At 54.0% G+C, this 115,343-nt stretch carries 110 protein-coding genes, 1 pseudogene and 1 riboswitch; of the genes and pseudogenes, 93 read left to right on the top strand and 18 right to left on the bottom strand.

Annotation, left to right across the window (positions count from 1 at the left end):
• Position 1 precedes the first annotated feature (1 nt).
• The 8 genes from tyrS (at position 2) to ruvC (ending at position 7,056) form a co-directional block, all read left to right on the top strand.
• A complete protein-coding gene (gene tyrS, locus AKL27_RS12860; protein ID WP_408609769.1) occupies positions 2 to 1,255 on the top strand; it encodes a tyrosine--tRNA ligase in 1,254 nt (417 codons plus the stop codon).
• Positions 1,252 to 1,707 (top strand): D-aminoacyl-tRNA deacylase, encoded by a 456-nt coding sequence (dtd, locus tag AKL27_RS12855; RefSeq protein ID WP_050463225.1) that lies wholly within the window; start codon positions 1,252 to 1,254, stop codon positions 1,705 to 1,707. The genes tyrS and dtd overlap by 4 nt, the downstream gene beginning before the upstream one ends.
• A gap of 104 nt (positions 1,708 to 1,811) precedes the next feature.
• On the top strand, positions 1,812 to 2,465 hold the full coding sequence (locus AKL27_RS12850) for a YbhB/YbcL family Raf kinase inhibitor-like protein (protein ID WP_050463224.1): 654 nt from the start codon (positions 1,812 to 1,814) through the stop codon (positions 2,463 to 2,465).
• Positions 2,466 to 2,470: 5 nt separating this feature from the next.
• The gene (locus AKL27_RS12845; RefSeq protein ID WP_050463257.1) at positions 2,471 to 3,124 is read left to right on the top strand and encodes a histidine phosphatase family protein; all 654 of its coding nucleotides are present in this window, start codon (positions 2,471 to 2,473) and stop codon (positions 3,122 to 3,124) included.
• A 330-nt stretch (positions 3,125 to 3,454) separates the two neighbouring features.
• The gene (gene dusB / locus AKL27_RS12835; protein WP_050463222.1) at positions 3,455 to 4,471 is read left to right on the top strand and encodes a tRNA dihydrouridine synthase DusB; all 1,017 of its coding nucleotides are present in this window, start codon (positions 3,455 to 3,457) and stop codon (positions 4,469 to 4,471) included.
• Between the two features lie 94 nt (positions 4,472 to 4,565).
• Complete coding sequence (locus tag AKL27_RS12830; protein WP_050463221.1) at positions 4,566 to 4,799, top strand: Fis family transcriptional regulator; 234 nt, start codon at positions 4,566 to 4,568, stop codon at positions 4,797 to 4,799.
• 72 nt (positions 4,800 to 4,871) lie between these two features.
• A complete protein-coding gene (gene purH, locus AKL27_RS12825; RefSeq protein WP_050463256.1) occupies positions 4,872 to 6,437 on the top strand; it encodes a bifunctional phosphoribosylaminoimidazolecarboxamide formyltransferase/IMP cyclohydrolase in 1,566 nt (521 codons plus the stop codon).
• A 76-nt stretch (positions 6,438 to 6,513) separates the two neighbouring features.
• Positions 6,514 to 7,056: a crossover junction endodeoxyribonuclease RuvC gene (gene ruvC, locus AKL27_RS12820; protein WP_050463220.1), complete on the top strand. Its 543-nt coding sequence runs from the start codon at positions 6,514 to 6,516 to the stop codon at positions 7,054 to 7,056.
• A 7-nt stretch (positions 7,057 to 7,063) separates the two neighbouring features.
• Here ruvC and AKL27_RS12815 read toward each other — a convergent pair whose 3' ends face one another.
• Positions 7,064 to 8,020, bottom strand: coding sequence for a DUF808 domain-containing protein (locus AKL27_RS12815; protein ID WP_050463219.1), 957 nt, complete (start codon positions 8,018 to 8,020; stop codon positions 7,064 to 7,066).
• Positions 8,021 to 8,188: 168 nt separating this feature from the next.
• On the opposite strand from AKL27_RS12815, the gene ruvA reads away from it, so the two are divergent.
• From ruvA to AKL27_RS12790, 5 genes are all read left to right on the top strand, one after another.
• Complete coding sequence (ruvA, locus tag AKL27_RS12810) at positions 8,189 to 8,767, top strand: Holliday junction branch migration protein RuvA (RefSeq protein ID WP_050463218.1); 579 nt, start codon at positions 8,189 to 8,191, stop codon at positions 8,765 to 8,767.
• A gap of 12 nt (positions 8,768 to 8,779) precedes the next feature.
• On the top strand, positions 8,780 to 9,835 hold the full coding sequence (gene ruvB, locus AKL27_RS12805) for a Holliday junction branch migration DNA helicase RuvB (protein WP_050463217.1): 1,056 nt from the start codon (positions 8,780 to 8,782) through the stop codon (positions 9,833 to 9,835).
• A 186-nt stretch (positions 9,836 to 10,021) separates the two neighbouring features.
• A complete protein-coding gene (locus AKL27_RS12800) occupies positions 10,022 to 10,864 on the top strand; it encodes a 2-keto-4-pentenoate hydratase (protein ID WP_198155955.1) in 843 nt (280 codons plus the stop codon).
• Positions 10,865 to 10,904: 40 nt separating this feature from the next.
• Positions 10,905 to 11,381, top strand: a complete 477-nt coding sequence (locus AKL27_RS12795; protein ID WP_050463255.1) for a YaiI/YqxD family protein — start codon at positions 10,905 to 10,907, stop codon at positions 11,379 to 11,381.
• A 128-nt stretch (positions 11,382 to 11,509) separates the two neighbouring features.
• The gene (locus tag AKL27_RS12790; RefSeq protein ID WP_050463215.1) at positions 11,510 to 11,815 is read left to right on the top strand and encodes a PepSY domain-containing protein; all 306 of its coding nucleotides are present in this window, start codon (positions 11,510 to 11,512) and stop codon (positions 11,813 to 11,815) included.
• A 115-nt stretch (positions 11,816 to 11,930) separates the two neighbouring features.
• Here AKL27_RS12790 and AKL27_RS12785 read toward each other — a convergent pair whose 3' ends face one another.
• From AKL27_RS12785 to AKL27_RS28810, 6 genes and pseudogenes are all read right to left on the bottom strand, one after another.
• On the bottom strand, positions 11,931 to 12,374 hold the full coding sequence (locus AKL27_RS12785; protein WP_050463214.1) for a DUF2147 domain-containing protein: 444 nt from the start codon (positions 12,372 to 12,374) through the stop codon (positions 11,931 to 11,933).
• 218 nt (positions 12,375 to 12,592) lie between these two features.
• Positions 12,593 to 15,409 (bottom strand): valine--tRNA ligase, encoded by a 2,817-nt coding sequence (locus tag AKL27_RS12780; RefSeq protein ID WP_050463213.1) that lies wholly within the window; start codon positions 15,407 to 15,409, stop codon positions 12,593 to 12,595.
• Positions 15,410 to 15,644: 235 nt separating this feature from the next.
• The gene (locus tag AKL27_RS12775) at positions 15,645 to 16,853 is read right to left on the bottom strand and encodes a zinc ribbon domain-containing protein (RefSeq protein ID WP_050463212.1); all 1,209 of its coding nucleotides are present in this window, start codon (positions 16,851 to 16,853) and stop codon (positions 15,645 to 15,647) included.
• Positions 16,854 to 16,865: 12 nt separating this feature from the next.
• Positions 16,866 to 17,558: a hypothetical protein gene (locus tag AKL27_RS12770; protein WP_083439021.1), complete on the bottom strand. Its 693-nt coding sequence runs from the start codon at positions 17,556 to 17,558 to the stop codon at positions 16,866 to 16,868.
• A 16-nt stretch (positions 17,559 to 17,574) separates the two neighbouring features.
• On the bottom strand, positions 17,575 to 18,132 hold the full coding sequence (locus AKL27_RS28410) for a hypothetical protein (RefSeq protein ID WP_050463210.1): 558 nt from the start codon (positions 18,130 to 18,132) through the stop codon (positions 17,575 to 17,577).
• A gap of 366 nt (positions 18,133 to 18,498) precedes the next feature.
• Positions 18,499 to 18,678 (bottom strand): annotated as a pseudogene (locus AKL27_RS28810) (double zinc ribbon domain-containing protein); the annotation flags it as partial.
• 540 nt (positions 18,679 to 19,218) lie between these two features.
• Between AKL27_RS28810 and AKL27_RS12755 the strand changes: the two are divergent.
• The 12 genes from AKL27_RS12755 to AKL27_RS12700 all read left to right on the top strand — a co-directional run bounded on the left by AKL27_RS12755 (position 19,219) and on the right by AKL27_RS12700 (position 30,596).
• Positions 19,219 to 20,055: a hypothetical protein gene (locus tag AKL27_RS12755; protein ID WP_157056911.1), complete on the top strand. Its 837-nt coding sequence runs from the start codon at positions 19,219 to 19,221 to the stop codon at positions 20,053 to 20,055.
• 2 nt (positions 20,056 to 20,057) lie between these two features.
• A complete protein-coding gene (locus AKL27_RS12750; RefSeq protein ID WP_050463207.1) occupies positions 20,058 to 21,632 on the top strand; it encodes a hypothetical protein in 1,575 nt (524 codons plus the stop codon).
• Positions 21,610 to 22,548, top strand: a complete 939-nt coding sequence (locus AKL27_RS12745) for a glycerophosphodiester phosphodiesterase (RefSeq protein WP_232310981.1) — start codon at positions 21,610 to 21,612, stop codon at positions 22,546 to 22,548. The genes AKL27_RS12750 and AKL27_RS12745 overlap by 23 nt, the downstream gene beginning before the upstream one ends.
• A 99-nt stretch (positions 22,549 to 22,647) precedes the next feature.
• Positions 22,648 to 23,115, top strand: coding sequence for a hypothetical protein (locus AKL27_RS12740; protein WP_050463205.1), 468 nt, complete (start codon positions 22,648 to 22,650; stop codon positions 23,113 to 23,115).
• The gene (locus AKL27_RS12735) at positions 23,108 to 23,782 is read left to right on the top strand and encodes an RNA polymerase sigma factor (protein ID WP_050463204.1); all 675 of its coding nucleotides are present in this window, start codon (positions 23,108 to 23,110) and stop codon (positions 23,780 to 23,782) included. Before AKL27_RS12740 ends, AKL27_RS12735 begins: the two co-directional genes overlap by 8 nt.
• The gene (locus tag AKL27_RS12730) at positions 23,779 to 24,456 is read left to right on the top strand and encodes a hypothetical protein (protein WP_157056909.1); all 678 of its coding nucleotides are present in this window, start codon (positions 23,779 to 23,781) and stop codon (positions 24,454 to 24,456) included. Before AKL27_RS12735 ends, AKL27_RS12730 begins: the two co-directional genes overlap by 4 nt.
• Positions 24,457 to 24,737: 281 nt before the next feature.
• Complete coding sequence (locus tag AKL27_RS12725) at positions 24,738 to 25,538, top strand: hypothetical protein (RefSeq protein ID WP_050463202.1); 801 nt, start codon at positions 24,738 to 24,740, stop codon at positions 25,536 to 25,538.
• 67 nt (positions 25,539 to 25,605) lie between these two features.
• Entirely contained in the window at positions 25,606 to 26,343 is a 738-nt protein-coding gene (locus AKL27_RS12720) for a DUF4852 domain-containing protein (RefSeq protein WP_050463201.1), read from the top strand.
• A gap of 192 nt (positions 26,344 to 26,535) precedes the next feature.
• Entirely contained in the window at positions 26,536 to 27,897 is a 1,362-nt protein-coding gene (locus AKL27_RS12715; protein ID WP_050463200.1) for a caspase family protein, read from the top strand.
• Positions 27,898 to 27,927: 30 nt separating this feature from the next.
• Entirely contained in the window at positions 27,928 to 28,389 is a 462-nt protein-coding gene (locus tag AKL27_RS12710) for a hypothetical protein (RefSeq protein WP_050463199.1), read from the top strand.
• Positions 28,368 to 29,756: a SulP family inorganic anion transporter gene (locus AKL27_RS12705; protein WP_050463198.1), complete on the top strand. Its 1,389-nt coding sequence runs from the start codon at positions 28,368 to 28,370 to the stop codon at positions 29,754 to 29,756. Before AKL27_RS12710 ends, AKL27_RS12705 begins: the two co-directional genes overlap by 22 nt.
• 279 nt (positions 29,757 to 30,035) lie before the next feature.
• Positions 30,036 to 30,596 (top strand): hypothetical protein, encoded by a 561-nt coding sequence (locus AKL27_RS12700; protein ID WP_157056908.1) that lies wholly within the window; start codon positions 30,036 to 30,038, stop codon positions 30,594 to 30,596.
• A gap of 17 nt (positions 30,597 to 30,613) precedes the next feature.
• Here the strand turns inward: AKL27_RS12700 and AKL27_RS12695 are convergent, their stop codons facing one another.
• Positions 30,614 to 31,534, bottom strand: coding sequence for a LysR substrate-binding domain-containing protein (locus AKL27_RS12695; RefSeq protein ID WP_050463196.1), 921 nt, complete (start codon positions 31,532 to 31,534; stop codon positions 30,614 to 30,616).
• Between the two features lie 184 nt (positions 31,535 to 31,718).
• Between AKL27_RS12695 and AKL27_RS12690 the strand changes: the two genes are divergently transcribed.
• From AKL27_RS12690 to thiE, 12 genes are all read left to right on the top strand, one after another.
• Complete coding sequence (locus AKL27_RS12690) at positions 31,719 to 32,468, top strand: SDR family NAD(P)-dependent oxidoreductase (protein WP_050463195.1); 750 nt, start codon at positions 31,719 to 31,721, stop codon at positions 32,466 to 32,468.
• Between the two features lie 9 nt (positions 32,469 to 32,477).
• Positions 32,478 to 33,329, top strand: a complete 852-nt coding sequence (locus AKL27_RS12685) for a transketolase (protein ID WP_050463194.1) — start codon at positions 32,478 to 32,480, stop codon at positions 33,327 to 33,329.
• Positions 33,326 to 34,375, top strand: a complete 1,050-nt coding sequence (locus AKL27_RS12680; RefSeq protein WP_408609768.1) for a transketolase family protein — start codon at positions 33,326 to 33,328, stop codon at positions 34,373 to 34,375. Before AKL27_RS12685 ends, AKL27_RS12680 begins: the two co-directional genes overlap by 4 nt.
• A gap of 146 nt (positions 34,376 to 34,521) precedes the next feature.
• On the top strand, positions 34,522 to 35,511 hold the full coding sequence (locus AKL27_RS12675) for a TRAP transporter substrate-binding protein (protein WP_050463193.1): 990 nt from the start codon (positions 34,522 to 34,524) through the stop codon (positions 35,509 to 35,511).
• 108 nt (positions 35,512 to 35,619) lie between these two features.
• A complete protein-coding gene (locus AKL27_RS12670; protein ID WP_083439019.1) occupies positions 35,620 to 36,159 on the top strand; it encodes a TRAP transporter small permease in 540 nt (179 codons plus the stop codon).
• Positions 36,156 to 37,418 carry a TRAP transporter large permease gene (locus tag AKL27_RS12665; protein ID WP_050463191.1) on the top strand — a complete coding sequence of 421 codons (1,263 nt, stop codon included), beginning with the start codon at positions 36,156 to 36,158 and terminating at the stop codon, positions 37,416 to 37,418. Before AKL27_RS12670 ends, AKL27_RS12665 begins: the two co-directional genes overlap by 4 nt.
• Positions 37,419 to 38,312, top strand: coding sequence for an NAD(P)-dependent oxidoreductase (locus tag AKL27_RS12660; protein WP_050463190.1), 894 nt, complete (start codon positions 37,419 to 37,421; stop codon positions 38,310 to 38,312).
• 152 nt (positions 38,313 to 38,464) lie between these two features.
• Positions 38,465 to 38,569: riboswitch (TPP riboswitch) on the top strand.
• A 138-nt stretch (positions 38,570 to 38,707) separates the two neighbouring features.
• A complete protein-coding gene (gene thiC, locus AKL27_RS12655) occupies positions 38,708 to 40,621 on the top strand; it encodes a phosphomethylpyrimidine synthase ThiC (protein WP_050463189.1) in 1,914 nt (637 codons plus the stop codon).
• Between the two features lie 8 nt (positions 40,622 to 40,629).
• A complete protein-coding gene (gene thiS, locus AKL27_RS12650) occupies positions 40,630 to 40,830 on the top strand; it encodes a sulfur carrier protein ThiS (RefSeq protein ID WP_050463188.1) in 201 nt (66 codons plus the stop codon).
• Positions 40,831 to 40,899: 69 nt separating this feature from the next.
• Entirely contained in the window at positions 40,900 to 41,709 is an 810-nt protein-coding gene (locus tag AKL27_RS12645) for a thiazole synthase (protein WP_050463253.1), read from the top strand.
• A complete protein-coding gene (gene thiD / locus AKL27_RS12640; protein ID WP_050463187.1) occupies positions 41,706 to 42,542 on the top strand; it encodes a bifunctional hydroxymethylpyrimidine kinase/phosphomethylpyrimidine kinase in 837 nt (278 codons plus the stop codon). The genes AKL27_RS12645 and thiD overlap by 4 nt, the downstream gene beginning before the upstream one ends.
• Positions 42,539 to 43,165 (top strand): thiamine phosphate synthase, encoded by a 627-nt coding sequence (thiE, locus tag AKL27_RS12635; RefSeq protein WP_050463186.1) that lies wholly within the window; start codon positions 42,539 to 42,541, stop codon positions 43,163 to 43,165. The genes thiD and thiE overlap by 4 nt, the downstream gene beginning before the upstream one ends.
• Positions 43,166 to 43,170: 5 nt before the next feature.
• Here the strand turns inward: thiE and AKL27_RS12630 are convergent, their stop codons facing one another.
• From AKL27_RS12630 to AKL27_RS12620, 3 genes are all read right to left on the bottom strand, one after another.
• Positions 43,171 to 43,632, bottom strand: a complete 462-nt coding sequence (locus tag AKL27_RS12630; protein WP_050463185.1) for an STY0301 family protein — start codon at positions 43,630 to 43,632, stop codon at positions 43,171 to 43,173.
• A 237-nt stretch (positions 43,633 to 43,869) separates the two neighbouring features.
• Positions 43,870 to 44,358 carry a Dps family protein gene (locus tag AKL27_RS12625; protein WP_050463184.1) on the bottom strand — a complete coding sequence of 163 codons (489 nt, stop codon included), beginning with the start codon at positions 44,356 to 44,358 and terminating at the stop codon, positions 43,870 to 43,872.
• A 79-nt stretch (positions 44,359 to 44,437) separates the two neighbouring features.
• Positions 44,438 to 45,673 carry an MFS transporter gene (locus AKL27_RS12620; RefSeq protein ID WP_050463252.1) on the bottom strand — a complete coding sequence of 412 codons (1,236 nt, stop codon included), beginning with the start codon at positions 45,671 to 45,673 and terminating at the stop codon, positions 44,438 to 44,440.
• A gap of 158 nt (positions 45,674 to 45,831) precedes the next feature.
• On the opposite strand from AKL27_RS12620, the gene AKL27_RS12615 reads away from it, so the two are divergent.
• Positions 45,832 to 48,111, top strand: coding sequence for a UvrD-helicase domain-containing protein (locus AKL27_RS12615; protein WP_050463183.1), 2,280 nt, complete (start codon positions 45,832 to 45,834; stop codon positions 48,109 to 48,111).
• A gap of 80 nt (positions 48,112 to 48,191) precedes the next feature.
• Here the strand turns inward: AKL27_RS12615 and AKL27_RS12610 are convergent, their stop codons facing one another.
• The 5 genes from AKL27_RS12610 to AKL27_RS12590 all read right to left on the bottom strand — a co-directional run bounded on the left by AKL27_RS12610 (position 48,192) and on the right by AKL27_RS12590 (position 52,915).
• Positions 48,192 to 49,757 (bottom strand): methyl-accepting chemotaxis protein, encoded by a 1,566-nt coding sequence (locus tag AKL27_RS12610; RefSeq protein ID WP_050463182.1) that lies wholly within the window; start codon positions 49,755 to 49,757, stop codon positions 48,192 to 48,194.
• Between the two features lie 65 nt (positions 49,758 to 49,822).
• Positions 49,823 to 50,617 (bottom strand): BPSS1780 family membrane protein, encoded by a 795-nt coding sequence (locus AKL27_RS12605; RefSeq protein WP_050463181.1) that lies wholly within the window; start codon positions 50,615 to 50,617, stop codon positions 49,823 to 49,825.
• A gap of 2 nt (positions 50,618 to 50,619) precedes the next feature.
• Positions 50,620 to 51,576 carry a homoserine kinase gene (locus AKL27_RS12600; protein ID WP_050463180.1) on the bottom strand — a complete coding sequence of 319 codons (957 nt, stop codon included), beginning with the start codon at positions 51,574 to 51,576 and terminating at the stop codon, positions 50,620 to 50,622.
• Positions 51,577 to 51,630: 54 nt separating this feature from the next.
• Entirely contained in the window at positions 51,631 to 52,044 is a 414-nt protein-coding gene (locus AKL27_RS12595) for a DUF2782 domain-containing protein (RefSeq protein ID WP_050463179.1), read from the bottom strand.
• A gap of 124 nt (positions 52,045 to 52,168) precedes the next feature.
• Positions 52,169 to 52,915: an LOG family protein gene (locus tag AKL27_RS12590; RefSeq protein WP_050463178.1), complete on the bottom strand. Its 747-nt coding sequence runs from the start codon at positions 52,913 to 52,915 to the stop codon at positions 52,169 to 52,171.
• Here AKL27_RS12590 and polA point away from each other — a divergent pair, their 5' ends adjacent.
• The 15 genes from polA (at position 52,916) to AKL27_RS12515 (ending at position 69,160) form a co-directional block, all read left to right on the top strand.
• On the top strand, positions 52,916 to 55,675 hold the full coding sequence (polA, locus tag AKL27_RS12585; protein WP_050463177.1) for a DNA polymerase I: 2,760 nt from the start codon (positions 52,916 to 52,918) through the stop codon (positions 55,673 to 55,675).
• Positions 55,676 to 55,881: 206 nt separating this feature from the next.
• A complete protein-coding gene (locus tag AKL27_RS12580) occupies positions 55,882 to 57,546 on the top strand; it encodes a methyl-accepting chemotaxis protein (RefSeq protein ID WP_050463176.1) in 1,665 nt (554 codons plus the stop codon).
• 184 nt (positions 57,547 to 57,730) lie between these two features.
• Positions 57,731 to 58,615: a dienelactone hydrolase family protein gene (locus tag AKL27_RS12575; protein WP_050463175.1), complete on the top strand. Its 885-nt coding sequence runs from the start codon at positions 57,731 to 57,733 to the stop codon at positions 58,613 to 58,615.
• A 386-nt stretch (positions 58,616 to 59,001) separates the two neighbouring features.
• The gene (locus AKL27_RS27735) at positions 59,002 to 59,214 is read left to right on the top strand and encodes a hypothetical protein (RefSeq protein WP_157056907.1); all 213 of its coding nucleotides are present in this window, start codon (positions 59,002 to 59,004) and stop codon (positions 59,212 to 59,214) included.
• Entirely contained in the window at positions 59,214 to 60,197 is a 984-nt protein-coding gene (locus tag AKL27_RS12565; RefSeq protein ID WP_050463251.1) for an ABC transporter substrate-binding protein, read from the top strand. The genes AKL27_RS27735 and AKL27_RS12565 overlap by 1 nt, the downstream gene beginning before the upstream one ends.
• A gap of 88 nt (positions 60,198 to 60,285) precedes the next feature.
• Positions 60,286 to 61,278 carry an isopenicillin N synthase family dioxygenase gene (locus AKL27_RS12560; protein WP_050463173.1) on the top strand — a complete coding sequence of 331 codons (993 nt, stop codon included), beginning with the start codon at positions 60,286 to 60,288 and terminating at the stop codon, positions 61,276 to 61,278.
• 42 nt (positions 61,279 to 61,320) lie between these two features.
• Complete coding sequence (locus AKL27_RS12555) at positions 61,321 to 62,190, top strand: ABC transporter ATP-binding protein (RefSeq protein ID WP_050463172.1); 870 nt, start codon at positions 61,321 to 61,323, stop codon at positions 62,188 to 62,190.
• Entirely contained in the window at positions 62,171 to 62,962 is a 792-nt protein-coding gene (locus tag AKL27_RS12550) for an ABC transporter permease (protein ID WP_050463171.1), read from the top strand. The genes AKL27_RS12555 and AKL27_RS12550 overlap by 20 nt, the downstream gene beginning before the upstream one ends.
• Positions 62,963 to 63,032: 70 nt before the next feature.
• Complete coding sequence (locus tag AKL27_RS12545; RefSeq protein WP_050463170.1) at positions 63,033 to 64,454, top strand: amidohydrolase family protein; 1,422 nt, start codon at positions 63,033 to 63,035, stop codon at positions 64,452 to 64,454.
• 68 nt (positions 64,455 to 64,522) lie between these two features.
• Positions 64,523 to 65,203: a YqgE/AlgH family protein gene (locus AKL27_RS12540; RefSeq protein WP_050463169.1), complete on the top strand. Its 681-nt coding sequence runs from the start codon at positions 64,523 to 64,525 to the stop codon at positions 65,201 to 65,203.
• Positions 65,204 to 65,215: 12 nt separating this feature from the next.
• The gene (gene ruvX / locus AKL27_RS12535; protein WP_050463168.1) at positions 65,216 to 65,620 is read left to right on the top strand and encodes a Holliday junction resolvase RuvX; all 405 of its coding nucleotides are present in this window, start codon (positions 65,216 to 65,218) and stop codon (positions 65,618 to 65,620) included.
• Positions 65,595 to 66,107 (top strand): bifunctional pyr operon transcriptional regulator/uracil phosphoribosyltransferase PyrR, encoded by a 513-nt coding sequence (pyrR, locus tag AKL27_RS12530; RefSeq protein ID WP_050463167.1) that lies wholly within the window; start codon positions 65,595 to 65,597, stop codon positions 66,105 to 66,107. Before ruvX ends, pyrR begins: the two co-directional genes overlap by 26 nt.
• Positions 66,100 to 67,059: an aspartate carbamoyltransferase catalytic subunit gene (locus tag AKL27_RS12525; protein ID WP_050463166.1), complete on the top strand. Its 960-nt coding sequence runs from the start codon at positions 66,100 to 66,102 to the stop codon at positions 67,057 to 67,059. Before pyrR ends, AKL27_RS12525 begins: the two co-directional genes overlap by 8 nt.
• Before the next feature lie 4 nt (positions 67,060 to 67,063).
• The gene (locus tag AKL27_RS12520) at positions 67,064 to 68,347 is read left to right on the top strand and encodes a dihydroorotase (RefSeq protein ID WP_050463165.1); all 1,284 of its coding nucleotides are present in this window, start codon (positions 67,064 to 67,066) and stop codon (positions 68,345 to 68,347) included.
• Positions 68,348 to 68,356: 9 nt separating this feature from the next.
• Complete coding sequence (locus AKL27_RS12515) at positions 68,357 to 69,160, top strand: lysophospholipid acyltransferase family protein (protein WP_050463164.1); 804 nt, start codon at positions 68,357 to 68,359, stop codon at positions 69,158 to 69,160.
• Here the strand turns inward: AKL27_RS12515 and AKL27_RS12510 are convergent.
• Entirely contained in the window at positions 69,090 to 69,908 is an 819-nt protein-coding gene (locus tag AKL27_RS12510) for a symmetrical bis(5'-nucleosyl)-tetraphosphatase (RefSeq protein ID WP_050463163.1), read from the bottom strand. The genes AKL27_RS12515 and AKL27_RS12510 overlap by 71 nt on opposite strands.
• A gap of 228 nt (positions 69,909 to 70,136) precedes the next feature.
• Between AKL27_RS12510 and rfbB the strand changes: the two genes are divergently transcribed.
• The 36 genes from rfbB to AKL27_RS28405 all read left to right on the top strand — a co-directional run bounded on the left by rfbB (position 70,137) and on the right by AKL27_RS28405 (position 108,912).
• On the top strand, positions 70,137 to 71,216 hold the full coding sequence (rfbB, locus tag AKL27_RS12505) for a dTDP-glucose 4,6-dehydratase (protein ID WP_050463162.1): 1,080 nt from the start codon (positions 70,137 to 70,139) through the stop codon (positions 71,214 to 71,216).
• Entirely contained in the window at positions 71,213 to 72,106 is an 894-nt protein-coding gene (gene rfbA, locus AKL27_RS12500; RefSeq protein WP_050463161.1) for a glucose-1-phosphate thymidylyltransferase RfbA, read from the top strand. Before rfbB ends, rfbA begins: the two co-directional genes overlap by 4 nt.
• 247 nt (positions 72,107 to 72,353) lie before the next feature.
• Positions 72,354 to 73,439: a GDP-mannose 4,6-dehydratase gene (gene gmd, locus AKL27_RS12495; protein WP_050463250.1), complete on the top strand. Its 1,086-nt coding sequence runs from the start codon at positions 72,354 to 72,356 to the stop codon at positions 73,437 to 73,439.
• Positions 73,440 to 73,446: 7 nt separating this feature from the next.
• Complete coding sequence (locus AKL27_RS12490) at positions 73,447 to 74,385, top strand: GDP-L-fucose synthase family protein (RefSeq protein WP_050463160.1); 939 nt, start codon at positions 73,447 to 73,449, stop codon at positions 74,383 to 74,385.
• Positions 74,386 to 74,532: 147 nt separating this feature from the next.
• The gene (locus AKL27_RS12485) at positions 74,533 to 74,871 is read left to right on the top strand and encodes a MarR family EPS-associated transcriptional regulator (RefSeq protein ID WP_050463249.1); all 339 of its coding nucleotides are present in this window, start codon (positions 74,533 to 74,535) and stop codon (positions 74,869 to 74,871) included.
• 187 nt (positions 74,872 to 75,058) lie between these two features.
• Positions 75,059 to 76,222, top strand: coding sequence for a UDP-4-amino-4,6-dideoxy-N-acetyl-beta-L-altrosamine transaminase (gene pseC, locus AKL27_RS12480; protein WP_050463159.1), 1,164 nt, complete (start codon positions 75,059 to 75,061; stop codon positions 76,220 to 76,222).
• A 123-nt stretch (positions 76,223 to 76,345) separates the two neighbouring features.
• The gene (pseF, locus tag AKL27_RS12475; RefSeq protein ID WP_050463158.1) at positions 76,346 to 77,038 is read left to right on the top strand and encodes a pseudaminic acid cytidylyltransferase; all 693 of its coding nucleotides are present in this window, start codon (positions 76,346 to 76,348) and stop codon (positions 77,036 to 77,038) included.
• A gap of 7 nt (positions 77,039 to 77,045) precedes the next feature.
• A complete protein-coding gene (gene pseG, locus AKL27_RS12470) occupies positions 77,046 to 78,152 on the top strand; it encodes a UDP-2,4-diacetamido-2,4,6-trideoxy-beta-L-altropyranose hydrolase (protein WP_050463157.1) in 1,107 nt (368 codons plus the stop codon).
• Positions 78,149 to 78,790, top strand: coding sequence for a UDP-glucuronic acid dehydrogenase (locus AKL27_RS12465; RefSeq protein WP_050463156.1), 642 nt, complete (start codon positions 78,149 to 78,151; stop codon positions 78,788 to 78,790). The genes pseG and AKL27_RS12465 overlap by 4 nt, the downstream gene beginning before the upstream one ends.
• A complete protein-coding gene (gene pseI / locus AKL27_RS12460; protein WP_050463155.1) occupies positions 78,787 to 79,851 on the top strand; it encodes a pseudaminic acid synthase in 1,065 nt (354 codons plus the stop codon). The genes AKL27_RS12465 and pseI overlap by 4 nt, the downstream gene beginning before the upstream one ends.
• Complete coding sequence (locus AKL27_RS12455; RefSeq protein WP_157056906.1) at positions 79,848 to 81,134, top strand: hypothetical protein; 1,287 nt, start codon at positions 79,848 to 79,850, stop codon at positions 81,132 to 81,134. Before pseI ends, AKL27_RS12455 begins: the two co-directional genes overlap by 4 nt.
• A gap of 19 nt (positions 81,135 to 81,153) precedes the next feature.
• Positions 81,154 to 82,377, top strand: coding sequence for a hypothetical protein (locus tag AKL27_RS27730; RefSeq protein ID WP_157056905.1), 1,224 nt, complete (start codon positions 81,154 to 81,156; stop codon positions 82,375 to 82,377).
• A gap of 14 nt (positions 82,378 to 82,391) precedes the next feature.
• Complete coding sequence (locus tag AKL27_RS12445; protein WP_050463152.1) at positions 82,392 to 83,219, top strand: ABC transporter permease; 828 nt, start codon at positions 82,392 to 82,394, stop codon at positions 83,217 to 83,219.
• Positions 83,216 to 84,472 (top strand): ABC transporter ATP-binding protein, encoded by a 1,257-nt coding sequence (locus AKL27_RS12440; protein ID WP_050463151.1) that lies wholly within the window; start codon positions 83,216 to 83,218, stop codon positions 84,470 to 84,472. The genes AKL27_RS12445 and AKL27_RS12440 overlap by 4 nt, the downstream gene beginning before the upstream one ends.
• A gap of 180 nt (positions 84,473 to 84,652) precedes the next feature.
• Positions 84,653 to 86,128 carry an MBOAT family O-acyltransferase gene (locus tag AKL27_RS12435; protein WP_050463150.1) on the top strand — a complete coding sequence of 492 codons (1,476 nt, stop codon included), beginning with the start codon at positions 84,653 to 84,655 and terminating at the stop codon, positions 86,126 to 86,128.
• A complete protein-coding gene (locus AKL27_RS12430; protein WP_050463149.1) occupies positions 86,128 to 87,192 on the top strand; it encodes a hypothetical protein in 1,065 nt (354 codons plus the stop codon). The genes AKL27_RS12435 and AKL27_RS12430 overlap by 1 nt, the downstream gene beginning before the upstream one ends.
• 266 nt (positions 87,193 to 87,458) lie before the next feature.
• Positions 87,459 to 88,079, top strand: a complete 621-nt coding sequence (locus tag AKL27_RS12425) for a class I SAM-dependent methyltransferase (protein ID WP_050463148.1) — start codon at positions 87,459 to 87,461, stop codon at positions 88,077 to 88,079.
• A 25-nt stretch (positions 88,080 to 88,104) separates the two neighbouring features.
• Positions 88,105 to 88,968, top strand: coding sequence for a phytanoyl-CoA dioxygenase family protein (locus tag AKL27_RS27160; RefSeq protein WP_083439018.1), 864 nt, complete (start codon positions 88,105 to 88,107; stop codon positions 88,966 to 88,968).
• Between the two features lie 77 nt (positions 88,969 to 89,045).
• Entirely contained in the window at positions 89,046 to 89,954 is a 909-nt protein-coding gene (locus tag AKL27_RS12415; protein ID WP_050463146.1) for a glycosyltransferase, read from the top strand.
• A 116-nt stretch (positions 89,955 to 90,070) separates the two neighbouring features.
• Positions 90,071 to 90,877: a class I SAM-dependent methyltransferase gene (locus AKL27_RS12410; protein WP_083439017.1), complete on the top strand. Its 807-nt coding sequence runs from the start codon at positions 90,071 to 90,073 to the stop codon at positions 90,875 to 90,877.
• Positions 90,870 to 91,826, top strand: a complete 957-nt coding sequence (locus AKL27_RS12405) for a hypothetical protein (protein WP_050463145.1) — start codon at positions 90,870 to 90,872, stop codon at positions 91,824 to 91,826. The genes AKL27_RS12410 and AKL27_RS12405 overlap by 8 nt, the downstream gene beginning before the upstream one ends.
• Positions 91,807 to 92,808, top strand: a complete 1,002-nt coding sequence (locus AKL27_RS12400; protein ID WP_050463144.1) for an NAD-dependent epimerase/dehydratase family protein — start codon at positions 91,807 to 91,809, stop codon at positions 92,806 to 92,808. The genes AKL27_RS12405 and AKL27_RS12400 overlap by 20 nt, the downstream gene beginning before the upstream one ends.
• Positions 92,809 to 92,813: 5 nt before the next feature.
• Positions 92,814 to 93,908, top strand: coding sequence for a DegT/DnrJ/EryC1/StrS family aminotransferase (locus tag AKL27_RS12395; RefSeq protein WP_232310980.1), 1,095 nt, complete (start codon positions 92,814 to 92,816; stop codon positions 93,906 to 93,908).
• An 88-nt stretch (positions 93,909 to 93,996) separates the two neighbouring features.
• Entirely contained in the window at positions 93,997 to 94,848 is an 852-nt protein-coding gene (locus tag AKL27_RS12390; protein ID WP_050463142.1) for a glycosyltransferase family 2 protein, read from the top strand.
• 86 nt (positions 94,849 to 94,934) lie between these two features.
• A complete protein-coding gene (locus AKL27_RS12385; protein WP_050463141.1) occupies positions 94,935 to 95,888 on the top strand; it encodes an NAD-dependent epimerase/dehydratase family protein in 954 nt (317 codons plus the stop codon).
• A 14-nt stretch (positions 95,889 to 95,902) separates the two neighbouring features.
• Positions 95,903 to 97,048 carry a glycosyltransferase family 4 protein gene (locus AKL27_RS12380; protein ID WP_050463140.1) on the top strand — a complete coding sequence of 382 codons (1,146 nt, stop codon included), beginning with the start codon at positions 95,903 to 95,905 and terminating at the stop codon, positions 97,046 to 97,048.
• A complete protein-coding gene (locus AKL27_RS12375) occupies positions 97,045 to 98,277 on the top strand; it encodes a glycosyltransferase family 4 protein (protein WP_050463139.1) in 1,233 nt (410 codons plus the stop codon). The genes AKL27_RS12380 and AKL27_RS12375 overlap by 4 nt, the downstream gene beginning before the upstream one ends.
• The gene (locus tag AKL27_RS12370) at positions 98,274 to 99,128 is read left to right on the top strand and encodes a dTDP-4-dehydrorhamnose reductase family protein (RefSeq protein WP_050463138.1); all 855 of its coding nucleotides are present in this window, start codon (positions 98,274 to 98,276) and stop codon (positions 99,126 to 99,128) included. The genes AKL27_RS12375 and AKL27_RS12370 overlap by 4 nt, the downstream gene beginning before the upstream one ends.
• A 16-nt stretch (positions 99,129 to 99,144) precedes the next feature.
• Positions 99,145 to 100,155, top strand: coding sequence for a polysaccharide biosynthesis protein (locus AKL27_RS12365; RefSeq protein WP_050463137.1), 1,011 nt, complete (start codon positions 99,145 to 99,147; stop codon positions 100,153 to 100,155).
• Complete coding sequence (gene wecB / locus AKL27_RS12360) at positions 100,148 to 101,272, top strand: non-hydrolyzing UDP-N-acetylglucosamine 2-epimerase (protein ID WP_050463136.1); 1,125 nt, start codon at positions 100,148 to 100,150, stop codon at positions 101,270 to 101,272. The genes AKL27_RS12365 and wecB overlap by 8 nt, the downstream gene beginning before the upstream one ends.
• A 66-nt stretch (positions 101,273 to 101,338) precedes the next feature.
• On the top strand, positions 101,339 to 101,518 hold the full coding sequence (locus tag AKL27_RS27725; protein ID WP_157056904.1) for a hypothetical protein: 180 nt from the start codon (positions 101,339 to 101,341) through the stop codon (positions 101,516 to 101,518).
• Positions 101,519 to 101,948: 430 nt separating this feature from the next.
• Positions 101,949 to 104,417, top strand: coding sequence for a hypothetical protein (locus tag AKL27_RS12355; protein WP_050463135.1), 2,469 nt, complete (start codon positions 101,949 to 101,951; stop codon positions 104,415 to 104,417).
• On the top strand, positions 104,401 to 105,888 hold the full coding sequence (locus AKL27_RS12350; RefSeq protein ID WP_050463134.1) for a hypothetical protein: 1,488 nt from the start codon (positions 104,401 to 104,403) through the stop codon (positions 105,886 to 105,888). The genes AKL27_RS12355 and AKL27_RS12350 overlap by 17 nt, the downstream gene beginning before the upstream one ends.
• 260 nt (positions 105,889 to 106,148) lie before the next feature.
• Complete coding sequence (locus tag AKL27_RS12345) at positions 106,149 to 106,709, top strand: sugar transferase (protein WP_050463133.1); 561 nt, start codon at positions 106,149 to 106,151, stop codon at positions 106,707 to 106,709.
• Between the two features lie 25 nt (positions 106,710 to 106,734).
• Positions 106,735 to 108,690, top strand: coding sequence for a polysaccharide biosynthesis protein (locus AKL27_RS12340; RefSeq protein ID WP_232310979.1), 1,956 nt, complete (start codon positions 106,735 to 106,737; stop codon positions 108,688 to 108,690).
• Between the two features lie 45 nt (positions 108,691 to 108,735).
• Complete coding sequence (locus AKL27_RS28405; protein ID WP_232310978.1) at positions 108,736 to 108,912, top strand: hypothetical protein; 177 nt, start codon at positions 108,736 to 108,738, stop codon at positions 108,910 to 108,912.
• Between the two features lie 65 nt (positions 108,913 to 108,977).
• Here the strand turns inward: AKL27_RS28405 and AKL27_RS12335 are convergent, their stop codons facing one another.
• Positions 108,978 to 111,050 carry an acyltransferase family protein gene (locus tag AKL27_RS12335; protein ID WP_083439015.1) on the bottom strand — a complete coding sequence of 691 codons (2,073 nt, stop codon included), beginning with the start codon at positions 111,048 to 111,050 and terminating at the stop codon, positions 108,978 to 108,980.
• Between the two features lie 718 nt (positions 111,051 to 111,768).
• Here AKL27_RS12335 and AKL27_RS12330 point away from each other — a divergent pair.
• The 4 genes from AKL27_RS12330 to AKL27_RS12315 form a co-directional block, all read left to right on the top strand.
• Complete coding sequence (locus AKL27_RS12330; RefSeq protein WP_050463246.1) at positions 111,769 to 113,145, top strand: phosphomannomutase/phosphoglucomutase; 1,377 nt, start codon at positions 111,769 to 111,771, stop codon at positions 113,143 to 113,145.
• Between the two features lie 48 nt (positions 113,146 to 113,193).
• A complete protein-coding gene (waaC, locus tag AKL27_RS12325; protein ID WP_050463131.1) occupies positions 113,194 to 114,177 on the top strand; it encodes a lipopolysaccharide heptosyltransferase I in 984 nt (327 codons plus the stop codon).
• Positions 114,178 to 114,222: 45 nt separating this feature from the next.
• A complete protein-coding gene (locus AKL27_RS12320; RefSeq protein ID WP_050463130.1) occupies positions 114,223 to 115,092 on the top strand; it encodes a Kdo hydroxylase family protein in 870 nt (289 codons plus the stop codon).
• The coding region (locus tag AKL27_RS12315) for a glycosyltransferase N-terminal domain-containing protein (RefSeq protein WP_332308344.1) at positions 115,089 to 115,343 on the top strand (255 nt) is incomplete at its 3' end. The genes AKL27_RS12320 and AKL27_RS12315, both read left to right, overlap by 4 nt.

Raw genomic sequence — 115,343 nt, 5'->3', positions numbered from 1 at the left:
AATGACCCCGTCCAAAGTGACAACTTCTTCTGCCTCTGTGGCAGTCCTGCCAATCACCGACAAGGTGCAAGAGGCAATGGCCGTTGCCAGACGCGGCGTCGATGAATTGCTGATCGAAAGCGAATTCGCGCAAAAACTGGCGCGCGCCGAGCAAAGCGGTCAGCCGCTGCGCATCAAGCTCGGACTCGACCCGACTGCGCCCGACTTGCATCTGGGACACACCGTGGTGTTGAACAAGATGCGGCAATTGCAGGACCTCGGTCATACCGTGATTTTCCTGATCGGCGACTTCACCTCGATGATCGGTGACCCGTCCGGCCGCAACGCCACCCGTCCGCCGCTCACGCGCGAGCAGATCGAACTCAACGCCAAGACCTACTTTGCCCAGGCCAGCCTGGTGCTGGATGCGGCCAAAACCGAAATTCGCTACAACTCCGAGTGGTGTGATGCGCTCGGCAGCCGCGGCATGATTCAACTGGCCTCGCGCTATACGGTGGCGCGCATGATGGAGCGCGACGATTTCACCAAGCGCTTCAAGGAAGGCACGCCGATTTCGGTGCACGAATTCCTGTATCCGCTGATGCAGGGTTACGATTCGGTAGCCTTGAAGTCGGACCTGGAACTTGGCGGCACCGATCAGAAATTCAATTTGCTGGTCGGCCGCGAATTGCAAAAAGACTTCGGTCAGGAACCGCAATGCATTCTGACCATGCCATTGCTGGAAGGTCTCGACGGCGTTGAGAAAATGTCGAAGTCGAAAAACAATTACATCGGCATCACTGAACCGGCCAACACCATGTTTGCCAAAGTGATGAGCATTTCCGACGTCATGATGTGGCGCTACTACGAATTGCTGTCGTTCAAGTCGCTGGCCGCTATCGCCAACTTCCGCAGCGAAGTCGAAGGCGGCAGGAATCCGCGTGATATCAAGGTCGCGCTGGCGCAGGAAATCGTGGCACGTTTCCATTCGCAGCAGGCCGCCGAAGACGCACTGGCAGACTTCGTCAATCGCTCCAAGGGCGGCATTCCGGACGATATTCCGGAAGTCGCGCTGAGCGGTGCGCCGCTCGGTATCGGTCAGTTGCTCAAGCAAGCCAACTTGTGCGCGTCGACCTCGGAAGCCTTGCGCATGGTGGAGCAGGGCGGCGTGCGTATCGACGGCACCGTGATCAGCGACAAGGGCTTGAAGGTCGATGCCGGCACGCTGGTGGTGCAGGTCGGCAAGCGCAAGTTCGCCCGCGTCACGCTGGCATGATCGCGCTGCTGCAACGCGCGCGCCGCGCTGAAGTGGAAGTCGATGGCGAGGTCATCGGCGCTATCGGTGCCGGGCTGATGGTATTGCTGTGCGCCGAGCGCGGCGATACCGAAAAAGAAGCCGATACCTTGCTGGCCAAATTGCTGACCTATCGGGTATTTGCCGATGACGCCGGCAAGATGAACCGCAGTTTGCGTGATGTCAGCGGCGGTTTGCTGCTGGTGCCACAATTCACGCTGGCAGCCGATACCCAATCCGGCACCCGGCCATCGTTCACGCCGGCAGCAGCGCCGGCCGATGCGCGCGTGCTGTTCGATTATTTTGTGCGGCAAGCGCGCCATGATCACGCCACCGTTGAAACCGGGCGCTTCGGCGCCGACATGCAAGTGTCGCTGACCAATGACGGACCGGTCACGTTCTGGTTGCAGGTCAAGCCGGCCACGCTGCAGTAAATATCAGTGGCGCAGCTTCGATGCAGTGATTGGACGCAGTAGTAGATGCAGTAGTAGATGCAGTAGTGGACGCAGTTAACGGACTTATTCTGAAGGAGATCAACATGCAACTCTGGAGCGATTCATTCAAGGATGGCGCCGCGATTCCCGGCACCTTCGCCTTTGCCGTTCCCGATGCGGCCAGTCATGTACGGCTGTCGGCCAACCGCAATCCGCATCTGGCATGGAGCGACGTGCCGGCCGGCGCCGAATCGCTGGTATTGCTGTGCTGCGACCCCGACGTGCCGTCGCGCGGCGATGACGTCAATCAGCAAGGACGCAGTGTTCCGGCCGATTTGCCGCGGGTGGATTTCTATCACTGGAGCCTGTTCGATATCGCGCCAACGGCAACCACCATTGGCGCCGGTCAGTTCAGCGATGGCGTCACGCCGCGCGGCAAAAGCGGTCCCGATATCACTGGCAATCCTTTGCCCGGCGCGCGTCATGGCATCAATGACTACACCGGCTGGTTTGCCGGCGACGCCGCGATGGCCGGTGATTACTTTGGCTACGACGGTCCGTGTCCGCCATGGAATGATGCCATCGTGCATCACTACGTTTTCACGCTGTATGCGCTGGATGTCGCTACGCTGCCGTTGTCGGCCAAGCCATCCGGCGCCGCAGTGAAGGCAGCGTTGCAGCAGCATGTGCTGGCGCAAGCCAGTGTGACCGGTCTGTATTCGCTCAATCCGGCGCTTGCTTTCAACCATGTTGCATGAGCGCCATGACTGAAATTCTGGTGATCCGTCACGGCGAAACAGACTGGAATGTCGACAAGCGCTTGCAGGGACATACCGACATCGGCTTGAATCAGGCTGGCCAGCGCCAGGCGCAGGCGCTGGCGCGTTCGCTGGAAAATGAGCAACTCGACGCCATCTTTGCCAGCGATTTGCAGCGTGCCCGCGATACTGCGCAGGCAGTTGCAGATGTGCAGGATTTGCCGGTACAGATTGAAGTCGCTTTGCGTGAACGCTGCTATGGCGGCTTTGAGGGTTTGCGGCATGTCGAGATCGAGCAGCGCTATCCGCTCGATTTCGCTGCGTGGCGCGCGCGTGCTCCGGATGTGCGTTATCCGGCCGGCGAGCGTATTGCGGAAACCATGCGTGAATTTTCCGCGCGTGCCGTCGGAGCCGTGACCGCGCTGGCGCGGCAGGCGGCGGCGCGCGGCCAGCAACGCATCGCGGTGGTCACCCATGGCGGCGTGCTGGAATGCCTGCACCGCTGGTCGCAACGCACCAGCTTTGCGGTGGAGCGCGATTTCGACATCTTCAATGCCAGCATCAATCGCATGCGCTGGGATGGTGAACATCTGCACCTGACGCAATGGGGCGATGTACGACATTTGAATGCAGCGGTGCTGGACGAAGTGGATCGCTGAACGCGGCATCGTTATCCGGTGTTTCTGCACGGTCGAATATTGTGTAGAAAATTTACTTTTTGTCAGGTGCTAAATGACGACGCCGGGCCGCGCCTTGATGTTTTTTCTGCTGTCATGCGGCGTCGTTGCCGAGCTCGCCAAACGCCGGGCAACGCTGCTGCAGAGTGCCTCCGGCGCCGATGCACTACAGCGTTTGACGTGGTTTTGCCCGCATTTTATTGTTCGTCTGGCAACTTTATGGCGGCTGTGCGTTGCAAAATGGATTCTTGTTGGGCGCGGTCGGCAATCGCGTTAGAATAGCGCCCTTCCCCCGCATTTCCCTGATAACCCGTGAACATAGGCCCTTATTCCCTGCGCAATAATGTGTTCGTTGCTCCTATGGCAGGGGTGACCGACCGACCGTTCCGTCAACTGTGCAAGCAGTTGGGCGCGGGTTATGCCGTCTCGGAAATGGCGGCGTCGGATCCGCGTTTGTGGCAAAGCGAAAAGACCTCGCGGCGCACCAATCACGATGGCGAGATGGAACCGAAAGCGGTGCAGATTGCCGGTGCCGATCCCACCATGCTGGCCGATTGTGCGCGTCACAATGTCGAGCGCGGGGCACAGATCATCGACATCAACATGGGTTGTCCGGTCAAGAAGGTGTGCAACAGCTGGTGCGGTTCGGCCTTGTTGCAAAATGAAAAGCTGGTAGGCCGGATTCTCGATGCAGTGGTACGCGCAGTGGACGTGCCGGTGACGCTCAAGTTTCGGACCGGCTGGAATCGCGAAAACAAGAATGCGCTGACCATTGCCGCCATGGCCGAGCAAAGCGGCATTGCCATGCTGACCTTGCACGGTCGCACCCGGGCCGACGGCTACAGCGGCATGGCCGAGTACGAAACGATTGCTGCGGTGAAAGCGGCGGTTGGCATTCCGGTGGTCGCCAATGGCGATATCACGACGCCGTTGCAGGCGCGTCATGTGCTGGCAGTGACCGGCGCCGATGCCATCATGGTCGGACGCGCAGCGCAGGGACGGCCATGGATTTTTCGCGAAATCGATCACTTTCTGCAGACCGGCGACTATTTGCCGGCGCCGCTGGTGAGCGAAGTGAACCTGCTGATGCTGGAACACTTGCAGGCCCATTACGCGTTCTACGGCGATTACCTGGGTGTGCGGACGGCGCGCAAGCATATCGGTTGGTATGTGCGCGACTTGCCGGGCGGCGAAGCATTTCGCCAGCGCATGAACAGAATTGAAGATTGTCAGTTGCAGCTGGATGCGGTTCAGGCTTTCTTCGAATCGCAGGCGGCGTATGGCGAGCGGTTACAATACGGGTTTTCCGACGAGGCGCTGGCAGCATAGCCTGCGCCCACGGCGGTGTGACGTTATCAGACGCACGCTGCCGTTGCCGGTGACCTATTTATCAACATCTGAAGAAAAATAGAAGCAGCACGTAATGAGTAAAGAACGTATCGAGGATGCCGTCAAAAAAAGCCTGGAAAAATATTTCAAGGATTTGGGCGAACAACAGCCATCCAATGTCTATGACATGGTGGTGTCGACAGTCGAAAAACCGATTTTCGAAGCGGTGATGGCGCGCGCCGACGGCAATCAGTCACAGGCAGCAGAAATTCTCGGCATCAATCGCAATACCTTGCGCAAGAAATTGCAGCAGCACGGCTTGTTGTAGTTTTTCCATTTCGCGACGCCACTGCCGGTCCTGGTCGTTGCCCCCTTCATTCACTTGCACGCATTGCCCATCATGATCAAACAAGCACTTATCTCTGTTTCCGATAAAGCCGGCGTCCTTGAGTTCGCCCGGGCGCTGTCCGGCCTCGGCGTCAACATCCTGTCTACCGGCGGCACCGCCAAACTGCTCGCCGACAATGGCGTCAAGGTGACGGAAGTGGCCGATTACACCGGCTTCCCGGAAATGCTCGATGGGCGTGTCAAGACCTTGCACCCGAAAGTGCACGGCGGCATTCTGGCGCGGCGCGATTTTCCGGAGCACGTTGCTGCTCTGGAACAGCACGGCATTCCGGTCATCGACATGGTGGTGGTGAATCTGTATCCGTTCCAGCAGACCGTGGCCAAGGATGAATGCGCGCTGGAAGACGCGATCGAGAACATCGATATCGGCGGCCCGGCCATGTTGCGTTCGTCGGCCAAGAATCACAAGGACGTGATCGTGATCTGCGATCCGTCCGACTACAGCGGCGTGCTGGCTGATCTGCAATCGGCAGCAGGCGATCTGAACTATGAAAAGCGTTTCGCGCTGGCCAAGAAAGTATTTGCCCATACCGCGCAATACGACGGTGCCATCACCAATTATTTCACTGCGCTCGGTGAAGACAAGCAACACGCGACCCGCAGTGCTTATCCGGAAACCCTGAATCTGCATTTCGAAAAAGTGCAAGACATGCGCTACGGCGAAAACCCGCATCAGTCGGCGGCGTTCTATCGCGACGTCAAGCAGATCGATGGCGCGCTGGCCAGCTATACCCAGTTGCAGGGCAAGGAATTGTCATACAACAATATCGCGGACGCGGATGCGGCGTGGGAATGCGTCAAGACTTTTGACGAAGTGACCTGCGTCATCGTCAAGCATGCCAATCCATGCGGCGTGGCCATCGGCGCCAACCCGCTGGAAGCGTATTCCAAGGCGTTGCAGACGGACCCGACTTCTGCCTTCGGCGGCATCATCGCGTTCAACCGCGAACTCGACGGCGCGGCTGCCGAAGCCGTGGCCAAGCAATTCGTTGAAGTCTTGATTGCGCCGGCGTTCTCGGCCAAGGCACGCGAGATTTTTGCGGCCAAACAAAATGTCCGTTTGCTGGAAATTCCGCTCGGCAAGGGTCTCAACGCCTATGACTTCAAACGTGTCGGCGGTGGTTTGCTGGTGCAATCGCCGGACGCCAGGAACGTATTGGTGGCCGACGCCAAAGTGGTCAGCAAGAAGCAACCGACACCACAGCAATTGCAAGATCTGATGTTCGCCTGGCGCGTCGCCAAGTTCGTCAAGTCGAACGCGATCGTGTTCTGCGGCAATGGCATGACACTCGGTGTCGGCGCCGGCCAGATGAGCCGTATCGACTCCGCCCGCATCGCTTCGATCAAGGCCCAGAACGCCGGTCTGACGCTGGCCGGTTCGGCCGTGGCGTCGGATGCCTTCTTCCCGTTCCGCGACGGCCTCGACGTGGTAGTGGCAGCAGGTGCGACGTGCGTGATTCATCCGGGCGGTTCAATGCGCGATCAGGAAGTGATCGATGCAGCCGACGAACAAGGCGTGGTCATGCTGTTGACCGGTACCCGTCACTTCCGTCACTGATCATTCACATGCAATACCGGCTGATACATTGCCATGCATCAGCCGGGGTGAGCAGGATTCGTATAGACTGCCACCTATGAAAATCCTCGGCATTGACCCGGGCTTGCGCACTACCGGTTTCGGTGTGATTCACAAGCAGGGCAACAAACTCACTTATATCGCCTCCGGCACCATCAAGACGCCGGACGCCGATTTGCCGTTGCGGCTCAAAACCATTCTCGCCAGCGTTTCCGAAGTTATCGCAACCTATGCGCCGGATTGTGCTGCCATCGAAAAAGTATTCGTCAACGTCAATCCGCAATCGACGCTGTTGCTGGGGCAAGCCCGGGGCGCCGCGATTTGTGCGCTGGTGCAGGCTGATCTGACGGTGGCCGAATACACTGCGCTGCAAGTCAAGCAAGCCGTGGTCGGTCACGGCAAGGCACAAAAAAGTCAGGTGCAGGATATGGTGCAGCGTTTGCTGAGCCTGTCCGGCATGCCCGGCACCGATGCCGCCGATGCGCTGGGCGTGGCGATTTGCCATGCCCACAGCGGCGAAGCCTTGAGCGCCTTGAGCGCGCTGGCACCGGGACTGGCCAAGCGCGGCTTGCGGGTGCGCGGCGGCCGCCTGGTCGGCTGATTGCTGATCAGGCTTTGGCCGGGCGCAGCAGCCGCACCAGACGTTGTACCGCGCTGACCAATACCAATACCGCAGCGCCGGCCACTACCCCGAACAGCGCATCCAGAATCGAGGGCCCGATTACGGCCAGCACCGGGCCGATGCCGGCAACGGTTGCCATGCCCTGGGTCAGACCGGTAATCATGTGATGTGCCGCCGGCCAGCCATGCGTCAGGATGCCGCCACCGACCATGAACATGGCGACCGTGCCGATCACGGTCAGACTCTTCATCATGTACGGTGCGGCCACCAGAATGGCGCGGCCGATTTTCTTTTGCAGCGAACCGAACCAGCTGTCGCCGCCGTTTTTCAGCAGATATAAACCGCCGTCATCGAGTTTGACGATACCGGCCACGACGCCGTAGACACCGACGGTCATGATCAGCGCGATGCCGGTCAGCACGATGATCTGTTGCTGCAATGGCGCAGCGGCAACGGTGCCGAGCGTGATGGCAATGATTTCGGCGGAGAGGATGAAGTCGGTGCGGATCGCGCCCTTGATTTTGTCTTGTTCGAACGCGGCCCGGTCGGTGCCGGCGGCGGTTGCCGTTTCCTGCGCAGGAGCATGTCCGGCGCTATAGTCGCCATGGGGCAAGAACTTGTGCGCCAGCTTTTCGAAACCTTCGAAGCAGAGAAAGGCGCCGCCCAGCATCAGCAGCGGTGTCACTGCCCACGGCGCGAAAGCGCTGATCAGCAATGCCGCCGGTACCAGAATCGCCTTGTTCTTGAGCGAACCGACGGCCACCGCCCACACCACCGGCAATTCACGATCGGCATTGACGCCGCTGACTTGCTGCGCATTGAGGGCCAGATCATCGCCGAGCACACCGGCAGTTTTCTTGGCGGCAACCTTGGTCATGACCGATACGTCGTCGAGGATGCTGGCGATATCATCGATTAAAGCGAAAAAACTGCTGCCTGCCACGATAGGTTTCCTTGGAGTAATGGAGTGTTGGTATCAATGCGCACGGTGTGCGGACGTCGCAGACAGTAACGCGTCGGCAGGCGTAACGCAATATTTGCAGCAGCTGCAACTACTGTTTATACGAACAGTACTGTATCATTCCGTCATTATCTTCCTGCGCCAGCCATCATGATCGGTCGTCTCTCCGGAATCCTGCTCGAAAAAAATCCTCCTCAGTTGCTGATTGATTGCGGCGGTGTCGGTTATGAAGTCGCGGTGCCGATGAGCACGTTTTACAATTTGCCGTCACTGGGCGACAAGGTGAGCTTGCTGACGCATCTGATCGTGCGCGAAGATGCTCATGTGCTGTATGGCTTCAGCAGCGCCGAGGAACGCAATGGTTTCAAGGAGCTGATCAAGATTTCCGGCGTGGGCGCGCGGACTGCGCTGGCGATTCTGTCGGGCATGTCGCTGAGCGATCTGGCGCAAGCCGTGACCTTGCAGGAAGCCGGTCGCCTGACCAAGGTGCCGGGCATCGGCAAGAAAACCGCCGAACGCCTGCTGCTGGAACTCAAGGGCAAGCTGGGTGCGGATCTTGGCGCCACCGGCGGCATCGTTCATCACGACACCACTTCAGATATTCTCAATGCCCTGCTGGCGCTCGGCTATTCCGACAAAGAAGCCAGCCTGGCGCTCAAGCAGGTACCGGCCGATACCACCGTATCGGAAGGCATCAAGCTGGCGCTGAAGGCATTGTCCAAAGCATAAGGCAGGTCCACCATGAGTATCCAGACCGACGATTTTTCCGAACAGCGCATCATTGCGGCGACGCCGGCTTCGGCCAACGAGGAAGCGCTGGAGCGGGCCTTGCGTCCCAAGCAACTGGATGAATATGTCGGCCAGGAAAAAATCCGCGACCAGTTGCAGATTTTCATCACCGCCGCGCGTCAGCGCCACGAAGCGCTTGATCACACCTTGTTGTTCGGTCCGCCCGGTCTCGGCAAAACCACGCTGGCGCATATCATTGCCCGCGAAATGGGCGTCAATCTGCGGCAAACCTCGGGTCCGGTGCTGGAACGCGCCGGCGATCTGGCGGCGCTGCTGACCAATCTGGAAGCCAACGACGTCTTGTTCATCGATGAAATTCACCGCCTGTCGCCGGTAGTGGAGGAAATCCTGTACCCGGCGCTGGAAGATTATCAAATCGATATCATGATCGGCGAAGGACCGGCAGCGCGCTCGGTACGACTCGATCTGCAACCATTCACGCTGGTCGGCGCCACCACCCGCGCCGGCATGCTGACCAATCCGCTGCGCGATCGTTTCGGCATCGTTGCCCGCCTGGAATTTTATACGCCGAAAGAATTGGCGCGGATTGTCACGCGCAGTGCCAGCTTGCTCAATGCGCCAATGGATGAAGAGGGCGCACTCGAAATTGCCAAGCGCAGTCGCGGTACGCCGCGTATCGCCAACCGTTTGCTGCGCCGGGTGCGCGACTATGCCGAGGTCAAGGGCAATGGTGCGATTACCAAGAAAATGGCCGACGCTGCACTGGTCATGCTGGATGTGGATCCGGTCGGGTTCGACCTGATGGACCGCAAGCTGCTGGAAGCCGTCTTGTTCAAATTCAACGGCGGACCGGTCGGTCTCGATAATCTGGCGGCCGCCATTGGCGAAGAACGCGACACGATTGAAGATGTGCTGGAGCCGTATCTGATTCAGCAAGGATATCTGCAACGTACACCGCGCGGCCGGATTGCCACGCCGCTGGCGTATACGCACTTCGGCGTCACGGCGCCGCGCAGCAGTCCGATGGGTGATCTGTGGGGCGGCTGATCCGGTCCTGCATGCCTCGCGGCAATCAGGTTGCGCTGTCAGATTGACAAAATTCGACGGTTTGTTTCGATAGTCATTTCGCTGTTTATCAATTGTTTTCATCAAATGAGTTCTTCTTTCCGCTTGTGCAAAAACTAATCGTCATTGACAATGGATAGATATTCACTATCCTCCGCGCAAAGTCCCATGCTTATGTCCAGCCAGGCCAGCCGCTACGCACATCAGTTGTTGGATGCGCGTGCAAACTCCCGGCTGCTGCCGCTGCTTTCCCAGTCTCAGCCTTTATCGATTGATGACGCGTACGATATTGCACGCTGTATTCTGGATGCGCGCGTAGCGCAAGGCGAACAACCGATTGGTCGCAAGATCGGTTTCAGTGTGCGCAAGACCTGGGATAAATATGGCGTCACCGACGATGTGCGTACGCCAATCTGGGCCCATATTTTCGACAGCACGGTGCGCTACGCCGATGACGATCACGGCACGCAAAGTCTGACCGGCGCGGTGCAGCCACGGATTGAACCGGAGATTGTATTCAAGCTCGGCAAAACGCCGGCGCCTGATGCTTCGATGGATGAGCTGGCTGACTGTATCGAGTGGATGGCACATGGTTTTGAAATCGTGGCCTGTCCGTTTGCCAACTGGGAATTCACTGTCGCCGATTCGATTGCCGCCTTCGGTCTGCACGGTACGCTGATCATCGGCGAGCCGCATGTGCTGTCGTCGGCAACTCGTCACAATCTGGCACAGATATTGGCCAATGCCAGCATCTCCTTATCCAGCAGTACCGACAGCAACGGTACCTTGCGCGCCGCCGGCTTCTGCAACGACGTGCTCGACAGCCCGCTGCATGCGCTGTGGCATTTGCACAAACTGTTGCAACAGCAGCCGCAATTCAGTCCGCTGCATGCCGGCGAAATCATCACCACAGGTACCTGGACCGACGCTTATCCGATTGAGCCGGGACAAACCTGGATCACTGCGTTTTCGGGCGTCGGGCTGCATGGTCTGACTGTGTCATTTGTCTGATACTGAAACCGATCCACCGGAAAATCCGCCGCCCTGCGATATCAAGATCTGGGTAGATGCCGATGCCTGTCCCGGCCCGGTCAAGGAAATCCTGTTTCGTCTGGCTGACCGCGCGCAATTGCCGGTCACGCTGGTCGCCAATCATTTCCTGCGCACGCCGGGCTCGCGCTATATCAAGAGCATCGTGGTGCCGGCCGGATTCGATGTGGCCGACAATGAAATCGTCAAGCTGCTGCGCGCCGGCGACCTGGTGATTACTGCCGATATTCCACTGGCAGCGGAAGTCCTGGCCAAGGGCGCGGCAGCGCTCAATCCACGCGGTGAGATGTATACCAAGGACAATATCCAGGAAGCCCTGAGCATGCGCAAACTGATGGAAGAGTTGCGCGCCAGCGGTATCGAAACCGGCGGCCCGGCCGGATTCAGCCAGAATGACAGCCATGCTTTTGCGCGCCAGATCGATCGCTGGTTGCAGCAGCAAAAGCAAGCGCAACTGTTTCGTCCTCGTCTGTCCTGAGCGTTTGAAATCCTGATCAGGGACGCTCCTCCTTACAAGTGTTAAGCTGTCTTTGTTGCGTCGCTGCTGCTTCTTGTCTGACGGAAACAGCTGGACGCAACCTTGATTAATCTGAAGAAGGAGTCCACATGAAATTCACACCTACCCTGTTGTCCCTGTGCCTGGCTGGCGGTATCGCATTCGCACCGATGGCACATGCCAAGGAAAGCGATGCAGCCAAGTACACCAGATACACGGCACAGGCAAAGATTTCACTGGCCGACGCGATTGCTAAGGCGAATGAAAAAGTAGCAGGCACACCAGTGGAAGCAGAGCTGGATCGTGATCGCGGTGTGATCGTGTTCAAGATCAAGATCTTGAACGAAAACCAATTGACCAAGGTATTGGTTGATCCGCAAACCGGCGCCATCATCAGCTCTTACGTTTCGCACTGATTGACAGGGTAACCGGCGAATTGCAAAGATGTGTCGCTGGCATCTTTGCGGTTCTGCATGGATGATCCGATCAGATACGGGCGGCACCAGGCCGTCGCAAAAAAACTTCCCGGATTTATTCTTCGCGCACCCAGACCTGGGTCCTGCCGAGCATCGGCATGCCGATATAGCCGCGCACATTCAGTTTCTTGCCACCGTCCAGCACGGTCAGTTTGCTTTTGTACAGTTTGCCGTTGGCCGGGTCGAGGATTTGGCCGCCGTTGTATTCGTCGCCGTCTTTCTTCAGACCGGACAGAATGGTCATGCCGACAATCGGCTGATCTTTCAGCGCACCTTCGCACTTTTCACATTTCGGATTTTGAGCTTCCTCGGCCGGGCGGAACAGTTTTTCTATTTTTCCCTTGAGTTCGCCATCGGCTTCCGTGATCCGGATCAGGGCCTTGGGCTTGCCGCTGGCATCGTCGATATTTTTCCACAAGCCGACCGGCGAACCATCGGCCCAGGCCTGTACTGCGGTCATGCACAAGATGATGCCGCTGGCGGCGATCCATTTTTTCATGATGTCTCCTCTCGTTATGCCGACCGGTATGGCCGTGTGATTTCGGAGTCTAACGCGATTTTCGATAAAAAGCACGATTGTTCTAATTTGCGAACGCAGCATGAAAAAAGCACGCGGCAAATCACGCTCGGGGCAGTCAGGAGGAAGGGAGTACTACGGAAATACGGCAACCGGAACCGTCCTCCGGGCGGAGGACGGTCAATCACGCAGAACGGTGATTACTTCAGCTTGGCGAGTTGCTCTTGCAACTTGATGACAGTGGCGTTGAAATTGGCGAGGCGCTCTTTTTCTTGCGCAACCACCTGTTCCGGCGCGCGGGCGACGAAACTTTCATTCGACAGCTTGCCGTTGGCCTTGGCGATTTCACCGGTAATACGGGTGATTTCCTTGGTCATGCGTTCGCGTTCGGCGGCCACGTCGATTTCCACCTTGAGCATCAGCTTGACGTTGCCGACAATTGCCACCGGTGCCGGCGATTCCGGCAAGGCCGTCACCACATTGGCTTCCGACAGCTTCACCAGCGCTTGCAGATACGGCAGGAAGGACTGGATCTCGGCCTGTGCATCGGCACCGGCTTCAACGATCAGCGGCACGCGCAGCGCCGGCGACAATTGCATTTCACCACGCAGATTGCGGCAGGCATCGGTCAGGGTCTTGAACTGCGTCATCCAGGCTTCCGCTTCTTCGTCGATCTTGTCGAGCTGCGGCTGTGGATAGGCTTGACGCATGATCGAATCACCGGCCGGATCAAGCTTCTTGTCGGTCAGTGGCGCCACGCTTTGCCACAAGGCTTCGGTGACGAACGGCAATACCGGATGCGCCAGACGCAGCACCGTTTCCAGCACGCGCAGCAGGGTGCGGCGGGTAGCGCGCTGTTCGGCTTCGTTGCCGGTCTGGATCTGGACCTTGGCCACTTCCAGATACCAGTCGCAGTATTCATCCCAGACAAACTTGTAGATGGCGGAAGCGATATTGTCGAAACGATAATCGGCGAAACCCTTTTCCACTTCGGCTTCGGTCCGCTGCAGCAAGGAAACGATCCAGCGATCCGCTTTCGAGAATTGCAGTTGCTCCTTGTCGCAGACGCCGGCCACGTGGCCTTCGAAACCGCAATCCTTGCCTTCGGTATTCATCAGCACGAAGCGGGTGGCGTTCCACAACTTGTTGCAGAAATTGCGATAACCCTCGCAACGGCCGAGATCGAAGTTGATATTGCGGCCCAGCGTTGCCAGCGAGGCAAACGTGAAGCGCAGCGCATCGGTGCCGAACGCCGGAATGCCATCGGCAAATTCCTTGCGGGTGGCTTTTTCGATGCTGGCAGCCTGCTTCGGATTCATCAGACCGGCGGTACGCTTGGCTACCAGCGAATCGACATCGATGCCATCGATCAGATCGATAGGGTCGAGCGTATTGCCCTTCGACTTCGACATCTTCTGGCCGCTGGCATCGCGTACCAGGCCATGCACGTACACGGTCTTGAACGGTACCTGCCCGGTGAAGTGAGTGGTCATCATGACCATGCGGGCGACCCAGAAGAAGATGATGTCGAAGCCGGTCACCAGCACCGACGACGGCAGGAACATCTTGTAGTCCGGGGTTTCTTCCGGCCAGCCCAAGGTCGAGAACGGCACCAGCGCCGACGAGAACCAGGTATCGAGCACGTCGTTGTCACGGTGCACGGCCTTGCCGCCGGCTTGCGCCTTGGCATCTTCTTCGTTGCGTGCGACGTAGATATTGCCGGCATCGTCATACCATGCCGGAATCTGATGACCCCACCACAGTTGACGTGAAATACACCAGTCCTGAATATTGTTGAGCCACTGGTTATAGGTGTTGTTCCAGTTTTCCGGAATCAGCTTGATCTCGCCATTGGCCACTTTTTCCAGCGCCACTTCGGCAATCGACTTGCCGGGGAAGTGTGTACCTTCCGGCGCCGGTTTGCTCATGGCGACAAACCACTGATCCGTCAGCATCGGTTCAATCACCACCCCGGTACGGTCGCCGCGCGGCACCATCAGCTTGTGCGGCTTGACCAGCTCCAGCAGGCCCAGGGCGTCGAGATCGGCGACGATCTGCTTGCGCGCCTCGAAGCGGTCCAGACCCTGATATTTGGCCGGGCCGTTTTCATTGACCTTGGCATCGAGCGTGAAGATGCTGATCTTGTCCAGATTGTGACGCTGACCGACGGCGTAATCGTTGAAGTCGTGCGCCGGCGTGATCTTGACGCAGCCGGTACCGAATTCCTTGTCGACGTACTCATCCTTGATGATCGGGATGTCACGGTCGCACAATGGCAGCGACAATGTCTTGCCAACCAGATGCGCGTAGCGTTCGTCAGTCGGATCGACTGCCACGGCGACGTCGCCCAGCAAGGTTTCCGGACGGGTAGTGGCAACCGTGATGTGACCGCTGCCATCCGCCAGCGGATAACGGATATGCCACATCGAACCGTCTTCTTCTTCCGATACCACCTCGAGGTCGGAGACGGCGGTGCCCAGTACCGGATCCCAGTTGACCAGGCGCTTGCCGCGATAGATCAGGCCTTGCTGATACAGACGCACGAACACTTCGGTGACGGCGGTCGACATCTTCGGGTCCATCGTGAAGTATTCACGGTCCCAGTCAGTTGAGGCACCCATGCGGCGCATCTGGCCGGTAATCGTCGAGCCGGATTTTTCTTTCCATTCCCAGACCTTTTCCACGAATTTCTCGCGACCGAGGTCGTGGCGCGATATCTTTTGCGCATCCAGTTGTCGTTCGACAACGATCTGGGTGGCGATACCGGCGTGGTCAGTACCTGGAATCCAGGCAGTATTGAAGCCGCGCATGCGGTGATAGCGCGTCAACCCGTCCATGATGGTCTGGTTGAAGGCATGCCCCATGTGCAGGGTGCCGGTCACATTTGGCGGCGGCAACTGAATGCTGAATGCAGGTTTGTCGGCAGCAGTGGTGGCCGCGAAATAACCGCGCTTTTCCCACTCCTCGCGCCAGAATTTTTCAATATCGGCAGGCTCGAACGACTTGGCTAATTCCATGATTTGACGTGTGTTTTTGCGAAACCGTCCATTATAGAGGAGTCGCTGCCAAAACCAATGGAGGGGCGGAAATTGACTATAAATATGTGTACTTTCGGACAAGAATATTTGCTCTTGTCCGAAAGTAATATGTACCGGGTGGGATTGATCATGCTGGCGGGCCAAATACAAAGCGGCAGCTGAGCGTTGACTCAGCTGCCGCTTCTGGTGCTACAAGTGCAATCTGCGCTATTGCTTACAGGGGATTCTTGGTCCCGCACTCTCCGCAAAATACATCGTCTGCGGCCAGTGCTGTCTGGCATTTGACGCAAGTACGCGCCAGTGTGACGGCCGGCGCCGGGGCTGACACCGGCGTCAATGCAGGAGTTGCGGCTAACGGGGTCGCTGCTTCAGCAGCAGGTGTTGCTGTCGGCATGGCGGCGGCTTGTGCGGCTGCCTTGGCTTCGCGCATGCGATCACCGGCGCGTTCGCGGGCTTCGTTAGCCTTGCGTTTGGCTTCATCCATCTTGGTACGCAATTGTTCTTCCGCAGCCGAAAAATCCATACCGTGCGACGTTTGCAGGTAGATCAGGCAAGTGCCGTTGATGAAGGTGAGGAAGGGGATGATCAGGCCGATCATCACCAGCAGACCGGCGCCAAAACCGAATGCGGCAAGGTGACCACTGGAGCCGTAGCCGCCGGTATCCATCATGCTCATGCCACGCATGCCACCCATACCCATCATGCCGAGCAGACTGACGAGTCCGCCGCCGGGGCCGACGCCGACTGCAGTCGACAGACCGGTGGCGATCATTGAGCCGGAACCCAGAATGCCGAACACGACAAAGAACAGAAAGCCGACCAGAATCGACAGCAGGAACATATTGACGATCACACTCATCAAGCGTTGACGACCGATCTGCAACAGTCGTGCCACGGTTTGAAAGGTGTCATTGCCTTCCCAGATCGCGGGCGCAGTCAGCGGGAAGCCGACATAGCCCATGCCGACACCGATCAGGCCGATGACGACAGCCACCAGCGGAAAGGCGAAGGCGTACAACAACGGACCCAGGCCAGGGATTTTGCACAAGAAAAAAATCGCCAGTGCCACCAGCAAGACGGCCAGATATCCGAGGACCAACAGGATGCCGACGCCGATAAAACGATGCACGCTGAAGGTGCTTTGCAGGATGGCGTCAAGGAAGCTGATCTGCTGGCCCTGTGCATGGCGCATCAGTGTGATGCCGACGGCGGAATAGCCGATCATGGCGACGACAATGGTTACCAGCCCCAGCAGGAAACCGAGCAGCATGCTGTGTGCCGCAGTATAGGCAGTGAGCGAACCGGTCAGGAAAATTGCCAGGCCGGCCATGCCGGACATGGCCAGTGCGCGCCAGTTGGTGATTGCTTCGGCGGCGCGCAATAAGCTGTAAGAGGGCGGGGCCGCAGTGGTGGTGGTTGTCATTGTGTGATTCGCTTATTGATATTGAATTGTATGGGCGGCGACCAGTGTCAGGTCGGGCTGGCCATTGACGCGCGCGAACATCAGGTTCGATTCGCGCGTTGCACCTGGCTTACCGTTCAGGAAAACCTGGGTCTTCAGTTTGTAAGTGCCTTGTGGGGCGCCTTGTGGCAGCTTGAGTGAAAAGCTGTTGTCATATTCGCCGCTGCCGGGTTTGCTGTTGACGGTCTTCTCACCACGCTTGAATTCTTCGCCGGAAGGGGCGTAGGCCACCAATACTTCCTTGATTTCCTGGACTGGTTCGCTGGTGCCGGAAATGGCGCGGATCGAGGATTGGACCTTGATCGTTTCGCCGGCTTTCACCGGACCGTTCGGGGTGACCACGGTATTGTAAGAATCGATTTTGGCGCTTGGCGGCAAACGATTGCGGTTGCCGTTCTTGTAATCACGATCGACTTCAGCGGCGCTTTTGGTCTGGCGACTGGCGACTTCAATCACGGCGCAGGCAGCCAGACCCGCAGCGGCGCCACCGACGGCACCTTTGGTGCCGCCGATCAGGGCGCCGATGATGGCGCCGCCAGCGCCCAGCGCTGCGCAACGGATCATGGTTTCATTGCTGGTGATGCTATCGCCGCTGCCGGTGGAGGCACAGCCGCTGGCAAGCAACGTGACGGCGCAAGCAGCGCTGAGGGTTTTGCTGAATTTCATGTATATCTCCGGAAAATCATTCAAGTGAGCTGTTGGACTTGAGCGCATCCATCTGACGCGCCTTGGCTTTGATGATCAGCGCCTTGGCAGCACGATTGGCGGGGTCAATCGCCAGTATGCTTTCGGCGGTGGCGATGGCCTTATCGTATTGGCCGCTGCTTAAATGGGTGTTGGCCTTGGCCAGCAAACCAGCGACAGGTGCTGACACCTGATCATTCGTTTCGGATGGTTTGGCCTGATTGTTCTTTTTGGCGGGAGTCGGCTTTTCTTGCACCTCCTGCGGTGGAGCAACCTTGGCGACAATGGCAGGCGTCACTTTTTCCGGCACGACAGGTGCAACAGGAGCCGGCGGTGTCACCGCCGGTACAGGCTCCTGGGACATTGTTGCCGGTGTCGCCGGCACCACTTCTTCGGCTGGCGCCGGTGCGGAAGGTGCTGCGGTGTCGGTTGCACTCACGCTGTCAGTGATCGGTGGCGGCAAGGTGCCGGCCGCTTCTGCTGGCTGCTTGCCGCTTTGCCACCAGAACAGGCCGCCGGCAATGACAGCGATGACGACGACACCGGCCACGATCATTTTCAGTTGCTTTTGGTCTGAGCCTGAGTCTGTCACCGGTAATGACGGTGGCAACTTGTCTGCGCCGTCGTGGCCGCTTGCATGGGGGGTATCTGCAACTGCCGCAAACGGTATGTCAGTCGGGTTTGGCGCAGAAGTGGTCTCCGATGTCGCGAGGATTGGCGGCACAACTACTGGCAGCGGTTCTGGCTCCGGCTTCGGTTCACTGATGATCGTTGGCGAGGGAATATTGACGGGCGACTCAGCGACCGTAATCAGTTGGGCCACTGCCACCGCAGTTGGCGCAACCACTGCCACGGTTTCAACCACTGCAACCGGCGCAATCTCCGCAACCGGTACGCCGACAGCAGAGATGCCGCATTTCTTGCAGAATTTTGCGCCCGGATTCAAAGCTGCACCACATGAGAGGCAGCTATCGGATGTTGTGAGAGGCTGGTTGCCGGGGGCGATGGCGGCGGATTGCAGCGCCGCCAGGCTGGTTCCGCATTGTTTGCAGAATTTGGAGCCGACCGGATTGTCGGCGTCGCAGTTGGTGCAGCTATTCATTGATACCCCTGGTTAGGTCCCGCTGGCGGGACGCTTTTTTCATATGGACAACCCGCGTCAAAAAGGGCTGGAGCACACCAATGCGGACAAGCATGGCGCGTGCAGCGTCACGCCTGCTGGCAGTGTTCATGATGGCGATTTACTGTTTTCCCGGCCCTGATTTTTACTGCACGGCGTGTGGCCGTATGCGTTTTAATTGTTTCCCCTGCTTTGACCCAACGTGCTTTGTATTGCAAGCTTTTGATGAGTTCGCAGAATATTACCTTGAAAAACTTGCCGTCGGGCATTGACGCTGCGTGTTTTTTTGATTCATTGCCTGGTTGATGCCGGCTTATCCGTTTTTGCGTCGATACCGCGAATAGTCAAGACGCAGTCTGGAAAATCCGGCCTGAACGCAAGTCGCACACATGCAAGCGGCGGCAGCGCGACCACGGCGATCTATCGTAAAATTCGGCACACAATAAAAGTAGTTGGGGAAAAATGAACAATCAAGGGATGGGTGCGGCCGCAACACATTGCGGTCTGGCACGGGGAACTGGAGTGGCAATCAGTGGCGCAGAGTCCGGCTGGCGCTGTGCCAGGGCGCTGGCGGCAATGCTTGTCGTGGTGGCGCTGGTGAGCGCTTGTGCAATGACGCCGAACGGGCGTGGCGGCATGCTCATGAGCGTCGATACGGCTGGCCTGTTTGGTACCGAGGCGGGCAAGTTTTCGCTGAATGATGGTTCCGAAGCGACGTTGCGGCGTGATACCAGTGGTGCCTATTCAGTCAAGCTGGATCGTTACATGCGCGTGACACCGCTGCCAAACGCCATCACCGCACGCATTGCCCGGGTTGAAACGATAGGCCAGCGCACGGTGGTCGTGATAGAGACGCAGGAGCGCAATTGCGCCTACAAATACGAAGTATTGTCGATCAGCGGCAGCGATGTATTGCAGTGGAAACTGGGTAACTGCGTTGATCGGCCGCGCGTGGAAAAAAGCGCGGACGGCCAGATGCTGACGCTGGATTTTCCCAATTACAACCGGCTGACGCGCAATATATATACCGACAGTCGCATGCTGACCTCGACCATACCGGCACCGGCGGGAACCGATTTGCAAAGCAAGCCATTTGCCGATCAGGCGTTGCGTGCGCCGATGCCAGCCAGTGGCGAGGGTAGCAGCGCCGGCGGACGTTTTGTTCCCGCGCCGCCACAAGCGGACACCACACTTCAATCCCGGCCAGCGCCAGCGGCGGCGCGCAACACCCGCACGTCACGTGCCAGCGCCACTCCGGCGTCATCGCCTGCCCAGCGCAGCCAGCGTACGCCGGCGCCGGCGCCGCTCAACTTCCCGACTGAGGAAGTGGCGCCGATTCGCATTGATCTGAGGAAGTGAGCATGCGTAATCTGCAATTGAAGCAAACGCTGGCGCTCATCGTATTGACCGTCATTTATCTGACCTTCGAACTGGGATTCAATGCGCGTTTGCTCGACGTGGTCGGCGGCGCCAGCATGGATGATGTGCACAACATCGAGGTATTTGGCCGCACCTTGTCCGGTATTGCCGCAGCCTTGGTGGTATTTCAACTGATGTTGCGCTATCGCACGCGAAAAAATACCGGTAAGCCCGGCTGGCGCATGATCGGTTTCTGTTGTCTGGCGACCGTGGCGCTGGTTTATGTGCTGATCAAATTGCTGGTGGATGGCCTGGTCGATACGCGTGATGCGCAGTTCCGTCGCATGGCGCTCAATTCGACCTTGTTGCAACGCTCACTGGTGGAGGGGCGCATGACGCTGGCCGGGCTGGTGGATGATGACGCCATTTTCTCCAAGCCGGAAGGCAAGGCCTTTCTGGCGCTGTTTCCATTCATGGCACTGTCGGTCGATCGGCTTGAAGAGCGGATCAAGGATCAGAAAGAAGAGCTGGTACGCCGCAGCGTCCGCAATGCCGTTGGTGGTGCCAAGGGCTACTACAAGGCTTACGAAGATGCGCGCAACAAGGTACATGACAAGTGGTTGCAATATGCGCGCATTCCCGCCGCCAGTGATCAGGGATTGCGTCAGCAACAGGATCAGGCATGGATCAAGTACACGCGCACACTGGCGCGTCGTGGCTGGACGCCAGCCACGGTTCCGGCCAACCGGCGCGGCGCGGTGGTCAGTAATACGCGCAAGCAGGTGCCGGTACCACCCAACTGGGACCCGTCTGACGAAGCCACCTTCCGTGATGCAGTGGAGCAGAAATATCGGCGCAGCATGGCGGCCTCGGCGCGTAGTGTAACCGTGGCCGGTGATGTCATTCCACCCGGCTTGTCGTATCCGGCGTTCGTGGCGCGCGCAGGTGTGCAGCGTGAGTTGCGCTCGGCTTTGCAGTTGCCATCATCAGCTACTGTACTGACTGCCTATGGCAGCGTGCAGGCGTTTGAACCGTTGTATGACGCCTTCGTTGTCAATCGGGCGGCCAAAGAATTGGAGCGCTATGACGCCAATCCACGTGATTTCGAAGCCGGTGGCCGTTACCGGACGTTGGGCACCGACGCCGCGCGTACCGCGATCGTGCCGCCGGTGGCTTTGTTCTTTTCATTGTTGGGAGCAATCGGACACTTCTCCAAATTGCTGTATCTGATTGCCACCGCGGTCCTGCTTTGGCGCAGTAATGCTGAGGGTGTGCTGTCGCGGCGGTCGGCCTGGACTGCAACAGGTGTGCTGGTGCTGGCATTTACCGGTGTCTGGACCTGCTTGTCACTGATGCACAATCCAATCACGCGCAGCGAACTGTTCGGCCAGATGATCGGCTGGATGGAAGCCAGCCCGGGCGCCGGCAATGCGGGCGGGGCCAGCGCCGGCAAGCTGGTGTTGTCCAACATCATGCATGTGGTGGCCGTGGGGCAGGGTTATACCTATCCCTTCAATGAAGATATCCGTAACAACGTATTGCAAGGTTTCAGCTATGGCTACCATCCCAAAAAGTAAGCGGCCATCAAGCCGTGTTGCCCGGCGACTGATGGCGGCAGTACTGCTCGGCAGCATGTTGCCGGCCATCGCCAATGCTGCATGTCTGGGCATGCAGGTGCAGGCGCATCGCGGTTCTGCCACCGCAGCCGAAAATTCGCTGAGTGCCTTGCGTGCCGGTTATCAGGGGGGCTGGGATGGCATTGAAACCGATATGCAGCAACTGGCCGATGGCGTCTGGGTCGTGCATCATGACGCCATCACCGGACGTGTGGTGCAGACCGCCGCCAATCTCTCCACGCATCAACTCAATAGCGCTGACTGGCGTGCCGCACGCATGAAAAATAACGGTCAGAGCGGCAATGAGCGTCCTCCGTTTGTCAGTGATCTGTTGACGCTGGCAGACAGTTTTCCCGGCAAAACCCTGAATGCAGAAATCAAAGATGCGCTCCCCAATTGCGGTCCGGTGCAGGCACTGGTGGCGCAATTCCGGCGCGATATGCAACATGGCAACTGGTTCATGACCTCAGGTCTTCCCGCCAACCTGCGCTGCGCTCGCGCGGTTGACCGCGACGCGTATCTTGGACTGATCGTGTTCGATGGGCGCAATGCCGAAGCGCTTGGCAGCAACCGCGTCACGCGCATGATTGCCGCCAAGGCGCGCGCACCCAAACTTGATCAGGCCTGGCTGTTGCGGTTGCAGAAAGATATCGGCATGCCGGTCGGCGTGCACGTGGATGGCCGCACGCTGGATGCAAATCCGATGTTGTTGTCGGACGCCGGCATGATGAAGATGGCCGTCTTCGTCTATAGCGTCGATGGCGACGCCAGTCTGGTCGCCGCAGTGCGTCGTGCGCATCAGCACAGCGGACGCTGGCCCAGCGGGGTAGTGGTAGACGGCAATGCGGACCAGTTTTGTCGCGACGTAGCGCGCTAAAGTAAAAATATTATTTTCATCCGGTTTTGGTCGCTCGGTACGAATAGGTTCTGGTGGGTGGCCGCATGGGCGGTCGCCACATGGACAGGACAGCGACAGATGACTACATTTACTTCGACCTTGCTCGGCGAATTTCGGGCCGCAGGTATCCAGGCTGCAGCAGATGATGACGGGGATATCATTTTCATGCGCAATGGTTTTTCCCATACGCTATGTTTTGACAGCGATGACCTCAATTTCAGTTGCCTGATGTTGCCCAACGTTTGGCAGGTCTACAACGGACCGGACCGGCGTCATGCTCTGGAAGTGATTAACGATATCAATGGCCGTATCAAGCTGGTCAAGAGTGTGCTCAAGGATGGAAAAATCAGTTTTGTGATTGAACTATGGTTGCCGGAGCAAATTCAGTGGCGCACATGCATATTGCGCGCGCAGCAGACGCTGGAGCACGCATTGCATCTGTTTGCTGACGCCATGCAGCGCGGCGCCGTGGAGCGGAAAACTATCGTAGAATCCGCATCTGGGAAAATCAAAACCGGTCTGGATCGCGACGGACAACGTGAATAATAACGAAAAATTACTCTGGCTACTGCAGCAGTTTTCTACCAGGAACGCCACCGGGCGCAGCGTGCAAGCGGCGCAACGGGAGTTCTACGACAGTCTGGTAAATGAACTGGATCAGCACGCCATGTCGATTGTCAATTACAACCGCGATCTGGCACAGGCGGCGTTGCAGGAAGCCTGGATCAAGATCTTTCTTTCTGCCGACAGGTACGATCCCCGTCTGGCGTCGGTCAAGACCTGGGCTAAAGTCATCACCAGTCAATGTGCCAACGACGAACTGCGGCGTTTCTACAAGCACGAGGGAAAAATCGAACGCAGCAACTCACCGACCGATCAAGGTGAGGATGGTGTCGACCCGCTGGATGGTTTTGCCTGTCCGCTACCCGGGGTTGACGATCAGATGTATGCACAACAAGTGCAGCGGGCGATTGCTGAATGCATCGAAAGTCTGCCGGCCGGACGCGGCCCCAATTACCGGTTGGCGATGAAGCTGACGCTGGATCAGGACCTGAGCTATGCTGAAATGAAAGATATCCTGGCGGGTCAATCCGCGCGCCATGCCGATCTGAATGCCGAGCAGGTGCGCGGCTGGGTGCGCCAGGCAGTGGTTCGCATGAAGGGGTGTATCAATCTGAAACTGGGTTTGGCTGGAAAAGGAGGAGCTAAATGAGTGACGATCTGAGTCGCTTCAGGGCACATTGTTTCCAGTTTGCCTGCGACAAGCTCGACCCCGGGGAAACGGCGTGGATGCAAGAGATGTTGCAACGTCATCCTGAATTGCAGGAAGAAGTGGATGCCGAACGTGAATTGGCGCATCAGGCACGTGAGGCATTAATGGCGCAACAACAATCTGAGCGACCACTGGTATCGTTCGACCAGATACGGCAGGCACTGGCGCAACGGCAGCCGGTACGCAAGCAGGGGTGGTTCGAACGCTTGGCCGTCTGGTGGCGTAACCTGGCGGCGACACCCGCCAGCCGACGCGGACGCTGGGCGCTGGCCGCAGTAGTGGTGCTGGGTGTGATGGTGACCTTGCAGACGCGCCATCTGATCGACGGCGACAGTACTCCGGCCGGCGATTATCGTTCGCTGCAAGCGGGTACCGACAGCAAGTCGGCGGCGCTGGAGGTAGTCTTCAACGATGGCGTGGCATTGGGCAATTTGCGCACGCAGCTGGAAACCATGCATTTACGAATCCGCAGCGGCCCGGACGCCAACGGCGCATATGAAGTGGTGGTAGTGCAAGGGTCATTGGAGGCGGCGATGCAAAGCCTGAAGGACAGCGCGCTGGTGCGAGAGGTACGCGTGCGGGAGATGCGCGATCGGGATCGCGAGCGACCTTAGAAAAGAACAGATCTGCAACATAACGCCCCTTGAAAACTCATCGGGCGTTTTTTTTGTGCCGGAGATATTGCCAGGCGGTGTTGATATCCCCTGTCCATGTGATCCGGCACGCTACGTCTTGGTCGTCCGTCAGCCATCAGAAAATATTTTAGAAATCTCCTCCGCTTTATCTCCCTCGCTACGAATAAGGGGTTGTCAGCATTCGATTTGAATGCCCACCAGATGGATTCCCTGCCCCAGCGGTACGGGTGGCTGACCAACCAGACAACCACGGAGTGAATATGAAAAAACGCGGCAAAGTAGTGCGGGATACCAGTGCAGGCGCCGGCTTGCTGGTGATTGATGGTCAACAGTTCGTGTTTCAGCTGGAGGGCTGTTGGAAGTCGGAGATGGCGCCGCGGATCAATATGGTGGTGGATGCCGAATTCGATAGCGCTGGTTTGCTGATTGCGGTATCTGCCGTACCGGAAGCGCAACTGGCACGCGAGCAGGCCGAGATCGCCATGCGCCTGGCGAAAGAACAAGGCACGCGCCTGGGCAAGGAAATGACGGCGCGCTTTGGCGTCGATACGTTGCTGGCCATGGCGGCTCTGCTGGGCGGCTGGTTCATTTTCAACACAATCTCGGTCCAAGTCTCGGCCGGTTATAACGTGGGCTTTTCATTCTGGAAAATTCTCGGCGTGCTCAATTCTCCGTCCGGAGTCATGAATGCCCTGAGCGGTGGCAGCGTCAGCGCCGAGATTTACGGCTTCTTTGCCATCGTGGCGCTGGCCGGACCGCTACTGCCGTTCTTTGCCCGCGACCGTCGTTTCTTGCTGGGCGGTTTGCTGCCATTGTTATTCATGGTGGTGGTATGCATCACGGTATATCTGGGTCTTACCGATGGCATGAAACAGGCGCAGGGTGCCGCGCTCGCCATCGGCGGCCGGCAGGCGGAACGTATGGCGGCCGAGATGGCCGCCAGTATGGCGCAGGAAGCATTGCGGGCAATTTCAATCGGTCTTGGCGGTTATTTGTCGCTGATTGCCAGTCTCTATTTTGGTGCGCGCAGTGCGGTCAAGTATCTGTCATCACGGGCTTGATGCGTTCTGTATTCATCGATGCACCCACGCGCGATTACCTCATTCATATCAAATCAAAGGAAAAACCATGCGTCAATTTATCTGCCCACTGATCATCGTCGCGGCCATCGTCGGCCTGGCTGGCTGCAAGGAAAATGCCGTTCCCGCCAATACTGCTGCTCCGACCTTGTCGGATGCGACTTCCGCCAAAGCTGCTGAGTCCGCCAAGCAAGCAGTGTTGGAAAAGGCGCGTGACAAAGCCGACAAATCGGTGCCACTGGAAAGTTATCAGGAACTCAACAGCGGCAACCAGCTGATGTATTCCTATTTGGCGCTTGCCGGCTTGCCGGTCGATTATCGTGACATCGCCCGCAGTGCATCTGTTGATTACGCACGTTCCAGCGACGAATTTCAAAAGAATGACTTGCTCAAAGCCTTGCAGCCGCAGATCGATGCCGCGATTGCCAAGGCCGGGAGCCAGCGTTACTTCAAGATCGTCATCAACGATCCGGTACAAAAGTATGATTTCGAGAACAAGGGGTTCCCGGTCAACAGCTCGGTATGGGAAAACAATTCCTATCGTTACTTCAGCGACAACAGCAGCTATCGGCTGAGCTTTACCAACGGCGCCGGCTTTCATTATTTGCTGAATGTGCCGGAAGAGGTCGCACGTAATATCGAGCACTTGCGCGGAGTCTACAATTCGATGAATCTGGTGATTTATTGTTTCGTACAAGAAGCCGATCCAGCCAGCAAAATGCTCAAGGCTGAAATCGTCAAGATCGCCGTGACGGACAAGAAGGGAGCAGTTCTGGCGCAACAGTAAAGTCAAAAACAGCGGCCAGACTTTTCTGTCGCTGTTTTTGTTGTTTACTGCACGGCGTTGCCTGGGGCGATTCGGGTACAATCTCGTCGAAATACGGGACGCGTGGGTCATGCCGTCAAGGCGCCCTCCGCAGTCGCCTCACAGGGAAAAGAGAATAAGAATGATGCATGAATCGTTGGCGACGGGGCGCTCATGAAACGTCGCACCATATTGCTTGGAAGCGGCGCGCTGATGGCGGGCATTCCGCCGTGGGTGCTGGGGCAGGCCCAGGCACTGGAGCAGGTGGCACTGGTTATCGGCAACAATAATTACAAGGACGCGGCGCAGCTGGTCAATGCCGGGCGCGATGCGCGTCTGATGCACGATACATTCACTCGCCTGGGCGCGCGCAGTGATCTTCATCTCAATCTCAACAGTACCGACCTCAGCAAGGCCGTGACTGACTTCGTGCGCAAGATACAAGGCCGACCGGTCGGCATTGCCTGGTTTTTCTTTTCCGGACACGGCGCAGCACTGGACGGCAAGAGTCTGTTGCTTGGCACCGATGTGTCGCTGCAGACTCCCGCCGCATTGAAAGCATCGGGCTATGACCTGGATCGCCTGAAGGGTTTGCTGGATCAAGTCAAACCGCGCATCGCGGTGGTTGTGATCGACGCTTGTCGCAACAATCCGTTTCAGACCCGGGCACTGGAGCGCAGCACCAAGGGATTGGTGCCGAAGCCTTGGGACGGCACGCTGGTGGCGTATTCGACAGCCGAATACACGAAAGCGCTGGATTGGCCGCAGAAAAGCAATGGCCCTTACGCAACTGCACTTGCGGCTTGTCTGACCGAGGCCAGGGCGCGCGGTCTGGAAGACGTATTCAAGGCCGCTTCGGACCAGGTGTTTGCGCAAACTGGTCGTGAACAGACACCCGGTTATTACTCCGAGCTGCGCAGCCAGGTGTGGCTGGACAACGGCAAAATCAGTCTGCGTTCGTTGGCGCAACCTGCCACTTCGGTAAGCGCCGGTAACGATCCGCGTAACAAGGCAGCGCGTTCACTGACACCGGCCGTTTATCGTGCTGACTTGCAGCTGGACGATCAGTATGCCGGTACCAGCGGCACCGAATGGGCCGAACAACTGTACCGGCTCGAAACCGGTGTACCGAAAATGGACCGTTTCGAATCCGTCAAAGTGTTGGCGAAGGCACGTCAGCGGAATGCCGATGATCGTGAACTTTGTATGGCCGGGTTGTTGCTGCAAACCGGCAACCGTGCCCAAGGGGTGGAAAAAAATCGTGAGCTGGCTGCCAGATATTTCGAGCGTGCCGCCTCGCGTGGCCATGTGCCGGCCCAAACCTTGCTCGGTGAACTGGCGTATGAACGTCAGGATTATGTGCAGTCATACAAATGGCTCTCGGTGGCGGCCCGTTCCGGTTACGGCCGGCCGGTCATGGATCTGGCGCAACTGACCGGTGAAGGACTGGGCACCGTCAAGGATCCGCAGAAAGCCATGGAGTTACTGATGCAATCGATTCGGGCGATTCCCGGAATGGACAAGGCGGGAAAATAAACATGTGCCATTTTCATCGAAACGAGCGCCATGTCTGAACGCGAAAAACCAGCTGTGCCGCCGGTTGGCAAGGCACGCGCTTTGAGTGATTTTTTTTCTTCGCAGGCAATGCTCTGCCTGATCACGCTGATGGTATTCATCGGCCTGGTGATCGCCCTGGCACCTGTGGGCTTGAGTTATCTGAAGCAGTCCGCCAGTACGTCGGGCGGCGTCGGTGCCAACACCGGTGCGACCCGTGGTGCCGGTATCCGTGCCGCCGTGCCTTGCAATCCGGTGTTGGTGACTTTCACCGATGAGGTACCGCTGGGGAAACTGAATCGTTTGCTCAACAGTCTGGATGCCAGCATTGCTTTCGGTCCCAATGAAAATGGCGCGTTCGAACTGGCATTGCCCGTGGCCGGTGTTGCGGCTGCGGTGGAGGCGCTCAATCGCATGCCGGAAGTAGTTGTGGTTGCCTCCTTGCGTGTTCAATGTTTGCCCGCCGGCCAATGACGCTGCGCGGTGTGACACGGGATGTGTGGGCCGGGGTTCTGACCGCTTGCGTGTTTTACGCCGAATATGTGAGTCTCGGTGCGGCGCTCGGTGATGCTTTGCCGGGCCGTACCGGCGCTGCCCTTGGGGCGCTCATGGTATTGGGCGCGGTGGTGCTGGGTTGCGCCATTGCGGTGCTGTTGCCACGCCCCTTGCTGGCAGGTCCGCGCGGGGCCTCGCTGGCAGTATTGATCGCCGGCATGAAGTTTGCCTCGGCTCAGGCGACGGTTCCGGAAGTACGCATGGAATCGGCTGTGGCAGGTCTTATGGTGATCTTGCTGACGGCCGCGGCGATGCAATTACTGGGATTGCTCAAACCTGTGCAGAATTGGATTGCCGACAGCAACGTTGCCATGCGCAAGGGCTTCATGTTCGCCTCCGGCATAGGGATCGTGGTCGGACTCGGTACCACGCAGTTGCAAAGCTGCCTGCATGTCGATCCGGTAGCGACTGCCGCAGTGGCGACTGCCGGTGTGATCGCCGCGCTTACCTGGGGTGCCGCCTGCAAATATCCTGGCTTGCGTCACACCCCGCTGGTGCGCCTGGCACCGCTGGCAATTCCGATCGGAGTGGCAACTGCGACGATCGGCTATTACCTGTTCATTGCCGATCATGCCGCTGGCGGTTACTGTGGAACGCTGGGCTCGAACGGCCTGCGCCTGTCATTGCTGAGCGAGATTGCGTTCGGGCCGCATACCGTGCTGACGGCATGGCATTATTTGCCGCTGTGGGTATGGCCGGTGCTGTTGCTGATTGGCAGCCTGTTGGGCGGCGTGATGTTGCTGGAAACACTCACCACGCTGCGTGACAGCAAGGATCGCAGTGATCGTTCACATTGGCCTTCTCACATCGGGGGCAACGCCTTCGGCAATGCAGTAGGTGCGTTGTTAGGCTTTTCATGTGTTTCGCTGTCGACCTCGCGCACCAACGCCCTGGTCGAATCGCAAGCCAATTCACGCATCGCAGTACTGGTACATGGTGCCTGCGTGCTGGTCATCGGCTTATGTCTGACCTCAGTGATTGCCCGCTTGCCGCAGCTTGCCATTGCTGTGGCGCTGATGGTGGTAGCAATTCAGATCATCGACGACGACACCCGCAAGGAGGTCTGGTCCAGGGGCTATCGTCCGGATGCTACGGCGCAAACGATACACACTACCTGGATTTTCCTCGGCGTGGTGGGTAGCAGCGCGCTGATCGGCATGGGGCTGATGAAACTGGGGTGGGGGTTCGGCGGCGGGCCATTACTTGCATTGGTGCTTGCTGCGGTGTTGTTGCGCAAAGGGCGGACGATGGGTGACCAGGGTCATGTTGTCTCATCGGGTCGATGAATGACGACGGTACTTGTTGCGGTCAGCATGGGTAACGCAGAAAACGTCAACAACGCAGTGTCGGATCCTCGCCCAAACTTTATTTTTGTTTTTGTTACCGGTTTTTGCAGATGTCTGCGAATAGATGGTATCGCTCGCGTATTTTTGCCGATGCAACCGGATCGGTAGCGGTTTGGATAACCATGTCGCGGGGTTGCCTGACAATTTGCCGGCGCCGCAATGTATGACTTTACCAACGCAGTTATTTTCAATCGTCTTGTCCACTCTCAGGGTTAAATTATGAAAGAAATAAAAGCCGAAAATCCAGTCGATATCGAAAACGTTGATGGCGGGATTGTAATAACAGTGCCAGGGGATAACCCGCCGATGTTTCCGATGATTCTTTTATCCGTGATGACGGTGGTCCTGTTTATTGTCGGGCTGGAGTCGCATGGATTTATTTTCATCTCTTTGTTATTGGCGGGATTTCTGTATTTTGCTTATAAAACCAACAAGAAAAAGCAAGTCATTAAAATCATCGGCGGTAAGCTCATCACGGCCAAACAGTCCTTCGATGTCGCGAGTATTTCGTCGATCGAACTCGGTAACGCATTTTCGTCAACATCGCTGATGAGCAGCAACTCCGTGGTGGTGGGTAGCGGTGCGGTCGGGATCGCTGCCGGCGCGGTGGGTTCAGCCCTTCAGGGTGCGACAATGGGCTTGGCCAATGCCTCTCTGAAATCTGGTGCAAAAAAGGGGTATTACGTCAAGATTGTGTATGGCACAAAAAAATATTATGTTGCCAAGCGCATGCGAGAAATTCGCGCCAATGCTTTGTACTCTGCATTGGCTGGCAACTGACGCCACTTTGCTCACGGTTAATCCAGCGGTTGCCGGTGTGAAGGCGACCGTGGACGTTTCTGCACCGCCTGCAACAACCAGTCATTGAAGCGTTTCACTTTCGGCCACTTGCCATGGGTGGCCGGATAGACCAGATGATGCGCATGCACCCGGATCCCTTTGCGATCCGGAAATGCCGGCATCAGCTTGCCGTCTGCCAATGCCGCCTCGGCCAGCCAGGAGCTGTCGAGCGCAATTCCCAATCCCTGTACTGCCGCTTCAATCGCCAGATAGGCGCGGTCGAAACTCAGTGCATACTGGCTCGGGCTGACCTGAATACCGTGCGCGGCAAACCATTGCGGCCACTGCACCAGATTCACTTCGGAAAAAATCAGATTCTGTTGCAGCAAATCTTGCGGGCTGCCGAGTTGCAGGCGTGCCGCCAGCGCCGGGCTGATCATCGGCGTGACTTCTTCGGTGCAAATGGTTTCGACATGCAGGTCGGCCCAGCGTACCGCGCCATAACGAATATCCAGATCCACTTCGCCGCGCGAAAAATCGGAATGCATATGCGAGGCCGACAAGCGGATCCGAATATCCGGATGTTGTTGCATGAAATCGGGCAAGCGCGGCATCAGCCACAGACTGGCGAAACTCGGCGAGGCATGCACCCGCAGCACTTCGATGCCGTCGTCGGCGCGGGCGTTTTGCGCGGCGCTGGCAATCAGCGCCAGCGCCCCCGCCAGACTTTGCTGATAGCGCTCGCCTGCAGGAGTCAGGACCACGCCGCGCGACGTGCGGCCGAACAGTTTCAGGCCAACGTAATGTTCCAGATTGGTGATTTGGTGGCTGACTGCGGACGGCGTCAGATTCAATTCTTCGGCGGCCTTGCTGATGTTGCCAAGGCGCGCCACGACCTCGAAGGCAATGACGGATTTGAGCGGCGGCAGGTGGTGCATGACGGTGTCTCCCGGCGTGAGCTTGCTTGTTCTTGTTATGAAAAATATTCAAAGCATGTTGAGGGATTCTAGCTTGCTGGCATAGGGAGCGGGTGAAATACTGAAGCCGTCGTCGAGAGCCGTTGTGAATTAAATCGAAGAAGCGCTCGCGTCGGAAACAGACCCATCCATCAAGGAGACAACCGTGTTACTCAAAGACAAAGTCGCCATCATTACCGGCGCTGCTTCCGCTCGCGGTATCGGCAAAGCCGTTGCCCGCCTGTTCGCCGCGCATGGTGGCCGGGTGGCCATACTCGATCTGGACGAAGCCGCTGCGGCGGCTGCCGCCAGAGATATCGGCGCCGGCCATATCGGCCTGGCTTGCAATGTCACCAACAAGGCTGACTGTGAACGGGCGGCGCAAGAAGTGCTGCAACGTCTCGGCCAGGTCGACATTCTGGTCAACAACGCCGGCATCACCCAGCCGCTGAAGATCATGGATATTCAGCCGGAAAACTACGAAGCAGTGACCGATGTCTCGTTGCGCGGCACTTTGTACATGAGTCAGGCCCTGATCCCGCACATGCGCAGCCGGCGCAGCGGTTCCATTGTCTGCCTGTCATCGGTGTCGGCGCAGCGCGGCGGCGGCATCTTCGGCGGTCCGCATTATTCTGCCGCCAAGGCCGGCGTGCTCGGCCTGGCGCGCGCCATGGCACGGGAACTCGGACCGGACAATATCCGCGTCAATTCGCTCACGCCCGGACTGATTCAAACCGACATCACCGCCGGCAAGCTGACCGATGCCATGAAGGCGGAAGCGCTCAAGGCGATTCCGCTCAATCGTCTGGGCGAGGCCAACGACGTCGCCAACAGTTGCCTGTTTCTCGCCAGCGATCTGTCGTCCTATCTGACCGGCGTCACGCTGGATGTCAACGGCGGCATGTTGATTCACTAAGGAGTGCACATGAATACCGAGAGCAATACTGCAGAAAAGAATTTTACGCTGGCGGAACGCGCTTATCGCATTCGCAGGAAAGCCTTGCGCATGGGCGAGGTACAAGGTCAAGGTTACATCGCGCAAGCCTTGGGTATTTCCGATGTGCTGGCGGTGGCTTACTTCCGCGCGCTGCGCTACAAGGCGGACGATCCGCATTGGGAAGAGCGCGACCGCTTTTTGCTGTCCATCGGGCACTACGCGATTGCGCTGTATTCGGTCTTGATCGAGGCCGGAGTGTTGCCGGAAGAAGAGCTGGAAACCTACGGCGCCGACGACAGCCGCTTGCCGATGTCGGGCATGGCGGCCTATACGCCGGGCATGGAAATCACCGGCGGTTCGCTCGGGCAGGGTTTGACGGTGGCGGTCGGCATGGCGCTCGGACTCAAGCGCAAGAAATCCGGCGCGTTCATTTACAACCTGTTGTCGGATGGCGAACTGGACGAAGGCGCAACCTGGGAGGCGGCGATGTCGGCGGCACACTGGAAGCTCGGCAATCTGATCGCCATCGTCGATGTCAATAATCAGCAGGCCGACGGGCCCTCCAGCAGTGTGTTGAATTTCGAGCCGCTGGCCGATAAGTGGCAAGCCTTTGGTTGGTACGTGCAACGGGTCGATGGCAACAACCTCAAGGAAGTGGTTGCCGCATTTGACCGCGCCCGGGTACTGGCCGACGACAAGCCGCGCGTCATCATTTGCGATACCAAGATGTGCAAGGGCGTGCCTTTCCTCGAAGGTCGCGAAAAGAATCACTTTATTCGTGTCGATCCTGATGAATGGCAACTGGCGCTCGATACGCTTTACGTAGGGAGCGAAGCATGAGCCAACATCAGAATCAGGCCGTCAAGAAAACAGACGCTGCCGAAGCCAAATCCACCGCACCTGCCAAACCGCGACTGACCACCTCGGCGATGATTGCGTCGCTGGCCGCCGAAGGGCAGGCGACACGTCCGGCACCATTCGGTCACGCGTTGGCGGAACTGGCGAATGTGCGTACCGATATCGTCGGCATGACCGCCGATCTGGCCAAGTACACCGACTTGCACATCTTCGCCAAAGAACACCCGGAGCGTTTCTATGAAATGGGCATGGCCGAACAATTGCTGATGGGAGCCGCCGCCGGCATGGCACGTGAAGGCATGGTGCCGTTCGCCACCACCTACGCCGTGTTCGCTTCGCGCCGCGCCTATGACTTCATCTGCATGGCGATTGCGGAAGAAAGTCTCAACGTCAAGATCGTCGCCGCCTTGCCCGGGCTGACTACCGGTTACGGTCCCAGCCATCAGGCCACCGATGACCTGGCGATTTTCCGGGCGATGCCGAATCTGACTATCGTCGATCCTTGTGACGCGCTCGACATTGAACAGGCGGTGCCGCAGATTGCCGCGCATCAGGGGCCGGTCTACATGCGGCTGTTGCGGGGCAATGTGCCGGTGGTGCTGGATGAGTACGACTACAAGTTCGAACTAGGCAAGGCCAAGATGATCCGCGATGGTCGCGACGTCTTGATCATCTCCACCGGACTGATGACCATGCGTGCACTGGAAGCAGCGAAGCTGTTGCAACAAGACAGTGTTGATGTCGCTGTGCTGCACGTGCCGACCATCAAGCCACTCGATGAAGAAACCATCCGCCGCGAAGCTGCCCGCAGCGGTCGCATGGTCATCGTGGCTGAAAACCATTCAGTCGTCGGCGGTCTCGGCGAAGCGGTCGCCGGCGTGCTGATGCGCGCCAATGTGCGACCGCCGGCATTTCGTCAGATCGGCTTGCCGGATGCCTTTCTTGATGCCGGTGCTTTGCCGACCTTGCATGACCGCTACGGCATCTCGGCCAGCGTGATGTCGGCCAATATCAAGTCGTGGCTGTAAATCCAATGATGATGACATCAGTACGAAAGGAGTACAGAGAAAAATCGCCGGCGTGACAGCGCTGCGTCCATTTCAAAAAAGCGGCAAGCCAGACATGACCATCGCGTCGTTTGGCGCAAAGCTGCATATATCCAGAGGAGACAGACATGAAAAAATTATTCCCATGCGTTTCAGCGCTGCTTGCTGCATTGACGTTCGGCCTGGCAGCCCAGGCAGTGGCGCAAGCGCCGGTCAAACTGACGCTCGGCCACAATGCCGCACCCGGCAATCCGAAAGCCGAAGGCACACTCAAATTCGCCGAGCTGGTGAAAGCCAAAAGTAATGGCCGCATTACGGTACAAGTCGCCGGCGCGGCGCAATTGGGCGAGGATCTGACAATGATTTCCGCGCTCAGAACCGGAACGCTGGACATGAGTGCCAATTCGCAGGGGCCGGTGTCGTCGGTGGTGCCGGAGCTGGCGGCCTTGGGCATGCCTTTCCTGTTTGCCAGTCTGCCGCAGGCATGGGCTTTGCTGGATGGCCCGGTGGGCCAGGATCTCGCCAAAAGATTCGAAGCAAAAAACATGGTGCTGATCGCCTGGTTCGACAACGGTATTCGTCAGACCACCAACAGCAAGCATCCGATTGCCAAACCGGATGACCTGAAAGGCCTGAAGATACGTACCCCCGCCGATCCGGTGACGGTCGATACTTTTCAGGCGATGGGTGCAAGCACCCAGCAGATCAATTTCTCAGAGCTGTATATCGCCCTGCAGCAAGGTGTGGTCGATGGGCAGGAAAATCCGCTGGCTAATATCCATTCTTCCAAGCTGCACGAAGTGCAAAAATATATTTCGATGACCAATCACAAATACGAATCGACGCCGGTATTGATGAGCGCGATCACCTGGAAGCGTTTGTCTGATCCGGACCGAAAAATAATCAGAGAGGCGGCAGCAGAAGCGACCCTGTTTCAGCGCAAGCTGATGGCGGATTCAGATGAAAAACTGTTGGCAGAATACAAGAAAAATCCGGCGGTGCAGGTGAACAGTCCTGATCTGGCACCGTTCAAGGCGGTCACCAAAGTAGTGTGGAATGACTGGGAGAAAAAGCCGTTCGGCGATTTCGTGAAAAAGCTGCGCGCCACGATTCAATAAGCATCCGATCAATACATATCGGGTAAGAGAACGCGCTGCAGAATCAGGCCGGCAAGAAATGCAGCGACGCCAGCCTGCTTGTGCGAGCGCGGCCCGGAAGGAGACGTCATGAGCTGGAAAGAACCTTGCATATCCGTTGCCAATGCAACGGAAAAAAGCATAGAAAAACTCTGTACTTTCATATTGCTGTCGACCGGTTTGAGTCTGCTGGTCATTCTTACTGCCACGGTTGTTTTGCGTTACGGTTTCGGCTCCGGTGTCAATGCCAGTTCCGAAGTGGTGGCCTTGCTGTTCCCGATCTTTGTGATGGCCGGCATTGCGCAGGCGGCATTGCAGGGCGCGCACGTCGCCACCCAATTGCTGCTCAATTCGCTCAACGCGCAATGGCGCATCCGTCTGACCTTGCTGATCCATGGCGTGACCGCCGCGACATATTTATGGCTGGCGTGGTTTGCATTCCAGAATGCCGTCATTGCGCACGATGAGCTGAGCACGATCCTGCATGTGCCGGGCAGCGTCGGTTATGGGGCCCTGGCAGTAGGACTGGCGCTGGTCGGTATCTGCAGCATGGCGGCGATTGTGCGTCATCTGGTGGCGCGTGAAGCGGTTTATGTCAACCTGGCGGAAGCCGGACCGGGGGTGGTATGAGTCTGATCATGGCAGTCATTTTCGCTTCGTTGCTGGCGTTGTCGTTTCCGGTTGCGCATGCACTGGTGGTCGGCTCCACGCTAGGCATCATGTCGTCCGATCATTTGCCGCTGTTTGCCGTCATCCAGCAACTATTCGCACCGACGCAGAGTTTTCCGTTGATTGCGATTCCGTTCTTCGTGATGGCCGGCGATCTGATGATGAACGGCAAGCTGGGGCAATATCTGATCGATTTCGCTACCGATCTGGTCGGGCGTTTTCGCGGCGGCCATGCGCAGGTCAGCGTACTGGGTTCGACGCTGTTCGGCGGCGTGTCCGGTTCTGCGGTGGCCGATGCTACCGCGTTGGGATCGGTGCTGGTGCCCTGGCAAAAGAAGATGGGCTATCCTGCCGCATTTTGCGGTGCCACGATTGCCGCTGCGTCCACCATCGACATTCTGATTCCGCCCTCGATTCCATTGATTCTGTACGCATTGATGTCGAACGCGTCGATCGGCGGATTGTTCTTCGCCGGCATTTTGCCGGGGTTGATGTTGGCGGTGGGCTTTATGCTGGTCTGTAATATCAGTGCCAGACTGCGGGGATTTCCCTATGAGAAAAAGCCGGTGGCATGGGGCTTGATGGTGAAACGCGGAATTTATGCCGCGCCGGCCCTGATGTTGCCGGTATTCATTTTGATCTCGCTGCGTTTCGGGGTCGCCACACCGACCGAAATCAGCACGATTGCGGTGACCTATTCCTTGCTGGCATCGGCTTTCATTTATCGCGATCTGTCTTGGGACCGGATCAAGCGCGCGATGATTTTCGCCGGCGTCGCCACCGGCGTGGTGATGCTGCTGATCATGGCATCCACGGCGGCCGGCTGGGTGCTTACGCTGGAGCAGATACCGGAACGCTTCATCGATTGGGCCAAAGGCAATTTCCATACGGCGACATCGGTATTGCTGCTGATGAATTTCGTGATGCTGGTGGTCGGCATGTTCATCGATTTGCCGGCGGCGATTCTGTTGCTGGCACCGTTGTTCGTACCATTGGCGCAAACCTACGGCATCGATCTGACGCAACTGGGCATCATCATGGTCGTCAATCTGGCAATCGGCTTATATACACCGCCGGTCGGCACCACGCTGTTCATCGGCAGCATGCTGGCGAAATCGAGCATTGGCGGAACGGTGCGCGAACTGCTGCCGTTCTACGCAGTGGCGCTGATCGTTCTCGGTTTGATGAGTTACATCCCCGCATTAACATTGAGGCTCTAGATGAAAAAACCAATAATTGCTTTCGTCGGTCTGGGCGCCATGGGCTTGCACAGTGCACGCCGCCTGGTGCAGGCCGGATTCGAGGTACGCGGTTTCGATTTGCAGCCTGCTTCTTTGCAAGCGCTGGCGCAGGCCGGCGGTATGGTTTGCACCAGCGCGGCCGAGGCGGTGCAAGGCGCGAGCCATGCGGTGTTGTTTGTCGTCAACGGCAAACAGGCAGAGCAAGTGATCTTCGGCGCGAACGGTTTGGTTGATGGCGCGACACTGGCATCGTCGCCATTGACCATCATTTCCTGCGTCACGATGTCGCCGACGGAAGCTGCCGCGCTGGGCGCACGCTGCACGGCCCGCAACTGGACATTTCTGGATGCGCCGGTAAGCGGCGGCATGGTCGGCGCAGAGCAGGGGACATTGACGATCATGGCGGCGGGCGAGCGCGAGGCAATCGAATCTTGCCGTCCGCTGTTCGCTGCCATCAGCCGGCGTCTCATGGTAGCCGGCGAACGCGCCGGGCAGGGTGCGATGGTCAAGGCGATCAACCAGCTCCTGTGCGGCGTGCATCTGGCGGCAGCGGGCGAAGCGATGGCAATGGCGCAACGCGCGGGACTGGACCTGCAAGCGGTGTTCGATGTCGTCAGTCAAAGCGCCGCCGGCTCATGGATGCTGAGCGACCGCGGGCCGCGCATGGTACAAGGCAGTTTCGATGCACCGACCAGTGCGGTCGACATCTTTGTCAAGGATCTGGGAATCGTGCAGGATATTGCCCGTGAACTACGTTTCCCGGCGCCTTTGTCGGCCAGTGCGCTGCAAAGTTTTCTGGGTAGCAGCGGTGCCGGCAATGGCAAGAAAGACGATGCCGCGGTGATGCAATATTATGCAAGCTTTCAACCGTGACAAGTCACCTGAAGAAAAGAGAATATCCGCTGCTCTTGTTCATTTTGAAAAGTTGACCATGGTCAATACAGAGATGATTTTGATGTCGCAGATTGATGCCATGGGCCGATTATCGGTGTAGAATCCGGCCCATGACGTTTTGCAACAGACGTCGTAAATGCTAGGGGTCCTGATCGCAAGCAGTTCGCGGTCGGGTGAGAAATACCCTTGAACCTGATCTGGGTAATGCCAGCGAAGGGAAGCTGTCGAGACGAACGCGTGCCATATCAGGCCGGATTCCGCTGGAAATGCAGTCAAACTTCCAGCCCCGCATCCCACCCGATAACGCCGCCACCAGATCCTCGAAAACCTCCTTTGCTGGCTCCAAGCCAAAGCAACAAAGCAAAGGAGCCAAAATGAATGCCAATCCAAAATTTTTGTCAGCAACCGCCACGGTAGACGAGGCGGCGGTCCAGCCATTGCCGAATTCGCGCAAGATTTACGTCACTGGTTCGCGTCCCGATATCCGCGTGCCGATGCGGCAAATCAGCCAGGCCGATACGCCAGCCATGTTCGGTTCGGAAAAGAATCCGCCGATTTATGTCTATGACACCTCCGGCCCCTATACCGACCCGGAAGCCACGATCGATATCCGCTCCGGCCTGTCGACCCCGCGTCTGCCATGGATTCTGGAGCGTAACGATACCGAAGAACTGGACGGTCCGACTTCCGAATACGGCCAGCAGCGTCTGAACGATCCGCAACTGGCGGAACTGCGTTTCAATCTGCATCGCAAACCGCGTCGCGCCAAGGCCGGCGGCAATGTGTCACAAATGCACTATGCGCGGCAGGGCGTGATCACGCCGGAAATGGAATTCGTGGCGATCCGCGAAAACCTGCGTCGCCGCGAATATCTGGCGGAACTCCAGGCTTCCGGTCCGATGGGCAACAAACTGGCCGATCTGATGGGGTGTCAACATCCGGGCCAATCGTTCGGCGCCGCGATTCCGGCGGAAATCACACCGGAATTCGTGCGCAGCGAAATCGCCCGTGGCCGCGCCATCATTCCTGCCAACATCAATCATCCGGAAATCGAACCGATGATCATCGGCCGCAATTTTCTGGTCAAGATCAATGCCAACATCGGCAACTCGGCAGTGACTTCGTCGATTGGCGAAGAAGTCGAAAAAATGACCTGGGCAATTCGCTGGGGCGGCGATAACGTCATGGATCTGTCGACCGGCAAGCACATCCACGAAACCCGCGAATGGATCATCCGCAATTCGCCGGTGCCGATCGGCACCGTGCCGATTTATCAGGCGCTGGAAAAGGTGAACGGCAAGGCCGAAGACCTGACCTGGGAAATTTTCCGTGACACATTGATCGAGCAGGCCGAGCAGGGCGTCGACTATTTCACGATTCACGCCGGCGTGCGTCTGCAATACGTACCGCTGACTGCCAAGCGCATGACCGGGATTGTCTCGCGCGGCGGCTCCATCATGGCCAAGTGGTGTCTGGCGCATCACCGCGAATCATTCCTGTACGAGCATTTCGAAGACATCTGCGCCATCATGAAAGCCTACGACGTCAGCTTCAGCCTCGGCGACGGCTTGCGTCCTGGCTCGATCTATGACGCCAACGATGAAGCGCAACTGGGTGAGTTGAAGACGCTCGGTGAACTGACGCAAATCGCCTGGAAACATGATGTGCAAGTGATGATCGAAGGCCCGGGTCACGTGCCGATGCACCTGATCAAGGAAAACATGGATCTGCAACTGGAACAGTGCCACGAAGCGCCGTTCTATACGCTGGGACCGTTGACCACCGACATCGCACCGGGTTACGACCACATCACTTCCGGTATCGGCGCCGCGCAAATCGGCTGGTACGGTACCGCCATGCTGTGCTACGTCACACCGAAGGAACATCTGGGCCTGCCCAACAAGGTAGACGTCAAGGACGGCATCATCACCTACAAGATCGCGGCCCATGCTGCCGATCTGGCCAAGGGCCATCCGGGGGCGCAGATTCGCGACAATGCCTTGTCCAAGGCACGTTTCGAATTCCGCTGGGAAGATCAGTTCAATATTGGTCTCGATCCCGACAAGGCGCGCGAATTCCATGACGAAACCCTGCCCAAGGATTCGGCCAAGGTGGCGCATTTCTGCTCCATGTGCGGCCCGCATTTCTGCTCCATGAAAATCACGCAGGAAGTACGCGAATATGCGGCCAAGGAAGGCATCTCGGAAATCCAGGCCTTGAAAAAGGGGATGGAAGTGAAGTCGGTCGAATTCGTCAAAATGGGCGCGGAAATTTATTCCAGGCAGTGAGTGCAGCCATGGAAATAGAACTCAACGGTGCACCGCACCGACTCGACGACGGCCACACGCTGGCGCAATTGATCAGCGCGCTGGAGCTCAGCGGCAAGGCCGTGGCAGTGGCAGTCAACCGGCAAGTGGTGCCGGCGCAGCTGTGGCCGCAACGGGTCTTGCAAAGTGCGGACCGGGTCGATGTGGTGCGCGCCATTGGTGGCGGTTGATGTTGACGGCGGTTGTGGCCGGGCATCCAGGATGCAGCGGCCGGCCGCCAGACAGACAAAGGAATCGAAATGAATATGAATGACACCCCCGTATTGAATGGCGATACGGGTTTGACCATTGCCGGCAAAACCTATGCTTCGCGGCTGCTGGTCGGCAGCGGCAAGTACAAGGATCTGGATGAAACGCGCGCCGCCACCGAAGCCAGCGGCGCCGACATCATCACGGTGGCGATTCGCCGCGTCAATATCGGGCAAGACCCGAATGCGCCGAGTTTGCTGGATGCGGTACCGCCTTCGCGCTATACCATCCTGCCCAATACTGCCGGCTGTTATAACGCGGAAGATGCGGTCTACACGTTGCAACTGGCGCGTGAATTGCTGAACGGCCACAAGCTGGTCAAGCTGGAAGTGCTGGGCGATGAAAAGACCTTGTTTCCGAATATGCCGGAAACCTTGAAAGCGGCACAAACGCTGGTCAAGGACGGCTTCGATGTGATGGTGTACTGCAGCGACGATCCGATCCAGGCGCGCATGCTGGAAGACATCGGCTGTGTCGCGGTGATGCCGCTGGCGTCGCTGATCGGCTCCGGCATGGGCATTCTGAATCCGTGGAATTTGTCGCTGATCATCGCGCAGGCCAAGGTACCGGTGCTGGTGGATGCCGGTGTCGGTACGGCGTCGGATGCGGCCATCGCGATGGAACTCGGTTGTGACGGCGTGTTGATGAACACCGCGATTGCCGGTGCCCGTGATCCGATCCGCATGGCGCGCGCCATGAAGCTGGCAGTGGAAGCCGGACGGGAAGCGTATCTGGCGGGCCGCATTGCGCGGCGTTTTGCGGCCTCGCCGTCATCGCCAATGGCCGGACGCATTGCATGAGTGTGTCGCACTCAAGCGCGACCGGCTACCGGAAAACACCGCCATGCGTGCTGGTGTTTTCCGGTTCTGACCCGGGCGGCGGCGCGGGCATGCAAGCCGACATCCCGGCCATCGGTGGCCTCGGCTGTCATCCGTTCACGGTGCCGACGGCACTGACCGTACAGGACAACGTCAGTGTGTTTGCGGTACACGCGCTGGATGCCGGGTTGATACGACATCAGGCCCAGGTATTGATTGATCGCTTCCGGATCGATGCGGTCAAGCTCGGTATCGTCGGCAACCGTGCCAATGCGGAAGCGATTGCAAGCTTGATTCGCGGTTTGCGTGTGCAGCAGCCTGAGTTGCCGGTGGTATTCGACCCGGTACTGGCCAATGGCAAAGGCGACCGTTTATCGACCGAGGATGCGGCGCGCGCATTGGAACCCTTGTATGCCGTAGCAACCGTGATCACGCCCAATCTGAATGAGGCGAATCGCTTGTGCGGCGCGCATCTGACGCCGGAACAGCAGGCAGCCGAACTGATGCGGCGCGGGTGCCGGCATGTCTTGCTCAAAGGCGGACATGGTCCGCAGCAGGAAGATGTCATCAATCGCTGGTTCGGTCCCGATGGTGCATTCCAGTCGTGGCGCTGGCCGCGTTTGCCGGATGAGTTTCACGGCAGCGGCTGCACGCTGGCAGCGGCATTATCGGCACAACTGGCCAAAGGACTGGCGCTGCCGGAAGCGATTGCAACGGCACAGGATTATTGCCAGCATGCGCTGGAAACTTCATACGCGATTGCGGACGGCCAGCGCATTCCCAATCGCATTCACTACGCGGCAGGAGCGTCATGATGAAAGCATTGAAGGGTTTGTATATCGTCACGCCGGATTGGGATGACACCGATCAATTGGTGCAGGCAACCGATCTGGCATTGCAGGGCGGAGCGGTACTGGTGCAATACCGGCACAAGACTGCCGATGCCGCATTGCGCAGTGAGCAGGCGGCGGCGTTGTTGCAGGTATGCCGCAGGCACGGCGTGCCGTTCATCATCAACGACCATCTGGAATTGTGCCTGGCACTCGATGCCGACGGCATTCACGTCGGCGGCACCGACGCTTCGGTGGCGCAGGTGCGGGCTGCGGTCGGAGCGGACAAGATCGTTGGCGCTTCGTGTTACGGCACATTGCAACTGGCGCGCGATGCGCAAGCCGCAGGTGCCAGCTATGTTGCCTTCGGCGGATTTTATCCATCGCGCGTGAAGAAATACGATTTCAAGACGGCACCGGAAATCGTGGCGCAATCGAAAGCGGAAATCGCATTGCCGGTGGTGGTGATCGGCGGCATGACAGTCGACAACTGTCAGCCTTTGATCGCGCAGGGCGCCGATCTGGTGGCGGCGATCAGCAGCGTCTATATGCAAGAAAACGTGAGCGGGGCTGCGCGCGGTTTTGCCGCCTTGTATCCGCAGGCCTGATTGCCTTATCGTCCGGCGGCAACCTTGTCGGCGGTGCAGGATAGCTTGACCGGGACCAGCGAGTCGCCGGTATATTCTGCGGTGCAGTGCATGGGCTGCGCCGGCAATTGCTTCGTCAGCAGCACGGTCGTTTGCGCATAGCGGCAGGCAAACCAGTATTTTTCCGTCGCTGAATCCAGCTTCCAGAGATTACTGACATTTTTCCCGCGTTTCATGGTTTGGTCTGGTGCCAGCGCCGCACCGTCATGCGGTGGCCCGGAGTAAAAACCGGCACCGGCCAGCAGATGCTCTTTTTGCGGCGTCAGATAAACGATATCGGTACCGGCCGCCCAGCCTGCGGGCAGCGTCTTGAGATGCTGTTCGGTGGCGATGTGGGGCGGACAGTTCAGCGTAATTGTTGCTGCCGGGCTGATACCGCTGATCAGTATGGCGCTCAGACCGAGCGGAATCAGAAGAAGCTGTTTCATTGCATGACCATGGTGATTGAACGAGGATTGTGTGAGGAATGCATTGGATGGTGGGACTGGCCGGCGGCCATCAAGGTTGCATCGAACCGGTTCCGGTCTGTCGAAAGTTGGCAAATCTCGTCAGATATCGAGCGGTGAAGTAGCGCTCGCCTGCACCAATGAAAAAAGCCGCCGCATCTTTCGATGCCAGCGGCTTGATTGTTTGCTGCCGTGTGAAACGACAGCAGAGTGCGGTTATCAGCCTTCCAGCAAGCTGCGCAACATCCATGCATTCTTTTCATGCAGTTGCATGCGTTGTGTCAGCAGATCGGCAGTCGGTTCATCGGCAGCGGCATCCACGGTCGGGAACAACAGACGCGCGGTGCGGGTAACGGCTTCCTGACCTTCGACCAGTTGGCGAATCATTTCTGTCGCGGTCGGCACGCCTTCGGCTTCCGGGATCGACGACAGTTTGGCGAATTCCTTGTAGGAGCCCGGCGCAGGGTAACCCAGTGCGCGGATCCGTTCTGCGATCAGATCGACCGCCAGCGCCAGTTCGTTGTATTGGCCTTCAAACATCAGATGCAGCGTGTTGAACATCGGACCGGTAACGTTCCAATGGAAATTATGCGTTTTCAGATAGAGCGTGTAGGTATCCGCCAGCAGCTTGCTTAAACCGTCTGCGATTTTCTTGCGATCTTTGTCATTGATGCCGATATTGATCGACGCTACGTTTTTCTTTGCCATTGTTACGCTCCTTGATTAAGTAGAAAACAACAATGCGATTTTATGCCAGATTGTGCGCATTGTTCATGAAACACGCTTTCTATCTGGGGCCGGCTTGCGCCAAATCAAGTTGTGAGCGCCGATACAAGGACAACGACAATGCCACCGCAGCAACGGCAGCGATGGCAGCGAACAGGAATACTTCTTCATAGCCGAACTGGCCGACGATCAGGCCCGCCACCGGTCCGGTGATGCCCAGCGCCAGATCCAGAAAAACGGAATACGCGCCAAGTGCGGCGCCACGGTTCGGCGCCGGTACCAGGCCGACTGCTTCGACGCCGAGTGAGGGGAAGATCAGGGCAAAGCCGAAGCCGGCCATGGCGGCGCCTGCCATCGCCATTTCCGGCGTGGTGGCGAGCCACAGCGCGAGCAGGCCGATGGCTTCCACAATGAAGGAAACGATGGCCACGCGAAAACCGCCGAAGCGGGTGATGGTGTTGGCAAACAGCAAACGCGCACCGATGAAGAAACCACCGAACAAGGTCAGTGAAAATGCCGCATTGGCCCAATTGTGACTGGCGTAGTACAGCGTGATAAAGGTCGCAATCGCACCAAAGCCGATGGTGCCGAGCGCCAGTCCCATGCCGTAAGGCAAGACCCGGCGCAGCACCAGCTTGAACGCCAGCCGTTCGCCGCGCACTACCGGCACTGCCGGTCTGGCACGCGCTACCAGATAGCCCAGCACGGCCAGGCCGAGCGCGATGATGCCGATGACCACAAAGCCGGTGGCATGCGCCAGGGCGACACCGAGCGGGGCGCCGATTGCCAGTGCGGCATAGGTGGCAATGCCGTTCCAGGAAATCATGCGCGCGGTATGTTCGGCGCCAATGCGGCCGATGCCCCAGATGATGGCACCGGTACCGACCAGACTTTCACCGACGCCGAGGAAGATGCGGCTGCCGATCAGCGCCGTCAGGCTGAGTGCCGGCCATTGCACCAGCAGCGCCGCCAGTATCAGACAAATGCCGCTGGCACCACAGGCCAGCATGCCGCGCATGACGGTTTGCTTGGGACCGGCCACATCCACCATGCGTCCGGCATTGGGGCGGCTGGCAAACGTCGCCAGATATTGCACGCTGATGCTGAGGCCGGCGATAAAGGAACTGTAGCCGAGATCGAGATGGACATAACCGGGCAATACTGCCAGCGGGATACCAATGGTCAGATAGGCAAGAAACGTGAAAAAGACGGTGGCCAGAATCTGGCGCGTGACAGCCGCCTGCGATGCCGGCACCGGGGCCGCCACAGGGGTAGAGGATATTGCTTCGTCGGACATGATCGGGAATAAGTGGGTGGATTGCCGGCAAGACACCGGCATGCTGCAATGCGCAATTTTACGCCGCTTGCCGCAAAATTGCTGGCGCCGGGCAATCGCGGTCAGCGCCGCCACCGGATCAGCGGCGCTTGTGCAGGCTTTGCCTTTATAATCTGGCGATGCAAAATCTTCTTCACAACCTCAATCCCGAGCAACTCGCCGCTGTTACTCTGCCCGCCCAAAACGCCCTGATCCTGGCCGGTGCCGGCTCCGGCAAGACGCGCGTGCTGATCACCCGCATTGCGTGGCTGATCCAGACCGGACAAGTGTCGCCTTCCGGTCTGCTGGCGGTGACATTTACCAACAAGGCCGCCAAGGAAATGCTGACGCGGCTGTCGGCGATGCTGCCAATCAATACGCGCGGCATGTGGGTGGGGACTTTCCACGGGTTGTGCAATCGTTTGCTGCGGGCGCATCATCGCGATGCCGGTTTGCCGCAGACATTCCAGATTCTCGATTCGCAAGATCAGTTGTCGGCCATCAAGCGTTTGCTCAAGGCAAACAATATCGATGACGAAAAGTATCCGCCGCGCAATCTGATGTACTTCATCAATGGCGCCAAAGACCAGGGCTTGCGGGCCAAGGATGTGGATGCCCACGATGACTACAACCGCAAGTTCGTGGAGCTCTACGATCTGTACGATCAGCAGTGCCAGCGCGAAGGCGTGGTCGATTTCGCCGAACTGCTGTTGCGCACGTATGAACTGCTGTCGCGCAACCAGCCATTGCGTGAACATTATCAGTCCCGTTTCAAGCACATTCTGGTGGATGAGTTTCAGGACACCAATGATCTGCAATACAAATGGCTCAAGTTGATGGCAGGCCAGGAAGGCGCAGTGTTTGCGGTCGGTGATGATGACCAGAGCATTTACGCATTCCGCGGCGCCAACGTCGGCAATATGTCGGCGTTCGAGCATGAATTCAAGGTGCAGAATCTGATCAAGCTGGAGCAGAACTATCGCTCGCACGGCCATATTCTGGACGCCGCCAATATCCTGATCGCCAACAACAGCAAGCGGCTCGGTAAAAATCTGCGGACCGATGCCGGACACGGCGAACCGGTACGCATTTTCGAAGCCACCAGCGATTTGCAGGAAGCGCAGTGGCTGGTCGAGCAAATCAAGAGTCTGATCAACGAAGGCACGGCGCGCAGCGAGATCGCCTTGCTGTATCGTTCGAATGCGCAATCACGGGTACTCGAACATGCGCTGTTTTCTGCCGCGATTCCGTATCGCGTCTATGGCGGTCAGCGTTTTTTCGAGCGCGCCGAAGTCAAGCACGCAATCGCCTATCTGCAATTGATGGACAACCTGCACAACGACTCGGCATTCTTGCGCGTGGTGAATTTCCCGACCCGCGGGATTGGCGCCAAGGCGCTGGAACAGTTGCAGGATGCCGCGCGTCAGCAAGGGACGTCGCTGTACGCGGCAGTGCCGTATGTGGGTGGCAAGGCCGGTTCCTCGCTCGGCGGCTTTATCAAACTGATTGAAGGCGCGCGTTTCGAAACGCAGCATTTGCCGTTGCCGGAAATGGTCAAGATCGTGATCGAAGCCAGCGGCTTGCTCACGCATTATCAGACCGAAAAAGAAGGCGCCGACCGTATCGAGAATCTGGAGCAACTGGTCAGTGCTGCCACCGTGTTCGTGTCGGAAGAAGGTTTCGGTCTGGATGCCCCGGCGTTCCTCGGACCGCAGGCACAAGCCGTGGCCGGCACCAGCATCACGACTGCTGACGGCATTGAAATCATCGATGCCGATGCCCCGCTGACGGCGGTGATGTCGCCGCTGTCAGCGTTCCTGTCGCATGCTTCGCTGGAAGCCGGCGACAATCAGGCGCAGGCCGGGCAGGATGCCTTGCAATTGATGACGGTGCACTCCTCCAAGGGCCTGGAATTTGATGTGGTGTTCATTACCGGTCTGGAAGAAGGTTTGTTCCCGCATGAAAACAGCGCCAAGGAAGAAGGCGGCGTGGAAGAAGAGCGGCGTCTGATGTATGTCGCCATCACGCGCGCCAAGAAGCGCTTGTTCATGAGTTTTTCCCAGACCCGCATGTTGCATGGCCAGACCCGCTACAACATGCGCTCACGCTTTTTCGATGAACTGCCGGAAGAGTCGCTCAAGTGGCTGTCGCCGCAGGTGCAGCAAAACAAGTGGTTTGCCAATCCGAAATCGGCCTGGGATGACGCCCCGGAAACCGGCGCCAATGCGATTGCACAAAAATTCATCAGGCAAGATGCGGGCTGGCGTATCGGCCAATCGGTGGCGCATGCCAAGTTCGGTGAGGGCGTGATCGTCAATATCGAAGGTGGCGGCACCAATTCGCGTGCGCACATCAATTTCGGACGGCATGGCATGAAGTTGCTCGATCTGAGCATTGCCAAGCTGGAGAAGGTTGGCTGACGCCACCTGATTGAATTCAGTTCACTGCCCGGCAGCGAATGCCTGGCAGTGAACTGCACTACTTCTGCAATAAAGACGAATCAGCGTGCACGCGCAAACTTGAAGACCGAAATTGCCTGCAGCAATTTACCGGTCTGTTCTTCCAGACTGCCGGCTGCGGCAGCAGCCTGTTCCACCAGCGCCGCATTTTGCTGGGTGCTCTCATCCATCTGCGTTACCGCCTGATGCACCTGCGTGATGCCTGAGCTTTGCTGCTGGCTGGCGACGGTGATTTCATTGATGATGCCGGTGACCCGTTTGACCGAATCGACGATCTCGGTCATGGTCTGGCTGGCGTCGTCTACCAGGCGATTGCCGATATCCACCTTTTCCACCGAATCTTCAATCAGGGTCTTGATTTCCTTGGCGGCACCGGCCGAGCGCTGCGCCAGGCTGCGCACTTCGGATGCCACTACCGCAAAGCCGCGACCCTGTTCACCGGCACGCGCTGCTTCGACAGCGGCGTTGAGCGCCAGGATGTTGGTCTGGAACGCGATGCTGTCGATCAGGCCGATGATGTCGACGATCTTCTTCGACGAGGCGCTGATCTCGCTCATGGTGGTGCCGGTCTTGGTCACCACTTCGCCACCCTTGACCGCAATCGACGACGCCGAGGCGGCCAGCTGATTGGCTTGCAAGGCGCTGTCGGCATTCTGGCGCACGGTTCCGGCCAGTTGCTCCATGCTGGATGCGGTTTCTTCCAGATTGGCAGCCTGCGATTCGGTACGCCGCGACAAATCCATATTGCCGGTCGCGATTTCGCGGGTCGCACCATTGATGGATTCAACGTTGGAACGCACATCGCCGATGATCGCGGTCAGATTGATGTTCATCTGGCGCAATGCGCGCAGCAGGCGACCGGTTTCATCATGGCGGTCGGAATCGACCCGGGTCGACAAGTCGCCCCCGGTGATGGCGTAAGTTGCCTCCAGCGCCTGCTTGAGCGGACGCACCAGCGCCGTGTGCAGGGCATACCAGGAATACAGCGTGATCAGCATGGTGATGCCGCTCAGCGCTGCCATGCCCGGATCCTTGTGAATCACGAGGCCGTTGATCGCTTCGGCGATCTGCAAAATCAGCAGCGCGCTCATCGACAAGCCGATGCGGGTGCTCAGTTGCATATGATTGAGGCGCTTGAACCAGCCGGCGATGCCGGTCTTGACCGCGGCACCGTGGTCAATCGTGATGCCCTTGGCCTTGTTCTTGCGGATATCGGCGTACAGTTTTTCGGTGGCGTTGATGTCCTGGCGCGACGGCTTGGTGCGGACCGACATATAGCCGATCACTTTGCCGTCTTCGCGTACCGGCGTCACGTTGGCCAGCACCCAATAATGGTCGCCCGATTTGCGGCGGTTTTTGACCAGTCCGGTCCATGGCGTGCCGCTCTTGATGGTTTTCCACATGTCGGCGAATGCAACCGCCGGCATGTCGGGGTGGCGCAGAATGTTTTGCGGCGCACCCATCAGCTCAATCTCGTTAAATCCGCTGACTTCCACGAAGTAGGGATTGACGTAGGTGATGTTGCCCTTCAGGTCGGTTTTGGAAACAATTGACTTACCGTCTTGTAACTCATATTCGATATTGCTTACCGGCAGATTCATTCGCATCTTTTTTTCCCCATTTCAGAAGCGTTATTTTTTTGGCAATCGTCACACAGCAGTTTTATTGCAAATCAATCATCTTTCCGGCCCGCGGGCGTATCCGTATCGCCAGGCGCAGGTGTGCCGAAGATAGAAGTGTAAGTCGGATAGAAGGAGCAATACATGATCACGGTCAATATTATTGAAAGTGGCAGCAAAATAAATACCACCACGGTGATGTTGTTGATCAGTAAAGCAACGATGGTGCTGACGGTGGCTGGCAAGATCACGCCGATGCCGAGCCAGACCAGTCCGTACAGGGTAAATGCCTTGCCGGAACGCAGTACGGCGAAGAAACTGTAGAACAGCGCCTTGCCGAGCGGCATCTTTTGCCAGGTAATCAACGGTGCGGCGAACCAGAATGCCATGGCCGCCGGAATGTACACCAGCGCCGCCACGAGCATGCCGAGACGAATATTGCTGCCCTCGATATCCTTGGCATCGAGACCGGGACCGGTCATGGCTTTCCAGAAGACGCCGCCATCCACCAGCGATGAAGCGCCAACCGCGATGCCGGCCGCCAGCAGATACAGCACGCCCAGTGTCAGCAAGGTCTTGAGCGCCGGCGAACGGAAGCCGACCAGCAACAGATTCGGATAAACCCGTTTGCCTTGTTCGATATTGGCGCAGGCTTGCATGAATGACATCGCAAACACCGGTACCAGAATCAGCGGCAACAATTGGCCGATCACCGGCACGATGCCCAATGCCAGCATCAGGAACATATAGCTCAGGAACAGCGTCGAGACTTCGGCGGCCTGTTTTCGGAATAAGGCAAAACCATCTTTGACCCAGAGCCAGCCTGTTTTTGCGGGCAGTTTTTCCATGTTCAGTTCAATGCCGGTACGGGGTGGGTGATACGCAGGCGCAGGATGCGTTCGAAATGACCCGGATCGTGCGGGGTGAGCATTTCGGCGTCGCGCGGGAGATAAAAATCGTACAGGCGCGAGATCCAGAAACGCAACGCGGCAGCACGCAACATCGGCTGCCAGGCTTGTTGTTCGGCAGCGCTGAACGGTCGTACTGCGTGATAAGCATCCATCATCGCCTGCGCGCGCGGGAAATCCAGCGCGCCACTGTCGACATCGATGCACCAGTCATTTACGGTGACTGCCAGATCGAACAGCCAGGTGTCGCAGCCGGCGAAATAAAAATCGAAGAAGCCGGTCAGACGGGTATCGACAAACATCGCATTGTTGCGGAACAGGTCGGCATGCACCGGGCCATTGGGCAATTGGGCGTAAGTGGCCGACGCCGCGAATGTTTCCTGAAACTGCATTTCGGTGCGCAGCAAATCCTGCGTGTCGGCAGGCAGATAGGGCAACACGACCGGTGTCGTTTCACGCCACCACGACAAGCCGCGCAGATTGGGCTGACGAATCGTGAAGTCTTGTGCTGCCAGATGCATGTGGGCCAGCATGGCGCCCACTTCGGCGCAATGCACCGGGGTTGGCGACAGTTGCGACTCGCCTTCGAGCTTGGTGACAATCGAGGCCGGTTTGCCGTTGAGGGCATTGATGATGCTGCCCTGCTGATTGGCAACCGGAGCCGGTACCAGCACGCCGCGCTGCGCCAGATGGCGCATCAGTTCCAGGTAAAACGGCAATTGCTCGAACGTCAGTTTTTCGAACAGCGTCAATACATATTCGCCGCTGTCTGTCGTGATGAAGAAATTGCTGTTTTCAATACCGGAAGAGATGCCTTTGATGGCCTGCGCCTTGCCGAGTGAAAATTGTGTAAGCCAGCCTGAAAGATCATCCAGGCTGACCGGAGTAAAAACTGCCATGAGAAGAGTCGAAAAAAACGGTGTTTAGCGCAAGCTCACGCGATGCGGCAGGAATTATTTGTTTGCGCCGTTGCCGGTGTCCTTGGGATTCTTGCTGCCGCCCCAGTCGAATTCCTTGACCTTCCATTGCGCGCCGGTCGGCGGACCGCTCTGGACGTCGCCCGACACCGAGCTGCCAACTTGCTCCTTGGGTTTCAGGTAATAGGTGCTGGGGCCGGATTTGACCTTGATTTCCTTGGTTTCGCCATGGCTGCGCTGTTCAGTGATGCTGTTGCCTTCGGACTGGTCGTCGCCCGGCTTGCGAATGGTCACGGCAGGCGGTTCGCCTTCTTCCAGTGTTTGCAGTTCAGGTGGCGGCGGACCGACGGCGGCTGGCGCCTGTTGTGCAGTGGCCGGCAGCATGGTGAAGCCGGCGGCGCAGAGAACGGCCACCAGACAGCCTTTGGACCAGACTTGGGATGAGTTCATGAGAATTCTTCTATGATAGGTTGAACGGCATTGAACTCATTGTAGCAAACCATGCCCCGGCCTGAGGGGAAATGCGTGCCGGGGACAGGGGAAACGCCGGCATCATTGCGATGCCGGCGGGATTTCAGAGATACATGCCGGTTTGGCGCTCGGTATCCTCTTCGTCCTCGATCACCTTTTTGCTGTCTTCATAGAATTTCTGGATGGCGATCACGATCTCGGCAGGATCGTCGATGACTTGCATCAGATGCACGTCCTCGGGCTTGATCATGCCGTCGTTGACCAGCTGGGTGCTGATCCATTCCAGCAAACCGCTCCAGAATGCCTTGCCGACCAGAATCACCGGCATCCGGCGTGATTTTCCGGTCTGCATCAGCGTCAGGGCTTCGGTCAGTTCATCCAGCGTGCCGAAACCGCCCGGCAGCACCACGTAAGCGTCGGCGTACTTGACGAAAGCCACCTTGCGCGCGAAGAAATGCCGGAAGCTCAGGGAAATGTCTTGCCAGGCATTGCCGTGCTGCTCATGCGGCAATTCGATATTGAGTCCGACCGACGGCGAGGCGCCGTCGAATGCCCCCTTGTTGGCCGCTTCCATGATGCCGGGACCACCGCCCGAGATCACCGCAAAGCCGGCGTCGGACAGGCGGCGGGCGATATCGACGCACAACGCATAATGCGGATTGTCCGGTTTGATACGGGCAGAACCAAAGATGGAAACAGCAGGACGCAGTTCGGACAAGCGCTCGGTGGACTCGATAAATTCTGCCATAATCGTGAGTACATGCCACGATTCGCGCGCCTTCTTGGCGGTGGCGCGTTCGATGTCGCTTACTTCCCGCAGTCGCGGTACATTTTTTCCTCTAAGTTCCATATGCAAAAAACCCTGTTGTTAGTTGATGGTTCCAGTTACCTCTATCGCGCTTTTCATGCCTTGCCCGACATGCGCAATGCTGAAGGTGCGCCGACCGGCGCCTTGTACGGCATCATCAATATGCTGCGCCGGCTGCGCAATGATTATCCCGCAAGTTACATCGCTTGTATATTTGATGCCAAGGGGAAAACGTTTCGCGATGATTTGTATGCCGAGTACAAAGCAACCCGCAAATCCATGCCGGAAGATTTGAGTAAACAAGTCGAACCAATTCATGCTGCGGTACGCGCGCTGGGCTGGCCGATATTGATGGTGGAAGGGATCGAAGCCGATGACGTGATCGGTACGCTGGCCGTGCAGGCTTCTGCGTGCGGCCTGAAAACAATCGTCTCCACCGGCGACAAGGATATGGCACAACTGGTCAATGAGCAAGTGACGCTGGTCAATACCATGAGCAACGAAACGCTCGACCGCACGGCCGTGATCGAAAAATTCGGGGTGCCGCCCGAGCGTATTGTCGATTACCTGAGCCTGATCGGCGACACCGTGGATAACGTTCCCGGCGTCGAAAAAGTGGGACCTAAAACTGCCGTCAAGTGGCTGACACAATACGACTCGCTCGATGGCGTGATGAGCAATGCCGACAAGATCGGCGGCGTGGTCGGCGAGAACCTGCGCAAGGCGCTGCCGTGGTTGCCACAGGCGCGGGTGCTGGTGACCGTCAAGACCGATTGCGATTTGTCGGCGCACATGAAATCGATTCTGGAATCATTGCAGGTGCAACCGCAGGACAATGCCGCGCTCAAGGAATTGTTCACGCGCTACAACTTCCGTACCTGGCTGCGTGAAATCGACAGCGCCGCCAATGCCGCCGCTGCCCCGGCAGTAGCTGCTGCCGATGGCGCCGCCGGCGATGCAGCACAAGGCGGTTTGTTCGGCAACGATGAAGCGCCGGCTGCCGAATACGAGATCATCCTCACGACCGCACAACTGGAACATTGGCTCGGCGTGATCAATGCCGCCACACTGACCGCCGTTGATACCGAAACCACCTCGCTGATTCCGTTGCAGGCGCAACTGGTCGGCATTTCCTTGTGCTGTGACAGCAGCAAGGCTTGCTATATTCCGGTCGCCCATCACTATCAGGATGCGCCGGAACAGTTGTCGCGCGAACTGGTGCTGGCCACACTGAAGCCCTGGCTGGAAGACGACAGCAAGCGCAAGGTGGGGCAAAACATGAAGTACGACAGCCACATCTTCGCCAACCACGGCGTGCAGTTGCGCGGCATCGAACACGACACCTTGCTCGAATCGTATGTGTTCGAATCGCATCGCACGCATGACATGGACAGCCTGGCCATGCGCCATCTGAATCGCAAGACCATCAGCTATGCGGAAGTGTGCGGCAAGGGCGCATCGCAGATCGGTTTCGATCAGGTGGAAATCGAACGCGCTACCGCGTATGCGGCTGAAGATGCGGATATCACGCTGGCGCTGCATCACGCCATGTGGCCGCAGATCGAACACGATGCCAAACTGCGCTACATCTACGAAAAAATTGAAGTGCCGACCGCCGTGGTGTTGCAGAAGATCGAACGCAACGGCGTGCTGATCGATTCCGATTTGCTCGGCAAACAGTCGCACGAACTCGGCAAGCGCATGCTGGAAATCGAACAGCAAGCCTATGAACTGGCCGGGCAGCCGTTCAACCTGAATTCGCCCAAGCAGTTGGGCGAGATCCTGTTCGAGAAGTTGCAACTGCCGGTGGTCAAGAAGACGCCGTCGGGCGGACCGTCGACCGATGAAGAAGTATTGCAGAAACTGGCGGAAGATTATCCGTTGCCGAAAATCCTGCTCGACTATCGCGGACTGGCGAAACTGAAATCCACCTATACCGACAAATTGCCGAAGATGGTGGATGCCGATACCGGACGCGTGCACACCAACTATGCGCAAGCGGTGGCGGTGACCGGACGGCTGGCGTCGAACGAACCGAATCTGCAAAACATCCCGGTGCGCACTGCCGAAGGACGCCGCATCCGCGAAGCATTTGTGGCGGCACCCGGTTGCGTGCTGGTGTCAGCAGATTATTCGCAGATCGAGTTGCGCATCATGGCGCATATTTCGGAAGACGCCAACATGCTCAAGGCCTTTGCCGATGGCGAAGATATTCACCGCGCTACCGCGGCCGAGATCTTCGGCGTGGCACTCCACGAAGTCAGCAGCGAACAGCGCCGCTACGCCAAGGTGATCAACTTCGGTTTGATTTACGGCATGAGCGCTTTCGGCCTGGCCGGCAATCTGGGTGTCGAACGCTCGGCCGCACAAATGTATATCGACAAATACTTCCAGCGCTTTTCGGGGGTCAAGCAATTCATGGACAACACGCGTCAGGAAGCCAAGGCCAATGGCTACGTCGAAACCGTATTCGGCCGCCGCCTGTGGCTGCCTGAAATCAATTCACCCAACGGTCCGCGCCGTCAGGGTGCAGAGCGGGCCGCGATCAATGCGCCGATGCAAGGCACCGCAGCCGATCTGATCAAACTGGCAATGATTGCCGTGCAAGGCTGGCTGGAGCAAGCCGGCATGCAATCGAAGATGATCATGCAGGTACATGACGAATTGGTACTGGAAGTGCCGCAAGCCGAGTTGCCGGTGGTGCGTGAAAAACTGCCGGAATTGATGAAAAATGTTGCGCAATTGAAAGTTCCCTTGCTAGCCGAGGTCGGAATAGGTAAGAATTGGGAAGAAGCGCATTAAGGTCATCGCAACTCTGATGGTGCTTGTAAAAAAGACAATAAGAAATAAAGAAGACAGCGCCGCCATCGTCTGATGGCGGTGTAAAAAGTAGTCGAAAGCTGTTGCGTAGTGAAGTGCGCTGGGGGGCGACGACATAAATGGCAAGGCATGACCGGTTCCTCCTTCTGCTTCCTGTGCTGCAGCTTTACGCACACAAGGAGACAAAAATGAAAGCAGGGATGAAGGTAGGCACCAGACTGGGTCTGGGATTTGCGTGGGTGGTGGCCTTGCTGGTATTGGTGACCACCATGGGCGTGTACAACATGCACGCGATACAGGCGCAGTTCCTGGATGTGGTCACGATCAATAATCCTGAGTCAAGACTGGTGACCGAGATGGCCGAGACGGTTGCCGAACGCTCGATTTCCTTGCGCAATCTGATGTTGCAAGGCAGCGCCGACGATATCGAAAAAGAAGCTGCCTACATCAAGACGCAGACCCAGAAATATCTGGCCGCCGAGAAAAAGCTGAAAGAGATGTTTGATACGCTGCCCGGCACGATAGCCGAAGAGCATGCCGCGTTGCCGAAGATCAAGGCGCAGGCAGATGCCGGGCACAAGCTCATCGATCAGGCGGTGGACCTCGGCATGAAGCGTGAAGCCTACGAACTGGCCCAGTTCCTCAAAGAAGAATACCTGCCGACGCAGAAAAAGTGGCAAGCCGAACTGCGCGCGCTCAACGATATCGAAGACCGGCTCAATGAAACCAGCGCCTCTTCCAGCGTCCAGGCCTACGAACTGGCGCGTGCGCTGATGCTCGTTACCAGTGCCATCGGCATTGCCACCGCGCTGATCGCTGCGGTATGGATCACCCGTAACCTGCTCAAAAAACTGGGCGGCGAGCCGGATTATGCGGTGACGATTGCCGGCCAGATCGCTGACGGTAATCTTGCGGTGCCGATCGATCTCAAAGACGGCGATCACAGCAGCCTGATGGCGGCCATGTGCATCATGCGCGACAAACTGGCAGGGATCGTCGCTCAGGTGCGCACCGGTTCGGATGCCATCAATATCGCCACCAGTGAAATTGCGCGCGGCAATTTCGACTTGTCGGCACGCACCGAACAACAGGCAGGATCGCTCGAAGAAACCGCCTCCTCGATGGAAGAACTCAATTCCACCGTGCGTCAGAATGCCGAAAATACCGAGCAAGCCAATACCCTGGCGCTGGCGGCTTCCGATGTTGCGGTGAAGGGCGGCAGCATCGTGTCGCAAGTGGTCGACACCATGGACTCCATCAATGCTTCATCGCAAAAAGTAGTGGATATCATCAGCGTGATTGACGGTATCGCGTTCCAGACCAATATCCTGGCGCTCAATGCGGCGGTGGAAGCAGCACGCGCCGGAGAACAGGGACGCGGCTTTGCGGTGGTGGCGAGTGAAGTGCGCAGTCTGGCGCAGCGCAGCGCCAGCGCCGCCAAGGAAATCAAGGTGCTGATCGGTGATTCGGTGGAAAAGGTCGGCGCCGGCAGCAAGCTGGTCGGGGAAGCCGGCGCCACCATGGCGCAAATCGTCACCAGTATCAAACACGTGACCGATGTCATGACTGAAATCACCAATGCCAATAAAGAACAAAGCAGCGGCATCGAACAAGTCAATGAAGCGATCATTCAGATTGACGATACCACCCAGCAAAATGCCGCATTGGTAGAGCAGGCCGCAGCGGCTGCGCAATCCTTGCAGCGGCAGGCGGCGCAACTGACGGAACTGGTCAGCATTTTCAGGGTGGATGCCCGGCAACTGGCGCTGGCAACCCAGAGTGAAGCTGAAGTCGTCAGCCGGCGCACGATTGACGTCACGCCGACGCAGCAGGCATTGATGCACGAAGCGTGAACGACCAGCGTCCAGGCGTGACGTCGTGACGCATTTGCATTAAGCTCCTGATGCATGCCGCAGCAAGAACTGTGGCATGCATTGCAATGCCGGGCGTGGTCCCCCGTCATGCCCCTCCATCCCTTGCCGCAGCAGACCCGCAACCGGGCCTGCTGTGCGACCTGACAGAACCGGAGATGTACTCATGAAAGATCTGCAAAACGATGTCAACAGTTTGCTGGGAGCAACGCCGCTGAGCGTCCCGGCTGATCGCCGTACTTTTTTGAAAACGGCATTGGGTACCGGCTTCGCCGCTGCGGTGCTGCCGGTGTGTGCGCAAACCATGATCAGCACCGACACGGTTGGCCTGACTGCCGGTGAAGTCAGCATTACCGTGAACGGTCAAAAGGTGCCGGCTTACCGCGCCCAGCCCGAAGGGAAAACCAATTTGCCGGTGATGCTGGTGATCTCGGAAATTTTCGGCGTGCATGAACATATCGCCGATGTCACCCGTCGTTTTGCCAAGCTCGGTTATCTGGCGATTGCGCCGGAATTGTTTGTGCGTCAGGGCGATCCGGGCAGCTATGGCACGATTGCCGAACTGAACAAGGAAATCATCTCCAAGGTGCCGGATCAGCAAGTGTTCGGCGACCTTGATGCGTATGTCAAGTGGGCCGGGGAAAATGGCGGCAATATCAACAAGCTCGGCATCAATGGCTTTTGCTGGGGTGGCCGCATCGTCTGGCTGTACTCCGCGCACAATCCCAGGATCAAGGCCGGCGCAGCGTGGTATGGCCGGCTGGTGGGTGACAAGTCGGCACTGATGCCGCAACAGGCCATCGATATTGCGCCGACACTGAAAACGCCGGTGCTGGGTTTGTACGGCGGCGCCGATGCCGGTATTCCGGTGCAAACGGTAGAGCAAATGAAAGAGGCGCTGGCCAAGGCCGGCAACAAGTCCGAGTTCGTGGTGTATCCCGATGTCGGTCACGCTTTCAATGCCGACTATCGCACCAGCTACGTGGCCTCGGCCGCCAAGGATGGCTGGACGCGCGCGATTGCCTGGTTCAAGGCCCATGGCGTGAGCTGAATCAGACAGCAGCAGATTGGCAGTAATGAAAACGCGGCATTTGCCGCGTTTTTCTTTTGGCGCGTCGCCGGCGTCGCTGGCGCAGCAGTTGGCGTAACAGGTCCGGTTCATTTTGGGGCGCAACGCGCCAGTCTGTTTCGGCCTGCACCATTTTTGTATGCGTATCGGTGGCTCGGGAAATCTGCCGGCGCATCGTTGCCGTTGTAGTGAAGCACTTGCTATAGAGAGGCGCTGGCCGCCGGCATATGTGGCACAGCCTTTGCTTAGTAGCAGGGAGAGTAGAAGCGGTCAGCATGCAGGCGCAGCACCCTGAATGCGGGACATTGCTCGTGATGCCACCGGCCAGTAACCGGTGGGCTTGTATATCGTTGATACGACACGAGACTATGACCACCAGCGCCTTTTACCCGACCGCAATATTGCCTGTCCCTCCCGGATATGGCGGCGATCATCTGTTTCGCATCGTCCGCCGGATCACCACTCCCTGCCTCACCCTCCATCCCGTATCGCTTGTTGCGCATGGCGTCGCCATTTCCATGGCGGCGCGCTATCGGCGTGTCTGCGCGCGGTTGTTGTTTACTTCAGAAAGGATTGCATGATGAGCAAGCACGCACGATTGATAAGCCTGGCAGCAGGTGTTCTGGGCATGCTGAGTCTGGCTGCCGCAGCGCAGGCGCAGGAAAAAGTCACGCTGTTGAGCAACTGGTATGCGCAGGCCGAGCACGGCGGCTTTTATCAGGCCGTGGCCAAGGGGATTTACAAAAAATATGGCATGGATGTCACGATCAAGATGGGCGGGCCGCAAGTCAACAACATGCAGATTCTGCTGGCCGGTCAGGCCGACTTCAGCATGGGCTATGACTTCAGCGTGCTCAAAGGTGTCGAGCAGGGCTTGCCGCTGGTGACCGTCGCCACTTCGTTTCAGTCCGACCTGCAAGGGATGTTGACGCACGGTGATGTCAACGGTCTCGGCGGCCTGAAAGACAAGACCATTCTGGTGGCCGGCTCGGGACAGTCGAACTGGTGGCCATGGCTGAAGGCAAAGTATGGTTACAGCGACGGACAAACCAAAGCCTACACCTTCAATTTGCAACCCTTCTTCGCAGATGCCAACACGGTGCAGCAAGCCTATCCGTCATCGGAATTGTTCCAGGCCGAGAAGGCCGGCGCCAAGCCGAAATTCTTCCTGTTTGCCCATGAGGGATATCCGCCGTATGGCACCACCATCGTGACCTTGCAAAAAACGGTCGCGACCAGGCCGGATCTGGTGAAGCGCTTCGTCAAGGCTACCGCCGAAGGCTGGAAGAGCTATCTGGAGGACCCGGCAGCGGGCAATGTGCTGATCAAGCAAGACAACAAAAACATGGGTGATGAACAACTGGCCTATGCGCTGACCAAGCTGAAAGAACTCAAGGTGGTGACCGGTGGCGATGCTGCCAGTCATGGCATTGGCGTGATGACCGATGAACGCTGGAAGAAAACCTACGACACCATGGTCGCCACCGGTTTGCTGAAAGCCGATACCGACTGGCGCAAGGCGTACACCACGCAATTCGTGAAAGACATGAAAGTGATGCCCTGACTGTTGGCCAATCGAGTTGCCTCGTTGCGCTGTCGGATGACCGGCTGGCGAGGACTGTCGATGGTGCCGGACTCTGCATGAGGATGCCATGATTTTATATACCCCGCCCAAAACTGCGCAGCGCTTGCCGGTGATCGACTTCACCGATGCCTTTTCACCGCTGCTGGCAAAGCGCGAAGCGGTCGCTTGGGAAATTCACAAGATCGCGCGTGACGTCGGCTTTTTCTATGTGTCCGGGCATGGTGTGGCGCCAGGCCTGATCGATGCGCAATTCGATTGGGCGCGGCAATTGTTTGCGTTGCCGCAGGCCAGCAAGGATGCGTTCGACATGGCGCGCTCGCCATCCGGTTACGGCTACGAGCGCATCGGCTCGCAAGTGCTGGATACTGACTCGGCCTCGGATTTGAAAGAAGGCTTTCAGTTCGGCTTTGACATCGCCGCCGATCATCCCTATGTGCAGCAAGGGCAGATGCGCTACGGCCACAATCTGTGGCCGCAGGATTTGCCGGGATTCCGGGCGCACTCGGAACAGTACTACGCCGCCATGCGCAGCTTGTCGCATCGTTTGCTGGCGGTGATCGCACTGTCGCTGCATTTGCCGGAAGATTTCTTCGAGTACGCATTGCGGACACCGATTGCCACCCAGCGCATGTTGCATTACCCGCCGCAGCCGGTGCACGCCGCCCATAACCAGATCGGCGCGGGCGCGCATACCGACTGGGGTTTGGTAACGATACTGGCGCAAGATCAGGTCGGCGGTCTGGAGATTTGCAATGCCGATGGCGACTGGGTCAGGGCGACGCCGATAGACGGCACCTTTGTCGTCAATATCGGCGACTTGTTGCAGCGCTGGAGCAATGACCTGTATCACAGCAATCCGCACCGGGTACTGAACGACAATCCGGTGCCGCGCTACTCGTTGCCGTTCTTTCAGGATGGCGATCAGGCCGTGATCATCGATTGCCTGCCGTCGTGCTGTTGCGCCGAACGGCCGGCGCGCTATGCGCCGTGCACCATCGGTGAATACCTGAGCGCCAAGGTGCGTGAAACCTTTGGTGCCTCCGGCGCGGTAGCCGCATGAAAAACCAGCAATCCGATGGCAAGATGAAGCCGGGAGTCAATGATGAAACGAGAAGATGATGCCATGTCGCAATTGATCAGCGCTGCCACGCCGGACAGTCCCGAAATGCTTGAGGCGGCAGATGCCGTGCTGAGCGCCAATCGGGTGGAAAAGACGTATCCCAACGGTACCCGGGCGCTGGATGAAGTGCGTCTGACGATCGGGCGCGGTGAATTCGTGTCGCTGCTGGGACCATCCGGTTGCGGCAAAAGCACCTTGCTGAAAATGTTTGCCGGTCTGGAAGAACCGTCGCACGGACACATCCGTTGGTGGGGAAAAAATATGGCGACGGTCGGCACCCCCGACCATACGCTGGCGATGGTGTTTCAGGAAGCGACGTTGATGCCGTGGGCCTCGGTGGCCGACAACGCGCGACTGCCGCTCGATCTCAAGCAGATGGCGCGCAGTGAAAGCGATGTGCGCGTACGCGATGCCTTGAAGCTGGTCGGACTGGAGCGTTTTCATCAAGCCTATCCGCGTGAATTGTCGGGCGGCATGCAGATGCGCGCGTCGATTGCGCGGGCACTGGCAACGCAACCGAATCTGTTGCTGATGGATGAACCGTTCGGCGCGCTGGATGAATTCACGCGTAATAAACTCGATGCCGATTTGCGCGATATCTGGAGTCGTCGCGATCTGACGGTGGTATTCGTCACGCACAGCATTTACGAAGCGGTATTTTTGTCGAGCCGGGTGATCGTGATGGCAGCCAGACCCGGGCGCGTGATTGCCGATGTTGCCATCGATGCACCGGGGCCGCGTGATGATGCATTTCGGATTTCGGCGCCATTCATGGCGTATTGCAAAACCCTGTCGGACTATTTGACGCTGGCCAATCAGGAAGGAGATGGACATGACGCCCTTGATGCTTAAACCCCGATTCACTCGCGTGGCCGCACCGCTGTTGATCGGTGTCGTATTGCTGCTGGCCTGGCAATGGATTTGCATGGCATTCGAGGTGCCGTCCTATCTGGTGCCGACCCCGGCCCTGATCGCCAAGACGCTGGTGGCGGACTGGGACTTGCTGGCGCTGTCATTGCTGGTGACGCTGAAGATCACGTTCTTCGCCTTCGTGTTGTCGGTGTTGCTGGGCGTGGCGATTGCCTTCGTGTTCGTGCAAAGCCGTTTCATCGAAGTCAGCCTGTTCCCATACGCCATCATCTTGCAGGTGACGCCGATTGTGGCGATTGCGCCGCTGATCATCATCTGGGTCAAGGAACCGACTTTCGCGCTGGTGATCTGCGCCACCATCATGGCTTTGTTTCCGATCATCTCCAACACCACGCTGGGATTGCGCAGCGTCAATCCGGGACTGCTCAACCTGTTCAAGCTGAATCAGGCGACGCGCTGGCAAACCTTGCGCCGCCTGCGTATACCGAGCGCGTTGCCCTACTTTTTCGGCGGCCTGCGGATTTCCAGCGGACTGGCGTTGATCGGTGCGGTGGTCGCCGAGTTCGTGGCCGGCACGGGTGGCACCGGTTCAGGGCTGGCGTATCAGATTCTGCAAGCCGGTTTTCAGTTGAATATTCCGCGCCTGTTTGCCGCATTGTTTTTGATCACGGTCACTGGCATCCTGCTGTTTCTGGCGATGATGGCCTTGTCGAAGGCGGCACTGTCCGGCTGGCATGAAAGTGAGATGGGCTGATGACCGGCAGCAAGCCCTGCCGCAAATTTGCCGCGACGACATTCAAACGATAAAAGACCATGAGCGCACAATGAGCACCAATTCCTTTCTCATCACCAGCACCGATGCCATCATGACCGGTTTGCCGGGCGCTGCCGCGCGTCACGCCGGTCCCGACATTCGCGTCAGCGCCGGCGTGATTGTCGCTATCGGCAAGTTGTCGCCATTGCCGGGCGAGCCGGTGATCGATGGCACTGGCTGCGTCGCCTATCCGGCCTGGGTCAATACCCACCATCATCTGTTCCAGTCCTTGCTCAAGGGCGATCCGGCTGGTATCGATCTGGCGCTGACGCCATGGCTGGCGGCCACGCCGTATCGCTATCGCGCCCGTTTCGACGAAAAACTGTTTCGGCTGGCAGTGCGGATCGGCATGGTGGAATTGTTGCGCTCCGGCTGCGGCACCATTGCCGATCACAATTATCTGTACTACCCGGGCATGCCTTACGACACCGCCGACATCTTGTTCGAAGAAGCCGAGGCACTCGGCGTGCGCTTCGTGTTGTGTCGTGGCGGTGCGACGCAGACGCGGCAACTGGAAGCGGAATTGCCGAGCGCCTTGCGACCGGAAACCCTGAGCATGTATCTGGATGACATGACGCGGCTGGTACGGCGCTATCACGACCCGTCACCAACGGCGATGCGGCGTGTGGTGATGGCGCCGACCACGCCGCTGTACTCGGTGACGCCGGAAGAATTGAAGGCCATGGCGGCATTTGCGCGCGCGCATGGCATTCGCCTGCACAGTCATTTGTCGGAAACGGTGGGATATCAGGAAGGCGCGTATGGCAAACATCGTTGCAGTCCGGTCGAGTTTGCGCACCGGCATGACTGGCTTGGCCCGGATGTGTGGTTTGCGCATCTGGTCAAACTCGAGGTCGGGGAAATCGCCTTGTTGGGACAAACCGCGACCGGCATCGCCCATTGTCCGCAAAGCAATGGCCGTCTCGGCAGCGGCATCGCACCAGTCCGTCAACTGGAAGATGCCGGCGTGCCGGTCTCGATCGGCGTCGATGGCGCGGCGTCCAACGAAGCCGCCGATATGGTGTCGGAAACGCATGCGGCGTGGCTGATGCAACGCGCACGGCGCGGCCAGGAAGCACGGCCATCTTATGAAGGCGGCAGTTTTGAAGGCGGCGCCGATGTCGCCATGGTGGAGGATGTGGTGCGCTGGGGCACCACCGGCGGCGCGCGCGTGCTGGGTCTGGATGGCGTCAATGGCTTGCAAATCGGACAACAGGCCGATATCGCCCTGTACCGACTCGATGATCCGCGTTACTTCGGCTTGCATGATCCGGCGCTGGGGCCGGTAGTCGGCGGCGGCCGGCCTTTCCTGAAAGCATTGTTGGTGGCTGGCAAGGCGGTAGTGGCTAATGACCAGATTGCCGGTGTCGATCTGGCGGCGCTGGGGCGGCAAGCCCGGCAGGCGACGTTGCGTCTGCTACAGGCCGGGTGAGGGGCGGTGCGGCGATTGCCGCGCAGCGGCAGTGAAAGCCGCCCGGGACCGGCCTTAAAACTGCTAAAATGGCGTCCATGATCAAGCGCCGCCATGCACCTCCCAATTTCGAATCCGCCGCAGCCGACCAGGAGCCGGAATCTGCAGAAATAGCCGATGCCGTCCCGCTGGAACTGGATTTGACCGATCATTTCCTGATCGCCATGCCTTCCATGCAAGACCCGATCTTCGGCGGCACCGTGATTTATCTGTGTGAACACAATCAGAACGGTGCGCTCGGCGTAGTCATCAACAAGCCGACCGACATGACCATGGATGTCTTGTTCGACCGCATCAATCTGAAACTCGAAATCATTCCCGATTCCCCTTCCGCGATGCCCGCAGTCTATCGCCGCCCGATCATGTTCGGCGGCCCGGTGCAGGTTGAGCGCGGCTTTGTGCTGCACTCGGCAATGGAAAGCTTTTCGTCGACGCTGCAAGTGACGGACGGCATTTCGCTGACCACCTCCAAAGATGTGCTGGAAGCCGTGGCGCACGGCGATGGTCCGGAACAGGTGCTGGTCAGCCTCGGCTGCTCAGGCTGGAGCGCCGGCCAGCTGGAACAGGAAATTGGCAACAACGGCTGGCTGACGGTCAAAGCCGATCCCGCAATCATTTTCGACTTGCCGGCCGAGCAGCGGTTTGCTGCGGCGCTGGGTCTGCTCGGCATTGATCAGGTGATGCTGACGACCGAAGCCGGTCACGCCTGAGCGGATTCGGGCGTGGAAACGATTCTGGCCTTCGATTTCGGTTTGAAGCGCATCGGCGTGGCAGTCGGCAACACCATGATGAAACAGGCGCAGCCGCTGCAAGTGATCAGTGCCGCCACCAATGACGGCAAGTTTGCGGCGCTGACCAGCCTGATACAGGAATGGAAACCGAATCGCTGCATCGTCGGTTTGCCCTTGCATCCGGATGGCGCTGAACATGAAATGACGGTGCGTTGCCGGCGTTTCGCCAATCAATTGCACGGACGCTTCGGCGTCGAGACGGTCCTGGTGGATGAACGATATTCTTCCGCTGTCATCGCGCAGAAACGCGGCGAGCTGATTGATGCGCAGGCAGCGGCAATTATTTTGCAGCAATACTTTGACGACACCCATGAGCACAACCACACCTCCTCTTGATGCAGAAGCGCTGTATCAAAAACTGGCGCAGCATGTGCGCGCCGGGCTGCAAGGCGCAGACAATGTCGCCATCGTCGGCATTCATTCCGGCGGCGCCTGGCTGGCAGAACGCCTGGCCGCCGAACTGAAACTGAGCGACCGCCTCGGCTTCATCGACGTTTCCTTCTATCGCGACGACTTTGCCGAAAAAGGGTTGCGTTCCGACGTCAAGCCGAGCCAGATCGGTTTCGATGTCGAAGGCGCCACCATCCTGCTGGTCGATGACATTCTCTACACCGGCCGCACCACGCGTGCCGCGATCAACGAATTGTTCGACTACGGTCGCCCGGCCCGCATCCTGCTGGCGGCACTGGTCGACCGCGGCGGCCGTGAATTGCCGATCGCCGCCGACTTCCTGGCCGATACCTGCGAAGTCGGTCCGCAACAATCATTACAACTGCAACGCGCCGATGACGGCCGCTTTTCCCTGACGGTGGTACATGCATAACCCACAACTGAACAAAAATGGCGAATTGCAGCATTTGCTGACAATCGAAGGTTTACCCAAAGCGATCATCACCAACATTCTCGACACGGCATCCTCGTTCGTGAGCATTGGCGACCGCGAAGTGAAGAAAGTGCCGCTGATGCGCGGCAAGAGCGTTTTCAATCTGTTCTTCGAAAACTCCACGCGCACCCGCACCACCTTCGAAATCGCGTCCAAGCGTTTGTCGGCGGACGTCATCAACCTGAACATTTCTGCTTCCAGTGCCAGCAAGGGCGAATCCCTGCTCGACACCATCGACAATCTGGCAGCGATGCACGCCGACATGTTCGTGGTGCGCCATTCGCAATCGGGTGCGCCTTACCTGATTGCCAAGCATCTGATCGACACCAAGCAATCGCATGTGCACGTGGTCAACGCCGGCGACGGCCGTCATGCGCACCCGACCCAGGGTTTGCTGGACATGTACACGATCCGTCACTACAAGAAGGATTTTTCCAACCTGCGCGTGGCGATTGTCGGCGACATCTTGCACAGCCGCGTAGCACGTTCCGATATCCACGGCCTGACCACACTGGGCGTGCCGGAAGTGCGCGCCATCGGCCCGCGTACCTTGCTGCCGAGCGGTCTTGAGCAAATGGGCGTGCGCGTGTTCCACAACATGGAAGAGGGCCTCAAGGATGTTGACGTCATCATCATGCTGCGCTTGCAGAACGAACGCATGAGCGGCGCCTTGCTGCCGTCGGCACAGGAATTCTTCAAGAGCTACGGCCTGACGCCGGAACGGCTGGCGCTGGCCAAGCCGGACGCCATCGTGATGCACCCGGGGCCGATGAATCGCGGCGTTGAAATCGATTCGGCCGTGGCCGACGGCGCGCAGGCAGTGATTCTGCCGCAGGTAACTTTCGGCATTGCGGTGCGGATGGCGGTGATGAGTATTGTGGCGGGGAACTGAGCAAATGAAACTGCATATCAAGAATGGGCGACTGATCGATCCTGCCAACGGCATCGACGCGCAACAGGATGTCTATATCGCCGGCGGCAAGATTGTCGCCATCGGCAAGGCACCGGCGGATTTCGTCGCCGGCAAGGTAATTGATGCCAGCGGACTGGTGGTGGCGCCGGGCTTGGTGGATCTGAGTGCGCGCCTGCGCGAACCGGGTTACGAATACAAGGCGACGCTGGAATCGGAAATGCAGGCCGCCATGCAAGGCGGCGTCACCAGCCTGATCTGCCCGCCGGATACTGATCCGGTGCTGGACGAACCGGGTCTGGTGGAAATGCTCAAGCATCGCGCCAAATCGCTCAATCAGGCCCACGTCTATCCGCTCGGCGCACTGACCGTCGGCCTCAAAGGCAAGGCGCTGACCGAAATGGCCGAACTGACCGACGCCGGCTGCATCGGTTTTTCGCAAGCCGACGAACCGGTACTCGACACCACCGTGCTGCTGAGCGCGCTGCAATACGCCAAGACTTTTGACTACACCGTCTGGCTGCGTCCGCAAGACCCGCACCTTGGCCGTCACGGCATTGCCCACAGCGGTCCGGCGGCATCCCGTCTGGGATTGTCGGGCGTGCCGGTGATGTCGGAAACCATTGCGCTGTACACCATCTTCGAACTGGTACGCGCCACCGGTGCCCGAGTCCACCTGTGCCGCATGTCATCCGCTGCCGGTCTCGAACTGGTGCGTGCCGCCAAGCGCGAAGGCTTGCCGGTTACCTGTGACGTCGGTGCCCATCACATTCATTTGTCGGACATGGATATCGGCTTCTTCGATTCGAACGCGCGCGTCAATCCGCCATTCCGCTCGCAACGCGACCGCGATGCGATTCGTGCGGCGCTGACCGATGGTACGGTGGATGCGATTTGCTCCGACCACACGCCAGTCGACGATGACGAAAAACTGTTGCCGTTCGGCGAAGCATCGCCGGGCGCTACCGGTCTGGAATTGCTGCTGTCGCTGTCGCTCAAGTGGGCGCAAGAAGCCGATGCCGCCGGCGATGCCGTGGTCAATGCCGTTGCCAAGATCACTGCAGATGCGGCACGGGTCGCTGGCCTGCCGGCCGGCAATCTGAGTGTCGGCAGCATTGCCGATGTCTGCGTGTTCGACCCGCAAGTGCGCTGGACCGTGGAAGCCAAAGCCTTGGCCAGTCAGGGCAAGCACACCCCGTTCCTGGGCTACGAATTGTCGGGTCAGGTCAAGACCACCATCGTTTCCGGCCACGTCGCCTTCGTCAGATAAAAGCTGCGCATGATTTATTTTCGTTTGCTGCGCCTGATCGTGCACCTGTTCGTCGGTATGGGAATCTGTGCCTTCCTGTTTCCCTTCACCGACGCCGCCGGCCGTGAATCCTACACGCGGCGCTGGTCACATCGCCTGCTGGGGATTTGCGGTGTGCAATTGCGGGTACATGATCAACGCCAGGGGCATATCCCGCCGCGTGCGCTGATCGTTGCCAATCACGTGTCGTGGCTGGATATCTTCGTGGTCAACTCGCTGCAGCCATGCCGCTTTGTTGCCAAATCGGATATCCGCAGCTGGCCGTTCATCGGCTGGCTGTGCGCCAAGACCGGCACGATTTTCATCTCGCGCGGCAAGGCCAGCGACGTGCGCCGGATTTTCAAAGGTTTGGTCAGCAGCATGGAAGCCGGCGAACGCGTGGCTTTTTTTCCGGAAGGCACGACGGCAGCGCAAGGCAGTCTGCTGCCCTTTCATGCCAACCTGTTCGAAGCGGCAATCGATGCCAAGGTGCCGGTGCAACCCTACGCGCTGCGCTATCTGGACCGCAATGAGCAACTTCATCCGGCCGCCGATTTCATCGGCGACATGACGATTGCCCAAAGCATCATTGCGATTCTGGAAGCACGTGGCCTGACTGCGGAATTGACGCTGTTGCCGGCGATAGAAACCGATGGCGTGCATCGCCGTGATCTGGCGATCAGCGCCCGTGCCGCGATTGCCGGCGGATTAGGTTACGCTACGCTCACCCCGGACGCTGCGCCTGCGGACAATCCACCTGCAGCAACTGCCGATCCTCAAGCCGCAACGCGCTAAGCTTGCCGCCCCAGACGCAACCGGTATCGAGACCGATCAGGTTGGGGCGCAAGGTCAGACCCAGCGTTGACCAATGACCAAAGACTACCGTGACGTCAGCAGTCTTGCGACCCGGCACATCAAACCACGGCAGATACCCCGCGGGTGCGGCGCTCAGACTTTCCTTGATCGAAAACTCCATCGCCCCGTCCGCCGTACAAAAACGCAAGCGGGTCAAGGCATTGACGATGCAACGCAAGCGATCATGCCCTTGCAGCGCGTCATCCCAGGCGGCCGGCGCATTGCCATACATATTGCGCAAGAAATCCACCCAATCCGGCCCCTGCAAAGCCGTTTCCACCTCATGCGCCAGCGCCATCGTCTGCGCCGCATCCCACTGTGGCAACACCCCCGCATGAAACAACAGATGGCCTTGCTCGAACAAAGCCAAGGGACGGTGCCGCAACCAGTCCAGCAACTCTTCGCGATCCGGTGCATTCAGGATGTCGTCGAGCGTATCGGAAGCATGCGCCGGCCGGATACCCTGCGACACCGCCAGCAAATGCAAATCATGATTGCCCAGCACCGCCTGCGCCCGCGCACCAAGCGAACGAATCCGGCGCAAGGTCGCCAGCGACAACGGACCGCGATTGACGAGGTCGCCGACAAAGATCAGATTGGCGTCAGGAGATGCCTGATTGATAACATCAAGCAGATTGTCGAGCTGCCGGCCGCAGCCTTGCAGGTCGCCGATGGCGTAGGTGGGCATGTTGCTGCCAGTGAGGATAATCTCGCATTCTAACCGAGAGGACAGAGTCTGGCAGACAGGCAGAACCTCGTGCAATTGATAACTACTCGCATTTAATGGCTGGATTTGTCGCAATATCCACATTTTTCGAGTAAAGCCGCTGACGTTTTGTGTCATCCATATGTCACCGGGGGCTTCTCCCGTTAAAATGTCGGACTAGCGTTTTTGCGCCAATATTTGGAATAACAGATGATTTTAGTCACCGGCGGCGCGGGATTTATCGGCGCCAATTTCGTGCTCGACTGGCTGGCACAGTCAGACGAGGCCGTGCTCAATGTTGACAAGCTTACCTATGCTGGCAACCTGAATAACTTGTCGACATTGCAAGATGATCGGCGACACGTCTTCGTGCGCGCTGACATTTGCGATCAGGATGCGATTGCAGCATTGTTGAACAAATACCAGCCGCGCGCTGTGGTGCATTTTGCGGCCGAAAGCCATGTCGACCGCTCGATTCACGGTCCGCGTGATTTCATCAACACGAATATCAATGGCACCTTCAGCCTGCTGGAAGCTGCACGCGCATACTGGAGCGGCTTGCCAGACCAGAAACAGCGCGATTTCCGCTTTCTGCATGTGTCGACCGATGAAGTGTATGGCAGCCTTGGTGCTGACGACGCACCCTTCACCGAAACCACCGCTTATGCACCGAACAGTCCGTACTCGGCATCCAAGGCCGCATCGGATCATCTGGTAAGGTCGTATCACCACACCTACGGCTTGCCGACGCTGACCACCAATTGTTCCAACAATTACGGCCCTTACCATTTCCCGGAAAAATTGATCCCGCTGATCATCGCCAACGCCCGCGCCGGCAAACCGCTGCCGATCTACGGTGACGGCCAGCAAGTGCGCGACTGGTTGTACGTCGGCGACCACTGCGCCGCAATCCGCCGTGTGCTCGAAAGTGGCAAGCCGGGCGAGGTCTACAACGTCGGCGGCTGGAATGAAAAAGCCAACCTCGATGTCGTTCATGTTCTGTGTGACATGCTGGATCAGATGGACCCGAAACAGAGCGGCAGTTACCGCGACCAAATCACATTCGTCGCTGATCGTCCAGGGCATGATCGCCGTTACGCGATCGATGCGCGCAAGATTGAGCGTGAGCTGGGCTGGAAACCATCCGAAACGTTTGATAGCGGTATTCGCAAGACAGTGGAATGGTATTTGGCTCATCAGGAATGGGTTGGGGATGTGCAGTCGGGGGAGTATTTGAAGTGGGTCGAGAAGAATTACAACCAGCGTACAGCTGAGAAGGAAGCAACGTGAACGCGACAACGCCCCGCAAGGGCATCATCCTGGCCGGCGGGTCCGGTACGCGTCTTTATCCGGTAACGATGGCGGTATCGAAGCAATTGTTGCCGGTCTATGACAAGCCGATGATTTATTACCCTTTGACAACGCTGATGTTGGCGGGGATCAGGGAAATTCTGATTATTTCTACGCCGCACGACACGCCCAGATTTGAAGAGCTGTTGGGAGATGGTTCGCAGTGGGGTATCAGTTTGTCGTATGCGGTTCAGCCTTCTCCGGACGGTTTGGCGCAGGCGTTTATTATCGGGCGCGAGTTCATTGCTGATGGCCCTTCGGCGCTGATTCTTGGCGATAATATTTTTTACGGTAATGAATTCGAGTCGCAGCTGCAGGCAGCTTCTTCGTGCGACGAAGGTGCCACTGTATTTGCATATCACGTCAATGATCCGGAGCGGTACGGTGTAGTTGAATTTGATGCGCAACAGCGTGCGGTCAGCATCGAAGAAAAACCGTTGCAACCAAAATCGAATTTCGCCGTAACCGGATTATATTTTTACGACAGTTATGTCTGCGATATCGCAGATGGTGTTAAGCCATCTGCACGCGGAGAGTTGGAAATTACTGATATCAATCGCGTCTATCTTGAACGCAATTGTCTCAATGTCGAAGTCATGGGGCGCGGTATGGCATGGCTCGATACGGGCACCCATGATTCGCTGCTTGAAGCCGGGCAATTTATTGCAACTATTGAAAATCGACAGGGCCTCAAAATTGCCTGTCCTGAAGAGATTGCCTATCGCAAGCACTATATCGATGCTACGCAATTAGAGGCATTGGCGCTGCCTTATAAAAAGAATGGCTACGGACATTACCTGATGCAATTGTTGAAGAGTGGCGCATCCTGATTGTAGAGAAACAATCGGTATAACAATGTGCGGCGGCGTGGCTAATGGCTGAATTTTGAAATGCTGAGTCTTGTCAGTTTTTCTGGCAGGAGCAGATTCCGGTCACAGGTGTTCGAACGAGCGATGCTCGCAGTGCGATGCGAAATTTATTTGTGTGAAGACGATATTGTTCGTTTCACGGATATTTACGAGTGAGCCTAAGCTGAATTACATGGGCTGGTTTTCACGGGGTACAAAGAAAGACAATATGACTAAAGTTGCACTAATCACCGGCGTGACCGGCCAGGACGGTGCCTATCTGGCAGAATTCTTACTGAACAAAGGCTATGAAGTACACGGTATCAAGCGCCGTACCTCCCTGTTCAATACTGATCGCATCGATCATCTGTATCAGGACCCGCATGAAAGCAATCGCCGCTTCGTGCTGCATCATGGCGACATGACCGATTCGTCCAGCCTGATTCGTATCATTCAGCAAACCCAGCCGGATGAAATTTATAATCTGGCCGCGCAAAGCCACGTTGCAGTGAGTTTCGAGGAGCCTGAATACACGGCCAACTCGGATGCGCTAGGGGCGTTGCGGGTGCTGGAAGCGATCCGCATTCTTGGGCTGGAAAAGAAATCGCGGTTTTATCAGGCATCAACGTCGGAGTTGTATGGACTGGTGCAGGAAACGCCGCAGAAGGAAACCACACCGTTTTATCCGCGCAGTCCTTATGCGGTTGCGAAGTTGTATGCATATTGGATTACGGTCAATTATCGTGAAGCGTATGGCATGTACGCGTGTAATGGAATTCTGTTCAATCACGAATCACCGAATCGCGGCGAAACCTTTGTCACCCGTAAAATTACCCGCGCACTGGCGCGCATCAAGCTCGGCCTGCAGGAATGTCTGTATCTCGGCAACATGGATGCCAAGCGTGACTGGGGTCATGCCCGGGATTACGTCGAAATGCAATGGCTGATGCTGCAACAGGACCAGCCGGATGATTTCGTCATCGCCACAGGCGTGCAATACAGCGTGCGCGATTTCGTCGCTGCTGCGGCACGTGAGCTGGGTATCTCCATCACCTGGAGCGGAAGTGGTGTCGATGAAAAGGGATACGACGCGCAGGGTAAATGCATCGTGTCGGTTGATCCCCGTTACTTCCGTCCTACCGAGGTTGAGAGTTTGCTGGGCGATGCATCGAAAGCCAAAAGAGTGCTGGGTTGGTCGCCGACAACTACGTTTGACGAACTGGTCGCGGAAATGGTGCGGGAAGATTTGAAAGCTGCGGAGAAAGACGAATTGGTCAAGCAGCACGGACACAGTACTTTTGCTTACCGTGAGTGAGAAGCGTATGTCCGCAGTAAACAAGGATGCAAAGATTTATGTTGCCGGGCATCGCGGCATGGTCGGATCTGCAATTGTCCGCAGGCTGATTGCGGGCGGCTATACGAATATTCTCTTACGTACGCATGGTGAACTGGATTTGCTGGATCAGACCCGAGTCAAAGAATTTCTCTCCCTGGAGAAGCCTGATTACATTTTTCTGGCGGCGGCGAAAGTCGGCGGCATACAGGCCAACAACATCTATCGGGCCGATTTCATTTACCAAAACCTGCTGATGGAGGCGAATGTGATCGGCGGGGCGCATCAAGCAGGAGTGAAGGATCTCATGTTCCTTGGTTCGTCCTGTATTTACCCCCGGGATTGCGCGCAACCGATCAAGGAAGAGTACTTGCTGACAGGGCCGCTGGAACCAACCAACGAGCCGTATGCGATTGCGAAAATTGCCGGTGTGAAGTTGTGTGAATCATACAACCGGCAGTTTGGTACGCGATACGTCTCGGCGATGCCAACCAATTTGTATGGCCCCAATGATAATTATGATTTGTACAACAGCCACGTTTTGCCGGCGCTGTTGAAAAAAACACATGAAGCCAAGCTGCGGGGCGACCGCAAGCTGGTGGTGTGGGGCTCGGGCAAGCCAATGCGTGAATTCCTTTATGTCGATGACATGGCAGATGCATGTGTTTTCATGATGGAGAACGGCATTGGCGAGGGATTATTTAATGTTGGTACCGGTACCGACGTGACGATTCGCGAGCTGGCAGAAACGATTATGCGCACCGTTGGATTTGATGGTGAAATCGAGTTCGATAGCCGCAAGCCGGACGGTACCCCTAGAAAACTGCTGGATGTGTCCTTGCTGGCAGGACGAGGATGGACCGCCAAAGTTGATTTGGGGCGCGGCATCGCCATGACTTATCAAGATTATTTGGTGAATGTTTCTTGATACTTTCGGTTTATCCCTTTTTTCATACTTAGCTTTACCCTTGCATCTGCGCGCATAAAATGATCAAATGCGACTGTTCATCAATTGAACATGAGGCGTGTTCTACGGTTAATGGTTAAATTTAGATGTATGTTGAGCGAGGCAGACATGTTGGATGACGAGAGTCGCTATAGGATTTTGAAGCAGCTTGATTTGAGTCCGGGTATCAGTCAGCGTGAATTGGCCAAAGACTTGGGGATCAGTCTGGGTAAGGTTAATTACTGTATCAATGCTCTTATCGAGAAGGGGTTGGTCAAGGTCAATAATTTTCAAAATAATCCAAATAAGCGCGGCTATATTTATCTGCTGACTCCTAGCGGTATCGAGGCGAAAGCAATCATTACTTTGAGTTTTCTCAAGTCAAAGATGGCCGAGTATGAGGGGTTAAAGAATGAAATTGCCCGTTTGCAACAGGAAGTCGAAACGCTGGAAATAATTAAAAATTGATCCTGTGCTATCGGGTCTTAATGATGCAACCGCCAATATATTCAGCGTCTGCGCTCGAGGCGGCGCGAAGTGCAAACCAAAGGAGTAGCATGTTTAATGGCAAGTCAATTTTTATTTCTGGTCGTGCCGGTTTATTCGGCAAGCACCATACCCAAACTGTATGCGTCGACAGCGATCGGGCTGCAGCATGACTATTCCCTACGGCCGACAAGATATTAACGAGCAAGATATTCAGGCAGTTGTCGATGTATTGAAATCCGACTGGCTGACACAGGGGCCGACGATTCCACGCTTTGAGGAAGCAGTGGCAAGTCACTGTGGTGGAAAATATGCCATTGCTGTTACGAATGCAACGTCGGCACTGCATATCGCTTGTTTGGCGTTGGGGGTTGGTCCAGGCGATGTCGTGTGGACCTCTCCGAATACCTTTGTCGCGTCGTCCAACTGCGCACTCTATTGCGGCGCAACTGTTGATTTTGTCGACATTGATGCGCGCACTTACAACATGAGCGTAGAAAAACTACGCGAGAAACTGGTGTTGGCAGAGTCCAAGGGACGCCTGCCAAAAGTGGTCATCCCGGTTCATTTTGCCGGTCAGTCTTGTGAAATGCGCGAAATAAAAGCGCTGGCCGATCAGTATGGGTTCCGGATTATCGAGGATGCCTCACATGCAATTGGCGGGAGATATCTTGGCGAGCCGGTGGGCAACTGTCGTTATTCCGATATCGTCATCTTCAGTTTTCACCCGGTAAAGATTATTACCACCGCTGAGGGCGGGATGGCGGTGACGAATAATCCGGAATTGGACGTCAGATTGCGCCTTTTTCGCAGCCATGGAATCACTCGCGATACGGAACTAATGGTGGGGAAAAGCGCGGGAGCTTGGGATTACGAGCAGATTGCCTTGGGATATAACTATCGCATGACCGATATTCATGCAGCGCTGGGTGTAAGCCAGATGAATCGTCTTGAGGAGTTTTGCGAACGCCGCCGGGCACTCGCTGCCCGATATAACGAGGCGCTGAAGGATCTTCCTATCGGGTTGCCGTGGCAGCATCCAGACACGGAATCGTCCTTTCATCTGTACCCGATCAGGTGTCTTGGTTCAAATGCTTCGGATGGCCGTCGTGCGGTATTTGATAAATTGCGCGCTGTCGACATTATCGTGAATGTTCACTATAGACCGGTACATACCCAACCTTATTATCAAAAACTTGGTTTTGCCGTAGGCGACTTCCCTGTAGCAGAGCAATTTTATTCGCAAGCCATCAGTATTCCAATGTTCGCGGCGCTATCGGATGACTCAGCCATTACCGTTATTAACGCGATTTCGTCGGCGGTGAGAGGGTAGCAATGTTGTCGCGACACATCATTGTTCAATCGAACATATCTCGATGCACATCCCAGTAACGTCTGCGTGCAGATTAATAATCGTTCCGGCGACGGTTGAACCTGCCGTCAATGAGGTATTTCAATGAAAATTGCTGTTATTCCGGCGCGCGGTGGTAGCAAGCGGATCCCCAGAAAAAATATTAGGGAGTTCTGCGGCAAACCTATGATTGCGCATTCAATTTTGGCGGCTCAAAATTGCGGACTCTTCGATCAGGTTATTGTTTCCACGGACGATTCGGAAATTGCTGAAATTGCAAAAAAATGGGGTGCTGATGTGCCGTTTATCAGGCCGCCCGAGTTATCGGATGACTTTGTTGGAACAACGGATGTTGTTGCGCATGCATCGAAATGGGCAATGGAGCATCACCTCGACGTGGAAGCAGTATGCTGTATTTATGCTACAGCTCCATTCATGACTCCAGATGATCTTGGTAGAGGATTGGATGCATTAAATTCACACGATTGGGCTTATGCTTTTTCAGTTACTGAATTTGCTGCGCCGATATTTCGCTCATTCAAAGCAGGATTGGCCGGTGGGGTAGAAATGTTTTTTCCTGAATATTTTTCAACGCGCTCCCAGGATCTACCGCTAGCCTTCCACGATGCGGGCCAATTCTATTGGGGGCGGCCATCTTCCTGGTGTGAGAAAAAACAAATTTTCTCCCCTGAATCAACTCCGGTGATTATTCCGCGCTGGCGCGTTCAGGATATTGATACCGAAGACGATTGGATCAGGGCTGAACTAATCGCCTCCGCGATGACGTTGCGAAAATAATAGGTATATGGAAATGAAGGTCGCGATTCGAGTTGATGCTTCGTCTCAGATAGGTGTAGGTCATTTAATGCGTTGTTTAACATTAGCCGATGCTTTGAAAGAACGAAAGGCCGAAGTTACGTTTATTACTCGGGATTTAATCGAGAGTCTCGAGACGCTCGTGAAAAATCACGGTCATCGACATGTGAAGTTGAGAAATGATCGACATTCGGACAACGTTGTCGAACGCGACGTAATGCAATTGGCGCATGCTCATTGGTTGCCGGTAGATTGGAAATATGATGCGGAGCAAACAGTAGCTTGCTTAAACCGATTAGGTCAGTTCGATTGGCTTGTGGTGGATCATTACGCACTGGATGCGCAATGGGAAAACGCAGTGGAAACAGTAGTTCAAAAAATACTAGTTATAGATGATCTCGCGGATAGGGCGCATTCTTGCAATTTGTTGGTAGACCAGAATTCATATCGTGAATATGAATATCGGTATGATAATTTGGTTCCTTCCAATTGTCTGAAATTATTAGGTGCAAGCTACGCACTGCTGAGACAAGAGTTCAAATCTGCAAGATCTTCGCTTAGAAAACGCGACGGGAAAATATCCAATATATTGGTTTTTTTCGGAGGCGGGGATGCAACAAATGAAACCTGTAAAGTGCTTCATAGCATAAAAAACATCGGCATTGATCAGGTAGCGGTAAGTGTTGTCGTGGGGGCCGCGAATCCACATGTTACCGATATTAGAAAATTATCTAATCAGATGCAGAATGTGACCGTGCATGTAGATATAGATTACATCTCACAACTTATGCAAGATGCTGATTTAAGTATAGGTGCGGCTGGCTCGGCAACTTGGGAGAGATGCGCGTTAGGTCTTCCATCGATACTCATTGCATTGGCGGAAAATCAGATAGAAATTGCTAAAAGCGTGGAGCGTCTTGGAGCCGGTATCTATCTTGGGATCTTCTCCGAAGTTACACAGGAATCAATTGAGATGGCGATTCGGTATTCTTTTGAGCATCCCCAAAAAATATCCGAGATGAGCCGAATTGCTGCTGCTCTAGTTGATGCTGAAGGTTGCCAGAGAGTGCTAAAAAAAATGGAAACGAATATATGAGAATTTCACTCCTCTGTTCTGATATTCACCATCCAATTTATCCTTGTTTGGAAAGCTGGAAAGAAATTAATTGTAATAAACACGACATCAATATTGTTCAGCATGGAAGTCAATTGGAGGGGGGGGATATTCTGTTTTTGATTTCATGCAGCGAAGTCATCGACAACATAATCCGTTCAAAATTTGCTGCCTCTTTAGTCATACATGCAAGTGATTTGCCGAATGGCAAGGGATGGTCTCCACACATCTGGCAGATATTAGAAGGTAAAAATGAAATAACTGTGACGTTGTTGGAAGCCGAAGATAAAGTCGACAGCGGCCGAATCTGGTCGCATATAAAAATATGCTTGAGCGGTCATGAGCTCGCAGATGAAATCAATACCTTGCTATTCCGCGCCGAAATCGAACTGATGGACTTTGCAACCAGAGAATTTTTGAATATAAAGCCATACCCTCAAAATGACTCCGGATCAACATACTATCGAAAGCGAACTCCGGACGATAGTCGCCTTGATCCGAACAAATCTTTGGCAGAGCAATTTAATTTAATTCGAGTTGCGGATTCGACGAGATTTCCTAATTTTTTTGAGTTACATGGTTTTAGATACGAATTGATTGTCAAAAAGGCAGGACGATGAAAAGTTTAAGTAATCCAATAAAAATTGGTAAAAGATTGATCGGTTTTGATGCCCCGCCATTCGTGATTGCCGAGATGTCTGGCAATCACAACCAATCCTTAATGCGTGCGCTTGAGATCGTGGATGCCGCTGCAAAAGCAGGTGCTCATGCATTAAAAATACAAACATATACGGCCGATACGATGACCTTGGATCTGGATGAGGGTGATTTTTTTATCACTGATCCAAAGAGTCTGTGGAACGGTACATCGCTGTATAAACTTTATCAGCAGGCGCATACGCCCTGGGACTGGCACAAACCTATTTTTGATCGTTGTCGTGAATTGGGGATGATCGGTTTCAGTACACCGTTTGACGATACTGCGGTTGATTTTCTGGAGGAGCTGGACGTCCCCTGCTATAAAATTGCATCGTTTGAAAATACCGATTTACCGCTGATACGAAAAGTGGCGGCAACAGGCAAGCCGATGATTATTTCTACCGGTATGGCAAGCATTGCCGAGCTGGACGAAACGGTTCGGGCTGCGCGTGATGCTGGGTGCGAAGACTTGATTCTGCTCAAATGCACGAGTACATATCCTGCGACGCCGGAAAATACCAATATTTTGACAATTCCACACATGCGGGACTTATTTGGTTGTCAGGTGGGTCTCTCCGATCACACCATGGGAGTTGGCGTGGCAGTGGCAAGCGTCGCTTTAGGTGCTTCGGTTATTGAAAAACACTTTACCTTAAGTCGCGTTGATGGCGGAGTGGATTCAACTTTTTCATTAGAGCCGGCTGAAATGCAGTCCCTCGTGATAGAAAGTGAAAGAGCGTATCGAGCGCTTGGGAACGTTTCATATGGTACGACCACAGTCGAGCAGCCCAGTCTTAAATTCCGGCGGTCGTTATACTTTGTTGCCGACTTGCAGGTGGGCGAGGTTATCACAGAGGATAATGTGCGCGCTATTCGGCCTGGTTACGGCTTGGCACCAAAATTTACCGATTTGGTTCTGGGGCGACATGTAAATTGTGCGGTGAGGCGCGGTACGCCCGTGTCGTGGGATTTGATCCGGTGAAAATCGCAGCAAATAACATCAGCTTCTCTAAATTACTGAAATCGTGGCGAGACTATGGTGAATTTTCCCTCTATGCCAAATTTCTGGATGAATCACGAAAACCTATGGGTAGCACGGTAATCGGAGCGGCGAGAAGTGAGCACCGATCTGTATTCTTTTATTTATCTCTGCTTTATAAAAAAAGCAAAGAAATCGTGCAGCTTGTTGTTTTACTTTTTCAATGTCAATTTGCACCAAAAAATCGTGTGATTATTTTCAATCATACGTCTCGTCGTCGCATTACTGAAGCAGGAGTCAGACCATTTTATTTGCCGAATGAAAATTTTCAGTTAAAAAATAAGATCATATTTGAAGACCGTGCTTTTAACTTTGCCTACCCATCTGGTACCGTCAAATTAACTTCTCTTGCACTGGATCGCTGCAGCGGAATTTTTGTACGGCTGTTGGCGCTTTACGCGAGGCTTGTTTATGGATCGTACGATACGGATATTCTTTCTTTTATTGTGAGATTCAAGCTTTGGGAAGTTGTTTTGCGGATGCTCAGACCTGCACGTGTGCAGGTAATGGTTTGGTACGGTAAAGAGCCAATGATCGCAGCATGTAAAGAGCTGGGGATTGAGATATGGGACATGCAGCATGGAATTATTTATGAAGAACATCCCATCTACAATTTAATCGCAGCAAATAGCGTTACGGGTAGTAGTTATTTGCGCCCAGACAAATGTCTTGTGTATGGTGAGTACTGGAGGCAGCATTTGTTGAGGTCAGGATGGCCATGCGACGATGTTGTAGTTTCAGGATATTTCCCAGATACGAATGTCGGTTACGCTCACGTTGCTGATGCACCATACGTTCTTTATACGTCGCAACCGCATAGCAATCAATTGATTATTGAGCATATCCGGGCAATTCAAGGGGAGCTGAAGTCAAGAGGATGGCATGCATTGATTGCATTGCATCCTTCCGAGAATGCGGATGGATACCGTCAAATTCTCTCTGACTCGGTAAAAATTACTAAATTCGACTCCTATGATTTGCTGAGAAATTGTATGGTGCATGTCAGCTTTACTTCTACGTTGCTTTGGGAAGCAATGCTATTTGAGAAGCCAAGTTTTATTTTGCAATATGGACGCGAGGCTGTCGGTTTATTGAGCGACTTGGTGCGCTTTGGCTATGGCAGGACGTTAACTGTGGATGAGTTCCCTGAACCGTTTCAATTACCCCAGGTACCGCCGCGCGAGTATTTTTTTGCGATGACGAATAAAGAGTTATTGAGTAATTAAACATTGAAAGAACTGTGTAATGGCATGTATTTTGAAAATTCCTGTTGATGCAGCAAAGGGCGTTGTGACCTTTACTACGCAGGAACAGCGTGTCATCAATGCAAATCCCGTCTTGCAAAATGCATTGGTAAATTTACGACGGCGCTATGTTGTGGGCTTGCATTTCAATTGGCATAACCACAAATTTACGCCCGACCAGAATTTCGATTTTTTCATGGCCGGCGCAGGGGATCTTATTCCGGTGACGGATAAGCCTTTTCGTTTGTTTCCATTGGATGCATGTAACTTCACGCCAGCAATATATTCACCTGATCATACTCAAAAATTTTGGGATATTCTGATTGTAGGTAATCCGGTATTTTTTAAGCGACCCGAAGTTGTATTGAGGACGATCAGAAAATTATTTGATCAAACCGGACGTAAATTCCGGGTGCTGTACATTTGTCCAATGCCACAATATCGCCGTGGTGATGTGTCGAGCGTGTTTTATGACGTCCGAAAATATTATGAAGCCATGTTCACCAAGGATGAGCGTAACTGGTTTACTTTGTTGACCACTACTTTTAATTCTCCTTTTCCTTTTGATCGGCAAACGTTGTCGGTATTTTTCCGCAATAGCCGTGTGTTTTTGCATTGCGCGACTGAAGAACGGCGCTGTCGCATCGCTGCATATGCATGGTGTGCAGGCTTGCCGGTTGTGGCATATCCCTCTGTTGCTTCGATTTTGCCACCGAATTTACAGGAAGAGCCGGGCTATTTTTGTGTTGAGAATGATGAAAGCTATGTCTCATCTCTTCTCCGTGCTTTGGAGTCCAGTGAGAGTTTTGATCCGACTCCTTATCGCCAGGCATTGTCAGAGACATATATGGTATCGGAGCTTGATCAACGCTTGACTGCTGTTTTTTCGGAAATGGGAGATCACTATTCCAATAGTCCTCTGCTGGGAAAAAATCTTGATATTCGTCTTGGCTGGCATCATCAAGGCATCGGGGGGGACAGTAATGGTTTAAGGCAATCGCTGGAAGAGTTCATGGGTATGTTGAGCGAATTGAAGCCTGAGGCCAAATTACTTACTCCCGATGTTCTTAATGCCGAATACCCTGAGCAGATACTTGCCGGGGAAGGTGGGCAGAGAAAAATCGGCGACATTTCACTGATAGAAAAGCAGTCTCTTTATTTGAATTCTCGCCGGACTTGGTTTCGTATCTACCGTGCTATTATCGCGCGCCTCCGTTTAAACTGAAGTTATATATTCCCATGAAAACCCAACAGACAGTCATTATTGATGCAAGTAGCGCGCGGTCGCAATATTGGCGGGATTTATGGCGCTATCGTGATTTACTCTATTTTCTTTCCTGGCGCGATATCCTGGTGCGTTATAAAGAGACTGTTATTGGCCTGGCTTGGGCTGTTTTGCGCCCATTTTTGACAATGGTTATTTTTACCATCGTGTTTGGTCAAATTGCCAAGTTGCCATCCAATGGTGTTCCTTATCCTTTGATGGTATTTGCTGCGATGCTGCCCTGGTACTTTTTCTCGTCTGCTTTTACTGAGTCGGGGAATAGTCTGCTCGCAAATAGCAACATGATTTCCAAGGTGTATTTCCCCCGGCTAATTATTCCTGCAAGTACGATTGCAGTTTGTCTTGTCGATTTGCTGATTTCGTTTGTCATCATGTTCGGAATGATGCTGTGGTACCAAGTCATGCCGACTTTCCGATTACTGGTTCTGCCCCTGTTTATTTTGTACGCGACAGCTACAGCAATGGGTATTGGTCTTTGGTGTGCTGCCTTGAATGTTAAATATCGTGATTTTCGCTACATCATCCCGTTTGTCGCACAGATAGGCTTATATGTTTCGCCGGTAGGCTTTGACTCGAGCATGATTCCCGAGCAATGGAGATTGATTTATTACATTAATCCCATGGTTGCCGTCATCGATGGATTTAGGTGGTCATTGCTGGGGCAAAATTTTGAGCTTTATTGGCCGGGTTTTATCTTGTCGTTAACGTTGGTCGTCACTCTGTTAGTTACAGGGATTACCTTTTTTCGCCGCACTGAAAACACTTTTGCCGACGTCATATGAGCACCGCAATTTCAATAAAAAATCTTGGTAAGTCATATATTCTGAAGCATCAGAAGACCGGTGGCGGAGGTTATGTTTCTTTGCGAGATGAATTGTCAGCAAGCTTTCGGGGAATATTTTCAACTAAATGCAGAGAATCAAACACGGCAAATAGTGCAGAAGTTTTTTGGGCGCTGGATGATGTGTCTTTCGATGTTCAACCGGGTGAGAGGGTTGGTATTATCGGCCGGAATGGGGCCGGTAAAAGTACATTGTTAAAAATCATTTCCCGCATTACTTCGCCAACGCGTGGAAGAATAGAGATTACTGGACGTGTCGCGAGTTTGTTGGAAGTCGGTACCGGGTTTCATCCTGAGCTCACGGGGCGCGAAAACATTTTTTTAAATGGAGCTGTGCTTGGTATGAGCCGTAACGATATTCGTCGTAAGTTTGACGAAATCGTTTCTTTCGCTGAAGTAGAGCGTTTTCTTGATACCCCGGTGAAAAGATATTCCTCCGGGATGTATATGCGACTGGCATTTGCAGTAGCGGCGCATCTGGAACCCGAAATTTTGGTGGTTGATGAAGTGCTGGCGGTTGGTGATGCAGAGTTCCAGAAAAAATGTTTAGGGAAAATGCGTGAAGTCGGGCAAGAGGGGCGTACGGTCTTGTTTGTGAGCCATAACATGGGGGCTATTTCTGAATTTTGCGATCGTGCAATATTACTGAATAAAGGCAATGTTTTTGCTGATGGTACGCCAGCCGATATTATTTCCGTTTATTCCGGTAAAGCCTTTCATGCTGGCAGCGGCATGATCGAGTTGGAGGATGATTCGGATAGTGACTGTTCGATCACTAGAATCGCGTTGCTGAATCATGAAAGCACGCAAAGTAGTCAATTTGATCTCTCTGAGACCCTTACGATTGAGATTGACTATGTTGTTAGGACTCGCTTAGCCGAGTTGCAGATGGCGGTGACAGTTATAAAAGAGGGCATAGATTTATTTCAGGCATTTGATAATGATGATTATGCCGACATAACTCCTGTTGAACCTGGCTCCTATCGCCTTCGATACATCATCCCTGCGCGTGTTTTAAAAGAAGGAAATTACAGCATCCGAGTTCAATGTGGACTACCGAATAAGCTCTATCAGGATATTAATGCGGGTTTGGGCTTTGATGTCTCGAGCCATGTCGTCAATACCTTTAAACGGAGTTTTCGGAAAGATCGGCCTGGGCAAATAATATCGCCAGGAACTTGGCATAAAGGCTGACGATATTCAATCCGTTGTCGAATGCTCGTGTTCCTTTCAATCCAAATGCATCCTGCTGCGCAAAAATTGCTAGAGAGTCACTTTGCAAATTGCTTGGATGAGAAAAAAAGTATCTTTAAGCTTCAGCGATTTTTCACTTTATCTACAAATTTTTCGCAGTGCCCATTGGAAAGATAACGCGTGCTTTTTAATTCTTACGAATTTGTATTTATTTTTTTTCCAGTCGTGTTTATCGGGTTTTTCTTAATTGCCAAGAAAAATCATTCGTATGCAGAAATTTTTCTCGCATTAGCGTCATTGTGTTTTTATGGATGGTGGAGTTTGCAAGCGCTCCCATTACTTTTGGGTTCGATTGTATTTAACTATTTAATCGGGAAAAAATTGCGCGGGGGGAGCGTATATGTATTTTATTTTGGACTAATTGCAAATTTGGCGGTGTTAGGTTTTTTTAAATATGCTGATTTTTTTGTAAGTAATATAAATTACATGTTCGATTCGATGGGAATTCGCAGAATTGCTGCGTTGAATATTATTCTTCCGATCGGCATCTCATTTTATACATTTACTCAGATTGCATTTTTAGTAGATTGCTGGAAAGGCAAAGTCAAAGAGCAATTCTTTTTTCGCTATTTATTATTTGTCACCTATTTCCCGCATTTGATTGCAGGACCGATCATACATCACGCTCAAATAATGTCGCAGTTCGCGAACTCCCAGATTTACAGAGTCGATTATAAGAAATTGTCGATAGCGATAATTTTCGTTGTCATCGGCATGGCCAAGAAAATATTGCTGGCAGATCCGCTCGGGGAGTCTTCTGATATTTTATTTGGGGTGGCTCGCGAAGGAGTCGCTCCCTCTATGATCATGTCATGGTTAGGGGTGTTGGCTTATACATTTCAAATATATTTTGACTTCTCCGGATATTCCGATATGGCTATTGGGATATCGTTAGCGTTAGGAATTTATCTACCAATAAATTTTAATTCGCCCTATCAAGCTACCAACATCATTGATTTCTGGCGCCGTTGGCATATATCGCTTTCTGTTTTTCTACGAGATTATCTATACATCCCATTGGGAGGGAATAGATTTGGGAATTTTCGACGCTACATCAATCTGTTTATAACGATGTTACTTGGAGGTCTTTGGCACGGCGCCAATTGGACATTTGTATTATGGGGGGCTGCGCACGGTTTATTTCTGATTATCAACCATCGCTGCGAGTCATTTTTTTCCGGGAAATTAGCCTTCCAGTCATGCTGGTGGATATTTTTTAGTCGTGTGATTACCTTTTTAGCTGTGGCATCAGCATGGGTTTTATTTCGCGCAGATAACCTTTCGGCGGCAATCACTATATATGAAGGAATGTTAGGTTTTGGTGGTAAGACTGAAGGCGCTTTTTTTCACGGTTTTTTAGCGGATGCACGAAGACTTTCTCCCGATGGCCCTATTTGGTTGGTTGGTACGATCTTTATTGCTGCGTTGATTGCTTTCTTCGCACCTAATCTAAACGGTTTGCTCCATTCAGCAAGGAATTCTTCTATTGTTCAAAAATTGACTCACTGGGGATTTGCGCCTGTATTCGCCGGTATATTTTTTCTTTGCATACTGCGATTTGCAAAAAATAGTCCATTTTTGTATTTTCAATTCTGATGAAGAAATTTTCTCTGTGTTTTTTGATTTCTTTGTTTGTGATGGCGATTATCACAGCGGCGATAAATTTTTATCTTGATCCCTCAGGCATTTTTAAAAATGCGAATTCTAAAGGAGAGTTCCGTCTGGCTAAGGCATTTTCTGAGAAACATCAAAATGTTGCTATTGGAACAAACTATGACGAAAGATTATTTCAGAAGTTTAGAATGGATTGGGAGAATTTAAAACCGGAGGTAGTCGTTGTTGGTTCTTCGCGGTCAATGCAAATTAGTTCTGGCGCCATTAACGCCGCAGTTTTGAATTTCTCTGTCAGCAGCGCAAGTATCGAAGATTTGATAGCACTTTCTTTAAGTGCGAATTCAAAATTTAGAGCCAAGAGATATGTGATCGGCGTTGATCCGTGGATGTTCAATGAATCATTTACTTCAAGTAGATGGGAAAGCATTTCTCCTGAATATATTAAAGCGACAAAGACTTTGCATATTGATGAGAGAACTGCCAGTTCAACGACGACAAAGTATTTGCAACTTGTGAATTACGAATATACGAAGCAGTCTCTTATTTTGTCTTTTAAAAAAAGAAGGTCTGCCGAAATGGAATTTTTTTTTAAAGACGATGATATTTCCTATCCTAATCTGGACTTGATCAGAGTCGATGGGAGTCGAATTTATAATTCCGTATACGCAGGTCGCTCGCCTGAGGAAGTTCAAGCGATTGCTCGTAAGCTCTCGACATCAAAAGATACTTCTTTTGCTGATTTTCGAATTTCCAAATCTCGACTGGAAGTTTTTTTTAAATTAATTAATTTTTTAAAGGAAAACGCAGAGGTATCAATTTTTTTTGCGCCATTTCATCCCGCTGCATATCCGTCCCTCGAACAGCAATACCCTCAGATTGGGCAGATTGAACAGTTGATTCGTGCTAAATTTTTGAAGGTCGGTCACGTACAGTTAATTGGCTCCTTTGATCCAAAAATTGCAAATTGTCAACAATCCGAATTTTTCGATGGTATGCATCCCAAGGCGACATGTATTCAGCGCATGTTTATCGTGGGACGGGATTAAGAGCGGTCGTTGTTGGGTTGGTATAATTGCCCCTGTCAATCGTTACATCATGCAATTTGTTTTTTGACTTTCTTACGTATAAAACCATATTTATCTTGAAATAACGAAAGGGCCCGTATGCCGCAAAAAGAAACTATGTCGAGCGAGGTTTTGCATATAAATCTACCAAATTTATTCGATAACTTTCATGAGCGCAGAACTAGACGACAACGATTCCTAAAATCGATTCGCCCAATAAAGAACATTGTTAAGTGGTTAATAAGAAGATGAGCATTTTAGAAAATTCGTGGGGCGCGTTCACCAAAAAGGCCGCATCGGAATATTTGAAGACTTTTGGTACTCCATCGGTCGAGTCAAAATTAATTTTATTTGAAGTGATAAAGGAAATTTCAGCAGGTCGGCACTTGTCTGTAATTGATCTCGGTTGTGGCAATGCAAATCTAGCCGAGTATTTGGCTGAAAAGAATTTAAGTTTCGAATATACAGGCGTTGATTTCTCTGAGATTTTATTAAATGTCGCCCGAGAAACCTATTTAAATGCAAATTTCATTAGAGATGATGTGAACACTCTCGATAACGTTACTCAAAAATATGACGTTGCAGTTTATTCGCATGTTATTGAAACGCTCGCATCTCCCGAACAATCACTCCTTGCGGCTCAGCGTTTTGCAAAAAAAATTGTAATACGTTTTTTTGAACCGCCCGAATTTGATTTGGATTCCGTTGAATTGTTGGATATGGATGTCGGTATGGATAAACGGGTTCCTTATTTGCGGCGCCGAATGTCAAAAGACTATTACCGGTTAATTCTTTCAAAAATGGGCTGCACCAAAGTTGATGTGTATAGAGATAATTACAAAGATCAAATTCACGTCCTGCATTATTAAAAATGCTTTTTGAAGAATAGAAAATATGGGACGTCTTGAAAAACTGGTATTTCGGAAATTGAAATCCATTGTCGCAACGAAGCCGTACAACTACTTTACCGGAGTTGTTGCTGGTATTGATCGCGTCCTGTATTTTCGTAGTCGCAATTCCGGGGCAATGAGCCACCATCCGAGTCATGCTGAGTCGTCCATCGTTTCTATTGTGAGACGTCAAGGTTTTTACGTTTGGAATAATTTTTTGTCGGCAGAGGTATGCAAAAGCTTACGTGAAAATATTGATTCTATTTTGCTTCAACATCCTGATTTAGTTCATCCCGCAACACTGAGTGACTTACGGCTGCATGGTATTGAGAATATTTGTGATGATTTCAAGAGCATCGCTGCAGACAAAACATTGTCGAATATAGCTAACATTTATTTTAATGAGCCGACACGGACAGCGTTTGCTCTGGGCGCTCGCCTTGAGAGTTCCGAATTAAACTTGGGTTCCGGCGGCGGATGGCATCGTGATTCAAACTTCCCACAACTGAAGGCGATGGTGTACTTGTCTGATGTTGATGAACAACATGGGCCGTTTCAACTGGTTAGCGGTTCCCATCGATTTATGACTGCGGTCAGCGACAATATAATCGGTAGGCAAATGTATGGGGAAGTCCGATGGACAGGTGAAAAAGTTGAGCGTGTTCTGAACAAGACTAATCAAGAACGGTTGAAAACGTTCGTTGGAGGTGCGGGAACGTTGATCATTTTTGATAGCAGTACCATCCACCGTGGCACTCCGATATCCGAGGGGCGGCGCTACGCGGTAACAAATTATTTTTACCCTGAGCGTTTGATTGATCCTCTGCTCTATGAACATTTTTCCCCGGTTGCTGGTCATGCAATGTAGCGCAACTAGTAATGAGTTATTCAAGCCCAGCTTATTGAGTGCCCTAAATCTACGATTCATTAACTTGTAGGACCCACATGGGACTCGCTCCTATTGCTTTGTTTGTATATAACCGTCCTGAACACACACGGAAAACCATAGCTGCGTTAAAAAAAAATGTTTTGGCTGACGCTAGCGATTTAATTATTTTTTCTGATGCGCCTAAAACGCCTCAATCAGATTCGTCGGTTCAGGAAGTGCGAGCCATACTTGAATCGATTGAAGGCTTTAAATCAGTAAAAATTATCAAGCGGGATAAAAATTGGGGTTTGAGCAAATCGATTATTGATGGCGTAAGTCGCGTGTGTAGCGATTACGGAAAAGTGATCGCATTGGAGGATGATTTAGTTACATCTCCCTATTTCCTCAAATTCATGAATGATGGGCTTGATTATTATGAGACGGAGACGCGTGTAATCAGTGTCCATGGTTATATTTATCCGGTATCAGAAAATTTACCCGCAACCTTTTTTTTGCGTGGTGCAGATTGCTGGGGGTGGGCGACCTGGAAACGGGGGTGGGACTTCTTCGAGTCTGACTCGAAGGCGCTATATAAGGCACTGCATGCAGGCGGAGAAATCAAGACTTTTGATTTCGGCGGGAATTATGATTATGCGCATATGCTGAAGCAACAAATTGAAGGAAAAGTGAATTCCTGGGCAATACGCTGGTATGCCAGCGCATTCCTGGCAAATAAATTAACCCTCTATCCCGGGGTCAGTCTGGTACAAAATATCGGAAACGATAATAGTGGTACCCACTGTGGCGATACGGACGTATTCACTGGAAAACTTGCGGAGCAACTGGTGCAAGTTGGCGATATTCCTGTCGTGCCCAGCAAATTGGCCTACGAAGCAGTGAGTCGCTATTTCAAATCACTGAGACTATCTTTGATGGCACGAGTCAGAAACAAGATATCGCTACTGCGACGGTGGTGGATGCTCTAGTGAAATCTGCCCGATTTTTTCAACAAAAAATCACTACTGGTCTCGATCGCCCTATATCGATTTTTGTTGGGAAATAGAATATGTTTTTCGGTTGTTGTTTGTCTGGAGCTCCGTCTATGGATTATCGCAAGTTTTTATGCGATGACGAGGCCGGTATCGGTAAATTTAAAGGAGTTTTTTTGCGCGCGTGTAAAGCTAAGTTACGTGCCATCTATCAGAGAGCGGCATTTTTCCCCGGCACACTTGGTTTGTTTATCAATCCTTTTTATTTCGCTCGTAAAGGATTGGCTAAACATATTAGGGAATTGGCTTCCAGTATTACTGGGCGGACGTTGGATGTTGGTTGCGGTAGTAAGCCCTACGCGAGTCTGTATCGCTCGAATGAGTATGTAGGGTTGGAAATCGATACTCCACAAAATCGCTCAAGCAAAAATGCCGATTACTTTTACGATGGTGATTTATTCCCTTTTGCAAATGCTTCGTTCGATTCCATAGTGGCAAATGAAGTATTCGAACATGTGTTCAATCCAGATCAATTTTTGAGCGAAGCAGTGCGCGTTCTTAAACCAGGTGGCATGGTATTGATGACAATACCTTTCGTTTGGGATGAGCATGAACAGCCATATGATTTTGCTCGTTATTCATCATTTGGCATTAGAGCGCTTCTGGAGAAGCAAGGATTTGAAATTGTCGAGCAACGTAAATCGACAGATGATATTCGCGTCATTTTTCAGTTATTGAATGCTTATATTTTCAAACAGACGGTCACGAAAAATGCATGGTTCAATTTGTTCATTACTTTGATTCTTATGGCTCCGATCAATATTTTGGGGGAGTTGCTATTTTTTATTACGCCGCGTAACGCTGATCTTTATCTCGACAATATCGTGCTGGCAAAGAAGAGCAAAATCCTCCATGCATAGCTTTTGCACATTGTTCGATTCAAACTATTTGACCCGGGCGCTGGTCATGTATCACTCCCTTGAAGAAACTGGGGAGGATTTCAGGCTGTACGCAGTTTGTTTCGATGACCTCGCATATCAAGTTCTTCTCAAATGCAATCTTCCCAAGCTGGTAGCCATTCCGCTCGACGAATTCGAGTCTGCTGAACTGCGCGCGGTAAAAGGACAGCGTACCGCTGGGGAATACTGTTGGACATGTACCCCTTACGTTATTCGTTATGTGCTGGATACCTATCATTTGCCGGAGGTGACCTATCTGGACGCGGATCTCTGTTTTTATGAAAAGCCTTCGTTGTTGTTGAGGGAGTTTGAGCAGAGCGGCGCATCAGTATTGATTACCTCGCATCGTTATACGCCCCGATACGATCAGTCGGCAACATCGGGAATCTACTGTGTGCAATTCATGACCTTCAAGGCCGGTGAACGTGGCATGACCGTGCTTCAATGGTGGCAGGATCGTTGTCTGGAGTGGTGTTATAACCGGATCGAGGATGGCAAGTTTGGCGATCAGAAATACCTGGATGACTGGCTGCAGCGATTTGACGGCGTACATGCTTTACAGCATATCGGTGGTGGTGTGGCACCATGGAACGTTCAGCAATACGAGATTAGCGACCGGTCGGGCAAGTTATTTGTGAATGAGTCTCCGCTGGTTTTTTATCATTTTCATGGGTATAAGCACTATTTCGACAATACATTGGATTTGGGGGGCTATCAGCTTGCTCGACCGGTGACGGATTTGATTTACCGGCCGTATGTGCAGGCGTTGGCATCGGCAAAATCGGAGGTGGTGAGCGTTGTTCCCGGCTTTGATTGCGGACGTACAGCAAGGTCGAAATCCTGGAAGGCGCCGTTACGAAACCTGCGTCGACGACTCAAAGGAGAGTTCAATGAATATAAATTTTTATAGCGGAAAGCGCGTCCTGATCACAGGTGGTCTTGGTTTTATCGGTTCCAATCTGGCACGGCGACTGGTCGAGCAGGGGGCGGAGGTAACTTTGGTCGATAGCCTGATTCCTGTCTATGGCGGAAATTTGTTCAACGTCGCCGATATCAAGGAGCGGCTTACTTGCAATATCAGCGATGTGCGCGATCCACACGCGATGGCATATCTGGTCCAGGGGCAGGATTATTTGTTTAATCTGGCCGGACAAACGAGTCACATGGATTCCATGGCGAATCCCCGGGCCGATCTGGATATCAACGCGGCGGCGCAGCTGACTATCCTTGAGGCCTGTCGCAAGGAAAATACAGGCGTAAAGCTGGTGTTTGCCAGTACCCGGCAGCTATATGGAAAACCGGATTATTTGCCTGTGGATGAGTCGCATCCGATCCGTCCCGTCGATGTCAACGGCATCAATAAACTGGCCGGTGAGTGGTACCACCTGTTGTACAACAATGTGTACGGAATCCGCGCTTGCGCGCTTCGATTAACCAACACGTACGGGCCGGCCATGCGGGTCAAAGATGCGCGGCAGACTTTTCTGGGCATCTGGGTCAGGTCATTGATTGAAGGTAATCCCATCAAGGTATTTGGCGATGGCAAGCAGCTGCGCGATTTCAATTATGTAGATGACTGCGTGGATGCGCTATTGCTGGCCGGTGCAAGTGATGTCGCAAACGGCAAAGTGTATAACCTTGGGAGCCGCGAAGTTATTAATCTGAGCGATTTGGCTGAAATGATGGTGAGTTTGGGCTATGGCGGAGCGCATGAGCTTGTCGCTTTCCCATCAGAACGCAAGGCTATCGATATCGGCGATTATTATAGTGATTTCACGTTGATATCCGACGATCTGGGTTGGGTGCCGAAAGTCGGTTTGAGAGAGGGTTTGGAGAAAACAGTGGAATACTACAAAGCAAACAGACAGCACTATTGGGATACCGAAAAATGATATTAATGAACGATTTCAAAGCTGAACCGGAAGAAATCCGTGAGGCGATGCTGGTAGCGGCGAAGCGGGTGCTGGACTCTGGATGGTTTGTGTTGGGCAAGGAAGTGGAAAGCTTTGAACATGAATGGGCAGCTGCTTGTGGTGTCGCCCATGGCGTTGGTGTCGGAAACGGTATGGACGCAATCGAAATTGCGTTGCGCGCCTTGGATATCGGGCCCGGTGACGAAGTGATTACAACATCGATGACGGCCTTTGCAACTGTGCTCGCGATATTGAGGGCGGGCGCCATACCGGTCCTCGCCGACATCGAAGCGGCAACCGGATTGCTTTGCATCGATAGTGTTCAACGCTGCATCTCTGCGCGTACCAAGGCCGTGGTCTTGGTGCATCTGTATGGCCAGGTGCGCAACATGGATGCGTGGTCGGCGCTGTGTAATGAACGTAACATCGTTTTGATCGAAGACTGTGCACAAGCGCATCTGGCCAGCTGGCGAGGGCGTATGGCCGGAGCCTTCGGTCGTGTTGGCGCCTATAGTTTTTATCCGACCAAAAATTTGGGCGCACCGGGTGATGGTGGGATGTTGGTGACGCAGGACGAGGCGATTGCAAAGAAATCGGCGCGTTTGCGTAACTACGGCCAAAGCGTACGGTATCACCATCCTGAATTGGGAATGAACAGTCGCCTCGATGAAATTCAAGCGGCAATGCTCTCGGCACGATTACAATGGCTGGAGGAATTCACACAACGCCGGCGTAAAATTGCGGATACCTATCGGATTGGTATCAAGCAACCTTTGGTGACATTGCTCAGCGCGCCGCAAGAATCGGCGGCTCATGCCTATCATTTGTTTGTCGTGACTTGCGAAGTCCGGGAGCAGTTACAGGCCCACTTGCAGTCATGTGGCATACAAGCGCTCATTCACTATCCGATTCCTGTGCATCATCAAGAGCCGTGCCTTGACGTGGCTCGCGATCCAAATGGGCTGGTAAATACTGACCGGCACGCAAATGTTTGTCTGTCCTTGCCTTGCCATCCTCAGATGAGCGCTGACGATGTGGCGCTGGTTATTGCCGCTGTAAACGCGTTTAAGTGCGATTAAGTACTGACGCCTGAAGGTGTAACTTCGTGCATCGGCTCCTGTTTCAGTTGCTGTTCTGAGTCTATCGTACGAATAAAAAATGATATCTATGATACAAACCGAATCGCAACCTTTGGTGACAATGATCGTGGCCGTTTACAATGGCGCTCAGACGCTGCAGCAATGCATCGACAGCTTTGCTCAACAAACATATGAAAACAAAGAGCTGATTATCATTGATGGCGGATCTCAAGACGGGACTGTTGATTTGCTGAAAGCTAATAACGCGCAGATAAGCTATTGGATTTCTGAGCCGGACCGCGGCATATATAACGCTTGGAATAAAGGTTTGGCGCAGGCGAAAGGTGAATGGATCTGTTTTTTGGGCGCTGATGATTATTTGTGGGATACATCCGTATTGGAGCGAATGGCGATGCATTTGCTGGCAATCCCGCACAATATTCATGTGGCATATGCTCAAATCATGCTGCTCAATGTAAATGGTGGAAATCTTTATCCCGTCGGGGAATCTTGGCTGAAGATAAAGGAGCGTTTCAAACAACTCATGTGTATCCCGCATCAGGGAGTCATGCACCGCCGTACCTTATTCGAGAAGAAGGGCGTGTTTGACGAGTCTTTTCGGATTGCAGGCGATTATGAGTTGCTGTTACGCGAGCTAAAAACGGGAGATGCCTGGTTTATTCCTGATTTGATAACAACCGGTATGCGACAAGGCGGAGTCAGCAGCGATCCCGCAAATACCTTGGTTACAATGCGCGAGATCAGGCTGGCACAGCGGATACACGGGCAAAAAATACCCGGGTACCAGTGGCTGACGGCGATGGCGCGAGTGTACCTGCGATTCTGGCTGTGGCGTTTATTGGGAGAGCGATTGACAAAGAAAGCGCTCGACACATATCGACGGATGCGGGGATTGGAACCCTATTGGACTAAAATTTAATTCTTCGCGATTGCTATCGACGGCAGGTTTAGAGTGCTGAAAAATTTTGTATTTCAGCGGCGCAGCTTTGCATACTTAAAATATTGATGAATACAATTGTGGTATTGGGAGCGTCAGGCTACATAGGTCGACATCTCGTCGCAGAACTGGTCGCTGCAGGAAACGTGCGGGTCAGGGTATTGTCCAGATCCCGGCAACGGGATCTGGCGGCAAATACGTTTCCTGTCGGGGTCGACATTGTCGAAGGGGATCTCCTTGATCCGGATTCGCTGGCAGCCCTTTGTGAGCCGGATTGTACGGTAATTCACCTTGCATATCTTTGGACGGCCGGGGAAGAGCAGAATCTGGCAACTATTCGAAACCTGACAGAGGCTTGCAAAGCTGCCAAGGTAAAACGGCTGATTCATTTAAGTACGGCAATGGTAACTGGCCGGACTCGCCGAGATCAGATCACGGAGGCCGAGGTTTGCCGCCCGCTTACCGAATATGCGACTACCAAGCTGGCAATAGAGCACGCTGTTATTAATGCAGGAGACGGCGGTTTCGATATTGCTATTCTACGCCCCACGGCTGTTTTTGGACCTGGCAGTGAGAATCTGAAAAAACTCGCGCAAGACCTGGTTGCAGGGAAACGTGTCCGCAATTATCTTAAATCATGCATTTTTGGCAAGAGACGCATGAATCTTGTGCATATCTCCAATGTCGTTGCTTCGATTGTGTTCCTTGTCGTCAGAAGCGAAAATTTCGATGGGCAAGTGTTCATTGTCTCGGACGCGGATATCGCAGAGAATAATTTCCAGGATGTGGAGCGTATCTTGATGCGTGAGCTGCGTATTCCCGACTACAAATTCCCGCCCTTAACAGTTCCTCCCTTTGTACTTTCACTGCTCTTGACCTGTCTCGGCAAAGACAACACAAATCCCCGGTGTGATTACTTCTCGGGAAAGCTGACGACGCTGGGATTCCGGAGGCCAGTCGGGTTTGACGCGGGTTTGGCCGATTACGCTGCGTGGTACCATTCTGCTTATCAAAATTATTGACGTGGGGTTGTTAGATGCAGGTACTAAACGTCAATTTCTCCCTTGATTTCAAAATAGGAGGAGGGACGGCGGAGCGTACATTTCAGATGAGCCGGTTCCTGGCAAAGCAAGGCGTGAAATGTACTGCTCTCACTATTGATACGGGGCAGGATAGTGTACGTTTATCGGAGCTTAAACCCGCAGTAGTGGTAGCCATACCATTTCTCTGGCGGCGATTTCACATTCCGAAAATTGCCTGGAAAACAATTCAAACTCTGGTAAAAGAAGCGGATGTCATCCATTTGATGGGGCATTGGAGTGCACTTAACGCGTTCGTTTATGTTGTCGCCCGGCTCTCTGGCAAGCCCTATGTTGTCTGTCCTGCAGGTGCGCTACCGATATTCGGGCGCTCCAGATTGCTCAAACGTTTATATAACTTTGTGATTGGCCGGGCGATTATTCGTAATGCCTCCGGCTGGATAGCGGTTACCCCTGGTGAGTTTCCGCATTTCGAACAATATGGCATTCCACCATCTCGTATTACGGTGATTCCTAACGGCGTCTGCGAAGAGGATTTTCCGGTCGTTGATGCTGCCTCCTTTCGCCAAACGCGAAACTTGCCGGATAAACCGCTGATCCTGTTTATGGGGCGTCTTAACTTGATCAAGGGCCCGGATCTGTTGCTGCAAGCATTCGCGTCAGTAACAGATCGGATTCCCGATTGTCACCTGCTCTTTGCAGGGCTGGACGAAGGAATGCAAGCGGGTTTGCTCGAGTATGCGCGGCAACATTGCATTGCAGATCGGGTACATTTCCTTGGTTTTGTGGGAGGGGCCGACAAGGTTGCCGCCTATCGTCTGGCCACCTTGCTGGTGGTGCCATCGCGGCAGGAGGCCATGTCGATTGTGGCCTTGGAGGCCGGCATCTGTGGCACCCCCGTTTTGCTCACCGATCAGTGTGGTTTTGGCGAGATCAAGTCGGTTCATCCCGCTCTGGAAACCTCGGCTGATGTTGTCGGCATTGCCGATGGGCTGGTGCGCTTGATGGCAGAGCCTGGATTGTTGGATCGGGTGGGCCCTGATTTACAGGACTTTGTTCTTCAGCGCTATACCTGGAGCTCGATAGTCGCGAAATATGTGCAGCTGTATCAAGCCATATTGAAGGCGGCGGTGAAAAAATGAGAGTGCTGATCGTTAGTCAATATTTTCAACCGGAAAGTTTTCGTATTAACGAGCTGGTGCAGTCGCTGGTCAAGCGTGGTCTAGATGTGGATGTGCTGACCGGTAAACCGAACTATCCTGAAGGCAAGATATTTAAGGGTTATCGTGCCTGGGGTTGTCAGCGCGAAGAATGGTCCGGGGCGACGATCTACCGGATACCGCTGGCGGCAAGAGGTACGAATAGTGCATTGCGGCTTGCGCTGAATTATCTGTCGTTTGTCGTGTCTGGATTACTGATTGCGCCATGGTTACTGCGCAAACGTCGTTATGATGTGATCTTCGTTTATGGGCTATCCCCGATTTTGCAGGCAATTCCTGCTATTTTTCTTGGTTGGCTAAAACGTTGTGGCGTGATCGTCTGGGTGCAGGATTTGTGGCCGGAAAGCCTGTCGGCGACTGGCTATGTTCGTAATTCGCGCATTCTCGATGCGGTTAAGGTCGTCGTACGATTTATTTATCGTCACACTGATTTGTTACTGGTTCAATCTGAAGCATTTGAGCCAAAGGTTGCTGCCTTGGCTCCAGGAAAACGGATTGTGTATTATCCCAATTCGGTCGACGCGACATTCGCCGATCCTGCTGATATTGCGTTGCCCGACATTCCGCAACTGGACGATGGCTTTTGTGTGGTTTTCGCTGGCAATGTCGGCGCGGCGCAGGCGGTCGAGGTCATGGTTGATGCGGCGACGCTACTGAGAGATCATGCGGATATCCGCTTTATTGTGTTCGGTCAGGGCAGTCGATGGGATTGGATGCGTGACGAAGTGCAGAAGCGCGGACTGACGAATCTGCATTTGCCAGGGCAATATCCGTTGGAAATGATGCCTGGATTGATGCAAAAAGCATCTGCATTATTGGTAACCTTGGCGGATCAGCCAATTTTTGCTGCGACGGTGCCCAGCAAGGTGCAAGCGTATATGGCGGCGGGCAGACCAATTCTGGCATGTCTGAACGGCGAGGGCGGGCGCTTGGTCAGTGCGGCCAAAGCTGGCCTGATCAGTCCCGCCGAGGATGGGGCGGCATTGGCGGCGTCTGTGTTGCATTTATATCAAATGCCTCAGGCTGAACGGCAGAAATTGGGTGAGAATGGCCGTTGTTATTTTAAAGAGCACTTTGATCAGGATGTATTGACCGATCGGTTAATTGACCATTTTCGCGTAGTGTCTGAATCTTTTAAGGGCAATGTATGAAAGTGCTTGTATTAGGTGCAAGCGGCATGTTGGGAAATGCGGTGATCCGCACGTTGGCCGAAAAGGATGGTCTCGATGTTTTCGGATCGGTCCGATCCGAAGCTGCTAAAAGCTTTTTCCCGCAGGCGATTGCAGCGCGTCTGGTGAGTGGATGCGACGTCGAAAAGCATGACGATTTGGTTAAGCTTTTCCGTCAAACCAAACCAGATCTTGTTATCAATTGCATCGGTCTGATCAAGCAAGTCGCACCGGTCGACCATACCATGCAAGCGATAACGATTAATGCCTTGTTGCCACATCGTATTGCTGCGTTGTGCGAAATCGTCTCGGCGCGCTTGATCCATGTGAGTACGGACTGTGTTTTTTCAGGAAAAAAAGGCGGTTACGTAGAAGATGACGCTTCGGATGCCGAAGATGTTTATGGCAAATCCAAATTCCTTGGCGAACTTCATTACCCGCATACCTTGACGTTAAGAACCTCGATTATTGGTCACGAACTGCAAAGCGCTCATGGCTTGATCGGCTGGTTCCTGGCGCAAAAAGAACGCTGCAACGGGTATAGCAAGGCTATTTTTTCCGGTTTGCCGACGGTCGCGTTGGCGCAGTTCATCCGCGATGTCGTGATTTCAAAGCCTGAATTGTCGGGGCTTTATCACCTCGCGGCACAGCCGATTTCAAAATATGATCTGCTGCGCCTGGTGGCGGACGTCTACGGCAAAGCAATCGAGATTTTGCCCGACGCGCATTTAGTCATCGATCGTTCGTTAAACGCCGATAAGCTACGTGGCGCCACGGGGTATGTGGCGCCGGACTGGCGCACGCTGATTGAATTAATGCATTCCTATAAATAACTTAAATTTTATATATATGTTTAACGACAAAGTATTGATGATTACCGGTGGAACGGGTTCTTTTGGTAATGCCGTTCTCAAACGATTTTTGTCTACGGAAGTGCGCGAAATCCGTATTTTCAGCCGCGATGAAAAAAAACAAGAAGATATGCGGATTGCACTGAATAATCCGAAATTGAAGTTTTATATCGGCGACGTTCGCAATTACGACAGCGTTCATGAGGCGATGAAAGGCGTGGATTACCTATTCCATGCCGCGGCTTTGAAGCAAGTTCCGTCCTGTGAGTTTTATCCGATGGAGGCTGTGCGCACTAACGTTCTCGGTACCGAAAATGTATTGAACGCAGCGATCGCCAGTAATGTGAAACGCGTGGTTGTGTTAAGTACGGATAAAGCCGTCTATCCGATTAACGCGATGGGTATTTCCAAGGCCATGATGGAAAAGCTGATGGTCGCCAAATCGAGAATGCGATCACCAGGCGAAACTGTCATCTGTGCTACGCGATACGGCAACGTCATGGCTTCCAGAGGATCGGTGATTCCATTGTTTGTTGGCCAGTTGCAAGAGGGCAAGCCGTTGACCGTTACCGATCCCAATATGACTCGTTTTTTAATGTCATTGGACGACTCGGTAGAACTGGTTTTGCATGCGTTCGAGCATGGCGAGCAGGGCGATATTTTCATACAGAAAGCACCTGCATCGACGGTAGCGGATCTGGCGATTGCATTAACTGGTATTTTTGAAAAAAATAATCCGATTCGTGTCATCGGCACACGACATGGAGAAAAATTGTACGAGTCTCTGGTGTCGCGGGAAGAGATGGCAAAGGCTGAAGATATGGGCCGCTATTTCCGGATTCCGGCCGATAACCGGGATCTCAATTACAACAAATATTTTGTCGAGGGTGAAACCAGAATTTCTGAAATCGATGATTACACTTCGCACAATACTGAGCGCCTCACTGTCGATCAGGTCAAGGAAATTTTATTGAAACTGGATTTCATTCAAGAGATGCTCGATGCGTAAAGTCATGACCATCGTCGGGACGCGGCCCGAGCTGATCAAAATGAGTCGCGTGATTGCAGAGCTTGAAAAGCATACCCGGCATATTTTGGTGCATACCGGTCAGAACTACGATTACGAGCTGAACCAGATTTTCTTTGACGATCTTGAAATTCGCAAGCCGGATTATTTTTTGAATGCCGCTGGCTCGAATGCTGCGCAGACAATTGCACAAGTGATCATGAAGGCGGATGAGGTTTTCGAGCAGGAAAAGCCGGATGCTCTGTTGCTGTATGGCGATACCAACTCATGTCTTGCGATTATTCCCGCCAAGCGTCGCAAGATACCGGTTTTTCATATGGAAGCCGGAAATCGCTGTTTCGATCAGCGCGTACCTGAGGAGTTGAACCGCAAGGTGTTGGATCATCTCTCTGACATCAATATGGTGTTGACGGAACATGCGCGTCGCTATTTGCTGGCAGAGGGCATCAAAGCCGAAACGATCATCAAGACCGGTTCGCACATGCGAGAGGTGCTTGATTTTTATAAGCCGAAAATCGATCAGTCCGATATTCTGTCACGGCTGTCTCTGGAAGCCGGAAAATTCTTTTTGGTGAGTGCACACAGGGAAGAAAATGTCGATTCGCCGGAAGCCTTGCGCGACCTGGTGGAAACGCTTGATACGCTGGCAAAAAAATACGGTTACCCGGTTCTCGTTTCGACGCATCCGCGGACATTGAAGCGCTTGGAAGAGTTGGCCCATGGTCCTTTGGATGAGCGGATCATTTTTTCCAAGCCGTTTGGCTTCATTGACTATATCAAATTGCAAATCGAAGCTTTTTGCGTGTTGTCGGATAGCGGAACGATCACGGAAGAAGCATCGTTGTTGAATTTGAGCGCGATCACGTTGCGTAACGCGCATGAACGCCCGGAAGGTATGGATGTTGGCACCTTGATCATGTCCGGCTTGAAATCGACGCGTGTGATTGAGGCAATTGAAATAGTCACTTCCCAACGGGCCGAAAATCCGAGTCCCGTTTTATCTGTTGCCGATTACGAAAATCCACATGTGTCGAAACAAGTTGTCAGGGTGGTTGCCAGCTATATCGACTATATCAATCGTGTGGTGTGGTCGAAATAGCGAACCCTGTATGACTGAGGCATTTGCTTCGGCGTGTTTTTATCCTGTACGACAACCGACACGACCATGACTAAAATTCCTACAAATGGCGTGAATGGTTTTGTTGGCAATATCCTTTATGAAACATTAACCCCCTCGGGCGATGAATTTTGTTCCGGCTGTGCTGCAAGTTCAGCACAGCCGGCAATTCTCCAATGGTGGTTTGAATACAGGAACCCAATGGGAAAATCTGTGGCCCAGATCTGATGCCATTACTCACTTGATAGCACCAGTACATGTGATGGTATGACCAGCCTGCCGATTCGCTAGCTGCATTTCGTGCCGTGAATCTGGATGGGACATTAAATTTGGCACGACTGGCTAGCCTTCGATAAGCCGTCCCAAATAATACTTTTTGGCAATCAAATATTGACGCCGAAATCGTGATAAAGGCATAGTCCGAGAGAGGGGCTTCTCATTGTGCGGCCACTTTTGGCGTACGGTGCGGGTGTTTGGGAATGATGCAACTGGTCACATCTGGCCTATCTGTCGCTGACGTTTCCCCCTTTTGGCAAGGCCTCACTATCTGATCAAGTCGGAACTAGCGCAGATTAAATGTTGTCAGTTCTCCGATAAGTCAACGATACTGATAAAAACACGAAAGCATACATTGCGTTATTCATTTCCTTTAGCATTCATGGCAAACACTTTCGCCATGACAGCGTTGTTGATTGCATTGGGCTTGACGGGTAACTCTGTCATGGCAGCAGAGGTCGGCCTGGTGCAGAGTGCCACCTTGGCGTTGCTGTATGCCTTTTCTGCTAACGCCCGTAGTCTTATCCTCAGTAAGTCTTCGCCGGTCTCAGCGCATTCCATGATGATGGCTCGCTTGTTATTGCTGCTTCCACTCGCGGCTGTCTCCTATTGGCTAAGCGTAAATGTGGGCGGAGTAGCGTCGTTCCTGGCCATTATTTTGATTGCGCGCCGTTGTGTCGAGTGGCTTGGGGAAGTTCATCTTAGCGAAATGGAGCGTTTGGGAAATCAAGACGTTGCGCGCCAGTATTTTTTACACCAATCCGTCTTGCTGGCGGTTGCGATGGTCTGGCTGATCGGACATTTTCCCTTTCCGTTATTGGGGCTGTCCATTTGGGCCTTTTTACCACTTGTATTTAGTGCCAGATTTATCTGGACATCCGTTACTACCAGCTCAACCGCATTGACTGGCGTTATCGCTAAAATATTACCGCATCTGGGCTCAACGGCAATCATAGGAATCACGGTTTACGTATTTCGTTTGTTAATTTTGCTCATCGTGGGCAAAGAAACGGCCGGTGATTTATACACAGCGTTCGCCATTGGCGGCTTGACCGGGTCGGTCTTCGCAAATGCCTTGGGAGCCAGTATTGCGCTTCATGAGCAGCGCGGCGGGAAGCGCTATTTCCCGCGACTGCTGCGTCATGTATTAAATTTATCGCTACTGATCGGCATATTCATTTTTATTGCCGCATTTCAGAAATTTTCTGTGTTGAGCTGGACCGGGAAATCCTATTTCTTCTGGGAGGCTACCGGTCTCGCCATGATCGGCGGTGTCGTGATGGTCTATGCACAGCGGGTACGATTCAGGTTGCTGCAGCATGACGAAGAGCATGATGTGTTTGGCCCGGATGTGTTGATGAACATACTTATTATTGCGTTAGTGCCTTTCGTGTTTTACTTGTTTGGCAAAGAGGCAATGAGTTCTTTGTATCTGCTGAACTCCCTGTTGGCATTTATCTTTTATACGAGCGCAAAAAAGGAAAAGAAAGAAAATCAGGATGGGCTGAATACTATTCCGCTGAAGCAGCAATACCTGCGACTATCGATAGGGATTTTGCTGCTGTTACCGCTATTTTTTCAGATAAGTGCCGGGGTGTTCCGTAATACAGCCGTTGATTTTGACGCTGGTGGTGTATTGCGTAATCTTCCTATCCCCATTTCTGTATTAGCCTGCGCCGGAGGAATAGTGCTATTGGGAGCATATCGCCGAGCCTTTGTTTCATTCGGTGTTATTTTTCTTACCTGTGTCTTGATGGTGATGTCGGCGATTATAGTGACGCAGGATCAGCCGGTGCCACAACAGGCGAAATTCATATTGCTGATCCAATTCATACTGCCGATGTTTGCGTTGGTGCTTGGACAGGTATATGAGCCTGTGAAAACACAAGGGCAAGATAATTCCTGTGCAAAAGCTTTTTTGTTGGTACTGCTGATGGTCGTCCCGGTTCAGTTGGTTTTTACCTGGATCCAAGGACTTGGATACCTGTCTCCCGATATTGGGTTGTTTGCCGTATATCAAGATTTGCAATATGTATCGGTGATATTTATCGCTGCCTATCTTTTGGCTTTATTCTCCCTTTGGAATGTCGCCAGGTACAAGTTTGCTTTGCTTATTCTCTTGCCGTTGATGGCGGTTTATGCCGTAGCTTCAATGTCGATGCTCGCGATGGGATTGTTGTTTGTCGGGCTACTAATTTTTTCTCTGTTCCATTTAGTAGTGAATGCAGAAAAAGTGCCATTCGTCGGATTGTTGCTGGTGCTTGTTTTTGCGGGGAGCTACTTTTACTTTGAAAAAGAAAAGATGGCATTCAAATTTGGATCAATAGAGACTGAGAAATCTGAGAGTAGTGTCGCGTCGGCGCGCAACGCAGCGCTGTATCTTGCGGTGCCAGGGAATGTGGTACAGGCAGGAATTGAAATACCCAATGGAATAGTTTCAAGTGTTGATCAGCGGCTCGATCATTGGAAGTATTATTTTTCCCAAATAACGAATGGTCCGAAATCATTTTTCCTCGGCGTTAGTGCTCCTCCTGACCGTGACCGATATCCGAGTGCCTATAATTATTACCTGGATTTCATTTATAACTTTGGCGTACTGGCTTTTTTTCCGTTGTTATTCGTTATCGGATCCACTCTCGTTCAAATAGTTATTTGCAGGCGAGAAGTATTTGAATCGCCAGCCCTGTTAGGGCTAGGTCTGGTAGTCCTCTTCCTGCTGATAGTGGATAACTCACTGAAAGTTGGTCTCAGGCAGCCGTATCCCGGGATATTTACTTTTTTTCTGTGGGGAATCCTCTTGACCAAGTTGTCTAAAATCACCAGTAAAAAAAATCATGCATTTTTTGAATAAAACCATTCCCAAACTTCCTCAAGTTTGCCTCTCTTTGTTTTGCGGGGTAATGGCGGTATTAACTGTTATTGCCAGTATTAATTACCCGGGACAAGCACATATCTATCTGTTATTCACGGTGATTTCGAATGTACTGCTTTATGTCGGATTTCGAAAAAAAGCGCTTTTCTTTGATGCATTTATTGGTGTTTTTTTCTGGCTCGGCTTCTGGCTTAAGGTCACCCTCAGGGTCGGTTTCACAAACGGCGTGTTTCGAGAATCCACTGGAGTTTTTGATGGCTCCGGAGCAGAATTCGACCGTGGCTTGCTCGTCGCCTCATGTGGCTTGTTGGCGCTGATCGTCGCGACGTTGATCAGAGAAAGATTTTTTTGTTACCAAAGAATACAGAGTCATGAAGTTACCCAACCGGGACTTTTCAACTTTTACCAAAAAAATCGCAAACTGGTGTTGACGGCCTTTGTGCTTTTACTTCTCGCTGTCGGAATATCTAATGTCTACTTTGGCATCTACCAGCGGGGCGAAGTACCTCATACTATTCTCCCCTATGGACTTGGGGGTATTTATAAGTGGCTGCTGCTGTTTGGTTTGTCTTCTTTTGCCGCAGTAATACTTAAGTTTGAGTATCACTCAGGTAAAAGTAATTCATACCTTGTGGCGATATTAAGCTTGCTGGAAAATTTTATTTCGAATGTTTCGCTGTTGAGCAGAGGGATGATTTTAAATTCGGCAGCGTTGTTTTACGGATTATTCAAGGACTGGAAATCCAATTCCATTATCTTGAGAGGCCGATTTTTAATCACCATATCCCTGATATTTGTTTTGTTTTTTGCGGGCTCAGTGTTCGCAGTGAATTATTTGCGATCCAATGCCGCAGCTTTGGGTTTTATCAGGGGTTACTCAACTGAAATTGATGCAGAATTATTCCGACATGAAGAGGATTTGGCGGCTGTACAGGGAATGACAACGCCTCTTTTTATCGACCGTTGGGTAGGTATAGAAGGGGTCTTGGCGGTATCGAGTTCAAACAAGGTTGGGTGGGATTTATGGCGCCAAGCCTGGAGTGAGGTCTATTCGGATCACAGCACAAGTTTTTATGATTTGAATCTGGTCAAATCGCCCTATCTGACAATGGATACGACAAAGAATCACTATATTTCATTGCCAGGGATTGTTGCCTTCCTTTTTTACCCTGGTTCGTTCTTGTTCCTGTTCGGGGGAATGTTCTTGATCGGTCTCATTGGTGCCGGAATTGAATTCATTACATATAAATTAGGGGGGCGAAACCTGATTCTATGTTCATTGTTGGGACAGGTTGTCGCTTTCAGATTTGCTAGTTTTGGATATGCACCAAACCAGACGTATTTACTTTTTGGCTCATTATTTCTTAACCTGATTATTATCTATGCTGCCGATAAAATTTTATCGCTCCGCGGTCGTCGTCCAGACGTTCCGGCTAGACAACGCCATTGAGAATTTCTTTGTGGCTGAATGCGTCCGCGTAGAAATACGGCTGCCCTACTCCTTGCTCGGTATAAAGCAAGTTGCGGCATATTGCTAGCAAGTCGTACTATAAATGCCTAATGTAGCAGTTAAAATACAATGCTCATAAGAAACACTCCGGGATAGCTGCTGGTAAAAAGATCATATTCGCTGGCGCAGGTAGTAATTCTTTCAATGGATAATTTCCGGGGAGTGTTAAAAATTACCTGTGAACATGAAACAATAGCGGAATGAAAAGATTATTTGATCTCACATTGGCTTTGCTGGCTGGTTTGGTGTTGTTGCTTCCGATCGTGGTCATATCGCTGGTGGTTCGGATTACCTCGCCCGGCCCGATATTTTATTGGTCGGACCGCGTCGGTAAACGCAACGTCTTGTTCAAGATGCCAAAATTCCGCACGATGCGAACGGGAACCCCTGCGGTTGCGACCCATTTACTTCCCAATCCTTCGGCATATCTGACGCCGGTTGGCAGCTTTTTGCGGAAAAGCAGTCTCGATGAATTGCCTCAGCTGTGGAGCATCCTCAAAGGCGATATGAGCTTTGTCGGACCTCGTCCGGCATTATTCAACCAGCACGATCTGATTGCGTTGCGTACTCGATGCAGCGTTGATCAGTTGCTGCCGGGCTTGACCGGTTGGGCTCAAGTCAATGGCAGAGATGAGTTGCCGATACCGGAAAAGGTCAGATTGGATGAAGAATATTTAAAAAAAATGAGCATGCGTTTCGATATTCGGATTCTTTGTCTTACCTTTAAAAAAGTCTTGATGCGCGACGGCGTGAAGCATTGACTCTCTTCTTATAATTGTTGGCCATATGCAAAATTACGTAATTCAGCTGTCCAGACGGACCAAGCAAGGTATTGTTGGTGCGGCCGATGTGCTGATGTCTTTGTTGGCCACCTGGCTGGCGTTTTCGTTGCGGTTAGACAGTTTTGACATGCCGCAAGGGTATCAGTGGCATGTTTACCAACTGGCGATTTTCATTTCCTTGCCGATCATGATCCGTTTCGGTCTGTATCGTGCAGTGTTTCGCTATGCCGGTATGTCTGCAATGATGACGATTACCAAGGCGATTGCGCTTTATGGGGTTGTTTTCTTTGCGCTCTTGGTATGGCTCACATTACCGGGTGTTCCGCGCACCGTCGGCGTGCTTCAGCCGTTGCTATTTTTGGTCATGGTTGGCAGCAGTCGCGCGTTTGCGCGGTTTTGGCTTACGCGTGTCACTGGAGATCGTCGTGCTGAAAGAGAGGCGCGCTTGCTGATTTACGGTGCTGGTACTGCAGGTGCCCAGATCGCCGATATCATGCAGAAAAAGCAACAATTGAATCTCATTGGATTTCTGGACGACGACCCGCAACTTGTCGGTAAAACCATTAATGGTCATATGGTGTATCGCCTGGAAGATATCGGACGGTTGGTGGATCTGTATGCGGTAACGGACATTCTGCTGGCGATGCCCTCAATCAGTCGTTCACGTCGCAATGAGATACTCTCTGTTTTACGCCAGTATCACGTCCGGATTCGCTCCTTGCCCGATCTCTCTGATTTGGCGCAAGGAAAGGCGACGATTGCCGATATTCATGAACTCGACATTGTTGACTTGTTGGGACGAGAACCTGTTCTGCCCAATCCTGCGCTGATCAGCCGTAATATCCGTGGAAAAGTCGTGATGGTGACTGGCGCGGGTGGCAGTATCGGCTCCGAATTATGTCGCCAGATAATTGCGGTCAAGCCGGCGAAGTTGTTGCTACTGGAGCATAGCGAGTTCAGTCTGTATCAAATTCATAGCGATCTCATCGCCTTGGCCATTGAATTGAATGCAGCGACAGAATTGATTCCATTGCTTGGCAGCGTGCGTGATTATGAGCGAATTCGGGAGGTGTGTACCGTCTGGACGCCGCACACCATTTTTCACGCTGCTGCTTACAAGCATGTGCCATTGGTCGAACACAATCCTGCCGAAGGCGTACGCAACAATGTGTTTGGCACCTATAACGTCGCCCGTGCGGCCGTCGAAAGCGGCGTCGCCGATTTTGTCCTGGTCAGCACGGACAAGGCGGTGCGGCCGACGAATATCATGGGCGCAAGCAAACGTTTGGCGGAAATGATTTTGCAGGCGCTGGCGACCAGCACCGCTCCCGTTTTTGAAAATACCCCTCTCGGTGTTGAGCCTGTACCACGCCGGACACGCTTTTCCATGGTGCGATTCGGCAATGTGTTGGGTTCATCCGGATCTGTTGTGCCGTTGTTTCGGCAGCAGATCAAGGAGGGGGGGCCTGTTACCGTAACGGATCTGGAGGTGACGCGCTATTTCATGACGATCCCCGAGGCTGCGCAGTTGGTCGTGCAGGCGGGCGCGATGGCTGAAGGTGGCGATGTCTTTGTCCTCGACATGGGAGAACCGGTCAAAATTATTGATCTGGCCTACCGGATGGTTGAGTTGTCGGGTCTGTTGGTGAAGGATAACCGAAACGTGACTGGCGACATTGAGATCAAAGTAACCGGATTGCGCCCCGGTGAAAAACTGTATGAAGAGTTATTGATCGGGGAAAATCCGCAGCCTACCGCACACTCCCGGATCATGAAAGCCCATGAAGATTTCTTGCCTTGGGAGGCATTGTCCGGCGAACTTAAATTGCTTGCACTTGCGGTACAGGATAATCAGGTTGAGGTAATTCGCGCGACCTTAAGCAGACTCGTGACCGGTTATACCGCGCACGCCGAATTGGTTGACCTAGTTTATTTGAAAGAGAACGCATCTGTTGTGTAATACCAGATAATTTTTATCCACCCACGTTGATGTCATTGATCTCGCGTGGTCGTGACATCGATGGTGTATTTCGACACCCACGCACTTGGTATGCAATCGGGCGTAATGATCACCGGAAGCAATAAGTCTCCTAATTTCAATGGTTCCAAGATGGTGCTGGTCGGTGAAACGATTTACGGCTATACCATTCAGGCGCTATATCAGGCGATCCTGAAAAAATGATTTCCTGGAAGGCTTGGGCGCGTATCGTACACACGGCATCCGCGCCACCTACATTGCGAGCATGATCAGTGTTGACGATCTATATTTTTCAAATGCAACGCAAATGTGTCACCAAGATCGTGGCTAGCTGAGACTGAGATATGCCCAGCATCTCGGTACAAGATCTGATTGTCTATTATGTTGCTGCAAATGTTATTGGGGCAAAAGAAGGACCTAAGATCTAGCAATTCAATACCTAGTGTCATAGCTGTGTTTGATATTGCGTCGCGCGCCGCAATTTGAAATTCATTTTGATACGCTATAGTCGTCTCCACTTTTTGTGGGCACGAATGATTGAGTATGGAAATTGCGGTACATTTTGCATTGTCAAACATAACCTTGGACTCTAAGGTTACGAATTTAGGAACTGGCTGTAATAACAGTACTTTGTGACCCTGTTTCAGCATTCGTTGTACTGTTGAACGGTACTCATTACTAACGTAGTTAATGGCAGTTTCATAGTGATTCGTTTCCTCTAATCTTGAAGGCCCAACGGATAAACCCTTGTACCAATTGGAATCAGAAATACTGAAAATGACAACGCCAGGAGTGGAGTTTCCAAGAAGTGTCATTGTCTTATCGACGAAATTTAGGCATTGCTCTTGTGCAATATCGTTTCTATCGCCCCAAGAGCGTCCTACGAAGGCGCAACCACCTTTTGTGACAATCGTAACAGGGCTACCCAGTTTGGTACTGGCAGCTATTAATGCTTCACTAAAATGGTCTGCGTTGGAGTCCCCAATCAAATATAGAGGAGTGCCATCCTGTGCAGCGTTCCACGTACACGCTTTATCTGGCAGTGAGGATGGCACATATCCATATCCGCAACCTGCTCGCACAGAAGAATGATAAGTGTCGACCAATTTTTGATATCTGATGATATCGTCAAACCAATAACCATTTTTGCTTGCAGTGAAAACAAGCAGGCAAATTGCTATCGGAGGAGTTAACGTTGAAATGATAAATTTTATAGAATTTTTTGCTCCAATAAGTTTCTTTTCTCTTAATGGATTTTCTAACCAGAAATAAGATGCGATAGCAGGAGCAACCGACAGCAGTGCCGCAGTAGTTAAGTACGATGTACTGGGGCCAAAATTTGCTGAGGTAAAAACTATAGCCGGCCAATGCCACAAATACCAAGAATAAGAAATGTCACCGATTTTTACCATCGGAGTGAGGGCTAAGAATTTGGTGATTGGATTGATTTTTGTCGCATCATTTCCGACTAAAATCAATAAAATGGTACCGATGCAGGGGATTAGTGTAAGCGGTCCAGGGTACGCATCTTTTCCAGATATAAAGAAAAATGAATACAAAATTAATATCAGGCCAAGTATGCCGAATATTGTCGCGATTCTAGTTGAGCTGGTTTTGAATTTTTCTCCAAGTAGTGCTGCTATAGCGCCGAGTCCAAATTCCCATGCTCTCGCTAAGGGACTGTAAAAGCCGAGCAGATGAGCAAGCTTTTCGGAAGTCTGACCAGTCATAACTAGGGTCATAAGAATGTATGACAATACTGTGAAGCCTGCGACGATAAACATCGGAGCCGAGGTCGATCTTCTGAACTTTTTCGCAGCATAAAAACTTATCACCAATATAATTGGGAAAGCAAGATAGAACTGCTCTTCTACGGATAATGACCACGTATGGGTAAGTGGATTATCAGATGCGGCGGTTTCGAAGTATCCGCCCGTTAGCTTGTCGATGACTACGTTAGCTATCATTAAAACGGAGCCGAGTCCGGTAGCCGTGGATACTTTCACCTGAGAAGTTAATGGAGAAAGAAAAAAAATACTCAAAAAAATCGTTATTGATACAACTAGTGCCAATGCAGGAATGAGTCGCTTAAATCGATTCAAATAAAAACGTTTCAGGTCAATTTCCCCGTTTCTTTGCCACTCTCTTTTTAATGTAAGTGTTATAACAAAACCCGAAATAACAAAAAACATATCAACCCCGACGAAACCGCCAGGAATCGGTAAGCCTGAATGAAAAAAGATTACCGATAAGACGGCTAGGGTACGCAGGCCCTGAACGTCTAGGCGATGTTTTGCGGGAACCCCTCCCTCTCTTGTAATTGCTGTGTTTGTTTTTTGCATTTTTATAGTATCGAAAATTGCGAGCTTATTTTTTAGGTCGCGATATTGTAATTGATGACGTCTTTTGCTTTAGATTTCTATTTGTTTGCCATGAGCGGGCATTATTACGGATAAGGGATAACATTGATAAATCCCTAATAAGCCCACATGGTTGGTAGAGGCCGTGAGGGGAAAGGTAATGTCGCGCCCGTAGCCGCGGGATACGGTGTGGTCAGTTTTGTATTGACCAGTACCGACCAGACTGTGCGGCCGACCCATGCGTGTAATGGGTGCGTCGGATCGGTGATGCGGGGAGGTGCAATGACTGATTTAGGGAATGTTTTTGCTCTAAACAATGAGCGAGCTGGTAAAGATTATCAATTTGGCTTATAGAATGATCGAATTGTCGGCTTTCCGGTTCGTGATGAGCTTAGCACGACATGTGACATTGAATTCAGGGGGCTGGGTTAGGCCAAGAGAAAAACTGTACTCAGAATTTTGAGTAATGAGAGTCTGCAGTCCACAAGACATCCACGTATTACTAAAGCAAGAGACGATTTTTTGCCTTGGGACGCATTGTTGGAAGAGCTAGATATATTGACTACATTTGTTGATGTCACTGACTTCGATGCTATACGCCATCAAAAAATGCTATATATAAAAGAAACTTTGGATGCCGTCACTGATTGCTGATGGCGTTCAAATTGTATCTGTGAAAATTAATCTGCTATTGAAAAACATGACATCTATATCTTCCACGATCTTCAAAGCTTATGACATCCGCGGCATCGTCGGCAAGACACTGAATGCCGACATCGCCTGCAAGATCGGCCAAGCCTTCGGCAGTGCTGCCTTGGCCAAGGGGCAGACGGCAGTGGTCATCGGTCGTGATGGCCGGTTGTCCGGGCCTGAGCTGACGTCTGCATTGGCGGCTGGTTTACAGTCGACCGGGATTGATGTCATTGATCTCGGTGTGGTGGCGACGCCGATGGTGTATTTCGGCACGCATGTGCTCGGTACGCAGTCGGGTGTGATGGTGACCGGCAGCCATAATCCGCCTGATTACAATGGTTTCAAGATGGTGCTGGCCGGCGAAGCGATTTACGGCGATACCATTCAGGCTTTGTATCAGGCGATCCTGCAGAGTGATTTCCTCGAAGGCTCGGGCGCTTATCGTACGCATGACATTCGTGCCGCCTATATTGAGCGCATGGTCAGCGACGTCAGGCTGGCGCGGCCGATGAAGATTGCGGTTGATTGCGGCAATGGCGTGGCTGGTGCGTTTGCCGGCGAGTTGTATCGTGCGCTCGGTTGTGAAGTGACGGAGCTGTTTTGCGAAGTCGACGGCACGTTCCCCAATCACCATCCGGATCCGGCCCATCCCGAGAATTTGCAGGATTTGATCCGCTGTTTGCAGACGACTGACAATGAGCTTGGCCTGGCGTTCGACGGTGACGGTGATCGTCTCGGCGTGGTGACCAAGGATGGCCAGATCATTTATCCTGACCGGCAACTGATGTTGTTTGCCGCCGATGTGCTGACCCGCAATCCGGGACGCGAAATTCTGTACGACGTCAAATGCACGCGCCATCTGGCGCCGTGGATTACGGCGCGCGGCGGCAAGCCGCTGATGTGGAAGACGGGGCATTCATTGGTCAAGGCCAAGATGCGTGAGACTGGTGCGCCGCTTGGTGGTGAAATGAGCGGTCACGTGTTCTTCAAGGATCGCTGGTATGGTTTTGACGATGGCATGTACGCGGGTGTGCGGCTGCTGGAATTGATGAGCCGCGAATCTGATCCGTCGGCAGTCCTGAATGCCTTGCCGCAATCGACCAGCACGCCGGAATTGCAGCTCAAGCTGGAAGAGGGCGAGAATTTTGCATTGATCGCGCAATTGCAGCGTGATGCGACGTTTCCGGGATCGGATGACATCATCACCATTGACGGTTTGCGGGTTGAATATCCGGATGGCTTCGGTCTGGCGCGTTCATCCAATACGACGCCGGTGGTGGTGTTGCGCTTTGAAGCCGAGACCGCCGAGGCGCTGACGCGCATTCAGAATGAATTCAAGCGCGTGATTCTGGCGGCCCGGCCGGATGTGGCATTGCCGTTTTGAACGGAGTAAGATGCGAGCCCATGTGCCAATAACAATAACGGGTTTGCATTGAATATTCTGATCGTCCGCGTATCGTCTCTGGGCGATGTCGTTCACAACATGCCGATGGTGGCGGACATCCGACGCCACTTCCCGCATGCCAATATCGATTGGGTAGTGGAAGAGGGCTATACCAGTCTGGTGCGGCTCAATCCGCATGTCCGTCATATCATTCCGATTGCCTTGCGCCGCTGGCGTAAAAGTCTGGCGAATCCTGCTACGCGTGCTGAAATTGCCGGCTTTTACCGGCAGTTGCGTCAAGAAGCTTATGACTTTGTCTTCGATACCCAGGGTTTGCTGAAAACCGGCGTTGTCATGCGCATGGCGCGTCTGGCGCCGGGTGGCAAACGGGTCGGGCTGGCCAATGCCACCGAAGGCTCCGGTTATGAGCCGTTGTCGCGCGTGTTTCATACCTTGAGCGTGCCGGTTGATCTGCATGCGCACGCGGTAAAGCGTGCGCGTCTGGTTGCGGCAGCAGCATTGGGTTATACGCTGGATGCGGCGCCGGATTTTGCGTTGCAGGCACCGCCAGCTTCTGCTGAAGTTCCGGCGTGGCTACCGTCACAGCCGTATGCGGTTTTTTTCCATGGGACGGCGCGCGCCGCCAAGCAGTGGGCGGAACCGAACTGGATCGCCGTGGCGCAGGCACTCGCGCAACGCGGACTGATGGTGTTGTTGCCGTGGGGTAGTAAAAAAGAACATGAAGCAGCATTGCGACTGGCATCGCAGATGTCAAATGCACAAGTATTGCCGGCCCTGGCGCTGATGGATGCCGTGACACTGATTCGCAATGCCGCGCTGGTGGTCGGCCTGGATACCGGCTTGACGCATATCGCTGCTGCCTTTTGCCGGCCGACTGTCGAGTTGTATTGCGATTCGCCGCGCTGGAAGACCGAGGGCGACTGGTCGCCGCGTATCGTCAACCTCGGCGATACCGGACAGCCCCCGGCAGTAGAGCAGGTTTTGCGCGCCATCGATACGGTGGCGGATTGATGCACGTCAATTCACCTCGCGAACGCAACCGGGCATAATAGCGGCATGGAATCCCAAATCATCGAAATCGACATTGCCGAATGGCAGGTCAGTGAGCCTAATCAGGCATGGATTGCCGCGCTGGAAGCGGGCAAGGTCTTGTATTTCCCGTATCTGCCGTTCCAGTTGCTGCCGCAGGAAAATGCTTTGCTCAAGCCATCCATTCGCGATCCGAAGGTACGCAATATCAGCCTTGATCTTAAAGGTCACCTGAAAGGTGCCGCCGCCGACACTGCCACGCAATTATCGCTGGCGATCATGATCGGGCGCTTCCGCGATCAGGCGCAGTCGCTGATTCATTCCTTGCTGCCCGACTACAAGCCTTACCTGCGGCTGGCCCCCACCAGTTATCGCCCGACCAAAGTGGAAACGCGTGCGCAATCGTGGCGTGCCGATGACCGGCGTTTGCATGTGGATGCCTTTCCGTCGCGTCCCAATTATGGCGAGCGGATCTTGCGCGTGTTTTGCAATATCAATCCGAATGGCGTGCCGCGCGTCTGGCGCGTCGGTGAGCCGTTTGAAACCGTGGCCGCAAAATTCCTGCCGCGCGCCAAGCCGTATGTGCCTTGGCAGGCCAGTGTGATGAAGGCGTTGCACATCACCAAATCCTTGCGCAGCGAATACGATCATCTGATGCTGCAATTGCATGACGGCATGAAGTCTGACATGGCGTATCAGGAAAGTGCCGAACAGGTCACCATGCCGTTTGCAGCAGGTTCGGTCTGGATCTGTTTTTCCGATCAGGCTTCGCATGCAGTGATGTCGGGCCAGTACATGCTGGAACAGACGCTGCATTTGCCGGCGGACAAGCAGTATGATCCGCAGTCCAGTCCGCTGGCGATCCTGAGCAGGTTGACCGGACGCAAGCTGGTCTGATGCGTCTGCTTTATTCCGCGTTGTGGTGGCTGTTGATGCCATTTGTGTTGGTGCGCATCTGGCGCCGGGGCCGCAAGGAGCCCGGCTATCGCCAGCATGTCGGTGAACGGCTGGGCTTTTACGATGCTGTCGTTGCCGGCAGCCGGCCGGTGCTGTGGGTGCATGCGGTGTCAGTGGGTGAAACCCGCGCTGCCGAGCCGCTCATTGATGCCTTGTTGCAAGCCTGGCCGCAGCATGTCGTGCTGTTGACG

It is taken from the genome of Herbaspirillum autotrophicum, assembly GCF_001189915.1.
GTDB lineage: Bacteria > Pseudomonadota > Gammaproteobacteria > Burkholderiales > Burkholderiaceae_D > Herbaspirillum > Herbaspirillum autotrophicum.
This window is presented reverse-complemented; position numbering and strand designations above follow the sequence as displayed.

What these genes read in the sequence shown, in the direction of transcription:
- AKL27_RS12400 (WP_050463144.1), top strand. Translation starts at nt 91,807, where the DNA reads ATGAATATAAATTTTTATAGCGGAAAGCGCGTCCTGATCACAGGTGGT.
- AKL27_RS12560 (WP_050463173.1), top strand. Translation starts at nt 60,286, where the DNA reads ATGATTTTATATACCCCGCCCAAAACTGCGCAGCGCTTGCCGGTGATC.
- AKL27_RS12695 (WP_050463196.1), bottom strand. Translation starts at nt 31,534, where the DNA reads ATGCACCACCTGCCGCCGCTCAAATCCGTCATTGCCTTCGAGGTCGTG.
- AKL27_RS12355 (WP_050463135.1), top strand. Translation starts at nt 101,949, where the DNA reads ATGGCAAACACTTTCGCCATGACAGCGTTGTTGATTGCATTGGGCTTG.
- AKL27_RS12430 (WP_050463149.1), top strand. Translation starts at nt 86,128, where the DNA reads ATGAAGAAATTTTCTCTGTGTTTTTTGATTTCTTTGTTTGTGATGGCG.
- AKL27_RS12680 (WP_408609768.1), top strand. Translation starts at nt 33,326, where the DNA reads ATGAGCCAACATCAGAATCAGGCCGTCAAGAAAACAGACGCTGCCGAA.
- AKL27_RS12390 (WP_050463142.1), top strand. Translation starts at nt 93,997, where the DNA reads ATGATACAAACCGAATCGCAACCTTTGGTGACAATGATCGTGGCCGTT.
- AKL27_RS12350 (WP_050463134.1), top strand. Translation starts at nt 104,401, where the DNA reads ATGCATTTTTTGAATAAAACCATTCCCAAACTTCCTCAAGTTTGCCTC.
- AKL27_RS12485 (WP_050463249.1), top strand. Translation starts at nt 74,533, where the DNA reads ATGTTGGATGACGAGAGTCGCTATAGGATTTTGAAGCAGCTTGATTTG.
- AKL27_RS12340 (WP_232310979.1), top strand. Translation starts at nt 106,735, where the DNA reads ATGCAAAATTACGTAATTCAGCTGTCCAGACGGACCAAGCAAGGTATT.
- AKL27_RS12785 (WP_050463214.1), bottom strand. Translation starts at nt 12,374, where the DNA reads ATGAAAAAATGGATCGCCGCCAGCGGCATCATCTTGTGCATGACCGCA.
- AKL27_RS12445 (WP_050463152.1), top strand. Translation starts at nt 82,392, where the DNA reads ATGAAAACCCAACAGACAGTCATTATTGATGCAAGTAGCGCGCGGTCG.
- AKL27_RS12395 (WP_232310980.1), top strand. Translation starts at nt 92,814, where the DNA reads ATGAACGATTTCAAAGCTGAACCGGAAGAAATCCGTGAGGCGATGCTG.
- AKL27_RS12375 (WP_050463139.1), top strand. Translation starts at nt 97,045, where the DNA reads ATGAGAGTGCTGATCGTTAGTCAATATTTTCAACCGGAAAGTTTTCGT.
- pseG (WP_050463157.1), top strand. Translation starts at nt 77,046, where the DNA reads ATGGAAATGAAGGTCGCGATTCGAGTTGATGCTTCGTCTCAGATAGGT.
- pseF (WP_050463158.1), top strand. Translation starts at nt 76,346, where the DNA reads ATGAAAATTGCTGTTATTCCGGCGCGCGGTGGTAGCAAGCGGATCCCC.
- AKL27_RS12440 (WP_050463151.1), top strand. Translation starts at nt 83,216, where the DNA reads ATGAGCACCGCAATTTCAATAAAAAATCTTGGTAAGTCATATATTCTG.
- AKL27_RS12545 (WP_050463170.1), top strand. Translation starts at nt 63,033, where the DNA reads ATGAGCACCAATTCCTTTCTCATCACCAGCACCGATGCCATCATGACC.
- AKL27_RS27730 (WP_157056905.1), top strand. Translation starts at nt 81,154, where the DNA reads ATGGCATGTATTTTGAAAATTCCTGTTGATGCAGCAAAGGGCGTTGTG.
- AKL27_RS12630 (WP_050463185.1), bottom strand. Translation starts at nt 43,632, where the DNA reads ATGAAACAGCTTCTTCTGATTCCGCTCGGTCTGAGCGCCATACTGATC.
- AKL27_RS12790 (WP_050463215.1), top strand. Translation starts at nt 11,510, where the DNA reads ATGAAATTCACACCTACCCTGTTGTCCCTGTGCCTGGCTGGCGGTATC.
- pyrR (WP_050463167.1), top strand. Translation starts at nt 65,595, where the DNA reads ATGAGCACAACCACACCTCCTCTTGATGCAGAAGCGCTGTATCAAAAA.
- AKL27_RS12370 (WP_050463138.1), top strand. Translation starts at nt 98,274, where the DNA reads ATGAAAGTGCTTGTATTAGGTGCAAGCGGCATGTTGGGAAATGCGGTG.
- AKL27_RS12465 (WP_050463156.1), top strand. Translation starts at nt 78,149, where the DNA reads ATGAGAATTTCACTCCTCTGTTCTGATATTCACCATCCAATTTATCCT.
- ruvB (WP_050463217.1), top strand. Translation starts at nt 8,780, where the DNA reads ATGAGTATCCAGACCGACGATTTTTCCGAACAGCGCATCATTGCGGCG.
- AKL27_RS12750 (WP_050463207.1), top strand. Translation starts at nt 20,058, where the DNA reads ATGCGTAATCTGCAATTGAAGCAAACGCTGGCGCTCATCGTATTGACC.
- AKL27_RS12730 (WP_157056909.1), top strand. Translation starts at nt 23,779, where the DNA reads ATGAGTGACGATCTGAGTCGCTTCAGGGCACATTGTTTCCAGTTTGCC.
- AKL27_RS12565 (WP_050463251.1), top strand. Translation starts at nt 59,214, where the DNA reads ATGAGCAAGCACGCACGATTGATAAGCCTGGCAGCAGGTGTTCTGGGC.
- AKL27_RS12740 (WP_050463205.1), top strand. Translation starts at nt 22,648, where the DNA reads ATGACTACATTTACTTCGACCTTGCTCGGCGAATTTCGGGCCGCAGGT.
- thiD (WP_050463187.1), top strand. Translation starts at nt 41,706, where the DNA reads ATGAGTGTGTCGCACTCAAGCGCGACCGGCTACCGGAAAACACCGCCA.
- thiE (WP_050463186.1), top strand. Translation starts at nt 42,539, where the DNA reads ATGATGAAAGCATTGAAGGGTTTGTATATCGTCACGCCGGATTGGGAT.
- AKL27_RS12800 (WP_198155955.1), top strand. Translation starts at nt 10,022, where the DNA reads ATGCTTATGTCCAGCCAGGCCAGCCGCTACGCACATCAGTTGTTGGAT.
- AKL27_RS12515 (WP_050463164.1), top strand. Translation starts at nt 68,357, where the DNA reads ATGATTTATTTTCGTTTGCTGCGCCTGATCGTGCACCTGTTCGTCGGT.
- AKL27_RS12605 (WP_050463181.1), bottom strand. Translation starts at nt 50,617, where the DNA reads ATGGAAAAACTGCCCGCAAAAACAGGCTGGCTCTGGGTCAAAGATGGT.
- AKL27_RS27725 (WP_157056904.1), top strand. Translation starts at nt 101,339, where the DNA reads ATGACTAAAATTCCTACAAATGGCGTGAATGGTTTTGTTGGCAATATC.
- AKL27_RS12710 (WP_050463199.1), top strand. Translation starts at nt 27,928, where the DNA reads ATGTCTGAACGCGAAAAACCAGCTGTGCCGCCGGTTGGCAAGGCACGC.
- AKL27_RS12595 (WP_050463179.1), bottom strand. Translation starts at nt 52,044, where the DNA reads ATGAACTCATCCCAAGTCTGGTCCAAAGGCTGTCTGGTGGCCGTTCTC.
- AKL27_RS12410 (WP_083439017.1), top strand. Translation starts at nt 90,071, where the DNA reads ATGGATTATCGCAAGTTTTTATGCGATGACGAGGCCGGTATCGGTAAA.
- AKL27_RS27160 (WP_083439018.1), top strand. Translation starts at nt 88,105, where the DNA reads ATGGGACGTCTTGAAAAACTGGTATTTCGGAAATTGAAATCCATTGTC.
- polA (WP_050463177.1), top strand. Translation starts at nt 52,916, where the DNA reads ATGCAAAAAACCCTGTTGTTAGTTGATGGTTCCAGTTACCTCTATCGC.
- AKL27_RS12830 (WP_050463221.1), top strand. Translation starts at nt 4,566, where the DNA reads ATGAGTAAAGAACGTATCGAGGATGCCGTCAAAAAAAGCCTGGAAAAA.
- AKL27_RS12335 (WP_083439015.1), bottom strand. Translation starts at nt 111,050, where the DNA reads ATGCAAAAAACAAACACAGCAATTACAAGAGAGGGAGGGGTTCCCGCA.
- AKL27_RS12850 (WP_050463224.1), top strand. Translation starts at nt 1,812, where the DNA reads ATGCAACTCTGGAGCGATTCATTCAAGGATGGCGCCGCGATTCCCGGC.
- AKL27_RS12660 (WP_050463190.1), top strand. Translation starts at nt 37,419, where the DNA reads ATGAAAAAACCAATAATTGCTTTCGTCGGTCTGGGCGCCATGGGCTTG.
- AKL27_RS12715 (WP_050463200.1), top strand. Translation starts at nt 26,536, where the DNA reads ATGAAACGTCGCACCATATTGCTTGGAAGCGGCGCGCTGATGGCGGGC.
- pseI (WP_050463155.1), top strand. Translation starts at nt 78,787, where the DNA reads ATGAAAAGTTTAAGTAATCCAATAAAAATTGGTAAAAGATTGATCGGT.
- AKL27_RS28410 (WP_050463210.1), bottom strand. Translation starts at nt 18,132, where the DNA reads ATGATCGTGGCCGGTGTCGTCGTCATCGCTGTCATTGCCGGCGGCCTG.
- AKL27_RS12540 (WP_050463169.1), top strand. Translation starts at nt 64,523, where the DNA reads ATGGCGTCCATGATCAAGCGCCGCCATGCACCTCCCAATTTCGAATCC.
- AKL27_RS12405 (WP_050463145.1), top strand. Translation starts at nt 90,870, where the DNA reads ATGCATAGCTTTTGCACATTGTTCGATTCAAACTATTTGACCCGGGCG.
- AKL27_RS12725 (WP_050463202.1), top strand. Translation starts at nt 24,738, where the DNA reads ATGAAAAAACGCGGCAAAGTAGTGCGGGATACCAGTGCAGGCGCCGGC.
- AKL27_RS12610 (WP_050463182.1), bottom strand. Translation starts at nt 49,757, where the DNA reads ATGCGAATGAATCTGCCGGTAAGCAATATCGAATATGAGTTACAAGAC.
- AKL27_RS12745 (WP_232310981.1), top strand. Translation starts at nt 21,610, where the DNA reads ATGGCTACCATCCCAAAAAGTAAGCGGCCATCAAGCCGTGTTGCCCGG.
- AKL27_RS27735 (WP_157056907.1), top strand. Translation starts at nt 59,002, where the DNA reads ATGACCACCAGCGCCTTTTACCCGACCGCAATATTGCCTGTCCCTCCC.
- AKL27_RS12665 (WP_050463191.1), top strand. Translation starts at nt 36,156, where the DNA reads ATGAGTCTGATCATGGCAGTCATTTTCGCTTCGTTGCTGGCGTTGTCG.
- AKL27_RS12385 (WP_050463141.1), top strand. Translation starts at nt 94,935, where the DNA reads ATGAATACAATTGTGGTATTGGGAGCGTCAGGCTACATAGGTCGACAT.
- wecB (WP_050463136.1), top strand. Translation starts at nt 100,148, where the DNA reads ATGCGTAAAGTCATGACCATCGTCGGGACGCGGCCCGAGCTGATCAAA.
- thiS (WP_050463188.1), top strand. Translation starts at nt 40,630, where the DNA reads ATGGAAATAGAACTCAACGGTGCACCGCACCGACTCGACGACGGCCAC.
- AKL27_RS12330 (WP_050463246.1), top strand. Translation starts at nt 111,769, where the DNA reads ATGACATCTATATCTTCCACGATCTTCAAAGCTTATGACATCCGCGGC.
- AKL27_RS12555 (WP_050463172.1), top strand. Translation starts at nt 61,321, where the DNA reads ATGAAACGAGAAGATGATGCCATGTCGCAATTGATCAGCGCTGCCACG.
- AKL27_RS12645 (WP_050463253.1), top strand. Translation starts at nt 40,900, where the DNA reads ATGAATATGAATGACACCCCCGTATTGAATGGCGATACGGGTTTGACC.
- purH (WP_050463256.1), top strand. Translation starts at nt 4,872, where the DNA reads ATGATCAAACAAGCACTTATCTCTGTTTCCGATAAAGCCGGCGTCCTT.
- AKL27_RS12575 (WP_050463175.1), top strand. Translation starts at nt 57,731, where the DNA reads ATGAAAGATCTGCAAAACGATGTCAACAGTTTGCTGGGAGCAACGCCG.
- AKL27_RS12675 (WP_050463193.1), top strand. Translation starts at nt 34,522, where the DNA reads ATGAAAAAATTATTCCCATGCGTTTCAGCGCTGCTTGCTGCATTGACG.
- pseC (WP_050463159.1), top strand. Translation starts at nt 75,059, where the DNA reads ATGACTATTCCCTACGGCCGACAAGATATTAACGAGCAAGATATTCAG.
- AKL27_RS12780 (WP_050463213.1), bottom strand. Translation starts at nt 15,409, where the DNA reads ATGGAATTAGCCAAGTCGTTCGAGCCTGCCGATATTGAAAAATTCTGG.
- thiC (WP_050463189.1), top strand. Translation starts at nt 38,708, where the DNA reads ATGAATGCCAATCCAAAATTTTTGTCAGCAACCGCCACGGTAGACGAG.
- AKL27_RS12415 (WP_050463146.1), top strand. Translation starts at nt 89,046, where the DNA reads ATGGGACTCGCTCCTATTGCTTTGTTTGTATATAACCGTCCTGAACAC.
- rfbB (WP_050463162.1), top strand. Translation starts at nt 70,137, where the DNA reads ATGATTTTAGTCACCGGCGGCGCGGGATTTATCGGCGCCAATTTCGTG.
- AKL27_RS12425 (WP_050463148.1), top strand. Translation starts at nt 87,459, where the DNA reads ATGAGCATTTTAGAAAATTCGTGGGGCGCGTTCACCAAAAAGGCCGCA.
- AKL27_RS12520 (WP_050463165.1), top strand. Translation starts at nt 67,064, where the DNA reads ATGAAACTGCATATCAAGAATGGGCGACTGATCGATCCTGCCAACGGC.
- AKL27_RS12770 (WP_083439021.1), bottom strand. Translation starts at nt 17,558, where the DNA reads ATGAAATTCAGCAAAACCCTCAGCGCTGCTTGCGCCGTCACGTTGCTT.
- AKL27_RS12845 (WP_050463257.1), top strand. Translation starts at nt 2,471, where the DNA reads ATGACTGAAATTCTGGTGATCCGTCACGGCGAAACAGACTGGAATGTC.
- AKL27_RS12705 (WP_050463198.1), top strand. Translation starts at nt 28,368, where the DNA reads ATGTTTGCCCGCCGGCCAATGACGCTGCGCGGTGTGACACGGGATGTG.
- AKL27_RS12590 (WP_050463178.1), bottom strand. Translation starts at nt 52,915, where the DNA reads ATGGAACTTAGAGGAAAAAATGTACCGCGACTGCGGGAAGTAAGCGAC.
- AKL27_RS12580 (WP_050463176.1), top strand. Translation starts at nt 55,882, where the DNA reads ATGAAAGCAGGGATGAAGGTAGGCACCAGACTGGGTCTGGGATTTGCG.
- ruvC (WP_050463220.1), top strand. Translation starts at nt 6,514, where the DNA reads ATGAAAATCCTCGGCATTGACCCGGGCTTGCGCACTACCGGTTTCGGT.
- AKL27_RS12670 (WP_083439019.1), top strand. Translation starts at nt 35,620, where the DNA reads ATGAGCTGGAAAGAACCTTGCATATCCGTTGCCAATGCAACGGAAAAA.
- AKL27_RS12345 (WP_050463133.1), top strand. Translation starts at nt 106,149, where the DNA reads ATGAAAAGATTATTTGATCTCACATTGGCTTTGCTGGCTGGTTTGGTG.
- AKL27_RS12625 (WP_050463184.1), bottom strand. Translation starts at nt 44,358, where the DNA reads ATGGCAAAGAAAAACGTAGCGTCGATCAATATCGGCATCAATGACAAA.
- gmd (WP_050463250.1), top strand. Translation starts at nt 72,354, where the DNA reads ATGACTAAAGTTGCACTAATCACCGGCGTGACCGGCCAGGACGGTGCC.
- AKL27_RS12510 (WP_050463163.1), bottom strand. Translation starts at nt 69,908, where the DNA reads ATGCCCACCTACGCCATCGGCGACCTGCAAGGCTGCGGCCGGCAGCTC.
- ruvA (WP_050463218.1), top strand. Translation starts at nt 8,189, where the DNA reads ATGATCGGTCGTCTCTCCGGAATCCTGCTCGAAAAAAATCCTCCTCAG.
- AKL27_RS12525 (WP_050463166.1), top strand. Translation starts at nt 66,100, where the DNA reads ATGCATAACCCACAACTGAACAAAAATGGCGAATTGCAGCATTTGCTG.
- AKL27_RS12620 (WP_050463252.1), bottom strand. Translation starts at nt 45,673, where the DNA reads ATGTCCGACGAAGCAATATCCTCTACCCCTGTGGCGGCCCCGGTGCCG.
- AKL27_RS12320 (WP_050463130.1), top strand. Translation starts at nt 114,223, where the DNA reads ATGGAATCCCAAATCATCGAAATCGACATTGCCGAATGGCAGGTCAGT.
- AKL27_RS12775 (WP_050463212.1), bottom strand. Translation starts at nt 16,853, where the DNA reads ATGACAACCACCACCACTGCGGCCCCGCCCTCTTACAGCTTATTGCGC.
- AKL27_RS12700 (WP_157056908.1), top strand. Translation starts at nt 30,036, where the DNA reads ATGAAAGAAATAAAAGCCGAAAATCCAGTCGATATCGAAAACGTTGAT.
- AKL27_RS12550 (WP_050463171.1), top strand. Translation starts at nt 62,171, where the DNA reads ATGACGCCCTTGATGCTTAAACCCCGATTCACTCGCGTGGCCGCACCG.
- AKL27_RS12600 (WP_050463180.1), bottom strand. Translation starts at nt 51,576, where the DNA reads ATGGCAGTTTTTACTCCGGTCAGCCTGGATGATCTTTCAGGCTGGCTT.
- AKL27_RS12685 (WP_050463194.1), top strand. Translation starts at nt 32,478, where the DNA reads ATGAATACCGAGAGCAATACTGCAGAAAAGAATTTTACGCTGGCGGAA.
- AKL27_RS12490 (WP_050463160.1), top strand. Translation starts at nt 73,447, where the DNA reads ATGTCCGCAGTAAACAAGGATGCAAAGATTTATGTTGCCGGGCATCGC.
- AKL27_RS12615 (WP_050463183.1), top strand. Translation starts at nt 45,832, where the DNA reads ATGCAAAATCTTCTTCACAACCTCAATCCCGAGCAACTCGCCGCTGTT.
- dtd (WP_050463225.1), top strand. Translation starts at nt 1,252, where the DNA reads ATGATCGCGCTGCTGCAACGCGCGCGCCGCGCTGAAGTGGAAGTCGAT.
- AKL27_RS12380 (WP_050463140.1), top strand. Translation starts at nt 95,903, where the DNA reads ATGCAGGTACTAAACGTCAATTTCTCCCTTGATTTCAAAATAGGAGGA.
- tyrS (WP_408609769.1), top strand. Translation starts at nt 2, where the DNA reads ATGACCCCGTCCAAAGTGACAACTTCTTCTGCCTCTGTGGCAGTCCTG.
- AKL27_RS12720 (WP_050463201.1), top strand. Translation starts at nt 25,606, where the DNA reads ATGCGTCAATTTATCTGCCCACTGATCATCGTCGCGGCCATCGTCGGC.
- AKL27_RS12365 (WP_050463137.1), top strand. Translation starts at nt 99,145, where the DNA reads ATGTTTAACGACAAAGTATTGATGATTACCGGTGGAACGGGTTCTTTT.